The sequence below is a fragment of the Actinoplanes sp. NPDC048967 genome, assembly GCF_040649415.1.
GTDB lineage: Bacteria > Actinomycetota > Actinomycetes > Mycobacteriales > Micromonosporaceae > Actinoplanes.
The window spans coordinates 510,561-623,129 of record NZ_JBEZFL010000003.1 but is presented as its reverse complement, the minus strand read 5'-3'; the positions used below and the strand labels follow the sequence as shown (position 1 = coordinate 623,129).

The following is a 112,569-nucleotide window of genomic DNA, read 5'->3' as shown; positions in this document are numbered from 1 at the left end:
GGTTCATGCTATCCACGGCGCGGCCGGCGGTCAGGCGGGGACGGTGAGGTCTTGGCCGGCGCGGACGGCGTCCCGCAGCGACTCGCCTTCGTGCACTGTCGCCCCCGGCCAGATCACGCACCGGTTGACGCTGCCGTGGACCTCGGCGCCGGCACCGATCACGGACTCGGCCGCCCGGCCGGTCAGCGTGGCCGTGGGGTCGGTCAGGCCGGCGGCCGCGTGCAGGTTGGCCTTCAGGTAGTCCGCCGGCGTACCGGTGTCGATGTAGACGCCGTCGTAGGTGACCAGCTCCAGCTCGCCCGCCGCCTCGGCCGGGCGCCACACCGTCCGGACCAGGTCGGACGGCTCGTCGGTGAGGTCGCGCAGGTAGCGCCACGGCACCAGCGAGAAACCGGCGAACCGGTGGCCGCTGAAGCCGCCCGTCGTGCCCGGGGGCAGGGGGCGGGTCAGCATCCGTACGGTCTCGCCGGTCCAGCCCTCCAGCAGCGCCGCGATGTCCTTGCCCGGCTCGCGGTGCGGATCCGCCAGATACGCGTCCGCGTTGCCGATCAGCGCTCCCCGCCCGTCGAGCCACCCCCGCAGGCGGCCGAGGCCGCCGGACGTGCCCAGCGGGCCGTCAAGCTCCACGGACAGGTGCGCGCGGTCGCCGACGTGGGTGACGACCTGCTCGGCGAGATACGCGGCGTTGACGGCCACCTGGGACGGTCCGCTCAGGCCGAGCCCGCCGATCCGGGTCAGCGCCCGGTCCAGCAGGGCGACGTTGCCGACCGGGCACAGCGCCTTGGGCAGCAGCAACGTCAAAGGCCGCAGCCGCTGACCCTCGCCGGCCGCCAGCACCACCGCGGCGACGGCCGGCGTCATGACGGACTGTGGGCCGCGTGCGGGCCCATGCCGTAGACGCCGAGGACGATCGCCGTGTTCGGGGTCAGCCGGGGCAGGTCGTCCAGCGGGAACCAGCCCGCCTCCAGGACCTCACCACCGTCGACCACCAGCGGGGTCGTCGACGCCGGGACCGAACCCATGAAGATCGTGTCGACCCAGCCCTTGGGGTGCACGATCGCGTTGGGCACGGCCGGGACCAGGTCGTCCGGGTCGATGACCACGCCCGACTCCTCGGACAGCTCACGCGCCGCGCCCACCGCCGGCGGCTCCGCCTTCTTGAGCAGGCCGGCCGGCAGGCCCCAGCCGCGGCCGGGCGGCTGCCGCAGCAGCAGCAGCCGGCCGGGCTCCGGCGCCTCCGAGTCGCGGATGATCGTCACGGCGCCGACCAGATATTTCGGCACGATCAGGCGGACGATGCGGCGGCGCACGGGATGCGGCAGCCGGTAGAACGTCTGGTACGCGACGCCACGCAACCGCCGGTGGATGTTCACCCCGCCAGGCTAGCGGCCGGGCGCGATGGGCTCAGTCCGGGTGGTCGACCAGGGCGATGAGCTGCTCGACCACCTGATCGGGCTCGAGGTTGCGCTCGGTGACCGCCACCAGCATGGTCTCCAGGTCGGGATAACCGAGCTCCTCGGCCAGCCGGCGCAGCGGAACCTCGCTGGCCAGCCCCCGGTCGTGCTTGCGCAGGGTCAGCCCGATCGTCGCGCGGCCCAGCCGGACCTTGTCGGCGATGCTGATGCCGGGGCTGTTCTCCTCGGCGAAGTAGCGGTTGATCTGCATCTGCGCCTGGGTCGACTTCACGAAGCCGAGCCATTCCTTGCGGGGCCCGCGCGGCGCTGTGCCCCGCTCCACCTCGACGGGCCCGTCGGTCTCGGTGAAGATCTCCACCACGTCGCCGTCGCGCAGGGGAGAGCTCAGCGGGGCGAGCCGGCCGTTGATCGTCGCGGCCAGCGTCTCGTCGCCCTTGTCGGCACTGAGCTCGTACGCCAGGTCGACGGGGGTCGAGCCGGCCGGCAGGTCGAACGTGTTGCCGTGGGCGAACACCTGGATCTGGCCCTCGGCGAGGTCACAACGCAGCGAGGCGAGGAACTGGCCGGCGTCGGTGGTGTCCTGCTGCCAGTCCAGCACCCGCTTGAGCCAGGTCAGCTGATCGGCGCCCGCGGCCTCGGCCCCCTCGGTCGACTTGGGGTAGCGGTAGCCGGTGGCGACGCCGTACTCGGCGCAGCGGTGCATCGACACCGTGCGGATCAGCACCTCGACCAGGCGGCCCTCGGGACCGGTCACCGTGGTGTGCAGCGAGCGGTAGAGGTTGTTCTTCGGGGAGGCGATGAAGTCCTTGAACCGGCCGGCGACCGGGCGCCACTGGCCGTGGATCGCGCCGAGCGCGGCGTAACAGTCGGTCTCGGGCCCGTCGACGATCACCGCGATGCGGGGCAGGTCCAGCGGGACCGCGTGGCCGCCGGCGACCGTGTCCTTCCAGATCGAGTAGAAGTGCCGGGGGCGGGGCGTCACCTTGGCGTCCACCCGCGAGCGGCGCAGGGCGACCTGGGCCTTGGCCTTGACGTCGTCGAGGTATTCGGCCCAGCCCGGGCGGTTCTTCACGTGCTCCTCGATGCGGGCGTACGACTCCGGCTCGAGGTGGTAGAGCACCACGTCGTCCAGGTCACGCTTGAGGGCCTGGATGCCGAGGCGGTCACACAGCGGGACCAGCACGTCGAGGGTCGCGGTCGCGATCCGGGCCCGGGAGGCGGGGGAGCGGGCGTCGAGGGTACGCATGTTGTGCAGGCGGTCGGCCAGCTTGATGACCAGCACCCGGACGTCCTTGCCGGCGGCCACGATCATCTTGCGGATCGTCTCGGCCTCGGCGACCTTGCCGTAGAACGCCTTGTCGAACTTGGTCACGCCGTCGACCAGGTGGGCCACCTCGGGGCCGAAGTCGCCGTGCAGCGTCTCCAGCGTGTAACTGGTGTCCTCGACCGTGTCGTGCAGCAGCGCGGCGACCAGGGTGGTGGTGTCCATGCCGAGCTCGGCGCAGATCTGCGCGACCGCGAGCGGATGCGTGATGTACGGATCGCCGCTCTTGCGGAACTGGCCCCGGTGCATGTTCTCCGCGACGGCGTAGCTGCGGCGCAGCACGCCCGCGTCAGCGGAGGGGTGGATGTGACGGTGGGTGCGGGTGAGCGTGGTGACCGGGTCGTCGTCGTTGCCCTGGAAGCTGAGGAACGACCGCAGCCGGCGCGACAGGGGGATCTCCGCGGGCGACGGTGACAGGGCACGTCCAAGGGCGGCGCCGTGGCCGGCGTCGACGTCCACTCGGACACCCCCTCACCGATCTATCGCGAAATCCGTCCGTCCGCTCGATCTACCCCGAACGGTACGCACGGATCCCACCGATTTTCACGGCTTCGCGCGCCGTGTTCCTTACAGCCTAAGCGAGCGAGCGTCATCCGAACGGTCAGTTACCGATGAGCGAACGGACGAGTCTCTTCTCGACGCCGCGGCTTCCGCCCTGGTGAGAAGCCTAGTGAAGCGCGCAGCGCCACGCGCCGGTGACACCCAGTCGCCAGAAGTTTCCACCAGCCGGGTGTCGGGCCGTTCCAGCCAGGCCAGGATCCGCTCGGTCTCCTCCGCCGAGGCGGCCGGGACGGGACCCGGTCCTGTCAGGACCGTCTCCGCGGTGGCGCGGGCCATGTCCAGGGTCGGCCGGGGGTGCAGCCGGGGCGGTGAGGTCGCCGCGGCGGCCAGCCGGCCGTGCCGGACCACGATGATCTCCCAGCCGTACGCGTCGTTGCGCCGGGCGGCGACCAGCTCGCTGATGCCGGTGAGCGCGCCGAGGCGTTGCATCCGGACGGTGGCGCGCAACAGCGCCACGAGCCGGGATCTGATCACCGCCGCCTCCTCGTAGCGCTGCCGGTCGGACAGCACCTCGATGCGGGCCAGCAGGGCGTCCACCAGGGGCTGGGGGTCGCCGTAGGTGGCCGTGCGAAAGGGTAGGGCGGCTCTGCGCGCGTACTCCTCCGGGGTGATCTCGTGCTCGCAGGGCGCCGGGCACCGCCCCAGCTCAGCCAGCGCGCAGGCGGGCGTGCGGGTCTTGACCGAGAGCTTGTGGGTGCACTGGCGCAGCGGCACGGCGTCATAGACACCCGCCGCGGCCAGCTCGGCCGTGCGGCGCGAGGAGAACGGGCCGAGATACGCGGCGCCGTCCTCGGCCAGCGACCGGACCACCGACAGGCGGGGGTACGCCTCGGCGGTCAGCTTGAGCCAGACGACCCGCTCCGGATACTTCGACCTGCGGTTGTACGGCGGCGCGTGGGCCGCGATGAGCCGCAGCTCGCGCACCTCCGCCTCCAGCGAGTGGGCGCACTCCACCGCCTCGACCCGGACGGCGGCGCCGATCATCTCGGACATCCGGGCCCGCTTCTCGCTGGCGGTGAAGTAGCTGCGCACCCGGGTCGCGATGTCGACCGACGTGCCGACGTAGAGCGGCCGCTCGTCGGCGGCGCGGAAGACGTAGACACCCGGGGCGTGCGGCAGGCCGTCGGCGAGGTGCCGCTGGCGCCGCTGGGTCGGGGTGACCGCTTTGGCGAACTCGATGGCGTCGCCCAGCGTGTGCACCTTGTAGCTGCCCAGCCGCTCGATCAGCCCGTGCAGCACGTCGACCGTGGCCCGGGCGTCGTCCAGGGCCCGGTGGGTGGGCTGGACGGCGGCCCGGAAGAACTGGGCCAGGGTGCCGAGCTTGCGGTTGGGCACCTCGTCCTTGGTCAGCGCCCGGCGGGCCAGCGCGGCGGTGTCGAGCACCCGCAGCTGCGGCCAGGGATGGCCGTGCCGGGCGCAGGCGGCCTTGAGGAAACCGACGTCGTACGGCGCGTTGTGCGCGACCAGGACGGCCCCGCGCAGGAACTCCAGCAGGCTCGGCAGCACCGCCTCGATCGGCGGCGCCGGGGCCAGCATGGCCTCGGTGATGCCGGTCAGCACGGTGATGAACGGCGGGATGCGCTCACCCGGGTTGACCAGGGTGCCGAGCACCCCCAGCTCCTCGCCGGCGCGCACCTTGACCGCGCCGATCTCGGTGATGCCGCCACCGTCCGGCGCCCCGCCGGTCGTCTCCAGGTCGAGCACGACGAAAGTCGTGTCCCGCAGGGACAGCGCCGCCGGATCGACGGAGCCGTCGGCGCTCAGGAGGGTGTCCAGAGTGCCCTGCACGTATGCCGGTTGTGCCACGACGGGCAATTTAGAGAGGGGGTATGACAAACTCCGGCCCGCGGCGGGAAAACATCACTTGCTTCCGCAAGCTTTTCCGCTGCCCACGGTGGGAGAATAGAGAAATGTCCGCGCCGCCGCCGTTCGACGACCGCCCCATGGAGGAGGCGGCTCGTGCGACGGACGGTGCCTTGGATTCGGCCGGTGACGACGGCGCCGGGCATACCTCCGGCGTGGCCGCGGGCCGGGCGGATGCGTTTCCGGCCCCTGGACAGGGCATTGCCCCTTCCATGGACCTGGACCCGGCCGCCAATTCGGGCGCTGACGCGCCCGGCGATTTGAGCGCTGGCCTGGCCGGCGACTTGGGCGCTGGCCCGGCCGGCGACTTGGGCGCTGACCCTGGGGCGGCCCTGGGCGACGTCGAGCGCGACCTGGGCGCGATCGGGGGGCGCGAGGCGGTCGCCGGATGTGACGCCGACCTCCATCCCGCCGACGAGCCGGACACCGACGAGCCCCACACCGACGAGCCCCACACCGACGAGCCGGACACCGACGAGGACCATGGGCCCGAGCCCACCCTGCCCGAGGCCGTCCGCCAGCGGATCACCGTGCTCGCCGCGGCCGCGCTGACCGGCCTGCCGGCCGACGAGACCCCCGTGCCGTTGCGCCGGGTGGCCAAATTCGCCCCCAACCGCCGGGCCCGGCTCGGCGGCCCGGCCATCGCGGCCCAGCTCGCCTCCGACCCGCTGTTCCGGCAGCGGATCAGCGGCCGCATCGTCACCGACGCCGGTGACCTGGGCGCCGCCGTGGCCGGTGGGACGGCTCCCGCCGCGGCCGACCCGGTCGAGGTGGCCGCGCTGGCCTATCTGGCCCGGCCGGAGGGCTGGCGCGGGCTGATCGAGGCGGCCGGTGAGTCGGTCCGCGCCGAGGCCGACGTCGCCGCGATCGCCGGCCAGATCCGCGACGCCGAGCTGCGGGCCGCCCGCGCCGAGCACGACCGGGCGGTCGCCAAGGTCGAGGCCGACAAGCTGCGCGACGAGCTGGCCCGGGTCCGCGAGGAGCTCGGGCAGCTGCGCGAGGAGGCCCGCTCCACCTCGCGCGCGCTGCGCGAGACGCAGGCGGCCCAGAAGCGGGCCGCCGACCTGCTGGCCACCGAGAAGGGCCGGCAGGCCAAGGTCACGGCCGATCACGAGGCCGAGGTACGGCGGCTGAAGACCCGTCTCGCCGAGGCGGAGGCGGCGGCCGCCTCCGGCAAGCAGAGCGCCAAGGACGCCCGGGCGGCCGACGAGACCCGCCTCTGGCTCCTGCTGGAGACGATCGGGCAGGCCGCGTCCGGGTTGCGGCGCGAGCTGGCGCTGGGCCCGACCGACAAGCTGCCGGCCGACTTCGTGGCGGACACCGCGGCGGACCGGCCCGGCGCGCTCGAACGGTCGCGCCCGCGGGCCCAGGACACCGACGACCCGGGCCGCCTGGACCAGCTCCTGGCGCTGCCGCGGGCGCACCTGATCGTGGACGGTTACAACGTCACCAAGCGCGGCTTCGCCGAGATGTCGCTCGAGCAGCAGCGCAAACGCCTGATCACCGGGCTGGGCGGGATCGCCGCGCAGACCGGCGACGAGGTCACCGTGGTCTTCGACGGGGCCGAGCGGGTGCACGGCCTGCCGCCCGCCCCGCGCGGCGTACGCGTGCTCTTCTCGCACAAGGGCGACACCGCCGACGAGCTCATCCGCCAGCTCGTGCGGGCCGAGCCGGCCGGCCGCCCGCTGGTCGTGATCTCGTCCGACCGCGAGGTGGCCGACGGGGTACGCCGGCACGGCGCGTACCCGATGGGAGCCGACTCACTGCTGCGCCGGCTCGCCCGCTCCTGATTTTTGTCATACCCCCTCCATAGCGTGACTGTCACCGATGGTGGTCGGTCCGCGACAGCTCCTCTTCCCCCTGCGCGGGCCGCACCCCCCACGATGCGGAGGAAATGATGATCATCGACTGCGGGCGCTGCGCCGAGCGGACCGATGAATGCAACGGATGCCTGGTCAGCACGTTGTACGACACCCCCGACGGCATCGCCGACCTGACTCCCGGTGAGCTGCGGGCGATCGAGACGTTCGAGCTGGCCGGCTTCGAGGTGGAGCTGCTGGAGACGCCGGACCCGCCGGTCTCCGTGCCGCTCTACCCGCGCCGCCGCCACGTGGCGTGATCACCATCTCTAGGATGGCTCGATGACTCCCCGGCTCTGGGCGGCGTGCGCGCTCGGTGTGCTCGTCGTGGCGCTGATCGTGTACGCGGCGACAGTGGTCCCGTGGCACCGGCCGCCGGCGCCCCGGGCCGACCAGCTCGAAGCCCTGCGCGGCCTGCCCGGCGACCAGGTGGAGCGGGCCCGCGCCTTCCACTCCGACCTGCGTCCGGGCTCGTACGGCGCCATGGTGGTCAGCCTCGTCGCGGCCCTGGTGCTCGGCCTCACCCCGCTGGGCGCGCGGCTGGTGTCCCTGGTCGGACGTCCGTTCGGCGACCACTGGATCGCCCAGGCCGTCCTCGGTGGCCTCGTGATCGTGCTGGTCGTCGAGGTGCTCACGCTGCCGTTCGCGGCCTGGCGGCACACCGTCGTGGTGCGCTACGGCATCTCCACCCAGACCTGGGGCCCGTGGGCGGTCGACCTGGCCAAGTCCTATGCGGTCGGCGCGGTCATCGGCGGGCTGGCCCTGCTCGGCTTCTTCACCGTGACCCGGCTCGCCCCGCGCTGGTGGTGGGCGTTCGGGGCCGCCGGGGCCGCGGCGCTGGTGGTGCTGCTGTCGTTCGTGCTGCCGGTGGTCGTCGAGCCGATCTTCAACAAGTTCACCCCGATGGCCCAGGGACCGCTGCGCACCGAGCTGATGAGCCTCGCCGCCCGCGACGGCGTGCCGGTGCGGGACGTCCTGGTCGCCGACGCCTCCCGCCGCACCCGGGCCGTGAACGCGTACGTGTCCGGCTTCGGGCCGACCCGGCGGATCGTCGTCTACGACACGATGCTGACCGAGGCCACGCCCGCGGAGGTGGTCTCGGTCACCGCGCACGAGCTGGGTCACGCCGCGCGCGGTGATGTGGTGACCGGCACGATCATCGGCGCGCTGGGCGCGGCCGCCGCGGTGATCGCGCTCTACCTGCTCGGCTCGCTGGGCTGGCTGCTGCGGCTGGCCGGCACGGAGTCGATGGGCGAGCCGCGGACGATCGCGCTGCTGCTGGCCCTGGTGAGCGTGGCCGGGCTGATCGGCGGGCCGGCCCAGGCGCTGGTCTCGCGGCGCATCGAGGCCCGGGCCGACGCGCACGCCCTGGAGCTGACCGGCGACGCGGCGACGTTCGAGGCGATGCAACGCCGGCTCGGCTCCGTGAACCTCTCCGACCCCGACCCGCCGACCTGGGAGCACGTCATGTTCGCCTCGCACCCGTCCACCGTGGAGCGGGTGGCCGCGGCCCGCGCGTACGCCCGAGGGGAACGCTGATGGGCCGCACCCTGCTGGTCACCAACGACTTCCCGCCGCGTCCCGGTGGCATCCAGCAGTTCGTGCACAACCTCGCCGTCCGCCAGCCGGCCGGCTCGGTGGTGGCCTATGCGTCCACCTGGAAGGGCGCGGCGGAGTTCGACGCCGAGCAGCCGTTCGAGGTCGTCCGGGAGGACACCGGGGTGCTGCTGCCGACCCCGGCGGTCGCCCGGCGGGCCGCCGAGATCGCCCGGTCGCACGGCTGCGACAGCGTCTGGTTCGGCGCGGGGGCACCGCTGGGCCTGCTCGCGGACGGGCTGCGGCGGCGTGCGGGCATCGAGCGGGCGGTGTCCCTGACCCACGGCCACGAGATCGGCTGGGCCGCCCTGCCCGGGGCCCGCCAGCTGCTGCGCCGCATCGCCCGTGGCAACGACGTGATCACCTATCTGACCGAGTTCCAGCGGGTGCGGCTGGACCGGGCGCTGCACGGGCTGACCGCGCTGGAACGGTTGACGCCAGGGGTGGACGTGGACGCGTACCACCCGGGGGTGGACGGCTCGCAGGTGCGCGCCCGGCACGGGCTCGGCGACCGCCCGGTGATCGTCTGCGTGTCCCGGCTGGTGCCGCGCAAGGGTCAGGACATGCTGATCCGCGCACTGCCGACGATCCGCCGCCGGATCCCGGGTGCGGCCCTGCTGATCGTGAGCGGCGGTCCGTACCGGGAGAAGCTGCAGGCGCTGGCCCGGGCCGAGGGTGTCGAGCCGGACGTGGTGTTCACCGGCTCGGTCCGCTGGGAGGAGCTGCCGGCCCACTACGCGGCCGGTGACGTGTTCGCGATGCCGTGCCGCACGAGAGGCGCGGGGCTTGACGTGGAGGGTCTCGGCATCGTCTACCTCGAGGCCTCGGCGACAGGTCTGCCCGTGCTGGCCGGTGACTCCGGGGGAGCGCCGGACGCGGTCCGGGAGGGCGAGACGGGTTACGTGGTAGGTGGCAGTGACGTGCCGGCGATCGCGGGGCGGCTGGCGGAGCTGTTGGCCGATCCGGCGCGGGCGCGGGCGATGGGCGCGGCCGGGCGGGCGTGGGTCGAGAAGGAATGGCGGTGGGAGACGAAGGCGGCGCAGCTGACCGAGCTGTTGGCACCGTGAATGAGTCCTCACTCCTGGCATATGAATGGACACGCTGTGTTGAAGAGGCGTAGGAACGGCTAAGAGCCCTCGGGACGGGAGCCGTCGATGCAGGACGCCATCCAGCAGCAGGACCCACCGACTCCGACTCCTGCTCCGTCGCCTGAGGCGGCCGGCCCGGGTGCCGGGCGGGTGCCGGACGTCGGGCTGGATTCCGGTGGGGACGGCGAGTGGTCCGACGACGCGGAGCTGGCGGTGCCGTACTGGCTGACCAGCACCGAGGAGGCCGCCAACACCACGTTCCTGCGGATGCTGCGGCGGTTGCCCCGGCTGCTGCGATCGGCCTGGTCGCTGGCCTGGCAGGCGAGCCGGCGGACCACCGTCGCCGTGCTCACGTTCCAGCTCGCCGCGGGAGTGGCCAGTGCGGTCGGGCTCATCAGCGTGGTCGGTGTCTTCGACGGGCTGCTGCGGGAGGGACCGACGCCGGAACGCGTGCGGGCCGCCGTACCCTCGTTGCTTCTGCTCGTCGGCTCCGCGGCCGTGCGCAGTGTGCTGACGTCGGCCGGGGCGGCGGCCAACGGCCGGCTGTCCCCGAAGGTCTCGCAGGCCGCCCAGATGCGGCTGCTGGACCTGACCACGCGCGTCGACCTGTCCACCTTCGACGACCCGGGCTGGCGCGACGCCATGGAACGGGCCCGCGACCGGGGCATCGACGCCGCCCAGTATCTCGTCGACCGGGCCATCGAGCTCGGCACCAACCTGATCGGCCTGGCCGCCGCGGCCGGGGTGCTGGCGGTGCTGCACCCGGTCCTGCTGCCGCTGCTCGTGCTCGCGGTGCTGCCGATCGGGTGGGCCGCCGTGCGCTCCGCCCGGCTGCGCTACCGGCGGATGCTGCGGCTCATCGCCGTCTGGCGGCGCCAGCGGATGCTCGCCGAACTGCTCGCCGCCCGCGAGCCCGCGCCCGAACTGCGCGCGTTCACCGTGCGGGAGTACCTGCTGGCCGAGGTGCGGCGGCTGCTCGCCGTCTCCACCAACGAGGAGATCCGGATCACCACCCGGCAGATCCGCACCAACCTGGCCGGCACCGCGCTGAGCAGCGTCGCCACCGGACTCACCTACGCCACGTTGCTGTGGCTGCTCTGGACCGGCCGGATGGAACTCGCCGTGGGTGGCGCTGCCGCGTACGCGATCAGCATGGGGATCGGCAAGCTCACCGAACTCGCCCACAGCGCCAACCGGGTCTTCGAACAGGGCCTCTACTTCGCCGACTTCCAGGGATTCTGCGACCTGTCCCTGAGCCGTACCGAAGCCGGCACGGGCGCCGCGGTACCGGCGCTGGCCCGGGAGATCCGGCTCGACCAGGTCACGTTCAGCTATCCCGACGCCGAACGTCCGGCGGTCCGCGACGTCAGCATGACCCTGCGCCGCGGCGAGATCATCGCGCTGGTCGGCGAGAACGGCTCCGGCAAATCGACCCTGGCCAGTCTGCTCGCGGGCCTGTTCCAGCCGCAGAGCGGCAGCATCAGCTGGGACGGCGTCGACCTCACCCGCTACGACCCGGAGACCGTCCGCGGCCAGGTCGCGGTCGTGATGCAGGAACCGACCCGATGGCCGCTCTCCGCGCGGGCCAACATCACCATCGGACGGTACGACCACAGCGTCGAACCCGAACGCGTGCTCGGCGCGGCCCGGGCCGGCGACGCCCACGAATTCGTGATGGAACTCGCCCGCCAGTACGACACGCTGCTGTCCCGGCACTTCACCGACGGCGCTGACCTCTCCGGCGGACAGTGGCAGCGGCTGGCGGTGAGCCGGGCGTTCTACCGCGACGCCCCGCTGCTGATCTGCGACGAACCGACCGCGAACCTCGACGCCCGGGCCGAGCACGACGTGTACCAGCGGCTCCGGGAACTGGCCGCGGGCCGTACCGTCGTGCTGATCACCCACCGGATGGCCAGCGTGCGCGAAGCGGACCGGATCTTCGTGCTGGACCACGGCGCGGTGGTCGAAGAGGGCGACCACGCGACGCTGATGGCGGCCGAGGGGATCTACGCGCAGCTGTTCTCGTTGCAGGCGAGCGCGTACCAGCCGGCGTCGTAGGTCACATCGCGGCGGCGTGCGGGGCGTGCCAGAGTTGGCTGGTGGACACCACCGGGCTGATGGTTGTTGCGACGGTGCTCGTGCTGGGCACGGTGGCCGGGTTGTGGCGGCGGCGGACCGATGGGCGGTTCGTCGCGGGCTCACCCGCCTCGGTCGGGGCAGCCGGTGGGGGATCGGCCTCGGCCGCGCCGGGGCCGGCTGCTGAACGGTCGGTGGAAGGCGGGACGGTGGGCAACGTCATCGGCTCGACCGGTCTCTCGGCTGAGCGCGACGCCGGTTCGGGCGGGGATGCGAGTGCGGCCGGTCAGCGGCTCGATCCTGCCCTGCTGGCGCAGCTGGGGGTCCAGCCCGCGCAGGCCACGCTGCTGCAGTTCTCGTCCGCGTTCTGCGCGCCGTGCCGGGCTGTCCGGCGGGTGAGCGGTGAGGTCGCCGCCCTGCTCCCCGGGGTGCGGCACGTCGAGGTGGACGCCGAGAGCCACCTGGACGCGGTCCGCGCGCTGGGCATCTGGCGTACCCCCACGCTGCTGGTCCTGGACGCCGAGGGCCGGGTCGCCAAGCGCGCCACCGGCGTACCGGGAAAGGCCCAGCTCATCGCCGTGCTCGGCGACCTGTTGCCAGCCGCCTGACCTGGGAATCTGCACCTCCACGGCGGTGATGGGACTCACCAGGACGACGGCCGCCGGCCGTGTCAGGCTCACCGCATGCAGCTTGACCCGCGTGGGCCACGGTTCGCCGCGGCGTTGACCACCCTCGTTCTCGTCGTCGTCCTGGCCACCGGGTGGGGCTGGCTCGCGCTGGCCCAGACCGCCGTCTTCGCGATCACCGCCGCCGACCCTCGCCGCGGGCCGTACGCCCTGCTCTACCGCTTCCTCGTCGCGCCCCGGCTCGGGCCGGCGACCGAGCGGGAGGACGCCGCGCCGGTGCGGTTCGCGCAGCTGGTCGGTTTCGCCTTCCTGGCCGTCGCCTCGGTCGGCTACCTGTCCGGTGCTGCGGCTGTCGGCCTGGTCTTCGCGGGGTTGGGCCTCCTGGCGGCCTTCCTGAATGCGGCTTTCGGCCTCTGCCTCGGATGCGAGGCCTACCTCGCCGCCCGCCGGCTGACCGCCCGCCGCGCCTGACGCTCGGCTCGGCCGCGCCTGACGCTCCGCTCAGCCGCGTCGTCGCCACGGCTTGTCGGCCGTTGCCTGCCGAGCCGCCATCGGCCTCGCGCGCTCATCGCCCGTCGCCGGTTGCACCTACGGCCCAGTGCGCGCTCACGTGAGGTGGTGGAGATCGAGCGGCTGGGGTGCCGAGGGCGTCGGGCGATTGAGTAGACATTTCGCCCACCCGGGTGGCCTTGCCCTAGCTCGACAGGGCTGAAAATAAGTAGCGCCCGGAAACGCCCAAGATGCCGCATCCATGCCCGGAAAGACAGATCCGCCCGCCACCCTCAGCGAGGGTGACGGGCGGATGCCGTGAGCAGATCAGAACTTGGGGGCGTCCGGAGCCTCCAGCAGGCCCAGCCGCAGCGCCGTCATCAGCGCCTGGGCTCGGTTGGCCGCGCCCAGCTTCTCGTACAGCTTGGAGATGTGGGTCTTGGCCGTGGACTCGCTGACGAACAGCTGCTTGGCGATGCCGGCCACGCTCATGCCGTCCGCCAGCAGGCGCAGGACCTGGCCTTCGCGGGGCGAGAGCTGCGGACCCGATGGTGCCAGGCGCCGCTTCATGGCTTCGGCGAGGTCGGCCGCGGTGAACGCGCTCGGTGCCGAGGCGGCGTGCCGCGCGGCGGCCACGACCTCGTCGGCGGGGGCCGTCTTGGGCACGAATGCGCTGGCCCCGGCCTCGAGAGCGCCGAAGAGCTGGTCGTCGCCCGCGTACATGGTGAGCACCACGATGCCCATGTTGGCGTTGTTCTTGCGCAGCGCGCGGGTGGCCTCGAGGCCGCTGCCGTCGGGCAGCCGCAGGTCCATGATGACCACGTCCGGCTGCAAAGCACCGGCCTGCCGGACTGCTTCGGCGGCCGTGGCCGCCTCACCGACGACCTCGAACTGCCGGTCCCGCTCGAACGCGTGCCGCAGCCCCTTACGGATCAGGTCGTGATCGTCGACGAGCAGCACCTTGGTGCGGGTCGTCGGCATCGGACTGGTCGACATGCTCGGGTTACTCCCCTTCTGGTGCGGAAACGCTATCCCGCACGCTATCGCGCCGAGCGGAGGTTCCGAGCACTACCGCAACGGTTGTCCCGCTGGGGTGTCGCGGCCGGATCTCCAGTCGGCCCCGGATACGTTCCGCCCTCTCGGCCATGATCGCAAGGCCGTAGCGGCCGTCCGGACGATCATCGGCGAATCCCTTGCCGTCGTCGGTGACCTCGATCTGCGCGTACGGCGGGTCGACCGTGCACGTGACCCACAGATTGGAGGCGCCGGCGTGCTTGCGGGCGTTGGTGATCGCCTCCTGGGCGATGCGCAGCAGCTCGGCCTCCGTGGCGGCGGGCAGCCGCGCGGTGGACTCGTCGAACGTGAAGTGCACCCGCAGCCCGGCCGACGTGCCCAGGGTCCGGGCGTACTCGGCGATGGCCGCGGCCAGGCCGCCGTTGCGATCCACCTCGGAACGCAGCTCGAACAGGCTCAGCCGCAGCTCGGTGATCACCCGGGTGACCTCGCCGCGCAGCGTGCGCAGCTCCTCGGCCGTCTCGTCGGCGCCCTCGGGCAGGGTCGCCTGGGCGTTGTCGATGCCGTAGCCGACCATGACCAGCTCCTGCGCCACCCCGTCGTGGATCTCCCGGGCCAGCCGCTGACGCTCCTCATTGGTCGCCAGCGACCGCACGTCGTCGAAGAGCAGCGCGGCCTCCAGCCGCAGCGCGGCCGGGCCGGTCACCTCGGTGACCCGGGCGACGACCGCCGACGGGTACGCGCTGGGCACGTCCGCTTCGAGGATCACCAGGCCGATCGTGCGCACCCCGGCGACCAGCGGCACGACCAGCGACGAGGCGTCCCCGCCCTGGTGGGAGCGGGCCTGCGAACGCGAGGCGGTCTGCGGCTGCTGCGAGGCCCAGGCGTCGGCGATCGCCGAGTCGGCGTCGAGGGTGACCTCCCAGTCGACGCGCTCGGCGCCGGTCTGCGCGAGCACGACCAGCCGGCCGCCCCCGCTGGCGGACAGCACGGCGGCGCGGTGACCGGGCGCGACCTGGCGGAGCTCCTCCAGCAGGTGCTCGGAGATGCCACCGGGGTCGAGCGTGGCGCCCGGCAGCGACCGGGCGACGCTGCGCAGCTGGGTCAGCAGGCGGGTCGCTTCCGCGTACGGTTGCGGTTTGTTCTCCACCGGGGTCATGAGCTGGCGCATGGTGTCCGCCGCGAAGGTGATGATCGCGCCCAGGACCAGCCATTGCCCGCACGCGGCGAGATAGCCCGGCTGCAGGATGACCGTGTCGCCGTGGCCGACGACGAGCCCGCCGGCGACCATCGCGACGGTCGCGACCCCGAGCAGCGCGGCGCCCTCGGTGGCCCGGCGCTGCAACCCGGCGGTGAGCAGCGGGACGACGAGGTAGGGCAGGATCGCCTCGGCGCCGAAACCGGCGGCGATGGTCCCGTTCGCGGCCACGGCCACGGATCCGGCGGCCAGGCCGACGACCGCGGCCTCGGCGAAGCGCCCGATCGGCGCGGCGATCCGATGATCGGGCGCGAACAGCGCCGGCAGGGCGGCGACCAGCAGCAACGCGATCCAGCGGAGCTGGCCGGGATCCCGGGTGGCGATGAGGGTGAGCGCCGCGACCAGGGCGAGCACGATGAGGCGGGCCGCCACCGCGAGCGGATGGACGCGCGCGGGGACGCTGGCTGAGGCTGGCACGTGACGGATCGTAGCCGCACCCTCCGACAACCACGCATCCGCGACCCGGCGGAGATCGGTGGCCGCAAGGCCGGGAGTCGCAAGGTCAAGGGCCAGATCAAGAGCTTCATGTCGTAGGTCCGCGCGTGGCCCGGGCCGTCGCTCCCGCCGAGAACGGCCTGATTGCACGGGGCAGACCGCGATAGCCGGGCCGGGCGCTCCGGCGACCGGGTCGCGGTGCGGAACGGGGTCGGCGACGGGCGGTGCCCGGTCGCCCGGATGTGGGCTCGTACCGGGTAGCCTGCCAGCCATGGCGGACACCTCGACGCAGTCGATCCAGGTCCATGCGCCCCTCGCTCAGGTGGCCGCGGTGATCTGCGACTTTCCGCGCTACCCCGAGTGGGCGGACGCGATGAAACAGGTCGAGGTGCTCGAGGAGTACGAGGACGGGTACGCCGCCCAGGTCCGGTTCGTCATCGACGCGGGACCGCTCAACGACGACTACACGCTCGACTACGCGTACGCGGAGGATCTGTCGCGCATCGAGTGGCACCTGGTCGCACCCTCGAAGATGCAGCGCACCCTCAACGGCTCGTATGACCTGGCCGACAACGGCGACGGAACCACGACAGTGACGTACATGCTGGAGGTGGAGCTCTCCATCGGCATGCTCGGCATGTTCCGCCGCAAGGCCGAGAAGATGATCATGGACACGGCGCTGAAGGAACTCAAACGCCGCGTCGAGAGCCTCGCCAAGGCGTAGCCGGGCAGCACGTCCGGTCGCGCCGCACACGCGGTCGCGAGCAGGGGGAGCAGGACAATGGCAGAGCCCACAGGTACGGCCCGCCAGGAGGCCGAGAAGCTGGTCGCGACGGTTCTCGCCATGGCGTCCCAGGCCGGCCTGGGTGGGCCGGCGAAGGACCGCGACCCGCGCGAACCGGCCGGGCTGACCGGGTTGACCGACAGGCTCTCCGGCCTGGTGGACCAGTTCCTGGGCGGCACGCCGGACCGCCAACCGGCCAGGCCGAGCGAGCCCACCGACCGCGAACACCCCGTCGACCCGCGCGAAGCGGGCGCGGCCACCGACTCGCGTGAGGCGGGCCCGGGCGCGGCCACCGACTCGCGCGAAGCGGGCCCGGGCGCGGCCACTGACTCGCGCGAAGCCGGCTCGGGCGCGGCCACTGACTCGCGTGAAGCGGGCTCGGGTGCGGCCGCCGACTCGCGTGAGGCGGGCTCGGACGCGGCCGCCGGCCGGCGGGAAGCCGGTTCCGGCGACGGTGATCGACACGCCACCGGCTCACCGCGGACCGGTGCGCGGGGCGGGCCCGAGCGCGGCCACGGAATGCCGGGTGCGGGCGGCGGCGGCGGCGGGCCGCGGGGCGGTGCTACGGAAGCCGGCGATCAGCCGGGTTTCGACTGGCGCGAGGCTTACCAGCACACGCTCGACTCACTGGGCGCGCAGGCGCGACAGGCAGCCGGCCGGCAGTTGTGGGCGGGTGCCACACGCTTCGGCGGCTGGTCCACGGGCAGTGCGGAATGCTGCGTGTGCCCGATCTGCCGGGCCATCGCCGGAGTGCGCAACCCGACCCCCGAGCAGGCCGAACGCCTGGCCACCGGCGCGGGCGACTTCGCGAGCGGCGTGGCGAGCCTGCTCCGGGCCTTCTCGACGGTGACCGGCACGACCGGCCCGTCGACCCACCGCAAGCCACCGTCCCGCCCGACGACCACGCCGGACCAGGCCTGGTCGACGGCGACCCGCAGGGCCAGGCCGGCCGACACCACCCCACCGGACCACGAGGTCCGCGAGACCGACGACCCGTGGACGGCGGCCACCCGCGCTCCCCGCCCCGAACCGGCGGAAACTCCGGCAGCGCGAGCCACCGCACCGGAAGAGCCGGCCGAGGCCGGCGCGTGGGTCGTGACGCCTGGCGGGTCCGTATCGCACCCCGCGCCCGAGGCTGAAGGCGCGGACCAGGAGCTCCACCGGAAGGTCGAGCCGACGCCGGGTGACCCGTGGGCAGCTGCGACCCGCGCGCCACGAGGACCCGGAGCGGCCGCACCGGGCCGGCCATCCACGAAGGCCGCTCCCACTGCGGGCGCGCAACCCACCACCGACCGTTCCGCCAGCACTCGGCCCGCCCCCGTCCAGGACCCCGCCGCTGCGGTTGATCGAGCCGGTGCGCGTACCGGAAAAAGGCGTCAACAAACTGGAGCCCGACCCCCTCTTCTGCCTGACAATGGTCCCGGCTCCCCTCGACGCGTGACGGGGGCCACCGATGTCTGGGCGGCGGTTACCGCCGCAAATGGCGACACTGCCGGTGATACCGGCGTGGCGCGTACGCCCAGCGTGGATCATGATGTTCCGGGCACTGCGCCGGCTGCTGAGGCAGCCGAGGGCCGTGGTGCCGGTCCGGGCGACGACGCCCGTTCCGGCGACGCGGTGTGACACAACAGAGGGGACGGGCAGCGTGACGCTGACCATCGGTATCGACGTCGGCGGCACGAAGGTGGCCGGCGGGGTGGTGGACGACCGCGGCGTCGTGCTCGCACAGACCCGGCGGGAGACGCCGGCCGAGGATCCTGCCGGTACCCGGGACACCATCGTGGCCGTCGCGGCCGAGCTGGCCGCTGCCCATCCGGAGGCCAAGGCTGTCGGCATCGGTGCAGCCGCCTGGATCGACGCCGCCGGAGCCACTGTCCTGTTCGCGCCCAATCTGGCCTGGCGGGACGAGCCGGTACGGGATTACGTGGCCAAGGCCGTCGGGTTGCCCACCGTGCTGGAGAACGACGCGAATGTCGCCGCGTGGGCCGAGTTCCGGTACGGCGCCGCCCAGCACGCCGACGACTCCATGGTCATGATCACCGTCGGGACCGGGATCGGTGGCGGCATCGTCATCAACGGCGGGTTGTGGCGGGGCGCCAACGGCATCGCCGGGGAGCTCGGGCACATCCAGTCCGTGAACGACGGGCATCCGTGCGGCTGTGGCCGGCTCGGCTGCCTGGAGCAGTACGCGAGCGGCAACGCGCTGGTGCGGTTCGCCCAGGCCGGCGCGCGGCAGGAGCCGGGGCGGGCGGCGTTGCTGCTGGAGCTGGCCGGTGGTGATCCGGCGGCGATCAGCGGGCGGATGATCACCGAGGCCGCGCAGGGCGGGGACGGGGTGGCCCGGGACGCGTTCGCGCAGATCGGCTACTGGCTCGGCGTCGCGATGGCCGACCTGGCCCAGGTGTTCGACCCGCAGGTGCTGGTCGTCGGGGGCGGCGTGATCGACGCCGGCGAGCTGCTGATGGGACCCACCGAACGGACGTATCGGGACCAGCTCGCCCAACGCGGGAGGTTTCCGGTCGCCGCGATCAGGGCAGCTGAGACCGGCAACACGGCAGGTGTGCTCGGCGCCGCCGATCTCGCCCGACGTATCTGACCAACGACGAGGGAGCACGCCGTGTCCGGGGTCCCGCTGCGGGTGTTGAGCTACAACGTGCACGGCCTGCGCGACGATCGGGCGGCCCTCACCGGGCTCGTCCGCGACCTCGCCCCGGATGTCGTCGTCGTGCAGGAGGCGCCGCGCCGGTTCCGCTGGCGGCAGAAGTGCGCCTCCCTGGCCGACGACTTCGGCATGGTCGTGGCGGCCGGCGGGCTGCCCTCGCTGGGCAACCTGCTGCTCGTCAGCCTCCGGGTACGCGTGCACGAGCAGTGGTGCCTGCGTTATCCGCTCACCCCGGGCCGGCACCTGCGCGGCGCCGCGTTCGCCCGGTGCTCCGTGCGCGGCGCCCGGTTCACCGTCTCCGGATCGCACCTGGCCACCGATGCCCGGGAACGCCCGGATCAGGCGGCCCGCTGGAAGGAGGCACTGGCGGCGGTCGACGGTCCGCTGATCGCCGCCGGCGACCTCAACGAGGGCCCGGGCGGGGGCGCCTGGCGCACGGTCGCCGACGGTCTCACCGACGCCGCCGGCGCCGCCTCCGCGGCCCTCACCTTCCCGGCCACCCTGCCCCGGTTGCGCCTCGACGGGCTCTTCGTCTCGCCGGACATCACGGTCGAGCGGTACGAGGTCGTGGAGACCGATCAGGCCCGCCGGGCCAGCGACCACCTGCCCGTTCTCGCCGAGCTGTCCCTGCCTTCCGAGTAGCTCTCGCTTCTGCGAGGATCTCCGGGTGCCCGACACCCCAGAGATCGCCGACCGGCACGACGCCGTCTGCGTCATCGGCGCCGGCGGCAGTGGCCTCGCGGCGATCAAGAACCTGCGTGAGCAGGGCTTCGCCGTCGACTGCTACGAGCGTGAGACGTCCGTCGGCGGTGCCTGGAACTGGCGGCACGACCGCAGCCCGGTGTACGCGTCGACGCATCTGATCTCGTCGCGCCCGCTCACCGAGTTCCCCGACTTCCCGATGCCCGACGACTGGCCGGACTACCCGCACCACAGCAAGCTGCTCAGCTACCTGGAGCACTACGCGCAGCACTTCGGTCTCGGCGACAGCATCTGGTTCGGCACCGAGGTCGTCGCGGTCACCCCGGTCGGCGACGGCCGCTGGGACGTCACCACGCGCAGCACCGGCGGCGGCGCCGAGCGGATCCAGCGGTACGCGGCCGTGGTCGTGGCCAACGGGCACAACTGGTCGCCGAAGCCGCTGCCGGTGGACGCCTCGAAATACCGGGGACAGGTGATCCACGCGTCGGCGTACAAGGACCCGGCGCAGTTGCGCGGCCGCAAGGTGCTGGTGGTCGGCGGCGGCAACACCGGCTGTGACATCGCCGTCGAGGCCGCCCAGCAGGCGAGCACGGTCTGGCACTCGACCCGCCGCGGCTACTGGTACGCCCCCAAGTACGTCTTCGGCCGCCCCGCCGACCAGGTCAACGACAAGATGCTGCAACTGCGCCTGCCGTTGTGGCTGCGCCAGTGGATCTACCACCGCACGCTGCGGCTCACCGTCGGCGACATCACCCGGTACGGCCTGCCCGCGCCCGACCACCGCCCGTACGAGAGTCACCCGGTGGTCAACAGCCAGCTCGTCTACTACCTGGGCCACGGCCGGATCACCCCGGTGCCGGACGTGACCCGGCTCGAGGGGTCGACTGTGGAGCTGTCCGACGGCCGCCGCGTCGAGCCCGACCTGATCATCACCGCGACCGGCTACCTGCCCCGGTTCGAGTTCCTGGCCCCGGAGCTGCTGGACATCGACGACGACGGCAAGCCCGATCTGCACCTGCACGCGTTCGCCCGCAAGCATCCGACGCTCGCGGTCATCGGGCTGGTGCAGCCGGACGCCGGGCTGTTCCCGCTCGCGCACTGGCAGAGCGTGGCCGTGGCCCGCTGGCTGCGGTTGCGGGCCACCGACCCGGTACGGGCGGCCGCGGTGCAGCAGCGGGAGTCGACGCGGCCGCTGCGGTCGTGGACCCGGCTGCGGGTGGTGCCGTCGTCGCGGCACTGGTTCGAGGTCAGCCACACGAACTATCTGCGTACCGTCGAAGATCTTCTGAAGCAGCTGGAGCCGGCATGAGTTCGCAGGTGTTGCGGTTCGCGGACTGGACGTCGCCGGTGCCGCCGGTGCGGCGGGAGGTGCTCAGCGCCGTCCCGGAGACCGCCGAGGACAATCCGCCGGTGCTGTTCGTGCCGGGGCTGGGCCATGGCGCGTGGGCGTTCGCCGAGCACTGGCTGGGACACACGGCGTCGCGGGGTTTCGCGGCCCACTCGGTGAGCCCGCGGGCGAACGGGTCGCTGCGGGCGTACGTGCACGACGTGGTGCAGGTCGCGGCCGGGCTGCCGCGGCAGGCTGTGCTGGTCGGTCACGGCGCGGGCGCGCTGGTGGTGGCGCACGCCCTCGCGCGGTATCCGGCCCGGGCCGCGGTGCTGGCCTCGCCGGTGCCGGAGGGCTGGTCGGCGCTGGGCGCCGCGCTGCGCGCCAATCCGTTCGGCACGCTGCCTGCACTGTTCGGGGCGGCGCCCCGGCTGAGCCGCAAGCAGCTGTTCAGCGCGGGACTGGCCGAGGCCGACGCCTACCGGGCGAAGCTCGAGCGCACGCCGGCCGCGATCTATCGGCAGGTGCTGTTCGCGACCTCGCCGGCGGCGCCGGTCGGTGACCCGCCGACGCTGGTGGTGGGCAGCCCGGACGACCGGGTGGTGCCGCGCAAGGCGCTCGACCGGACGGCGGCCCGTTTCGGCGCGGCCCCGCTGCTGTTCCCCGGCATGGCCCACGACCTGATGCTCGACACCAACTGGCCGGAACCGATCGACGCGATCCTGGACTGGCTCACCAAGGAGCTCGCCGGCTGACCGTCTCACCGCGCGCCGGCATAGGCGGCGAACCGGTCGACGAGGCTCTGCGGCGCGTTGTCGTCGAAGCAGAGCGCCAGGTTGTCGGCGGCCTCCCGGGCGGCCTGCGCGCTGCGGGGGAAGAGCTCCTTCTCGTACGCGGAAAGCGCGGCCTCGATGTCGCCGGGGTGCGCGGCGATGGCCGTGCCGAGTGTGGCGCCGTCGAGCATGGCCAGGTTGGCCCCCTCCCCGGCGAACGGGGACATGAGGTGCGCGGCGTCGCCCAGCAGCGTCACGCCGGGCACGCGCTCCCAGCGGTGCTCGATCGGCAGGGCGTGGATGGCCCGCGGGTGCAGGGCGCCGTCGGCCTCAGTGATCAGCGCCCGCAGTTCGGGTGACCAGTCGGCGAACTGCTCCAGCAGGACCGCCTTGGCCCGCGCGGGGTCGGTGAAGTCGACGCCGGCGATCCACTCCTGCGGTGTGCTGACCGCGGCGTAGACGTGCAGGCTGCCGTCGGTCTCCCGGTGGGCCAGGAAGCCCTTGCCCGCGCCGAGCGCGAACAGCATGCCGGCGCCGACCACCGCGGCCGGTCCGGGGTGCCGGGCGTCGGCGTCGAGCAGGTCGATCTCGACGAACGACACTCCCGCGTACGCCGGCCGGGCGTCGGACAGCAGCGGCCGGATCCGTGACCAGGCGCCGTCCGCCCCGACCAGGACGTCGCTGACCACCGTGGTGCCGTCGGCGAAGCTCAGCTCGTGCCGGCCGTCGCCGAGCGCCCGGGCGGCGGTGAGCTTGCGGCCCCAGCGGATGGTGCCGGCCGGCAGCGACTCCAGCAGCATCCGTCGCAGGTCCCCGCGGTCGACCTCCGGGCGGGTGCCGTCACCCTCGTCGGCGTCCTCGTGCAGCACGGTGTTGTGCCGGTCCAGGACCCGGGTGGCCTCGCCGCCGGGGTGGATGATGGTGCGGAACTCCTCGATCAGCCCGGCCGTGCGCAGGGCGACCTGGCCGTTGTCCTCGTGGATGTCGAGCATGCCGCCCTGGGTGCGGGTGGCGGGAGAGTGGTCGAGCTCGTAGATCGTGGCCGGGATGCCGTGGACGTGCAGGACGCGGGCCAGGACCAGCCCGCCCAGGCCGGCTCCGACGATGGTGACGGTGGGCGTGTGCATGATGCCTCCAGTTAATACGTGTTCGTGACGAACATGTTCGGAAGGGGTACGGCTCGATCAGCCGGGCGGGGTGCTGCTCAGCCCCTTGACCAGGGCGGCGAAAGCCCATCGGGTGCGCTGCTCGCCGGTGCCGGAGAGCAGCTCGCCGCGGGTGCGGTGGATGTGCGGGTAGCTGTCGGCGTCCGCCTCGCGGACGACAGCCGCGAGCTCCTCCTCCTCGCCGGCGGCCTCGGTGGCCTCGTCCCGGCTGCCCTGCTCCGCGGCGACCGCGGTGGCGTGCTGGAGCAGCAGGTCGACACCCCAGGCGGCCTGGCGGACGGGCACGCCTTCGGCGAGCAGGAGCCCGAGGATCGTGTCGATCAGGCGGAGGTAGTGCGGTCCGCTCGGGCGCAGCGTCAGCACGGAACGCGCCAGGCTGGGATACCCGAAGAGCAGGACGGTGTACTCGTACAGCAGGTCGATCAGCTCGCCGGAGAAGTCGAGGTCGGCCAGCAATTCGTCCAGCAGCGCGCCGTGCAGCTCGGCGGTGTTACGGACGTAGACGTACAGCGAGGCCGGGCCGGTCTCCAGCTCGCTCGCCAGCCGGCGCATGGTGAGCCGTTCCAGGCCCTCCTCCCGCATCACCCGCAGCCCGGTCGCCACCAGGACCTCCCGGCTCAGGGGGGCCTTGGCCGGACGGTCACGGCGGCTGACAGGGACGCGGCGCGGGCTCATGAACACGATCGTAGCGAACATGTTCGTGAACGGCAATGGAGCCGGGGCAACGGCCTCAGCGGCGCAGGCCGGCCGCCAGGCGCCCGGAATGGTCCAGGGCGGTGAGGTAGGCGCGCGCCCAGGCCAGGATGTCGTGCCGGGTCAGGTGGTCGCGCATCGCCCGCATCCGCCGTCGCAGGTCAGCCGGGTCGGCGTCGAGCGCGTCCAGCAGCGTCGCCTTGAGCCCGTCCACGTCGTGCGGGTTGACCAGGAAGGCGTCCTCGAACTCGGCCGCGGCCCCGGCGAACTCGCTGAGCACCAGCGCCCCGGTGCCGGCGGCGCGGGCGGCCACGTACTCCTTGGCGACCAGGTTCATGCCGTCACGCAGCGGGGTCACCACCATGACGTCGGCGGTCAGGTAGAGCGCGGCCAGGTCGGCCCGGTCGAACGGCTGGTTCAGGTAGTGGATGGCGGGCTCGCCGACGCGGCCGTACTCGCCGTTGATCCGGCCCACCTCGCCCTCGATCCGGTCCCGCAGCACCCGGTAGCTGTCGACGCGTTCCCGGCTCGGCACGGCCACCTGCACCAGGACGGTGTCGTGCACCTTGACCCGGCCGTCCCGCAGCAGCTCGCTGTACGCCGTCAGCCGGTGCTCGATGCCCTTGGTGTAGTCCAGCCGGTCCACGCTGAGCAGCACCCGCCGCGGCCGGCCCAGGTCGGTGCGCAGCTGCTCGGCGTGCTCGACGATGTCGGGGCGGGCGGCCAGCGCCTGCATCTCGCTGACGTCGATCGAGACCGGGAACGCGCCGGTGTGCACCACCCGTCCGTCCAGGTTGATCCGGTCGTCGGTGGACTGCGCGCCGAGCAGCTTGGTGGCCAGCTGGGCGACGTTGTGCGCGGCCTGCGGGCGCTGGAAGCCGACCAGATCCGCGCCGAGCATCCCGCGCAGCAGCTCGACCCGGCGGGGGAGCTGCATGAACAGCTCGGGCGGCGGGAACGGCACGTGCAGGAAGAAGCCGATGAGCACGTCCGGGCGCAGCTCGCGCAGCAGCTGCGGGACCAGTTGCAGGTGGTAGTCCTGGATCCAGATCGCGGCGCCGGGCTCGGCCACTTCGGCGGCCGCCTCGGCGAAGCGCCGGTTCACGTCCCGGTACGTCTCCCACCAGCGCCGGTCGAAGACGGGCTGCTCGACGGCGTCGTGGTAGAGCGGCCAGAGGGTCGAGTTGGCGAAGCCCTCGTAGTAGCCGCGAAGCTCCTCCTCGGACAGTGCCACCGGGCGGATCCGCAGGGAGCCGATGTCCGGCAGGGCCGGGGCGCTGTTGATGCCCCCGTTCCAGCCGACCCAGGTCGCCGGGGTCTGCTCCAGGATCGCGTGCAGGGCGCTGGCGAGGCCGCCGGGGCTGCGCCGCCATTCGCAGGCACCGTCCGGGGCGGCACTGTCGTCCAGCGGAAGGCGGTTGGCGACGACCACGAGCGAGCTCTGGCGCATCCACGAAAGGTTACGCGATGGCTACCGAGAGGAACAACGGCAGTGATCTATGTCCTTCTCCGGGCCGGCTTCAGACCACGGCGCCGTCGTCGAAGTCATCGTCGTCGTCGCCCGAGCGCAGCCGCCAGACCAGCGTGACCGCGCCGCCGACGATCGCGGTGAAGCCGATCAGGGTGACGAAGTTGCGCTCGATCGGCAGCAGCCACGGGAACAGGAACAGCAGGAAACCGAGCACCACGCCGAGCACGCCGGCGACCGCGTACTTCGAGATGTGCGGCAGCGGCGGCGGAGGCGGCGGGGTGTAGCGCTCGTCGTCCTCGTCGGTGTCGTCGTCATCCGTGCCGGTGCCGAACGTGTCCAGCCCGTCGAGCAGGGACGGCTCATCCGTACGGCGGCGGTTGAGCGAGACGCCCGAGAAGTCGGCGGCCGACGGCAGGGTGCCGCCCGGCCGGCGCGGCTGCTCCGGCGGGTCGGCCGGCGGCAGCTCGGGCGCGCGGGTCGGATCCACTCCCTCCGACGCCGGCCACGGCGGGGCCGTCGGATCGATCGGGGTGTGGAAACCGGCAACGATCTTGGCCCATTCGGCATCGACGGTGCTCTGGTCGGTGCGCGTCTCGGACTTCGGGGTGACCGGGGTCGGTCCCACCCCGCCGGTCAGCTTGTGCAGATGCTCCCGGGCCGTGGCCAGGTGGGTGCGGTCGACGTAGAGCCGGTCGGTGGGCCGGGCCGGGAACGTCGTGGCGCGCAGGATCGGATTGAGGTCGGCGGACGGCTGCAGATAGGCCGCGATACCACCGGCGGCCAGCACGTCCAGGAGGTGTTCACCGACGCGGGGATCCACGTCGCCCGCGGCCGCGTAGTCGGCCGCGTCGAGCCCGTTGTCCCGCCGCCCGCGGCGGGCGCCACCCGCTGACACCCTGCTCACTCCTCGCTTCGCGCCGTCGCGCGCTGTGCCCGCCCCGTCCGGCGGATTCGGTACCCGTTCAGCTGCGCCCGGCCGACCGTGCCTTGAATGGTGACACGTGACATGCCGGTTCCGGGAGTGCGTTGTGGCGTGCCGCTCCCGCTTCGTACGCTTTCGGTGGCCACAGACCGTGGCGCGCGGGAAAGGACACCGGTGTTCTACTGGCTGCTCAAGTACGTCGTGCTGGGACCCGTCCTGAAATGCCTCTTCCGCCCCGATGTGGAGGGGTTGCACCACGTACCGCGGAGCGGACCGGTGATCCTGGCCTGCAATCACCTCTCCTTCTCCGACTCGATCTTCACACCCCTGCTGGTGAAACGGAGGGTGACGTTCGTCGCCAAAGCGGAGTACTTCACCGGTAAGGGGATCAAAGGCTGGCTCATGCGACAGTTCTTCGTCAGCACGGGGACGATCCCGGTGGACCGTTCGGGCGGCAAGGCGGCCCGGGCGGCTCTGGACACCCAGCTGCGGGTGCTGCGCGGCGGAAACATCGCGGGCATCTACCCCGAGGGCACCCGGTCGCCGGACGGCCGGCTCTACCGCGGCAAGACCGGAGTGGCCCGCCTCGCCCTGGAAAGTGGTGCCCCGGTCGTGCCGGTCGCGCTGCTCAACACCGACGAGATCCAGCCGACCGGCAAACTCATCCCCAAGATCAAGCGAGTCCGCATCCGCTTCGGCGCCCCGCTGGACTTCTCGCGCTACGCGAACTCCCTGGGCGACCGCTTCGTCGAACGGGCGGTGACCGACGAGATCATGTACGAGCTGATGACCCTGACCGGCCGCCCCTACGTGGACGTCTACGCCGCATCCCTGAAGACGGCAATCGTCGCCCCTTCTCCGAGTCGCCCGACGTCGGCGGCCGTCGAAAAAACCTGACCGTTTCCGGTACGCGTCCCGGCGTCACCCAACCGCAACACCGGGGCCGGAGTGGCGCAGCACTCGGCCCGGTGGCCGGTCCAGGCCGAGGGATCAGCCGCCGGGCTGAACCGACGGCACGGGCGGCCGATCATCGGCGAACCCGCCGCACGATCAGGTATGCGGCGCTGTTCCGCCTGGACTGGCCGGACATGGATCTCGGCCCGCTGCGCCGGCCGCGCCAACCTCGGCCCGGCCGAAACGCTCGACCGGCCACGCGCCGTCCTCGACGGACATGATCCGCGCGACAGACCCTCGCCCGCCGGGACCCGATCCCTCGGCTGGGCCGATGGCGTGGGCGGCGTTCGGTCCGGCGGATGACGCCTCAGCCGGGCCGATGGCGTGGGCGGCGGTCAGTCCGGCGGCCGATCCCTCGGCCTGGACCGGCCACCCGGCCCAGAAGCTGCCGAACTCCAGCCCCGGGTCTGCGGTTGGGCAACGCCGGGACGCGTAAAGGAAGAAGCTCTTTACCGGTCCGCCATGCCGGCCCGGCGGCGAAGGGCCGAGACATCCGTGACCACGATGCGGCGTCCTTCGGTGCGGAGCCACCCGCGGCTGGCGAACGAGCCGATCGCCTGGTTGACGCTCTGCCGGGAGCCGCCCGCCATCTCCGCCAGCTGGCTCTGGTTGAGCTCGATCGTGATCATCGGGGCCTGGCTCTCGCCGGCCAGCCGGACCAGGGTCTTGGCCACCCGGCCGGGCAGGTCGAGGAAGACGTGGTCGGCGTTCTGTTCGGTGAGGCGGCGGATCAGCGCGCCCACCGAGCGCATCACCGCGTCCAGGATGCGGGGGTTGGAGTGGACCAGGTCGATGAAGGCCACGCGGGACAGGGCCAGGGCCTGGCTGTCCTCGATCGCCTCGGCTGACGCCGAGCGGGTCAGCGCGTCCAGCAACGAGACCTCGCCGAGGACGTCGGGTGGGCGGACCACGGTCAGGACCGCTCGTTCGCCGGTCGGCGCCGTGCGGAAGACGGCGATCGCGCCGCGGCGCAGGATGATCAGGGAGTCGCCGGGGTCGTGCTCGACGAAGAGGATCTGACCTTTGCGGTACGTGCGTGGCACCGCGGCTGCGATCACCCGCTGGCGGACGTCCGGCTCCAGCCCGGCGAACATCTCCACGCCTGTGAGCGCGTCTCCTTGCTCTGCCAGTCGATGATCCACGGTCAGTCCCTCCCCGATCGGGACCCCCGTGGACACAGTTGTCCGGCGCCGGCCCCACGACGCGAACGATCACTCTTAGCATGAAGAGCCACGTCGACGCCATTTGATACATCCAGCAGACGCATACGATCATCCCGCTTGCGTAGCTATCTGTACACCCTCTAATCGCCCGGCGTGACTATCGCCCACGGTGTCCGTCGTCATTACGGTCTGTACCGGGATAATCGCCGCCGTGCCGGATGACGACCTTCTTCGATCGACTTTGCGCGACCAGTGGCACCTCGTACCCGCCGAGATCACGGCGCTGCCCGGGGGTCTGCTCTCGCACGGCTGGGACGTGACCGCGGGCGGCGAACGCTTCGTGGCCCGCCTGGCCGACCCCGCCGCGCGCCAGCCGGTCGAGGCCGGGCTGGCCGCCGCCGAACACCTGCGGGGCACCGGCATCGAGGCGGGGGAGCCGGTCCGGACCCTGGCCGGCGGCCTCACCGCGGAGACCCCGGCCGGTGCGCTGGCCGTGCTGCGCCGGGCCCCGGGCCGTACGCTCGACGGCCGCGACCCGGTCGACCAGCAGTTCTGGGGCGACCGCCTGGGCGCGGTGCACAGCCGGCTGCAGGGCTTCCACCATCCGGGGCTGCGCCGCTGGAACCTGCTCGACCCGGAGGCGGCGCACCTGGCGATCGAGCCGTGGCTGCGCCCGGCGGTCACCGAGGCGGTCACCGCCATGACCCGGCTGACGGTCACCGACCGGCTCACGTACGGGGTGCTGCACGGCGACCCGGCCCCGGAGATCTTCCTGATCGACCCGGCGACCGGCCGTGCGGGCCTGCTCGACTGCGGCGCCAGCGGCACCGGCCCGCTGCTCTACGACGTGGCGGCGGCCGTGGTCTACGCGGGCGGCACCGACACCTCGGCCGAGCTGCTCGACGGCTACCTGGCGGCCGGCCCGGTCGACGAGGACGAACTGCACGCGGCGCTGCCGGTCCTGCTGCGCTTCCGCTGGGCGGTGCAGGCCGACTGGTCGGCGCAGCGACTCGTACGCGGCGACGACGGCAACGCCCGGGAGGCACTGGGCCGGGCGAGGCAGGCCCTGGCGGAGACCACCGGCGCGGCGTAGGCAAGGATGTCCGCGATGGCCTACAGGTATTTCTACGACTGCGAATTCATCGAGGACGGGCGCACTGTCGACCTGGTCTCGATCGGCATGGTGGACGAGTTCGGCCGCGAGTTCTACGCGGTCTCGACCGAGTTCGACGACTCCCGGGCGGTGCCCTGGGTGCGCCGCAACGTGCTCGACAAGCTGCCGTCCCCGGCCGACCCGGCGTGGCGGTCCCGCGAGCGCATCCGCGACGACCTGTACGCGTTCATGCGCGAGCCGGTCCAGGGCCGCGACGAGCAGATCGAGCTGTGGGCCTGGTACGCGGCGTACGACCACGTGGCCCTGGCCCAGCTCTGGGGGGCGATGCCGGCGCTGCCCCGGGAGATCCCGCGCTTCACCAAGGACCTGCGCCAGAAGTGGGACGACCTCGGCCGGCCGCCCCTGCCGACCGCCACGGGCCGGCACGACGCCCTGGTGGACGCCAAGCACAACCTGGCCCGCTGGCGGGCGATGGGGGGTTAGTCCCCGTTCGTTTCGGGTCCCGCGCTCTGGGCACCTTTCCCTGCGTATCCGACAACGGTGAGGGGATTTGTGATGGCCGAGAAGACCGAGCAGGAGAAGCGGGAAACGCTCAAGGGGCTGGTCAAGGACGCCCGGATCGGCATGCTCACCACCATGACCGCCGACGGACGGCACGTCAGCCGGCCGATGGCCGTGCAGGACGTCGAGTTCGACGGCGACCTCTGGTTCTTCACCTACTCCGACTCCGACCTGGTCCAGCAGGTACGCACCCACCCGCAGGTCAACGTCTCGTTCAGCGACGACAAGCAGCACGCCTGGGTGTCCATCGCCGGCGCCGCCGAGCAGCTCACCGACCGGGCCAAGGCCGAGGAGCTGTGGAACCCGATGCTCAAGGCGTGGTTCCCGGACGGCCTGGAGACGCCGAACCTGACGCTGGTCAAGGTGCACGCCGACACGGCGGAGTACTGGGAATCGGCGCACAGCTCACGCGTCGTCACGCTGCTGGGCTACGCCAAGGCCGCGGTCACCGGGAAAACCCCGGACGCGGGGGAGAACGAAACCGTGCAGTTGTAGCGGGGCGCCTTGGTCCGGGCTGCGAGCGGCGACTACAGTGCGCTTGCGGCCCGCCCCATGACCCCGGCAGTGCAGCCGGACGACAGCTTTCTCCTCCGGAGGCGGGCATCTCGCGACCTGATCTCAGGGAGGACGAGCAATCATGCGTATCGGCGTGCTCACCGGCGGCGGAGACTGCCCCGGTCTGAACGCGGTGATCCGGGCGGTGGTCCGTAAGGGCGTCGCCACTTACGGACACGAGTTCGTCGGATTCCGCGACGGGTGGAAGGGCCCCCTGGAGGGCCTGACGAAGCCCCTCGGCATCGCCGAGGTCCGGGGTATCCTGCCGCGCGGCGGGACCATCCTGGGCTCTTCCCGCACCAACCCGTTCAAGATCGACGGCGGCGTGGAGCGGATCAAGGCCAACCTGGCCGAGCAGGGCGTCGACGCGCTCGTCGCGATCGGCGGCGAGGACACCCTCGGCGTCGCGACCAAGCTCAACGACCTGGGCGTGAACGTCGTCGGCGTGCCGAAGACGATCGACAACGACCTCAACGCCACGGACTACACCTTCGGCTTCGACACCGCGGTCAACATCGCGATGGAGGCCATCGACCGGCTGCACACCACCGCCGAGTCGCACCACCGCACCCTGGTGGTCGAGGTCATGGGCCGGCACGCCGGCTGGATCGCGCTGCACGCCGGCCTGGCCGGCGGGGCCAACGTCATCCTGCTGCCGGAGCGCAACTTCGACGTGGAGCAGGTGGCCACGTACGTGACCAAGCGCTTCCAGGTCGAGTACGCCCCGATCGTCGTGGTCGCCGAGGGCGCGCAGCCGCTCGAGGGCCAGATGAGCCTGCAGAGCCAGGAGAAGGACGCGTTCGGTCACGTCCGGCTCGGCGGCATCGGCCAGTGGCTGGCCCAGCAGCTGGAGGAGAAGACCGGCAAGGAGGCCCGTACGGTCGTCCTCGGTCACATCCAGCGCGGCGGCACGCCCACCGCGTTCGACCGGGTGCTGGCGACCCGCTTCGGTCTCCAGGCGATCGACGCCGTCCACGAGGGTGATTTCGGTAAGATGATGGCGTTGCGTGGCACCGACATCGTCCGCGTCCCGCTCGCCGACGGCACCGGTGAGCTCAAGACCGTCCCGATCTCGCGGTACGACGAGGCCGAGGTCTTCTTCGGCAGCTGAGCCGGCGTTCTTTCACAAAAAGGGGGCGACCGCCGGTCGCCCCCTTTTTCCTGTCCCGAAGGGGTCCGATGGGCAATCACATGATCGCGGTGATCGGTGCCGGCAAGCTCGGCGAGCTGGTGCTCTCCGGTCTGCTGCGGGCCGGCTGGCCGGCCAACCAGATCATCGCCACGACCCGGCGCCCGGAACGGGCCGCCGAGCTGGCCGAGCGGTACGGCATCCGGCCGACCCTGAACCTCACCGCCGTCACCCAGGCCGACGTGCTGCTGGTGGCGGTCAAGCCGCAGGACGCGGGCAAGCTGCTGGACGAGTTCGGCATGAAGATCCCGCCGGGCAAGCTGGTGGTGTCGCTGTGCGCGGGCCTGCCGACGAGCTTCTTCACCGAGCGGCTGCCCGGTGGCATCCCGGTGGTGCGGGTCATGACCAACACCCCGGCGCTGGTCGACCAGGCGATGACGGTGATCTCCGCGGGCCCGTACGCGACGGACGAGCACCTCGCGCTGACCGAGGAGATCTTCCAGCCGCTGGGCCGGACGATGCGGGTGCCCGAGTCCCAGCAGGACGCCGTGACCGCGCTGTCCGGCTCCGGCCCGGCGTACTTCTACCTGCTGGTCGAAGCCATGATCGACGCCGGGATCCTGCTCGGGCTGCCGCGCCAGGTCGCGCACGAGCTGATCGTGCAGACCGCGATCGGCTCGGCGGTGATGCTGCGCGACTCCGGCGAGCACCCGGTGAAGCTGCGCGAGGCGGTGACCTCCCCGGCCGGCACGACCATCTCGGCGATTCGCGAGCTGGAGAAGCACGGTGTCCGGGCGGCGCTGCTGGCCGCCCTGGAGGCCGCGCGGGACCGGGCGCGGGAGATCGCCGCCCAGTCGGCCTGAGGCCCGGTCAGTACCAGATGGCGATGCGGGCGCCGTTGTTCTCCTCCGGCGGGCTGGGGTGGCTCTGCGCCGCCCCGGTCGCCATCCGGTGGGCGCTCCAGGCCACCGCGGCGGCGTCCAGGATGTCGTCGGGCGGGGCCTGCCCGGCCGGGCCGAGCTGGTCGGGCAGCACGATGCCGTGCTTGGCCAGCAACTGCCGGCGGCGGGCCTGACCGGTCCAGGTCTTCTTCGCGTACGCCAGGGGCTCGCCCGCCATCTGCCGGAACGACACCTCGGGGTGGGCCTCGAAGAGCAGCCCCGGGTGCCGTTCCCAGATCGCGTTGGCTTCGAGCAGTTTCGGCCGCAACGCCCAGGACTGGCGGCTGAGCCCGGCGCCGGTGAGCTCACGGCAGAGCCGGTTGGCGGCGGCGAAGTCGCCCTCCTGCCAGACCGCGCGCGGCGGCACCCGGAAGATGCTGCTGCGGCGCGGGCCGAGCTGGTCGGCGGCGAGGGTGTCCGCGGCGCGCCAGCGGTCGGGGAGCATGCCCAGCGGGATGTCGACGCCGATCACGGCCGCACCGGAGCTGCCCGCGACGATCTCGTACAGGGTGGACGCCAGCATCGCCCGGCCGAACGCGCCGTCGCGCAGCTCGACCCCCACCCAGCCCAGCGCGTACGCGTCGACGCCGATCACATGGATGCTCATCGGCAGCTCAGCGGGGAAGCAGCTTCTCGATGGCGGCGATCAGCTCGCCGTCCTGGGGGTCGGTCTGCGGGCCGAACCGGGCGGCCACCGCGCCGTCCGGGCCGACCAGGAACTTCTCGAAGTTCCACTGGATGTCGGGGCCGTCGCCGACCAGCTCGCGGTAGAGCGGGTGGCGTCCGGGCCCGTTCACGTCCACCTTCTCGGTGAGCGGGAACGTCACGCCGTAGTTCACCTGGCAGAAATCTTCGATCTCCGCGGCCGTGCCGGGCTCCTGGCCGGCGAACTGGTTGCACGGGACACCGAGGACGACCAGCCCGCGGTCCGCGTAGGTGTCGGCGAGCGCCTGGAGTCCGGCGTACTGCGGGGTGAGGCCGCAGCGGGAGGCCACATTGACCACCAGGACGACATGATCGCGGTAGCGATCCATATCGGCCGGTCCGCCCGAGAGTGTGTGGATGTCGACGGCAAAGATGGTCATGACGGCAGACTACGCGCTGTGCGCGAGCGAGTGCACGCCGTGGCGGCGTCCGGAAGAAAAGTTAAGGACGCGCTTAATCAGCGACGACCTTCTTGACTCATGTTCATAGATGTGACTACCGTCTCTTCAACTTCCCTTTGGAAAGTTTCCTAACTGTTCTTGAGGAGACGCAGTGAAGAAATCCCTCCGCCGCGCCCTATGGGCCGGGGCCATCGTGGCGGTCGCGACCGCTGCGGTCCCCGTGGTCCAGGCCTCGGCCGCCACCGCCTGTGCCCCCGCCTGGAGCGCCTCGGCGGTCTACGTCAAGGACAACTCCGTCTCGTACCAGTCGAAGAACTACACCGCGAAGTGGTGGACCACCAACGAGGTCCCGACCGCCAGCGGCGAGTGGGGCGTCTGGGCCGACAAGGGCGCCTGCAGCGGTGGACCGACCACGCCCCCCACCACCCCGCCGACCACGCCCCCCACGACACCCCCGACGACTCCGCCCACCACGCCGCCGACGACCCCGCCGACCAACGGCCCGGCCGGTAAGGCCGTCGTGGGCTACTTCGCCGAGTGGGGCGTCTACGGCCGCAACTACCACGTCAAGAACCTCGTGACGAGCGGCTCGGCGGCCAAGCTGACCCACATCCTGTACGCCTTCGGCAACACCACCGGCGGCCAGTGCTCGATCGGTGACGCGTACGCCGACTACGACAAGGCCTACACGGCGGCCGACAGTGTGGACGGCGTCGCCGACACCTGGGACACCGGCGCGCTGCGCGGCTCGTTCAACCAGCTGCGCAAGCTCAAGAAGGCGTACCCGAACATCAAGGTGATCTGGTCGTTCGGCGGCTGGACCTGGTCCGGTGGCTTCACCCAGGCCGCCGCGAACCCGACCGCGTTCGCCAACTCCTGCTACAACCTGGTCAAGGACTCCCGCTGGTCGGACGTCTTCGACGGCATCGACGTCGACTGGGAGTACCCGAACGCCTGCGGCCTCACCTGTGACGCCAGCGGCCCGGACTCGTACAACAAGGTCGTCTCCGCCCTGCGCACCAAGTTCGGGCAGAACTTCCTGGTCACCTCGGCGATCTCGGCCGACGGCTCGAACGGCGGCAAGCTGGACGCGGCCGACTACGCGGCGGGCATCTCGAAGCTCAACTACGTCTTCCCGATGACCTACGACTACTTCGGCGCGTTCGCCCCGCAGGGCCCGACCGCCCCGCACTCGCCGCTGACCTCGTACTCCGGCATCCCGCAGCAGGGCTTCTGGTCCGACGCGGCGATCCAGAAGCTGAAGAGCAAGGGTGTGCCGTCCAGCAAGATGCTGCTCGGCATCGGCTTCTACGGCCGCGGCTGGACCGGCGTCAGCCAGACCGCCCCCGGCGGTACGGCCACCGGTGCGGCCCCGGGCACCTACGAGGCCGGCATCGAGGACTACAAGGTCCTCAAGAACAGCTGCCCGGTCTCCGGCACGGTCGGCGGCACCGCGTACGCCAAGTGCGGCAGCAACTGGTGGAGCTACGACACCCCGAGCACCATCGCCGGCAAGATGACCTACGCGAAGCAGCAGGGTCTGGGCGGTGCGTTCTTCTGGGAGTTCTCCGGCGACACCGCCAACGGTGAGCTCATCACGGCCATCAAGAACGGCCTCAACTAGCTCGTCTTACCAAGTGGGGCGTCGGGGATCCTCCCGGCGCCCCGCTTCGTTGCTCGGATTAGGCTTCTGACATGCGCCGAGAGTGGCACCAGCTCAGTCATCCCGGGGTCGGGACCACCGCCCTGCAGACGTCCCGCCCGTCCACCGACTCCGCCGAGGACTCCGCCCTCGGCCTGGACAAGTGGCGGGAGCTCCCGCGCCTGCAGATGCCGCCGTGGGCCGACATGGACGAGGTCGCCTCGGTCTGCCGGGTTCTCGACACCGTCCCGTCGATCGTCGCGCCCTACGAGGTCGACCAGCTCCGGCACCGCCTCGCCGAGGTCTGCGAGGGCCGCGCCTTCCTGCTGCAGGGCGGCGACTGCGCCGAGACCTTCGCCGACAACACCGAGAGCCACCTGCTGGCCAACGCCCGCACGCTGCTGCAGATGGCGGTCGTGCTGACGTACGGCGCGTCGATGCCGGTGGTCAAGGTGGCCCGGGTCGCGGGGCAGTACACCAAGCCCCGGTCCTCGGCGACGGACTCGCTGGGGCTGCCGGCGTACCGCGGCGACCTGATCAACTCGCTGGACGCCAACGAGGCGGCCCGGGTGGCCGACCCGCAACGCATGATCCGGGCGTACGCGAACTCCGCCGCGGCGATGAACATGCTGCGGGCGTACCTGGCGGGCGGCCTGGCCGACCTGGCCGGCCTGCACGACTGGAACAAGGACTTCGTCCGGGCCTCGCCGGCCGGCGAGCGCTACGAGGCGATCGCCCGCGAGATCGACCGCACCCTGGACTTCATCCGCGCCTGCGGCATGACCGAGGACGAGGCGCTGCGCACGGTCAGCCTGTACTGCTCGCACGAGGCGCTGGCCCTGGAGTACGACCGCGCGCTGACCCGGGTCTCCGACGGCAAGGCGTACGGCCTGTCCGGGCACTTCCTGTGGATCGGCGAGCGCACCCGGCAGCTGGACCACGCGCACATCGACTTCATCAGCCGCATCGCCAACCCGATCGGCGTCAAGCTCGGCCCCGGCACCAGCCCGGAGACCGCCATCGAGCTGTGCGAAAAGCTCAACCCGGACAACATTCCGGGCCGGCTGACGCTGATCAGCCGGATGGGCAACGGCAAGGTCCGCGACGCGCTGCCGGCCATCGTGGAGAAGGTCAGCGCCACCGGGGCCAAGGTGGTGTGGCAGTGCGACCCGATGCACGGCAACACCCACGAGTCCTCCAACGGCTACAAGACCCGGCACTTCGACCGGGTCGTCGACGAGGTCCTCGGCTACTTCGAGGTGCACCGCGGCCTGGGCACCCATCCGGGCGGCATCCACATCGAGCTGACCGGCGAGGACGTCACCGAGTGCCTGGGCGGCGCGCAGGGCATCGAGGACCTCGACCTGCCGGGCCGCTACGAGACCGCCTGCGACCCGCGGCTCAACACCCAGCAGAGCCTCGAGCTGGCCTTCCTGGTGGCGGAGATGCTGCGTGGCTGACCTGCGGTCCGACACGGTCACCCGGCCGACCGCGGCGATGCGCGAGGCCATGGCGACGGCGGCGGTGGGCGACGACGTCTTCGGCGACGACCCGACGGTCATCGCGCTGGAACGGCAGGTGGCCGAGCTGTTCGGGCACGAGGCGGCCCTGTTCGCCCCGTCCGGCACGATGGCCAACCAGATCGCCCTGCAACTCGTCGTCCCGCGCGGCGGCGAGCTGCTGGCCGGCGCCGACGCGCACGTGGTCACGTACGAGCAGGGGGCGGCGGCCGCGCTCGGGGGCATCTCCACCCGTACGTGGCCTTCGGTGAGCGCGGCCCTGGATCCGGAGCAGATCGAGGCGATGATCCGCCCGGACGGTTACCCGTCGGTGGCGACCCGGGCCATCGCCGTCGAGCAGACCCACAACCTCGGCGGCGGCACAGTGGTCCCGCTGGAGATCCTGCGCCGCCTGCGTACGGTGGCCGACGCGGCGGGCGTGGCCCTGCACTGCGACGGCGCCCGGATCTGGCACGCGCACGTCGCGGACGGCGTGCCGCTGGCGGCGTACGGGGAGCTCTTCGACACCCTGTCGGTCTGCCTGTCCAAGGGCCTGGGCGCGCCGGTCGGCTCGCTGGTCGTGGGCAGTGCGGCCCACATCGCGCGGGCCCGGGTGCTGCGCAAGCGGCTGGGCGGCGGCATGCGCCAGGTCGGCATCCTGGCGGCGGCCGGACAGCACGCGCTGGACCACCACCTGACCCGGCTGGCCGACGACCACGCGCGCGCCCGGCGGCTGGCCGAGGCCCTCGAGCCGCTGGGGGTGGTGCGGGCGGCGGAGGTGCGGACCAACCTGGTGCTGCTGGACCTGACGAAGTCGGCCCTGGACGCGCCGTCGCTGGTGGCGGCGGCGGCCGAGCGGGGAGTGCTGATGGCGGCGATGCTGCCGCGTACGGCCCGCCTGGTGACCCACCTGGACGTGACCGACGACGACATCGACGCGGCGGTCACGGTGCTGCGGGAGCTGCTTTCCTGAAGGCGTGCGGCCGCTCAGCGGGGTGGGGCCCGAGCGGCCACCGTGACCACGTCGGCCTGCTGGGGGAAGACCTTCTCGGTGAGGACCCGGCGCACTTCGGGGTCGGCGTCCAGGCAGGCGTCGGCCAGGACCGTGAGCGTGTAGTCGAGGTCGGCCGCCTGGCGCAGGGTGGAGAGCACGACTCCGCTGGTGGCGATGCCGGTCAGGATCAGACGGTCGTAGCCGCCGGCGCGCAGGAGCAGGTCGGGCGAGGCCGCCGAACATCTTGTTGCGGGGATTGATCTCGGGCACTCCCGGCCGGAAGCCGACGGCCGGGTAGATCACCGGGATGCCGGCGGCCCGGGCCCGGCCGATCGCCTCGCGCAGGCGCGGCAGGTAGGCGGGGTCGGGGTAACGGGCGACGACCGCGTTCTGGACGTCCGTGACAAGCAGGGCCAGCTGGGTCACTGGGCTCCTCGTGCTAAGTCAACGCTTGATTACTTGTGACGATAGCCGAGCGCCGCCCGCGTCGGGGTACGGCCTCTGGTTACATCAGAGGCCGACGCTGTCCCGCACTGCTGAGGAGTTCCGATGACCCGGCGCGCCACCGGCACTTTCACCACCGCCTTCGAGCCGTTGCCCATCGACGACGACACGATCGGCCGGACGGAGGTGCGCAAGACCATCGAGGGCGATCTGAGCGGCACGGGCCGGGCGGAGATGCTGTCGGTCGGCACCCCGATCGACGGCTCGGCGGGCTACGTCGCGATCGATCGCATCACCGGCACGCTGCACGGTCGCCGCGGCAGCTTCGTGCTCCAGCACTACGGGCTGATGGACCGCGGGGCCGGGACGTTGATCGTGCGGGTGGTGCCGGACTCCGGCACCGACGAGCTGGCCGGGCTGACCGGCACGTTCGAGATCGACAACAGCTCCGCCGAGCACCGCTACACCTTCGACTACGACATCACGCCCGGCTGATTCCGGCTACGCGGTGCCGGGGTCGGCCAGCACCTGATCCACGACCTGGCGCCAGGCCGGGGCGGCGCCCGGTTCGGCCAGCATGATCAGCGCCTTCCACAGCGCCCATCCGCGGGCCCGTTGCCAGGTCTGCCGGTCGAGGCCGACCGCGTCGCGGAAGGCGGCGCGCTCGGCCCCGGCCAGCGTGTTCCAGGCGATCACCAGGTCGCACGCCGGGTCGCCGACGCCGCAGGTGCCGAAGTCGATGACGGCGGCCAGCCGCCCGTCGCGGACCAGCAGGTTGCCGACCGCGATGTCACCGTGGAACCAGACCGGCGCCGACTCCCAGGCCGAGTCCAGCGCCTCGGCCCACACGGCCCGGCAGGCCGGCACGTCCACGGCGTCGCCGAGATCCTTCAGGGCCTGCTCGACCCCGTCGGCATAGGCGCTGGGGTGGCAGCCCCGGAAGAACGAATGCCGGCCGCCGGGCGGCCCGGCCACCGGAGCCTGCCGCAGGACGGTGAGGAACTCGCCCAGGTCGCGGGCCAGCCGGAGGCGGTCGACCTCCGCGGCGTCCTCGAGGGTGTCGCCCGTCAGCCATTGCCGGACCGACCACGGGTACGGGTAACCGGCCCCCGGGCGCCCGACCGCCACCGGAGAGGGCACCGGCAGCGGAAGATGCCCGGCCAGCTCGGGCAGCCAGCGGTTCTCCTTCTCCACCGCCGGCACGTAACCCTCGGCGCTGGGCAGCCGCACGGACAGCTGGTCACCGAGCCGGAACGTGCGGTTGTCCCAGCCCTGCCGGGGCACGGGGGTGACGGGCAGGTCGCTCCACTGCGGGAACTGCTCGGCGATCAGGGCGCGTACCAGATCGGTCGTGATCGTGGGTTTCACAGCTCGGGACGCAGCCCCTTGAGCAGGGCGATGTCCGCCGCGTGGCCCTCGTGTTGCTCGGTCGGGGTCTCCACGATCACCGGCAGGCCCGCGGTCGCCGGGTGGGCCAGCAGCTCGGCGAAGGCCGCCGTGCCGATCCGGCCCTCGCCGATGCGCTCGTGCCGGTCGCGGGTCGAGCCGCACTCGTCCTTCGAGTCGTTGGCGTGGATCAGCTGCAGGCGGTCCGGGCCGACCGTCGCGACCAAGGCGTCCAGCGTCTCGGTCATGCCGCCCGGCCGGGCCAGGTCGTGCCCGGCCGCCCAGGCGTGGCAGGTGTCGAAGCAGACGCCCAGCCACGGGTGGTGCTCCACCGCCGCCAGGTACGGCCCCAGATCCTGCACCTTCGACGCCAGGCTGCGCCCGCCACCCGCGCTGGGCTCCACCAGCACCTTCGGCAGGGCCCGGGCCGCCGCGACGTCCAGCAGCGGCAGCAACGCCTCGCGCAGCTGGTGCAGCGCCTTGTCGTCATGGGCCGGGTCGACCGAGCTGCCCGCGTGGTAGACGATCGCCGTGGCCCCTATCGCGGCACCGCGGCGCAAGGCGTGCTCCAGGGTCTCCACCGACCGCTGCACCGTCTGCTCGGTGGGTGAGCCCAGGTTGACCAGCAGCGACGCGTGGATGTAGACCGGCAGCCCCCGCTCGCCGCAGCCGTCGCGGAACAGCGTGTCCTGCTTCGGGTCACCGGGTGGCAGCGCCCAGCCGCGGGAGTTCGAGACGTAGACCTGCACCGCCTCGGACCCGGCCGCGTCCGCGTACGGCAGCGCCGCCTTGGCCAGGCCCCCCGACGTCCTCGTGTGCGAGCCGACCGGCCTGCTCACGCGCACGTCAGCACCACCTCGGTCTGCGGTGGCACCGGCGTGCCGGCCGGCGGGTTCTGGATCCGGACCACGCCGTTGGGGTTGAAGTCGAGGCGGGCGCGCAGGCCCTGCGACTCCAGGACGCCCTTCGCCTGCTGGCACGGCTGGTTGTTCACGTCCGGGACGCCGACCTGCGGCGGGCCCTTGCTGACCACGAGCTTGATCTCGTCGTCCTTCTCCGCACCGGTGCCGGGCTTGGGGGACTGCTCGATGACCTGGTCGGCGGGCTGGTCGCCGTCCTTGTACTGCTCCACCACGGTCAGGCCGAGGCGCTGGGCCTCGCCGCGGGCGTCGTTGATGTTCTTGCCCGTCAGGTCCGGCACGGTGATCGGCGCCCGGCCCTTGCTGACCACCACGGTCACCGTCGAGCCCGGCTTGAGCTGCGCGTCGGCCTTCGGGTCGGTGGAGATGACGACGCCCTGCGGGATGGTGTCGCTGTACTTGCCCTTGCCTTCCTTGACCTTGAGCTTGGTGCCCTCGATCTCGCCGCGGGCCACGGCCAGCTCCTTGCCGACCACGTCAGGCACCGGATAGCGCTCCGGGCCCAGCGAGAGGGTCAGCGAGACGACGCCACCCTTGAGGATGCGCTCGGTGGGCGGCGGGTCCTGGGTGAGCACCACGTCCTTAGGGACGTTCTCGCTGAACGCGCCGTCGCCGATGCGCAGCTCGAAGCCCTCCTGGGCGGCGGCCTGCTCGGCCTGCGCGCGGCTCATGTTCACCAGCTGCGGGGTGTCCGTGTACCGGCCCAGGGTGACCCACCAGGTGCTGCCGACGACGACCAGCACCATCAGCGCCACCGCCGCCATGATCAGGATCTGCCGCCGGTCGCCGTTGAAACGGCTGAGCAGGCCGCCCGCGGCGCGCGGGGGCGGTGCCCCGGCCCGGCGCTGGCCGCCCCGGGCGCGGCCCTGCTCCGGCAGGCGGGCCCAGCCGGGGCGGTCGCCGCCGGTGGCCGGGAAGGTCGTGGTGATCGCGGGCACGAGCGCGGTGGCGTCGGCGGCCGGCGGACGGGCCGGGACCTGGCGCAGCAGTGCGGTCTCGACGTTCGCGGCGCCCAGGTCGTCGCGGACCACCTGCACCTCGGCCAGCAGCGCGCCGGCGTCGGTGGGGCGGGCGCCCGGATCGCGGCGGGTGGCCCGGGCGACCAGGTCGTCGAGCACGGTCGGCAGGCCCTTGACGATGCTGGACGGCGCCGGGACGTCGTTGTCGACGTGCTGCCAGGCGACCTCGACCGGCTCGTCGCCGTCGTACGGGACCCGGCCGGTGAGCATCTCGAAGAGCACGATGCCGGCCGAGTAGACATCCGTGCGCGCGTCGGCGTGCCCGTCGGTGACCAGCTCGGGCGCCACGTAGGCGACCGTGGCCATGAGCTGGCCGGACTCGTCGGCGCTGCTGGCCTCGACCGCGCGGGCCAGGCCGAAGTCGGCCACCTTGACCACGCTGTCGACCAGGTTGGCGATGCCGCCGCTGGGCGCCTCGGCGACCAGCACGTTCTCCGGCTTGACGTCGCGGTGCACCAGGCCGGCGCGGTGCGCGGCGGCGATGGCGGCGAGCATCTGCTCACAGATGGCCAGCGCCTCGACCGGGTTGAGCCGGCGGCGCTGGATCAGCAGGTCGCGCAGGGTGCGGCCCTGGACGTACTCCATGACCAGGTAGGGCAGGCCCTGGTGGCGGCCCTGGTCGTACACGGCGACGACGTTGGGGTGGGTGAGCCGCGCGATCGTCTTCGCCTCGTCGGTGAAGCGGTCGACGAAGTGCACGTTCGTCGCCTGCGACGGGTGAATGATCTTCAGGGCCACCGTGCGTTCGAGCCGGTCGTCCACAGCGGTGTACACAGTCGCCATGCCACCCCGGGCCACGCGACCGGTGATCCGGTAGCGCCCGTCAATCGTCGTGCCGATCAACGTGTCGGCGACAGTCGTGTCCATCGGCGTGAAGTGTATGTGTCCTTCCGGGTGCGGCAGCCCAGGATCTCACAGCTGAGACCGAACGGGTACAGCGCGCAGTCCTGACCAGGGCAAAGTGGAGAAAACGACCCGCGCGGCCGAGGCCCCGCGAGTCGTTTATCGTGACAAATCGGATCAGTGCCGTCGCGCGTGGCGTCCCCGGCGCTCGTCCTGGTCCGTCACCGCGGTGTCGTCCGGCCCGGTCGGCTCGGCCGAAACGGGCGATTCGCTCGGCGCCGGCGAGTCGCTGTCGTCCGGCGAGGACGACGGCGAGGGCGTCGCCGAGGGGCTGTGCGGCGTCGGCACAGGCGCGGTGGGCGTCGGGACCGGCGGGGACAGGCAGCAGTCGGTCGGCCGCGTCTCCGGCTTCCCGGCCGCGGTGGTCCGCGGCGCCACCGGTGCGACCGCCGCCGGAGCGAGCGGCGCTCTGCCGCCGGCGGTGGTGGGCAACACCCGGATCGACCCGGGTACGGGCTCAGCAGTCGTCGTGGCCGCCGCCGGGGGCCGGCCACCCGGTGCGTAGGCGGTGCCCCGGCCCAGTCCCGAGTTGGACAGATCACCCTCGGAGCCGCGCGGCGCCTCGGCGGCCAGCGGGTACGGCTCCGCCCCGGCCGGCTTCTCGCCGACCAGCGCACCGATCCCGTTGACGACCGCGAAGTAGCTGCCCGCGGCCCCCGCGACCGCGAGGACGCCGAAGGCCGAGACCGCCGCGATCCGCCGCGGCCGGGGCACGAGCTGTTCGCCGTACGAGGTGCGCAGTCCACCGGTCAGCCCGGCACCGCCGAAGGTGCTGAACCCGGTCGAGGTCACGTCCGGGTGACCGGCCCCCGGCCGGACGGCTGTGCCGCCGGCCGCTGCCCCGTCGGCAGCGGGCCCATCGGCGTCCGGCTCGGGCCGGCCCAGGTCGTACCGCACCGAGCGCCACGCTCCGGCCACCTCGGTGCGGGCTTTGCGCCACATGGTCATCGGGACTGTTCTCCGATCTCGAGGAACCGGGTACTTCCCGGTTCCGCATGCTCCGCTTGGTCAGCCGCGGGGCGGGCATGGCACGCTGGTCGGGTGACCGATTCCGTAACCGTGGGTGAGGCGGGGGCCCCGCAGCCCACCGGCCCGACCGAGTGGATCAACCTGCCCGACGTGGCGGACAAGCTCGGCGTGTCGATCAGCAAGGTGCACCAGATGATCCGCGACGGTGCTCTGCTCGCCGTCCGGCGCGACGGTGTCCGCGTGGTGCCGGCGGAGCTGGTGGCCAACAGCATCGTGCTCAAGCACCTCCCCGGCATCCTCACGTTGCTTCGCGACGCTGGGTACAACGACGAAGAGGCGCTGCGGTGGCTCTACGAGCCGGACGCAACCGTGGACGGCTGCGGCGCCAAGGGCCTCGGCGGGGACCGGGCCCGCGAGGTCAAGCGGCGTGCCCAGGCGCTCGGTTTCTGACCGCCCACATGCGACACCTGGCGTACCTCCTCGTGCTCGCGGGCTGCCTGGCGTCCGCGATCTGGCTGGAACCGGTGCTGAAGGTCAACGTGCTGCGCCGGTGGCGGCGGTTGCTGCTCACGCTGCTGCCGGTCGTGGTGATCTTCGTGCTGTGGGACCTGGGCGCGATCGCCGCCGGGCACTGGACCTTCGACCCGGAACAGACCACCGGCGTGCTGTTCCCGGGCGGCCTGCCGCTGGACGAGGTGCTGTTCTTCGTCGTGGTGCCGGTCTGCGCGGTGCTGGGCTTCGAGGCGGTCCGGGCCGTGCTGCGCCGCCCGGCCGGTGACGAATGACCTACACCGTCGCGGCGCTGCTCGGCGTGGCCGGGGCACTGATCGTGGATCTGGCCGTGCTGCGGACCCGGCTGGTGACCCGGGTGGTGTTCTGGGCCACGTACCCGATCATCATCACGTTCCAGTTGCTGTCCAACGGCATCCTGACCGGCCGCCGGATCGTCATCTACGACCCGGCGGCGATCATCGGCTGGCGGCTGGCGTATGCGCCGGTCGAGGACCTGTTCTTCGGCTTCGCGATGGTCCTGCTGACGCTGTCGGTCTGGGTCTGGCTGGGTCGCCGCGGGGTGCAGCGCACCCCGGCCGCGGGCGAGGGGAGCCGGTTGCTGAGGTGGGGCCGGGCCCGCCTGGGACAGCGCGATTCGGCTGATATGTGACACCATCCCGCGGTGCGTCCGGGGCCGTGGCTGCTGACCGCCGCGGCCGGGCTCGGCGTGGTGCACGTGATCGGGGTGCTGTCCGCCCGGCCGCTGTACCGCCCGGCCGAGGTGCTGGCCACACTCTGCCTGCTGGCTTACGCGATCCGCGACGACCTGCGGGCCTACGCGATCCGCGACGACCTGCTGGCTGACCGCGGCCCGGCACGGTGGGGGTCGAGTGTCGCGGCGGCTGTGCTGGTGGCCGGGGCCGCGCTGACCGTGCCGCCGCCGGCCGGCGACGGCTCGGGGCTGCGATTTCTCAGCTCCGAGCAGTACGACGACCTGATCCGGCGGACCCAGCTGGAAAGCCTGATCCCGGTGACGGCCGCTCTTCTCTTCGTGCTGGTGCTGCTGACCACGACGGGACAAGGCCGGCGGCCGAGCCGGATACCGCTCATGACGGGGATCGTGGCGGCAGTCCTGCTTGTCGGCTACACCGTCGTGCGCCTCGCGGTGATCTGCTCCGGCCCCCGGGAAACGCCCGGCGCCAAGGAGACACAAAACCTTTCACCAGCAGTCATGGCTCTGATACCGCTGCTGGTGGCGCTGACGGCGCTCGCGCTCGCGGTCGTGGCGGCCACCCAGCGACGCCTGCGAGCCGCCGGTGGTGCGCTGCTGCTAACGCTGACGGGGTTGATCTGGATCGACGCCGCGATCGGGGCCGCCCTTCTGCCCTACGCCGTCCACGAAGACGCGAGCATGCTCTCGCTGGACCTGTTCACGGCGACCGACGCGTTGCCGCAGCCGACACAGGCGCTGACCGCGGCCTTGCAGCTGACCGCGGCCGTCCTGCTCATCGCCGGTCCGGCCCGCCGGCCGTCGGCCGCTCGGGTCTGACCCAGCACGCACCTGGCAATCGGCGGGAGCGACGGTCAGCACCATGCAACCAGGCACGACCGCGATCTGACCTTGATCTTGATCTGGATCGGGCTCAGACGGCTCGCCGGGTGGCCGCGTCGGCGAGATCGAGCAGCACCCCCCGCGCCTCCGCCTCGACCTCCGCCGCCGCCAGCTCGGCCAGCGCCGCAGTCGTCAGCGCGGTGATCCGCTCCTCGGTCCGCGCCAGCGCCCCGCTGTCGCGGATGAGCGTCCGCAGCCGCTCCACCCCCGCGTCGTCCAGCGCCGGATCACCCAGCCGGGCCTCCAGCTCGGCCCGCTCCGGCCGGCCGAGCGCGGCGTGCGCGGCCGCCACCAGATACGTCCGCTTCCCCTCGCGCAGGTCGTCGCCGGCCGGCTTGCCGGTCTGCGCCGGGTCGCCGAACACCCCGAGTACGTCGTCGCGCAGCTGGAAGGCCTCGCCCAGCGGCAGCCCGTAGCCCGAGTAGGCCCGCATCAGTGACTCCGGCGCGCCGGCCAGCGCCGCACCGAGCAGCAGCGGCCGTTCGACGGTGTATTTGGCCGACTTGTACCGGGCCACCTTGCTGGCCCGGTCCGTCGACGTGTCGCCGGTCACCACCGTGAGAACGTCCAGGTACTGCCCGGCGGTCACCTCGGTGCGCATCTCGTCGAAGACCGGACGGGCCCGGGCCAGGTCGGCCGGTTCGACGCCGGAGGTGTGCAGCAGCTCGTCCGACCAGACCAGCGCCATGTCGCCGAGCAGCACCGCCGCGCTGTCGCCGAAGCTGTCGCCGGCTCCGCGCCAGCCGGCCGCGGCGTGCCGGGCCGCGAACCGGCGGTGGATCGACGGCTCGCCGCGGCGGGTGTCGGAGCGGTCCATCAGGTCGTCGTGGATCAGGGCACTGGCCTGCACCAGCTCGAGCGCCGCGACCGCGGCCACGATCTGCTCGGAGTCGGCCCCGCCGGCCCCGCGGTAGCCCCAGTAGGCGAACGCCGGCCGCAGCCGCTTGCCGCCGAGCAGCACGAAGTCGTCGAGGGCGTCGGCCAGGTCGGCCAGCACCCCGTCGATGGCGAGCAGCCGGGACCGCTGGGTGGTGAGGAACGCGGCCAGGGCCTTGTCGACGCGGGGCCGCAGGCCGGCGCGTTCTAGCGGGGACGTCACGGGGCCAACCTAGCGGGTCTGGCCGGGTCCGCCAGCCGGTAGAGTCTGCGGTGTGTCTCTCGGACTTCCTTCGCGGCTCCCGACGTCTCCGGCGATCGGGGAGCTCATCCGTCGTCCGGACCCCACCTTCTCGTTCGAGTTCATGCCGCCCAAGTCGCGCGAGGGCGAGCAGCTGCTCTGGCAGACCATCCGTGAGCTGGAGACGCTGCGGCCCGACTTCGTCTCGATCACGTACGGCGCCGGCGGCAGCACCCGGGACACCACCGTCGCGGTGACCGAGCGCGTCGCCACCGAGACGACGCTGCTGCCCATGGCCCACCTCACCGCGGTCAACCACTCCGTCGCCGAGCTGCGCAACGTCATCGGGCGGCTCGCCGGCGCCGGCATCCGCAACGTGCTCGCCGTCCGGGGTGACCCGCCCGGTGACCCGATGGGCGAGTGGGTGCGCCACCCCGAGGGCGTGCTCTATGCCGAGGATCTCGTGCGGCTGCTGCGTGAGGCCGGTGACTTCAGCGTCGGCGTCGCCGCGTTCCCTTACAAGCACCCGCGCTCGGCCGACATCGAGGCCGACACCCGCAACTTCATCAGCAAGTGCCGGGCCGGCGCCGACTTCGCCATCACGCAGATGTTCTTCGAGGCCGACGAATATCTGCGGCTGCGGGACCGGGTCGCCGCGGCCGGCTGTGACACGCCGATCGTGCCCGGGGTGATGCCCGTGCTGCGGATGGCGACCATCGCCCGCGCCGCGCAGCTCTCCGGGGCCCCGTTCCCGCCGGCGCTGCTGGCCCGCTTCGAGCGCGTCGCCGACGACGATGCCGCGGTGCGCGCGCTCGGCATCGACCTGTGCAGCGAGATGTGCCAGCGGTTGCTCGACGAGGGCGTGCCGGGCATCCACTTCATCACCATGAACCGATCCACGGCGACCCGTGAGGTGTGGCAACACCTGGCCGCCAACGTCCCGGCTTGACCTGGCAGGAGTACGCGGCAGCCTGGTCCAGGCTGCACGGCGGCTTCGACCCCGAGTCCGCCGCGCCGGTCGTGCGCGGCTGGATCCGGCTGGCCTACCGCGGCGGCAGCCTGCTCGGCCGGTTGCGGGTCAGCCCGGCCACCGTCACCGCCTGCGGGCTGTTGCTCTGCCTGGCGGTGCCGTTCGCCGCCCTGCTCGGCCGCTCCGGTCTGCTGCTCGGCGCGCTGCTGGTGCTGCTGGCGGGTTTCGCGGACGCGCTCGACGGCGCGGTGGCCGTGGTGACCGGCCGGACCAGCCGGCTGGGTTTCGTCTACGACTCGGTCGCCGACCGGCTGGGTGAGCTGGCCTGGCTGGCCGCGTTCTGGGTGGCCGGGGTGCCGGGCTGGCTGGCCGCGGCCGGCGCGGCGGTGAGCTGGCTGCACGAGTACGTGCGGGCGCGCGCCGCGGCCGGCGGCATGGACGGCCTGGGCATCGTGACGCTGGGGGAGCGCCCGACCCGGGTCTCGGTGGCCATCAGCGGGCTGCTCGTCGGTGGGGTCGCCGGCCTGGTCCATCCCGGCTGGGAGACGACGGTCGTGCTGGTCGCGGCGATCGGGTGGCTGGCCCTGGGCGCGATCGGGCTGGTCCAGCTCGTCGTCGCGGTACGCCGCGAACTGTCCGCCTGACGGATCTTTATTCGGTTGTCCACGATGGCGCCGGCCCCTACCTTTCTCAGCAGCGACGTGTCCCGGATCACCGGGGCCAAAGGGAGATACACGTGACTGCCTTCCGGCACGAGAGCAGGGCTGACGGCCCCGGTTGAGCGCGCCCGCGCCGACCGGCCGCCGTTCGTCCCTGTGCCCGTGGGGACGGACGGCTTTTTCGTGGCCGAGAACATGGGGGAGGTGACCCGCGATGAGTGTGGTCCTCGTGCTCAACGCCGACTTCGGGCCACTGCACCGGGTCAGCGTCCGGCACGCCATCCGCATGCTGTGCCGGGAGGTGGCGGTGGTCGAGGAGGCGCGGCCGGACGCCCGGATGGGTGTCTTCCCGATCCCGACCGTCGTCCGCCTGGTCAGCTACGTGGTGACGCGCTGGCGGCACGGCCGCGGCCCGGGCTGGTCCCGCGGCGGTGTGCTGACCCGCGACGGCCGGCGCTGCGCGTACTGCGGCGGCGCCGCGTCCACCGTCGACCATGTCCGGCCGCGCTCGCGGGGCGGCGGCAACACCTGGCTCAACACCGTCGCGGCCTGCGGGCGCTGCAACCAGCGCAAGGGCGACCGCACGCCGGCGGAGGCGCGGATGCCGTTGCGCTGGGTGCCCACGGCACCCGGCTGGGCGGCACTGACCGCGCACTGATGACGACGGCCGGCGGGTTCACACGGGGGTCCGTCGGTCGTCCATCAGGCCGGTAGCAGCAGCGTTTCCACCATCGCCCGGTAGGCCGCCGGGTGCACGACCGGGATGCCGTACTGGCGGGCCTTCTTGGCCTTGCCGGACATCGAGTCGGGGTCGGCCGCGACCAGCAGCTGGGTCCGCTTGTTCACGGCGTCGCCGACCACCAGGCCGGCTGCTTCCGCCTCGGCCTGCCACTGTTCGCGGGCGGGTTCCATCGTCCCGGTGAAGACCACCAGGTCACCGCGCCGCAGCTGCCAGAACTGCCGGTCCGCACCCGCCGTGGTCCGCGCGGCGTCGGCCAGGGCCTTGTCCACGGCGGTCGGCGGCAGCCCGACGAGGGCGGCCACCCCGGCCAGGTCGTGCCGCTCGGCCGGGGTCAGCACGCCGTCGGCCAGCGCGACGGTCGCGAGCCCGGTCAGGTACCGCTTGTGCAGGCACCGGACGTCGGCCTGCCCGAGCCCGAGGGACTCGGCCACAGCGATCAGGCCGTCCGCCTCGGTGTGGGAGATGTGCCGGTCGAGCAGCGCCTGGTCGAGCAGGTCCAGGTAGGCGTCCGCCCGGGGCTCCTGCTGGCGGGGCAGGCGGTCGGTGAGGCGGGTGAGGAAGTGCGGATCCCGTACGCCGGGGGAGCGGCGCGGCACTGCGGCGGCCGTCGTCACCGGCAGCGCGGGCCACGGCAGCGACCGGGCGCCGGCGAGGGTCGGTGCCCACGGCGGCGGGGCGCCGGTGATCGTCAGGTAGTGGGCGAGCAGGTCGGCCGCGGCGTGGGCGTCGTGCAGCGCGGAGTGGGCCTGGTGGGCGGACATGCCCGCGGCGCGGCGGCAGTCGTGCAGGCTGCGGCCGGCGCTGGGCAGGAAGTGCGGGGCGAGTTGCATCGTGCACAGGCCGTACCGGGGGTCGATCGGCACGGTGTGGCCGAGGCGGCGGAACTCGGCGGCCAGGAACAGTGCGTCGAAGGCCAGGTTGTGGGCGACCAGCGTGCGTCCCCGCAGCCGGCCGGCGATCACGTCGGCGAGCTGGGCGAAGCCCGGGGCCCGGCCGGCCTCGGCGGCGGAGATGCCGTGGATGTGTTGCGGACCCAGATCACGGTCCGGGTTGAGCAGGCTGCACCACTCGTCCTGCACGCGGCCCTGCTCGTCGAGGTGGACGACGGCGATCTCGATGACCCGGTCGTGCCAGCTCGCGCGCAGCCCGGTGGTCTCCACATCGATGACCGCATACATGGCTGCTCCTACGCGCTGTTGGTCCTGTTTGCCCCGCGCCGTCCGGCTCGGGCCATGACGCTAACAACGCACCGCAGGCGGGGGACTCCGCTGCGTGGGGGGTCTTCTCGACCGGTGCCCGGCGAGAAGAAGACGACACGCTGAGCCGGGAAGTCGTCCGGAAAAGCAATCATCCGGTACGGGATGATCGCGCGTTACGCTTCGGTCATGTCGTCCGCAGCCCCCGAGCGCACCGAGCGCGATGTCACCGGCCTGCTCAACATGGCTGGTCACGCCCTGTCCAACCGGCTCGCCGCCGCGCTGGCCGCTGTCGATCTCACGCCGCGCATGCAATGCGTCCTGGTGCACGCCCTCGAGGAGGAGCGCACCCAGATCCAGCTCGCGGCCCTGGCCGATCTGGACAAGACGACCATGGTCAGCACCGTGGACGACCTGGAGCGGCTCGGGCTGGCCGAGCGCCGCCCCTCGGCGACCGACCGGCGGGCCCGGATCATCGCGGTCACCGAGGCCGGCCGGGCCGCCGCCGAGCAGGGTCAGCGGATCGTCGACCAGGTGCACGCCGAAGCGCTGGGGGCGCTGCCGGAGCCGGCCCGCGAGGCTTTCGTCGCGGCGCTGCGGCAATTGGTCGAGGGTGGCCTGGAGTCCGGACCCAGGCCGGTACGGCGAGCCCGCCAAGCGAATAGGTGACAACTGGATAGTCTGCAAGCGGACTATCTGCTACGGTCGCACCATGGTTGCTTCCGCGTACCCCCGTCGTGGCCCGGCGCTCGCCGTGCTCTGCGCGATGTCGCTGATGATCGTGCTGGACAGCACGATCGTGGCCGTCGCCGTACCCGCCATCCAGCTGGATCTCGGCTTCTCGCCCGCCGGGGTGGCCTGGGTGGTCAACGGCTACCTGATCGGCTTCGCCGGCTTCCTGCTGCTCGCCGGGCGCGTCGGCGACCTGCTCGGGGCCCGCCGGGTCTTCCTCGCCGGCCTGGGCGTCTTCACCGCCGCGAGCCTGCTCTGCGGTCTGGCCGGCACGGCCGGGCTGCTGGTGGCGGGCCGGTTCGTGCAGGGCGTCGGTGGAGCGCTGGCCTCCGCGGTGATCTTCAGCCTGATCGTGCGGCTCTATCCCGAGCCGGGCCCGCAGGCCCGGGCGATCGGCGTCTACAGCTTCACCCAGGCCGGCGGGGCCGCCTTCGGCTTCGTCGCGGGCGGCCTGCTGACCGAGGCTGCCGGCTGGCCGTGGATCTTCCTGGTCAACGTGCCGATCGGGGTGGCGGTCCTGGCCGGCGCGCTGCGGGTACTGCCCCGCGAGGTTGGCCTCGGGCTGGGCGACGGGATGGACGTCAGTGGGGCGCTCCTGATCACCGCGGGACTGTCGCTGGGCGTCTACGCCATCGTGGACGGTGTCTTCTGGTACGGCGTGACGGCCGCCCTCCTGGTCGCCGCCTTCCTGGTCCGCCAGCGGTACGCCCGCCGCCCCCTCGCTCCGCTGCCCGTCCTGCGCCGTCGCCGGCTGCTGGGCACCGGTGCCGCGGTGGTGCTGATCTTCGCCACCGGCATGGGCTTCCAGTTCGTCAACGCCCTGTTCCTGCAGCGGGTGCTGGGCCTGGACGCGATCGGGACCGGCCTGGCGTTCCTGCCGACCCCGATCGTCATCGGCCTCATCTCGCTGTTCGTGGCGCCCCGGGTGACCGCCCGGCTGGGGGCCCGACCGGTGCTGCTGACCGGGCTGGGCGTGCTGGCCGCGGGACTGCTGCTGCTGGTCCGGGTGCCGGTCGAGCCGCGGTACCCGACCGACGTCCTGCCGGCCCTGATCATCATGGGTCTGGGCATCGGCGTGGTCATCCCGGCGATCATCATGCTGGCGATGGCCGGCGCCGGCCCGGGGGAGACCGGGCTGGTGTCCGGCCTGACCAACACGGCCCAGCAGGCCGGGGCCGCTTTGGGCCTGGCGGTGCTGGCGGTGGTGGCGGCCCGGGTCAGCGAGGCGAGCCTGGCCGCCGGCGCGGCCGAGATCGCGGCGCTGCGCGACGGTTACAGCCGCGCCTTCCTGGCCGCGGCCGGATTCGCCCTCGGTGCGCTGCTCATCGGGGCTGTTGTGCTCCGCCGCGGCCCCTCACCGGTGGGCGGCGGCGGTGGGCTCGTCGACGACAGCGGCGGGCCGGGCGGGGAGCCGGCGGTTGCGGACGCGGCGGCTGCGGGTCCGGTCGCGCTCGAGCCACCACTCTGCCGCCAGTAGCGGCAGCGTCCACCCGAGCCACGCGGCTACTGCGGACACCACCCAGCCGAACAGCACCTCGTCACCGTGGAACGTGGTGTCGAGCTGCGGGGCGAGCGTGATCGCGGCGATCGCACCCCAGATCCGGTTGGTGATGATGGAGGCGGTCAGCGCGAAGCTGCGGATCATCCATCGCCGGTGCTCGGCGAAGCGGCGCTGCCGGGCCATCCGCCAGCCGGTCAGGGTGCAGCCGAGCCACAGCACCGCGAGCAGCAGGTTGCTCGCCCGGGTCACCGGTCCGAACGGCGTGAACCCGCCCACCACGAGCGCGGTCACCCCGGCGGGCAGCACCCCGCCGAAGACGTAGAGCCGGCCGAGCCGGCGGTGCCAGACCGGGTGCCGGGCGCGCAGCCAGGGCCAGATCTGCAGGACCGCCGTGGCCAGCGCGATGCTGCCGAACAGCACGTGCGGCACCAGCGTCCAGTAGTGCGCGACGCCGAGGGCCGCCGGCTGGGGGACGCGGGAGCGGTCCGGGTCGAGACTGAGGTACGGCGGCAGCGAAAAAGCCAGGAACAGCGTCACCACCGCCCCCAGCGGAAAAACCCACGGTCGCCGCCACCATCTCGATCGTGCCGTCATCACCGTCTCCTCGGTTGCGTATGGCGTACGCAAGTAGCGTATGGCATACGCACCAGCTCCGGAAGGGGCGCTCGTAGGATGGCCACCGTGACGACCGAGATCCCGCGTACCCTGCGCGTCCTCTGGGGGGAGCCGGACCGGCCCGGTGGCCGGGGGCTGAGCCGCGACCGGATCGTCGCGGCCGGCATCGCGCTCGCCGATGCCGACGGCATCGCGGCCCTGTCCATGGCCCGGCTGGCCGAGCGGCTCGGCAGCGCGCCGATGTCGCTCTACCGGCACGTGTCCAACAAGGACGAGCTGCTGGCCTTCATGACCGACGCCGCCCCCGGGTCGCCGCCCGAGCTGCCCGCCTCCGGCTGGCGGGCGGCGCTGGAGACCTGGGCCCGGGCGTTGCGCGGGGTCTACTACGCCCACCCGTGGATCCTGCAGGTCACCGCCGGGCGGCCGCCGCTGGACCCGGGTCAGCTCGCCTGGGTGGACCGGGGCCTGTCCGCCCTGGACGACACGGCGCTGAGCTGGGCCGAGCGATTCGAGGTGCTGATGACGGTGCTGCACTTCGTCCGCGGTGAGGCCCAGATCGGCGCTGTCCTGCTCCGGGCCGAGCCGGGCGACCAGGCCGATTACGGCCGGCTCATCGCCCACTTCGTCACGCCGGAACGGATGCCGGCCCTGGCGGCGGCCTCGGCGGCCGGTGTCTTCACGGCCGGCGACGGTGATCTCGAGCGGTCCTTCACCTTCGGGCTGACCCGCGTCCTCGACGGCATCGACGTCATGGTGACGCGCGGTGAAGGCTGAGCTGGGCCACCTCGCCGAGATCGGGGCGGCCCGGGCCGCCCTGGACGACCGTGAGCGCGAGCTGATCGACCGGGCCCGTCAGGCCGGCGCCACCTGGGGCGAGATCGCCGCGGCGCTGGGCCTGACCAGCCGTCAGGCGGCCGAGCAGCGCTGGCAACGGCTGGTCGCGGCCGCGCGGTCGCGGCGGCACGAGCAGGACCTCCGGTACGCCCACAGCATCGTCACCCTGCGCGCGGCGGTCGACGACCTGCACCGCGGCATCGCCACCGACCGCCGCTGGACCACCCGGTTCCCGCGCGCCGCCCTGGTCCGGGCGACCGTGCGGACGGCGCTGGACGCACCCCCGGGAGGCCTCTACGCGCTCGCCGCCCAGGCCGACGAGGACCTCGCCGCGGCGCCCCTGCCCGGCCACGTCCGGCTCGCCGCGGTGGCTCTGCACCGAGCGTTGTCAACGGACCGTTGACGTCCACGACAGGCATTGAGTCGGAAGGACTCACCTGTCGAGGATGGGGGGCATGCGTCGCAACGTCGTGCTCTTCGTGGCGATCTCGCTGCTGTCCGGCTTCGGCAGCACCGCGATGTCGCTGGTGGCGGGCATCTGGATGCTGGAGCTGACCGGTTCATCGAGCCGGGCGGCACTGACCGGCCTCTGCGTCTACGCCCCGGTGCTGGCCGGGCCGTGGCTGGGCGGCCTGCTCGACCGGATGCCCCGCCGCCCGTTGCTGATCGCCACCAATCTCGTCCTGGCCGCGTCCCTGTCGAGCCTGCTGACGGTGCGCACCCCGGCCGGCAGCTGGCTGCTGTACGCCGTCTCTCTCACGTACGGGATCAGCTACGTCCTGCTCGACGCGGGCGAATCGGCCCTGCTGCCGGTGGCGCTCCCGGCCGGCGCCCTCGGCGAGGTCAACGGCTGGCGGTCCAGCGCCCAGGAAGGCATGAAGCTCGTCGCCCCGCTGGCCGGCGCGGGCCTCTACGCCTGGCACGGCGGCGCGGCCGTCGCGATCCTCAGCGCGGCGCTGCCGGTGGTCGTGGCGGTCCTCTACGCCGCACTGCGCTTGACCGCCACCCCGGCGACCAGCACGAAGGTCCCGTCCGGACTGCGCGCCGGTCTGGCCGTACTGGCCGGGCACCCCCTGCTGCGGGTGACTGTCACGCTGGCCGCCGTCTCGATCGCCATGTCGGGTTTCGCCGCCGCCGCCCAGTACGAGGTCGTGACGGTCGGCCTGGGCCTGCCCGCGACCTTTCTCGGTCTGCTGCTCAGCGCGCAGGGCGCCGGTTCCGTCGTGGGTGGCCTGATCGTCGGCCGGCTGATCACCCGCGCGGGCGTGACGGTCGTCGGCGTGGCCGGGACGGCGCTGTTCGCGGCGAGCCTCGCGGCCCGCTGCCTGCCGTGGTGGCCCGCGCTGCTGGTCGGCGGGGTGATCGGTGGCATCGGTCTGCCCTGGACACTGGTCGCCGCGGTCACGGCCGTGCAGACCCACACCCCGCCCGAGCTGCTGGGCCGGGTCGCGGCGACGGCGAACACGCTGATGTTCGGCCCGATCGCCGTGGCCACCCCGCTGGGCGCGGCCGCGGTCCACCTGGGAGCCCGTCCGGTCCTGCTGGCCGGCGCCGCCTTCTGCCTGGTCGCGGCGGCGGCCGTCGCCCGCCGTTCGCGGCTCGGGCAGCCGGCCGAGGCAACTGAGTCCATGGGCAGGTAACCGGCCTTTGCCTCCCGCGGTTCCTCGCCCTCACCGGCCGACGACGGGCCGACCGGCTCGGCGGACAGCGCCGCCGGCGACAGCAGCCGACCCCCACCGCCCCGTCACCTCGCCGGCCCGTCAGCCGCCGCAAGGTCATCGTGTATTGCCATCGAACTCCGGCCCGCTCCGACGGTCAGCGATCGCCCGGGGTCGGCCGTGGTGTTTCCGGCGGTGGCTTCGTCAGCCCGTAGTCGAGAGTTCGCGGCGGATCTCCCTCCTCCTTGAAAACGTTGTAGCCGAAATACGTCGTGCCGATGACAGCCGGGTATCGCGAGCAATAGAAATGCGTGGTCGCGTGCAGTGCCGCGCGTTTAGCCGTGACGTCGGCCACCAATCCCGCGGTCTGATCCGGCATCGCGTCGTGCGCGGCCAGAGTCTGGAAACCGTATTCGACGACGATCGGCGCCCCCGGCTGGGCGGCCACTGCCCGGTCCGCCGCCGACCGCAACCGCGGCGCGTCGATCAGCTCCTCCGCGCTGCTGCCGGCCGGCGGCACCCGGCCGCCCGGATAGCTGTAGCTGGTCAGTACGTAGCCGTCGGCGCCGCTGTCGCGATAGGACGGAATGCGGTACGAGCCGTCCCAGCCGTAGAACAGGCCGACGAAGACCGGCACCGGGCCGGCGTACGGCCGGACCAGGGCGACCAGCTCCTTCGCGTACGCGACCTGGCGGCGCGCGGACAGCTCCGAGTTGACCCCGCCGAGCCGGGCCTGCACCCGCGGATCGTCCACCGGCATGTTCAGCGCCAGGTAGGCCACCGGCTTGTCGCGTACGTAAGTGAGCAGTTCACGGTGCCTGTCGAGCACCTCGGCCGCATCCTCGGGACGGAACGCGAACGTCGCCGGGTCGTACGCCTCGAGCCGGACGACCGCCCGCATCCGCAACGAGGCCAGCGCGGTGAAGAACTCGTCGAGGCGGGACCTGCTCCACGTCTCCAGGCCGTAGACGTTCACCGTGTCGATGGCGTGCCCGTCGCGCATCCGCCGCAGATCACCGCGCACGTCGGCGGTCGGTGACCAGGTGGCGCCCTGGATCCAGCCGGCCGGGCCGGGATACGGCGTCAGCGCGGCCGAGCTGCCGATCGGGGTGCCGGCCGGGCAGGCGCGCGCCGGCCGGTCGCCGTCCGACCCGCACGCCGTGAGCGGCAGCACCGCCAGTGTGAGGGTCAACACATGGGCCAGCTTAAATGTCATGCCGCCATTTCTCCGGTATGGACACAGCGTTTCCGTGGCTCCCACAATACCCCGCTGACCTGCCCCGGCGGCCGAGCCGTCACATATTGACAGAGTTCATCCGGGGGAAACAATGCGGCCCCGCCCCCGGCGTGAAACGCGGGCGAACGAACCGTTTTACCCGCCATTAATATCGCCCGTCCAAGGTGGAGCCCGGCAGTCACTTCCAGGGAGGAACAATCATGTACGACAACTCGGCGTCATTGGCGCTCACCGGCAGCGGGATCACCATTCTGGGGCAGACCGCGAGCCTGACGGCGGTGACGGTCGGCGGCGCGCTGGTCGTCGGCATCGGCGCGGTCCTGGCGATCGGCGACCGGCTCAAGCGGCGACGGGACGGCTCCTGATGACCAAGTCTCCCCGGCTCTACCTGATCATCCTGGGCGGCTGGTCGGTGCTGCTCGCGGCGCTGCTGGAGACCTCCCTCGACCAGCTCGACGCGGCCGGCCGGGCCGGCTGGCCGATCGTCACGCTGGTCGTGGCGAGCACCGTCTTCATCGCGTACTTCTGGCTCAACGGCACCAAGGACGTCGTCTACACGCTGTATTACCACCTGGTCTCGGCCCGGCGGTCGCGGCCGGTGCCGCACCGGGCGTCGGCGGCCCAGCCGCGGGTCGTGCTCGTCTACTGCACCTGCAACGACTTCTCCGCCGACAGCCTGCTGCGCAGCATGCGCCAGGACTACGGCAACGTCGAGGTGGTCATCCTGGACGACTCGTCGAAGCCGGAATACCTGGCCCAGGTCGACGCCTTCGGCGCCGAGCACGGGGTGCGGGTGGTGCGGCGGGCGGACCGGGCCGGCTTCAAGGCCGGCAATCTCAACAACTACCTGGGTACGGCGGAGTACGACTACTTCGTCATCCTGGACAGCGACGAGATCATCCCGCCCGGCTACATCACGCGCAGCCTGGACTACTTCGCGGCGTACCCGAACGCGGGCATCGTGCAGGCCAACCACATCGCCACCCGTAGCCGCAACGCGTTCATGCGGATGTTCTCGATCGGCGTGGACTCGCACTGGATCGCGTACCAGACGGTCAAGGACCGGCACGGCTTCCTGTCGCTGCTCGGGCACGGCGCGATGGTCAGCCGCGAGTGCTACACCGCGGCCGGTGGCTTCCCGCACGTGGTGGCCGAGGACCTGTGCTTCTCGATCGCCGCGCGGGACGCCGGCTACTACACCGTCTTCGCGCCCGACGTGGTGTGCGAGGAGGAGTATCCGGTCGACTACCTGGCCTTCAAGAAGCGTCACTCGAAGTGGACCCAGGGCAACATGGAGTTCATCAAGCGCTACACCGCGGTGATCCTGCGCTCGCGGATGAGCTGGTTCGAGAAGCTCGACATCGTGCTGTTCACCTACAACCTGCCGCTGACCGCGGTGTTCTCGATCTACGTGGCGATCCACGTGGTGGTGCTGCCGGTGCTCGGCTACCGCATCGAATACCCGCTGTGGATGCTCGCCCCGACGGCGCTGTTCCTGCTGGCGCCGATGCTCAACGACGTGATCTTCCACTTCCGCGCCCTGCCGAAGCTGCGCCTGGCCTGGTATCTGCTGCACACGGTCCTGCTCTACGGTTCGATGCTGTTCATCAGCTTCCGGGCCTCGGTGACCTCGGCGTTCGGCAAGTCGGTGTTCGTGGTGACCCCCAAGGAGGACCAGCGGATCACCCTGCGCCAGGCGCTGGTGGCCAACCGCGCGGAGATGATCTTCGGAGTGCTGCTGACGGCCGTGTCGATCTACCTCACCGGCAGCGCCCTGCCGGTCCTGCTGATCGCGGTCCCGGCGATCCTCTGCTTCTACCTGGCGCTGAAACACAACACTGCCACCCCGGTGGCGGAAGGGGCCGAGCCCGAGGCGCGCGAGCCCGTGCCGGCGGCCTGACCGCCCGCACCGCGCGGCCGGGCACAGCCTGATCCGCCGGCGGCGCCGGGCCCGGTGGGCGGGTCCGGCGCCGCGCCCCGGCCCCGTCCTGGCGGCTCCGCGACCCGGTGGTCCGGCGGCCGGCGGGGTCGAGCCCGCCGCGCTCAGAACAGGCGGCTCAGCACCCCCGACTCGATGAGGATCACCAGGCCGATGGTGATGAAGACCAGCGGCACCAGCCAGTGCCCGTGCCGGCGGACCAGTTCGATGATCCGGCGGTGCGAGCCGAGCCAGGACGCCGCCGCGCACCACACCGCGATCAGCACCACGAAGACCAGCACCACCACGGCACTGCCGCCGGCTCCCAGCGTTCGGAACATCGGCGTGTAGACCGCGATGTTGTCCGCGCCGTTCGCGATGGTCACGCCGGCCACCGCGAGCGCGTTGCCGGCCGCCACCGGGGAATCGTCGTCGCCGCCGCGGGCCGCGCCGATCAGCCCGCGGACACCGAGCGCGATCGGGACCAGGCCCAGCAGCCCGACCCACTCGTCCGGGACCAGAGCCAGGCCCAGGGCGGCCAGCGCGGAGACCGCCACGAGCACGGTGATGCCGGCGTACTGCCCGGCCCAGATCTGCCAGGGCCGCGGCCGGCCCGCCGCGCGGGCCGCGAGAAAGAGCACGGTCAGCACGATGATGTCGTCGACGTTGGTGCCGGCGAAGACACCGACCGCCGCCAGTACGGTTCCCAGCAACCTCTACCTCTGTTCCACGACCGGCACCGGCCGGCCGGCGTCGCTGTTGTCGATCACCAGATCGGCGCGTTCCCACGGCCGGCACGCGGCGAAGTAGAGGCGCTGGCCCCGCACGTACCGGGCCATGCTCGGATGGTCCGGGTCCGGATGGGTGCCGTCGCGCCGGGCCATCCGCTGCGCGGTGACGGCGAACGGCGCGGTCAGGAAGATCGAGAAGTCCCAGTGGGCGACCAGTTCGTCGCGGTGCAGGAACAAGCCGTCCACCACGAGCACGGCCCCGGCCGGCGCCTGCACCCATGGCAGATCGAGCACCTCGTCGGTGGCGACGTCGTGCACGGCGCTGCGATACCGCCGGTCCCCACCCGGCCCGAACGGCGCCAGTACGGCGGAGACCAGCGCCGCGTAGTCATACGAGTCCAGCCAGAAACCCTCGGGTGAGGTGCGGCCCCGCCGATGCCGGACGGCCCGTACCTGATGGAAGCCGTCGGCGGACACGTGCACGACCGGCCGCCCCCGCGCGCGCAGCGCGGCGGCGAGCTCCCGGGCGAACGTGGTCTTCCCGACCCCGTCGACGCCGTCCACCGCGACCCGCACGGCGCCGCCGGCCGCCGGAATCCGGCCCGCGACCTCGGCGATCACCTGCTCCCGGGTCACGGATTGACCAGACCCGTGCGGTACGCGACAACGACGGCCTGGACCCGGTCCCGCAGCCCGAGCTTGGCCAGGATCCGGGCGACGTGGGTCTTCACCGTCGCCTCCGACAGGTGCAGCCGGCCGGCCAGCTCGGAATTGCTCAGCCCCCGTGCGAGCAGGCCGAGCACTTCCAGCTCGCGCGGGGTCAGGACGCTCAGGTCGCGGTGCACGACCGGCACGTCGGCGTCGCGCTGGGCGAAGCGTTCGACCAGCCGCCGGGTGATCGTCGGCGCGAGCATCGCGTCGCCGTCGCGGACCAGCCGCACGGCGTTCACCAGGTGCTCGGGGGTGACGTCCTTGAGCAGGAAGCCGCTGGCGCCGGCGGTCAGCGCCGCGTACACGTAGTGGTCGAGGTCGAACGTCGTCAGCATGATGACCCGCGGCGCCGCACCGGTGCCGGAGAGGATCTGCCGGGTGGCCGCCAGCCCGTCCATCTCGGGCATCCGGATGTCCATCAGCACCACGTCGGGCCGGTGCCGGCGGACCGCGTCGACCGCCTCGGCCCCGTTCGTCGCCTCGGCGACCACCTCGATGCCGTCCGCCGTGAGGATCATCCGGAAGCCGGCGCGGACCAGCGCCTGGTCGTCGGCGACCACCACCCGCAGCGCCGTGGTCACGACACCTCCACCGGAATCCGGGCGTGGACGCGGTATCCGCCGCTGAGCCGCGGTCCCGCCTGCAGGACCCCACCGTAGACGGCGAGCCGTTCGCGCAGGCCGATCAGCCCCCGCCCGGCCCCGGTGGCGGCCGCGGCGCCGGACCGGCCACCGGTGTCGGCCACCTCGACCTGCACGTCGTCGTCGCCGTAGGCCAGCGTCACCCGCACCGAGGCGCCGGCCGCGTGCTTGACGATGTTCGTCAGCGCCTCCTGCACCAGCCGGTACACCGTGAGCTCGACCCCGGACGGCAGCGGCATCCGCTGCCCGCGGCGGGTGAGCTCGATCGGCACGCCGGTGTCGCGCATCCGCTGCACCAGCCCGTCGAGCCCGTCGAGGCCCGGCTGCGGCGCCAGGTCCGCGTCGCTCGCCGGCTCGGGGCCCTCGCCCCGCATGGTGAGCAGGCCCATCACGTGGCGCAGCTCGGTCATCGCCGACCGGCCGCTGGCCTCGACCGCCAGCAGCGCCTCCTTCGCCTGCTCGGGCGCCGAGTCCATGATCTTGCGGGCGCCGCCGGCCTGGATCACCATCACGCTGACGTTGTGCGTCACCACGTCGTGCAGCTCCCGGGCGATCCGCGCCCGTTCGTGCTCGGTGGCCCGGCGCACCGCCTCGGCCTGCTCGTGGGCCATCACCGCCATCCGCGCCTGGCCCTCGTCGGCGCGGTGTTTCCACCGGCGCAGGCCGTCGGCGGCGACGGCGATGGGCAGCAGGATCAGGTACGGCACCGCACTGTCCGACACCGAGCTGGCGTCCGACTGCAGGGTGTTGTGCAGCACCGCCGCCACCGGCAGGCTCGCCAGCGCGGGCAACCGGTACGGGCTGAACACCGCGGCGGTGTACCCCGCGATGACGCACGCGAAGAACGACAGCCGCAACGCCGCCGGATTGTCACTGACCGCCGAGGCCAGCGCCAGCACGACCCACAGCACGCCCAGCGGATATCGGCGCCGGAACACCAGCGGCAGCACCACCAGCAGGAGCAGCAGGGTCGTCCGACCGGCGGACTGGCCGTCGTCGACCGGCAGGAACGGCGGCCACACCGGCTGGCACCGCGGCACCGGACCGGGACCGGGGTACGGGACCGGGCAGTTGACCAGCCCGACCCGGTCCTGGATGCCCTCGTCACCGGCCTGGATCGCGGCGATGCCCAGGGCCAGCGCCAGTACGACATCGAAGACCTGGCCCCGCCGCGACAGTGACGGCAGCGGTCCGGCCGGCCGGATCAGCGCCCGCGCTCCGGCCCGCAGCCGGCTCAGCAGCGCACGTTCGGTCACCGGCTCATTCTCGTCGCCGTGACGGCCCCGCGGTATCCGTCTCGGGACGGGTGCGCGCTACCTCGCCCGCCTACATCTCAGGGATGACGCCGCGCCGGGCTCATCCCGATGCGGTACCGAAGATGCCTCCCGCTGTCGATGTGTCCGGTCCGGGCCCGCACCTAGCGTCAACGCCGCCGACGACCTGAGGAGACCATCATGAGTGCGCCGTTGATCGAACTGCGGGACGTGACCCGACGCTACGACGACGGGCCCCCGGCGTTGCGGGAGCTGTCCCTGACCGTGCGGCCCGGGGAGTCCGTGGCCATCCTCGGCCCGTCCGGCAGCGGCAAGTCCACGCTGCTCAACCTCATCGCCGGGCTGGACCGTCCGAGTACCGGCACGGTCACTGTGGACGGCGTCGCCGTGGACAGACTGGGCGAAGCGGCGTCGGCCCGGTACCGGCGGGCCCGGATCGGCCTGGTGTTCCAGTTCTTCAACCTGCTCGACGACCTGACCGTCGCCGACAACGTGATGCTGCCGGCCCAGCTCGCCGGCATGACCCGCACCGCCGCCCAGCGCCGGGCCACCGAGCTGCTGACCGTGCTCGGCGTCGACCGGCACGCGGCCGCGTACCCGGGACGGCTCTCCGGCGGGGAACGGCAGCGGGTCGCCGTGGCCCGCGCGCTGATGAACCGGCCGGCGCTGCTGCTGGCCGACGAGCCGACCGGGGCGCTGGACACCGCCGCCGGCGAGGAGGTCCAGCGGCTGCTCACCGAGCTGCACGCCGACGGTCAGACGATCGTGCTGGTCACGCACGACCTGGCGCTGGCCGGGAACTGCGCGACCCGTACGGTGCAGCTCCGCGACGGCCGGGTGGCCGCGGACACGACCGCGACCGTCCGATGAGCACGCTGGGACGGGTGGTCCGCGCCGGCGCGGGCCGGCACCGGGTCCAGACCGTGGTGATCACCATGGTCGTGCTGATCGCGGTGACCTCAGCCGTGCTCGGCGGCTCTCTGCTGGTCGCCTCCCGGGCACCGTTCGACCGGGCCTTCGGCCAGCAGCAGGGCGCGCACCTGACCGCCCGGTTCGACCCGGCGAAGGTGACGACGGCGCAGGTGACGGCGTCCGCGGGGGCCGCCGGGATCGACGCCGTGGCCGGGCCGTTCCCCGTCACCCAGATCAGCGTGCTGGGGCCGGGCGGCCGTCCGCGGCCGCCGATGACGGTCGTCGGCCGGTCCGCCGCCGGCGGCCCGGTGGACCAGGTCACCCTGACCGCCGGCCGGTGGGCCACCGCGCCCGGCGAGCTGGTGCTGGCCGAGGACAGCCGCTTCCGCGGACCCCCGATCAAGATCGGTACGGTGTGGACGGTCGCCGACCCGCCCGGCAACTCCGACGTCACCGTGGTCGGCATCGCCCGCTCGGTCAGCCGGACCGCCGACGCCTGGGTGACCCCGGAGCAGCTCACCACGTTGACCGGGGACCGTGGCCCGGCCGGCTACCAGATGCTCTACCGCCTCACCGCCGCGGACACCACGGCACAGGTCGACGCGGCCCGTACCGCGATCGCCGCCACGGTGCCGGCCGGCGCGCTCACCGGAGCCGTGTCCTGGCTGGCCACCCGGCAGAACGCCGTCGGCCAGGCCGCGCTGCTGGTGCCGTTCCTGATCGCGTTCGGGGTGCTGGGCGTGGTGATGGCGGTGCTCATCATCGGCAACGTGATCGCCGGGGCGGTCAGCACCGGCACCCGCCGGATCGGCATCCTCAAGGCGCTGGGTTTCACCCCGGCCCAGGTCGTCCGGGCGTATGTCGGTCAGGCGCTGATCCCCGCCGCGGCCGGCACCGTGCTCGGTGTCGTCGCCGGGAACCTGTTGACTGTGCCGGTTCTGGCCCAGACCAACCGGCTGTACGGCACGTCCGACAACGGGGTGACGCCGTGGGTCGACGCGGTTGTGGCCGGGGGCGCGCTCGCCGTGGTGACGCTGACCGCCTGGGCCGCCGCGGCGCGGGCCGGCCGGTTGCGCAGCGTCGACGCGATAGCCGTCGGGCGCACGCCCCGACCCGGGCGAGGTCAGTGGGCGGCCCGGTGGACCGGCCGGATCCCGGTGCCCCGGCCGCTGAGCCTGGGCCTGGCCCATCCGTTCGCCCGCCCGCTGCGCTCGGCCGGCATCGTCGCCGCGATCGCCTTCGGCACGGCCGCCGTGACCTTCGCCGTCGGCCTCGCCACCTCCCTGAGCCTGATCCAGGAGGCCGAGGACCTCGCCGACGTGCACATCGACGCCCGGATGGAGGCGTCCGGGCCGGGTGCCGGCGGGCCGGGCCCTCAGCCGGGGCCGGACGGGCCGAGGGCTCTCCGCGACCCCGCCGGGATCGTCGCGGCGATCACCGCCCAGGCCGGGACCGGCGGCTACCTGGGTCAGGCCCGGACCGAGGTGACCGTCGCCGGGATCACCGATCCGCTCTCCACCGTCGCCCTGACCGGCACCGACGGCGCCCGCTACTACCGGATGGTCTCCGGGAGCTGGCTGAGCGGGCCGGGTCAGATCGTGGTCTCCACCCCGTTCCTGACCGCCGCCGGCAAGAAGGTCGGTGACACCGTGGTGCTCACCGACCACGGCACCGACGTCACCGTCCGGATCGTCGGCGAGGCCTTCAACACCGACGACCGGGGCCTGCAGATCCTCACCGACCTCGCGACCCTGCGGGCCGCCGAGCCCGACCTGGCCCCGGAGAACTTCCTCGTCTCCGTGCGGCCCGGGACCGACGCCGCGGTGTACGCCTCCGGTCTGGACACGGCGCTGCGGTCGCTCGGCGCGACGGCGCTGCCCGTCGAACACGGGACCGACGAACTCGTGCTGATCATCGACACGCTGACCGCTCTGCTCAGCCTCCTGCTGGTGATCGTGGCCGGCCTGGGCGTGCTGAACGTCGTCGTGCTGGAGACCCGCGAGCGCGTGCACGACCTCGGTGTGCACAAGGCCCTCGGGATGACGCCGCGGCAGACGACCACGATGGTCATCTCGTCGGTGCTGGTCACCGGCGTCCTCGGCGGCGTGATCGGCGCGGCGGTCGGGGTCGCGGTGCAACGTGCGGTGCTCAGCGCCATGGGCGGGAGCGCCGGCTTCACCCTGCCCGCCGCCATCGTGGACGTCTACGGCCCCACCGAGCTGCTGCTGTTCGGTCTCGGCGGGCTGGTCATCGCGGTCGGCGGCGCGCTCCTCCCGGCCGGCTGGGCCGCCGGCACCCGCACGGTCACCGCACTCCGCACCGAATGATTCCTCATGGAAAGGGGCCCGATATGAAGCTGGCCTGCGCCGCCCTCGTGATCACCGCCGGACTGCTGGTTCCGGCGCCCGCGCAAGCCGCGGACGTCCCGCGGTTGGTCCGGCCGACCGGCCACCAGCCGGTCGGCACGACCGCGATCCACCTGACCGACACGTCCCGGCCCGACCCCTGGGTGCCCGGTTCGGCCGCGCGCGAGCTCATGGTCACCGTCTGGTATCCGGCGGCCGCGCCGGGCGGGCGCCACGCCCGGTACATGTCGCCGCGGGAGTCCGAGCTGTACCTGGCCGGTAAACGGATCACCGACCTGCCGGCGGACACGCTGAGCCGGGTCCGCACCTACGCCTACCTGGATGCGCGGCCCGCCGGCCGGGCCCGCAGCCTGCCCCTGGTGGTGCTCTCACCCGGCTACACCCAGCCCCGCGGGACGCTGACCGGGCTGGCCGAGGACCTGGCCAGTCACGGCTACGTCGTGGCCGGGATCGACCACACCCACGAGACGTACGCGGTCACCTTCCCCGGCGGCCGCATCGCCACCTGCGCCGCGTGCGAGCTCACCGAGGACGACGCGTTCTTCCGCAAGCTGTACGCGGGCCGGGCCGCCGACGTCTCGTTCGTGCTCGACCGGCTGACCGGGCCCAGGCCGGCCTGGCGCGGCAGCTCGCTGATCGACGCCTCGCGGATCGCCATGTCGGGTCACTCGGCCGGCGGGGCGAGCGCGATCGCGGCGATGGCCGGGGACTGCCGCATCGACGCGGGGATCGACATGGACGGTACGACGCGCGGCATCGTCCCGTCCGGCGGATTGTCCCGGCCGTTCCTGTTCCTCGGCACGCAGGCCGAGCACTCGCCGGGCGGCCGGGACGTCTCGTGGGACGACGACTGGAAGCGGTTGACGGGCTGGCGGCGCTGGATCGTCATGGCCGGCACCGTGCACGGGTCCTTCACCGACCTGACGCTGCTGGCCGACCAGCTCGGCATCGACCTGGGTGCGACCACCACGGGCACCCGCTCGCTGGAGCTCACCCGCCGGTACAACCGGGCGTTCTTCGACCAGCACCTGCGCCACCGGCCGCAGCCGCTGCTGGACCGGGCGTCGCCGCGCTTCCCGGAGATGGTCATCGCCGCGCGCTGACCCGGGGCCGGGCACGGTCGCCGACCGTGCCCGGCTACGCGCTACTTCTTGCCGATGGCCTTGCGGTAATCGTTGTTGAGGCGGCCGATCAGGGTCAGCGGGATCCCCTTCGGACAGACGGTCGTGCACTCGCCCATGTTGGTGCAGCCGCCGAAGCCCGCGTCGTCCTGGGCCTGCAGCATGTCGACGACCCGGCTGTCGCGTTCCGGCTGGCCCTGGGGGAGCAGGCCCAGGTGCGACACCTTGGCCGCGGTGAACAGCATCGACGAGCCGTTCGGGCAGGCTGCCACGCAGGCACCGCAGCCGATGCAGGTGGCCGCCTCGAAGGCCGCGTCCGCGTCCGGCTTGGGCACCGGGGTGGCGTGCGCGTCCGGGGCGGTGCCGGTCGGCGCGGTGATGTAGCCGCCGGCCTGGATGATCTCGTCGAACGCGCTGCGGTTGACCACCAGGTCCTTGATCACCGGGAAGGCGGCCGCGCGCCACGGCTCGACGTCGATCGTGTCGCCGTCCTTGAAGTGCCGCATGTGCAGCTGGCAGGTGGTGGTGGCCCGCTCGGGACCGTGCGCCACCCCGTTGATCATCATGCCGCACATGCCGCAGATGCCCTCGCGGCAGTCGTGGTCGAACGCCACCGGGTCGTCACCGTCGAGGATGAGCTTCTCGTTGAGGACGTCGAGCATCTCCAGGAAGCTGGCGTCGGGGGAGATGTCCTTGACGTCGTAGGTGACCATGCGGCCCTTGTCGGCCGGCCCCTGCTGGCGCCACACGCGTACCTGGATGTCCATTACTTGTAGCTCCGGGTGCTCGGGTGAACGTATTCGAATTCGAGCTGTTCCTTGTGCAGCACGGGCGTCTCGCCGAACTCCCAGGCCGCGACGTAGCTGTACTCGTCGTCGTGGCGCAGCGCCTCGCCGTCGGGGGTCTGGCTCTCGGCGCGGAAGTGACCGCCGGCCGACTCGGCGCGGTGCAGCGCGTCGATGCACATCAGCTCGCCCAGCTCGAAGAAGTCGGCGACCCGGCCGGCCTTCTCCAGGTTCTGGTTGAGCTGCTCGCCGGTGCCGGGCACCTTGACCCGCTGCCAGAACTCCTCGCGCAGGCCGCGGATGAGGCCGATGGCCTTGGTCAGGCCCTCCTCGGTGCGTTCCATGCCGCAGTACTCCCACATGATGTGGCCGAGCTCGCGGTGGAAGGAGTCGACGGTGCGGTCGCCGTCGACGGCCAGCAGCCGGGCCAGGCGGTCCTCGACCTGGCCGCGGGCGGCGACGACCTCCGGGTGCGACTCGTCGATCTGGTCGAACGGGCCGGCCGCCAGGTAGTTGTTCAGCGTGTTCGGCAGCACGAAGTAGCCGTCGGCCAGGCCCTGCATCAGCGCGGAGGCGCCGAGCCGGTTGGCGCCGTGGTCGGAGAAGTTGGCCTCACCGATCACGAACAGGCCCGGGATGGTCGACTGCAGGTCGTAGTCGACCCACAGCCCGCCCATCGTGTAGTGCACGGCCGGGTAGATCCGCATCGGCACCTGGTACGGGTCCTCGCCGGTGATGCGCTGGTACATCTCGAAGAGGTTGCCGTACTTGGCCTCGACGGCCGGCTGGCCCAGCCGCTCGATCGCGTCCGCGAAGTCGAGGTAGACGCCGAGACCGCCGGGGCCGACGCCGCGGCCCTCGTCGCAGACGTTCTTCGCCGCGCGGGACGCGATGTCCCGGGGGACCAGGTTGCCGAAGGACGGGTAGATGCGCTCCAGGTAGTAGTCGCGGTCCTCCTCCGGGATGTCACCCGGGGCGCGCTTGTCGTCGCCCCGCTTCGGCACCCACACCCGGCCGTCGTTGCGCAGCGACTCCGACATCAGCGTCAGCTTCGACTGGTGCGAGCCGGACTCGGGGATGCACGTCGGGTGGATCTGCGTGTAGCAGGGGTTGGCGAACAGCGCGCCCTTGCGGTGGGCCCGCCACGAGGCGGTGACGTTGCAGCCCTTGGCGTTGGTGGACAGGAAGAAGACGTTGCCGTAGCCGCCGGAGGCCAGCACGACCGCGTCGGCCAGGTCGGTGGTGATCTCGCCGGTGACCAGGTCACGGACCACGACGCCGCGGGCCTTGCCGTCGACCACGACCAGCTCGAGCATCTCGTGGCGGGCGTGCATCTCGATGTTGCCCAGCCCGATCTGCCGCTCCATCGCCTGGTACGCGCCCAGCAGCAGCTGCTGACCCGTCTGCCCCCGCGCGTAGAAGGTGCGCGACACCTGGGTGCCGCCGAAGGACCGGTTGTCGAGCAGGCCGCCGTACTCGCGGGCGAACGGCACGCCCTGGGCCACGCACTGGTCGATGATGTTCACGCTGACCTCGGCCAGCCGGTACACGTTGGACTCGCGGGCGCGGAAGTCGCCGCCCTTGACCGTGTCGTAGAACAGCCGGTAGATCGAGTCGCCGTCGTTGCGGTAGTTCTTGGCCGCGTTGATGCCACCCTGCGCGGCGATCGAGTGCGCGCGCCGCGGGCTGTCCTGGTAGCAGTACGAGCGCACCTTGTAGCCCGCCTCGGCCAGCGTCGCCGCGGCCGAGCCACCGGCCAGGCCGGTGCCCACCACGATGACGGACAGCTTGCGGCGGTTGGCCGGGTTGACCAGCTTGGCGGAGAACCTGCGGCGTTCCCAGCGGGTCTCGATCGGCCCGTCCGGAGCGGCCTGGTCGGCGATGTCCTCGCCCTCGGTCCAGAAATTCATGGTCAGTCCACCAATCCGGTGAGCACGGCGAACGGCACCGACAGGTAGCCGACCACCAGGACGACGGAGAGCAGCAGCGCGGCGCCGCGGGCGATGCGTTCCCCGCGGGCGGTGCGCTGGCCCAGCGTGCGGACCGCGCTGAACAGGCCGTGCCGCAGGTGGAAGCCCACGGCCACGATGGACAGCGTGTAGAACAGCGTCACGTACCAGCGGTCGGGCGCGAAGTCGGCGGCGACGTTCGCGTACGGCTGACCCGGCTTGCCGTTCGGGTTGAGCGTGCCGGTGGTCAGGTCGAGGATGTGGTAGATCACGAACAGCAGGATGATCACGCCACCCCAGCGCATCGTCCGGGCCGCGTAGCTGCCCTGGACCTTGGGGCGGTGCACGTAGCGCACGGGCCGGGCCTTGCGGGCGCGGCGGGCCAGGACGGTGGCCGCGACGATGTGCGCGACGACCGCGAAGGTCAGCACCGCACGCTGGATCCACAGGTACCAGTCCTGGGGCAGCAGGGGCGTGCCGATGGTCCGCAGCCAGTGCGCGTAGTGGTCGAAGGTCTCGGCGCCGAAGAAGATCTTCAGGTTGCCGATCATGTGGGCGTACAGGAAGCCCACGAGGAGCAGCCCGGTGACCGCCATGAGGATCTTCAACGCCAGCGAGGAGCGCGCGCCCCGGCGTGGCTTGAGCGCCGGCTTGTCGGCCAGCGTCTTGCGGGCCGGCTCGGCCGTCGCCCGGGGAGTTGGAGTGCTGATGTCTACCGCCACACCGTGAACGCTAAGAACCCGCGGGCGATTCGTCTAATGCATGATCGGCGGGGTCGTCATAGACGTAAGCTATCAAGGTGCAGCTTCAACAGCTCCGATACTTCGTAGCAGTGGCAGAAACCCGGCATTTCACCCAAGCGGCTGACTCGCTGGACGTTTCTCAGCCAACTTTAAGTAAGCAGATTCACACCCTCGAACAGACGCTCGGCGCGCCGCTCTTCGAACGCGTCCGGGGCGCGGTCGCGCTCACCGCGGCCGGCGAGACCCTGCTGCCGCTGGCCCGGCGGATGGTCGCCGACGCGGACGCCGCCCGTGACGCGGTGCAGGAGATCGTCGGGCTCCGCCGCGGCCGGGTCCGGGTCGGCGCCACCCCCAGCCTGTGCTCGTCGCTGGTCCCGACCGTGCTGCGCCGGTTCCGCACCGAGCACCCGGACATCGAGCTGCACGTCAACGAGGGCAGCTCACAGGACCTGATCACCGACCTGCTGGCCCGGGACCTGGACCTGGCGCTGATCGTCCACCCGGAGCAGGGCGTCGACCCGGCCCTGCACGCCGCCCCGGTGCTGCGCGAGAGCCTGGTCGTCGCCTCGGTCGCCGCCGGACCACCACCGACGGCCAACCGGCAGCTCGCCCTCACCGAGCTGCGTGACACCCCGCTGGTGATGTTCCGGCCGGGCTACGATCTGCGCGACGTCACCCTGGAGGCGTGCCGAGGTGCGGGTTTCATCCCGCGCTTCGCGGTCGAGGGCGGCGAGATGGACGCGGTGCTGGCCTTCGTGGAGGCCGGCCTCGGGGTGGCGCTGGTCCCGAGCATGGTGCTGGTCAACCGGCCGCTGCTGCGCGCGACGCCGCTGGCGCCGCCGGGGATGCGCCGCACGATCGCGCTCGCGCACCGGCGCCGGGCGGTGCTCCCGCACGCGGCGGAGGCGCTGCGTGCCACGCTGCTGGACCACATCGCGACGGGCGAGCTGCCCTTCGGCGTGCAGCCGCTCTAGCGGACGGAGAGCTACGCCGCTGTGGTGGCTGTCTCGGCGGCCTCGATGGCCGCCTTGAAGTCGGGGCCGGCCCCGAGCTGAGCGAGCAGCACATTGGCCGCGTTGTAGCAGTTGAAGCTCTCGATTTTTCCGTCCCGGAGATACCAGAGGTCCGCCGTCGGCACGTCGATACGATTACCGGTCGGACGGATCTCGCCGGCCGGGGTCGGGAATGCGCCGAGATGCGTTCCCTGAATGCGCAGTTCGACGGCGACAACGGCACCGAGCGCGTGCACGTGGAGCAGTTCACGGTGGACGTCGGGAAAGACGCTCGCGAAGCCCGTCAGCGCGTGAGGAATCTGGTCCCCGCGGAAGGTCAATGAATTCGGCACGTCGTTGAACGTGCCGTCCTCGGTGAACAGGGCGCGAAAGCCCGGCCCGTCGAGGACGTTCCCTTCCGCCAGCCGGTATGCCGCGCGGACGACTTCTTCGTTGCTTTCCATTTCTGCTCCTTGAGACCTGGTTCTGAGGTGCGTCCCGCCAGGCTAACAAGGTTTTTGACTGTCCGGTCAATAACGTAAGCTGGCTCACATGCCGCGCCCCCGCAAGTTCCTCGAGAGTGATGTCGTCAGCAGCGCCAGTGAGGTGTTCGCCGTGCACGGCCTGGCCGCCGCGACGCTGGATGACCTGGTGCGGGCGACCGGTCTGGGGAAACAGAGCCTGTACAACGCGTTCGGCGGAAAGCGGGAATTGTTCTTCCGGGCGCTCTCCGAGGATCGGGAAGAGGCGGCGCGCGCCGTCTCGGAAGCGCTCGGGCACGACGACGCGTCGCCGCTGGAACGAATCCGGGGACACCTGCTCCGGATGGCGATCGAGTTCAGCAGCAGCGATCGGCGCGTCTCGCTCACCACGCGTGCGCTGGTCGAATCAACTGGTGAAGAGGATCCCCTCTCGACGGCCACCAAGGCCGGCATCGAACAGCTCGCCGGGGTCTACGCTCAATGCCTCGAGCACGCGCGGGAGAACGGGGATCTCCCGGCGGACGCGAACGTGCAATCGCTGGCGGTCTACTTTGTCGCCGTCACTCGTGGAATGGAGCTGCTCGGCCGCGCCGGTGTCGGCCGCAGCGTGCTGACCGCGGTCGCCCTCGACGCCCTTCGCGTGCTCCACGGTCAGCGCATGGAAGAGGCCCGGGAATGACGGCAGACCCGCGTCAGCGGAACCGCTCGGCGTGGTCGGTGGCCCACTCGGCGAACGTCCGCCCCGGACGACCGAGCACCTCGGCCACCGTCGTCGAAAACGGACCCGGGGCGCGCGCACAGCCGGCCAGTGAGCCCAGCAGGCGGTCGGGGATCTCGGCCGGCAGGCCGGCGGCGAGCATGCCCTGGCGCACCTGCTCCGGCGTGATCTCGGCGAAGCTCAGCTCCCGGCCGGTGGCCCGGCCGATCGCGTCGACCTTGGCCGCCTGGGTGAGTGGTTGCGGCCCGGTGAGCAGGTACGTCCGCCCGGCGTGCTCCGGCTCCAGCAGCGCCCGTACGGCCACCGCGGCGACGTCCCGCTCGTCCACCGTCGAGGTCACCGCCGCCGCGTGAGCCCCGCGCACCACCCCGCCCCGCCGGGGTTGCGGCGCCCAGGCCAGCGCGTTGGCGGCGAAGTCGGTGCACCGCAGGATCGTCCACTCCAGACCCGAGTGCCGCGCCGCCTGCTCCGCCGCAGTGAACTCGGCGATGAATCGGGGTCGCCGACCGGGTGCGCCACCGTGGCCGCCGACAGCACGACGACCCGCTCGGCGCCGCGCTCGGCGGCCCGGGTGAGGAGCTCCGGCGTGGCCGCCCGAGGGCTGTAGAGCACGGCCCCGACGTGCGCGATCGTCTCCAGGGGAGTGTTGCGGGCCGGGTCCCGGGACAGTCCTGCGGCCCGGTCGCCCAGCAGCCGCATCGCTTCGCGGCCCACCGAGGCGGGCGAGACCGCCGTCCGCGGCCTACCGTGACGTGGTGCTGATCTCCGGCAGGCTCACCACGAGGTCGTAGGCGTCCAGCACCGGCGTGTCCAGGAAGGTCTCCGACAGGCGGATCTTCTCCGGCCCGCTCATCCGCTCCCGCGCCGCCCGCAGATCCACCAGGGCCGGCCCGGCCGACGGCAGGAACGCGGCCTCCACACTGTCCGCGGGGGCCGGCGGCAGATTCTCGCTGGTCACGGCGACGCCGCCCGGTGCGTCCGGGTCGGCCCGGCGCGCGGAGGTCCGGCCCGCCTGCGCGGTCACCGCCATCGCCACGTACTGCCCGCCGAGGCGGTCCGCCAGATGGTGACCCATGGCGGACAACGCGAACGTGGGAGTGCGCACCGGGGTGCGCTGAATGTGCGTGTTGTGCGCGGCCAGCACGATCTTCGCGTCCGGGTCGAGCAGGTGGAAGACGGTCTCGGCCATGCCACGGTCGCGGGCGGCCACCTTCGGGTGGCTGAAGTCCGCCGTGAAGCTGCGCAGCCCCTGGTCCAGCAGGCACGCCAGCCGCAGCTCGTGCCGGGCTGTCCGGTACGCCCCCGCACCGGCGGCCGCCGTGTAGTCCACGGCCAGCGCGTCGAAGCGGGTGGTCAGGTCGGCCAGCAGCGCGGTGGCCCGGTCCCGGTCCACGCCGTCGATCGCCGCATAGGCCCGGTACGCGAGCAGCGTGTGCTCCCCGGCGTAGGCCCGGGCGTACTCGGCGATCCGGTCGACCAGGGGCAGCGCGTCCGCGTCCACCTTGCCCAGGTAACGCCGCAGGCTGTCCAGGGCCGGCAGGGGAGAGGCGGTCGAGCCGGGCACGTCCACTCCGCTGAACCGCAGCGGCAGCGGCGACGACCGCATCCAGCGCAGCAGGTCACGCATCTCCGGGCACCGGCCCATCCGGTACGTGATCCCGTGCTCGGCCAGCTCGTCGAGGTCACCCGGCCCGCCCCGGACCCAGTCGGCCACGGCCAGGCCCTCGCTGAAGCCGGACTCCATCGCGAAGACCGTGAAGCCGCACCGCTCGGCCAGGAACCGCAGCAGCCGGTGCCGCCACAGGTAGTACTCGCGGACGTGATGGGCGCTCTCGCCGATGGCGACCACGCGCGCGTCCCGCAGGATCTCCACCAGGGGTTCCAGGTCGTCCAGCGGCGCCGCCGGATCGGTCGTGCCGAGCGGGATCGCCCGCTCCGCGACGAAGGCACTGAAGGCGGCTGTCATGCCGGTCCGATCTCGTCCGCGACGATCTTCGCCGAGAGGGTCACCATGGGCAGTCCGCCGCCCGGATGGGTGGAGCCGCCGACCAGGAACAGCCCGGCCAGCGGGCCACGGTTCGCCGGGCGGGTCAGCCCGCCCGCCGTACCGTAGATCGCGCCGCCCGGTGCGGCCGCGGCCTCCGCCAGATCCGCCGGGGTGCGGGTCTCGGTGAACAGCAGCCGGTCCCGCACGTCCAGCCCGCGCGCGGCCAGCACGTCCAGGATGTGCCGCCCGTAGGCGTCGGCCAGGCCGGGCCGCCGCCAGTCGACCGCCCCGAACGATGTGCCGTGCCGGGGCGCGTTGACCAGCACGAACCAGGCCTCGGTGCCGGGCGGGCCCACCGCGGGATCCGCCGCCCGGGTCACGAAGACGGTCGGATCCGAGGGCGGCCGGGCCCGCTCGCCGGTGCCGGGGGAGCCGAAGACGGCGTCGAACTCGGCGTCGTAGTCGCTGGGGAAGAACACGGTGTGGTGCGCCAGCTCGGGTGTCTGCCCGCGGACGCCGAGCAGCAGGACGAAGCCCGCCAGGCTGCGAGCGGCCAGGCCGCCGAGTCGGGACGGCGCCGGCAGCAGATCGCGGTACACCGACAGCGCGTCCACATTGGCCACCACCACGTCGGCCGGGACCACCTCGCCCGAGCCCAGCCGTACGCCGGTGGCCCGCCCCGCGGTCGAGCAGATCCGCTCGACCGGTGAGGACGTCACGACCCGCACCCCCAGCGAGCGGCAGCGGTCGAGCAGCGCCGTGGCCAGCACCCCGAGCCCGCCGGCGAGATACCAGCCGCCGAAGGCCAGCTCCGCGTACGGGATCGCGGCCAGCGCCGCGGGGGCCCGGCGCGGATCGGCGCCGGTGTAGGTCGCATAGCGGTCCAGCATCATGCGCAGCCGCGGGTCCCGCAGATAGTGCCGGCCCAGCGACCGCAGTGAGCGCCCGGGCGCGATGGCCGCCAGGTCACCGACCCGCCAGGACAGCGCGGCCAGCGACGCCGGGGTGACCTCGCGCTGCAGCACCGACCGCCAGGAGGCGCGCCAGATCCGCTCGGCGCGCACCCAGAACCGCGCCCAGTCCGCGCCGGCGGCAGCCCCGAAAGCGGCCTCGATGCGTTCCCGGAACACCTGCGGGTCGGACGAGGAGTCGAGCACCGAGCCGTCGGGAAAGTGGTGGCGCACCACCGGGTCCAGCGCCACCGGGGACAGCTCCAGGCCCAGGTCGGCGAAGACCTGCGGCAGGGTGAGCAGGCTGGGGCCGGTGTCGAAGCGGAAGCCGTCACGCTCGTACCGGCCGAGTTTGCCGCCGACCTCGGCCGCCCGCTCGTGCACGGTCACCCGGTGCCCGGCGGCGGCCAGCCGCGCGGCGGCGGCCAGGCCTCCCACTCCAGCACCGATGACCACGATGTCGCTCATACCGGCCGCCCCCGCCAGGAGAGCGCTCCGCGCCGCCGCAGCGCGAACGAGCGCACCACCAGAGCGGCGAAGAGCAGGATCGAAACCGGCTGGGCCAAGGCGTCGGGCCAGGCCCGGCCGCCGGTCGCCCGGGCCGCGACCACTCGGCCCACCACCCCGAGCAGGTACGCCGCCAGCGCCCACCCGGCCGGCTCCACAGCCCCGGCGGCCAGGAAGACCACGGCGGCCACCGGCGGCACGGCGTAGAGCAGCACCAGCAGCCCGACCACCGCGGCAGCCCCGGCCGGCGACCCGAAGGACGCCCACATCGACTTGCTGTAGCCGTCGCGCAGCTCCCGCCACGAGGTGTACATCAGGCAATCCGCCAGCGCCGAGCCGTCGGCGAGGGCGATCCGGCCGCCGGCGCGTTTGACCGCCCGGGCCAGCCCGATGTCCTCCAGCACGTCGTCCCGCACCGCCGCGTGCCCGCCGGCCCGCTCGTAGCCCGCCCGGTCCAGCACGAGCCACTGGCCGCCGGCCGCCGCCAGCGACGGCCGCGGCGAGCGTTCCATCGCCCGCAAAGGCAGGAAGGTCAGCCACGACCACTGCAGCAGCGGCTGCACGAGCCGCCCGGCCCCGACGATCCGGGGGTACGGCGACAGCAGCTGCACCCCGGCCGAGCGCAGCAGCTCGACCCCGCCGGCGATCGCCCCCGGGGCCAGCACCACGTCGGCGTCCACAAGAACCAGTACGTCCACGTCGCCGGCCGCGGATGCGAGTTGCGCGCACGCGTGCGGTTTGCCGAGCCAGCCGGCCGGCAGGGGCGCGCCGGTCAGCAGCCGTACCTTGTCGCCGGCGACCGCCCGCACCACCTCGGCCGTGCCGTCGGTCGAGCCGTCGTCGAGCACGAGGATCTCCAGGTGCGGCACGCCGGACTGGCCCAGCAGCGCCTGCAGGCACGGCGTCACGCGGTCCGCCTCGTCGCGCAGCGGCAGCAGCACGGCGACCCGTTCGGTGGTCGTCGCCCCGGTGCGCGGGCGGCGCAGCCGCGCCGCGTTGACGATCGTGTGGGTGGTCAGCGCGACCAGCGGGAGCAGCGCCAGCCACCTCATGCCGGCACCGGCTGACGGATCCGCCGCACGGCCAGCGGCAGCACGATCGCGCCCATGAGCACGCCGCCCCACAGCGCCGAGGCCGGCAGGCCGAGGAAGACGGCGTGGGCGAGCACGGAGGAAGCGTACGTCCACCACCAGAGCGCGAGCATCGGTGTGTCGCCCGGCAGGACCACCGCGGCGCGCCGCCCCGCGGCGGCGGCCAGCCCGGCCATCAGCAGCACCGCGAAGCCCAGCCAGCCCAGATAGTTGCCGATCGGGATGCCGGGCACGCCGGGTAGCGCGGGCGTGGGGGAATCCCAGGTCCAGTAACCCTCGGCGACCATCTGCGGGTCGAGGAACAGGTCCCAGGCCGCGAGCCCGGCCGCGGCCAGCGCGATCCGCGCCGGCCTGGAGCGGGCCAGCCGCAGCGCGGCCAGCCAGGCCGGCCAGGCCATCCAGGTCCAGGCCAACGGGATGATCAGCGGTACGCCGAGCAGCTTGGGCCCGAGCTGGCCGGAGTAGTCGTAGGTGCCGAACGGGAACCCGGTCGCCACCCCGATCGCCTCCACGGCGAAGCCGCCCAGGGTGGCGGTCGCGATGAGCGCGGCGGCCGCCCGGACGCCCCGGGTCAGCAGCGCGTGCGAGACCGACAGCAGATAGCCCAGCACGACGGTCAGCACGGTGAGGCCGGCGCGCAGGCCGCCGCCGGTCAGCGGATAGCAGATCTGGGTCAGGATCAGGGCGCCGAGCAGCACCCAGGGGACTACGCGACTCACTGTCAGATGCCGACGATCCCGGGCACGTCCTCGGTCGCCGGGCGGCCGGCCAGCGGCAGCTCCCGCCCGAGGATCGCGAACGCCCGCTCGTCACCGGGGAAGATGAAGTCGCGCAGCACGTCGGAGAAGCCGAAGCGCCGGTACAGCCGCCAGGCCCGCGACTTCTGCTCGTCGGCCTCGGGGGTGGACAGCAGCACGGTCGAGCCGTCGGCCATCGACAGCAACGCGCGCAGCTGCCGGGCGCCGATGCCGTGGCCCTGCGCGCTGGGTTTGACGTGCAGCTCGACCACCTCGAAGCAGTCACCGAGCCAGTGCCGGCGCCCGGGCTCGTCCAGCGCGGCGCGGACCTGGTCGTGCCACCACTGGCCGGGCCCGGACGAGTAGCCGTAGCCGAAGCCCGCGAGGTGGCCGTCGGTGGTGAGGGTGGCGACGGCACGGAAACCGGCCCGGCGCACGTGGGCACCGATGTACCCGCGCCGGGTCTGCAGCAGCTCGGCGCGGTAGCCCATCGCCTCGCCGTACACGCTGACCACGTCGTCCAGCCGCCGGAGCATGTCGTCCGGCTGCCAGGGAACGAGCCTCATCGCTCTCCTTCTCGCCGGGCAACATCTTGCCAGCCCAGGACGGCTTTGTCGCCACTGATGCCGCGCACCGCGAACCGGGCGAACAGCTCCTCGGCGTACCACCGGGCGGCCGGGGTGCGCCGCACCACGGCGCGATGCTCCGGCTGACGGTACGCGAACCCGGTCAGATCCGCCTCGGTGCGCCAGACACTGACCGTGCCCTGCCAGCCGAGCGGCGCCTCCCCGATGCCGAACCGGGCCAGCAGGCCGGGCGCCGCGGCGAGCTCACGCGCCACCGGAGGCACGGCCCGCCAGAACGTGAGCGCGCGTACCGGGCGCAGCCGGGCCCGGGTCAGCGCCAGCACCGGGGCGTCGGTCCGCCCGCCGGAGGGCGCGCCGAACGGGGTCTGCCCGGACCACTGCCCGCGGCTGGTCAGCGGGGTCAGCTCGACCCGGGCGGACCCCGCGGCCAGCGCGTCCCAGGCGGCGCCGACCGGTCCGAGCTGTCCGCCGGCCGGATCGTCCCAGGCGACCACGGCGGCGTACCGGGTCAGATCGGCGTCGCCGGGTCCGAAGCCGGTGCCGGTCCCGGTGCCGAGCAGCTTGCCGAACCGTACGCCGGGCAGCGCGCGCAGCCGCCGCCGATCGAGCGCCATGCGCAGCAACGCACTGCCCAGGGCCCGGCCCGGAACCCGCCACACGTGCAGGGTGACCAGTGGCGGGACGTCAATCATGGGAGCCACGCTACGTCGCCGGCGGCGTGTCGGCCTGCTCGCCCCGGCGCCGCCGGGTCCGGGCGGTGTACGCGCGGCGCATCTTGACGTGGTTGCCGCAGCCGGCCATCGAGCACCAGCGGCGTACCCGGTTGCGGGAATCGTCGTAGAAGGCCCAGCGGCAGGTGTCGCGCTCGCAGACCTTGAGGCGGGTCCACGTACCGTCCTCGGCGGCCTGCCGGACCGCGTCGATCAGAGCGGCCAGCGCCCGGTCGAACGCCGGTCCGCCGGCGGCGAGCAGGCGGTATCCGTCGGCGGTGAAGGCCGGGCGTACGGGCGCCAGGGCCTGATTGAGCGCGGCCAGCGCGGCCGGATCGGCGGGATGGCCGGCGTGGGTGCGCAGGACCGCCCGCAGCCCCTCCCGGACGGTCACCGCGGTGGCCAGGTCCGCGGGGCGCAGCCGCGTGCCGGCGGCCAGCAGCTGCCGCTGGGCGAGCCATTCCCCCAGCTGCTCGGGCGTGGTCAGCTCTTCGGCCCCGACCTGCGGCTCGTAGGTGTTGACGAAGTCGCGCACCAACCGGACGGCTCCCGCTGCGGGCACCGGCCACCTCCTCGTGATTCACACCAGCGTAACGCCTTGACAGGTGTGACCACCGTTGGCGAGCATCACACCATCCAAACGCCTACGGTGGTGTGAAGGAGGCGGGATGACGGCGCTGCCCGTGTTGGTGCTGGGGTTGCTGGCGGCCCTCGGCCCGCTCTCGATCGACCTGTATCTGCCGGCGTTCCCGGCTCTGCGTCAGGATCTGGACACCTCCGCCGGGGCGGTGCAGCTCACGCTGGCGGGCATGACCCTCGGCCTGGCGCTGGGGCAGGCGGTGGTGGGCGCGTGGAGCGACCGGGTCGGGCGGCGCAAACCGCTGCTGCTGTCCACTGTGCTGCACCTGCTGGCGACGATCGGCTGCGCCCTCGCCCCCTCGGTCGAGGTGCTGGCGACCTGCCGGTTCGTCCAGGGCGTGGGCGCGGCGGGCAGCGCGGTGCTCGTGCTGGCGATCATCCGGGATGTGGCCGACGGGCGCACCCTGGTCGTGCTGCTGTCCCGGGTCACCCTCGTGGAGACCGTCGCGCCCCTGCTCGCCCCGGTGGCCGGCGCCGAGCTGCTGGATGTGGCCGGCTGGCGGGGCATCTTCGGCCTGCTCGCCGCGGGCTCGGCCACGCTGCTCGTCGCGGCGTTGCTGATCGTGCCGGAGACCGCGAAACCCCCGCCCGAACCGGTGCCCCTCCGGGCCCGGCTGCGGGCGGTCGGTGCCGACCACGGCTTCCGGCTGGCCACGGTCAGCGGCAGTATGACCTTCGCCGGGGTCTACGCGTACGTCGCCGCGTCACCGACCCTCCTGCGGGAGGTGTACGGCCTCAGCGCCCGTACCTACGCCGTTGTCTTCCTGCTCAACTCCCTCGGCCTGGTGGCGGGCGTCCAGCTCAGCTCGATGCTCACCCGCCGGGCCGGGCCGGGCCGGGTGCTGGCCGGCTGCACGGCGGTGACCCTGGCGGCCGCGGCCGCGATCGTGCCGCTGCAATGGGCGCACGCCGGACTCGCCGGGCTGCTGCCCTGCCTGTGGCTGTTCGTGGCCGGCTGCGGCGGCTGCTTCGCCGGAGCGGCGGGCCTGGCCCTGCACGGCCAGGGCGCCCGGTCCGGCACCGCGACCTCGGTCTACGGGTTCGCCACCTTCGCCGTGGCGGGCCTGGTCTCCCCGCTGGCGGGCCTGGCCGGGATCACCGACGCCACGCCGCTGGCCGTCGTCCTGCTCGCCACCGCCACGGTCTCCCTGACGGCGGCCGGCCTCCTGCTGCGGGCCGGTGTCGCTCAGGCCACCTCGGTGGCGGTGCCGCCGGTGACCCGCAGCAGCTCGGCGTAGGTGATCGGGAAGACCACCTGCGGTACGCCGCCCGCCGCCCAGATCTCCGGATACTGCGCGAGCGCGGTGTCGACCAGCGTGCGCACCGGTTTCGGGTGTCCCAGCGGAGCGACCCCGCCGATCGCCTGCCCGGTGTGCGCCCGGACGAACTCGGGAGTGGCCCGCCCGAGCTTGGCCACCCCCAGCGCCGCGGCGACCTTCCCGGTGTCGACCCGGTGCGCGCCCGAGGTGAGCACCAGCAGCGGCTCCCCGTCGGCGTCGAAGATCAGCGAGTTGGCGATCTGCCCGACCTCGACCCCGAGAGCGGCGGCCGCGGCGGCGGCGGTGTGCACACCCTCGTCGAAAACCACCATGCGCGGCGCACTGCCGTCGGTGGTCCGGGCATCGGCGTTCTCCAGGGCGGCCTGCACGGCCAGCACGTTGGGATGGCTCTCCATCCGCTCATTGTTCACCAGCTGAATCGTTCCCGGTGCAGGTGGGCGGCGGGCACCCCGACCGCCCGGGCCGCCGCGCGCACCGCGTCCGTCCACCGGTCCGGGCCGCACAGGTACAAGTCGTGGTCGGCCAGGTCGGGGGCGATCTCCCGCAACGCCTCGGCGTCCGTGTAGTCCGCGTACTCCGCCGGCAGCCACGACGTCGGGTGGGCGCGCGGCCCGATCAGCGGGACCAGCCGGACGCCGCGGCGCTGGGCCAGCCATTCGAGCTCGTCCAGGAACGCCACCTCGGCGGCGTGCCGGGCGCGGTAGACCAGAGTCGCCTGCCCGTGGCCGTACGGCAGGTCCCAGAGCAGCGCGAGCAGCGGCGTGATGCCGACCCCGCAGGCCAGCATCGTCACCGGCCCGCCGCGGTACGACTCGGCGGTGAGCCGCCCGTACGGTCCCTCGATCAGCACCCGCGTCCCCGGCGCGAGCGTGGCCACCCGGGCGCTGCCGTCGCCGAGACCTTTGACGGTGATCCGCAGCTGGTCGCCGCGGGGTGGCCCGGACAGCGAGAACGGGTTGCCCCGGGACCAGCCGCGGCCGTCCAGGAAGCGCCACACGAAGAACTGCCCGGCGCGCACCGGCAGGCGGTCGAGCCGGCGACCGTGCAGGTAGACCGAGACCAGGCCGTGGGCCTCGGGGACCACGTGGTCGACGCGCAGGCGGTGCCGGGCCGTGCGCCACAACGGCGTGCCGAGCCGGAAGATCAGGACGCTGCCGGCGGCGGCCGCGTAGAGCGCACACCAGTACGCGCGCGCGGCCGGGCTCGCGGTGAAGTCCCGGCCCGCCGTCAGCTCGTGCGGCAACGCCAGGGCGACACCCAGGTACGCGTACAGGTGGAGGAGATGCCACGACTCGTAGCGCAAGCGGCGCCGGGCCGCGCGCACCGAGGTGACGACCACCAGGACCAGGGCGGCCAGCGCGGCCACCGCCAGCAGCATCCCGGGATCGCCGGCGACGAACGCGGCGAAGCGGCGGACCGGCGCCCGGCTCCCGGTGGCCAGCACGACGTGCGCGAGCAGCAGCTGGAACGAGGCGAAGCCGGTGCGGCGATGCCAGCGGGTCAGGGTGTCCTGGCCGAAAGCCCGTTCCACCAGCGGGATCCGGGCCATCAACAACACTTGCAGGAGCAGCAGGTCGGCCGACCACAGGGCAGCCAGCCGGCCCGCCGCGCCCGCCGCCGGCCGGCCCCCGGCGGTCAGGTCCGCGATGCCGCCGCGGGCCCACAGGACGGTGACGACCACCAGGCTCAACCCGGCCGCGGCCCGCGCGGTGGGCGCCCACCAGCGCGGGGTGGGGGAGACGCGGGGGCGCACGGACGTCAACGTACAAATGGTTCCGCCCGCTGGGCAGGGGTTAGTGAGAAGGCCGACGAAGGCCCGGATATCCGTTATCCGGCGGCGCGCACACCCACCGCCGCGGCGCTGGCCTCCCACAGCCGGGCGGCCACCGCGGGGTCGGCGGCCACGGTGTCCGGCCGGGTCACCTTGTGCCCCACGTAGTAGGCCCCGTCGGCGACCTCGGCCGTGCTCAGCCAGGTCAGCAGGTCGCCGGCCTGCTCGGGCGTGGTCAGGAACGGCGCGAACCGGTAGAAGAACTTCGTCGCCGCGCCGACGCCGAAGTTGCTGCGCACCACACCCGGATGGAACGACACCGAGGTGATCTCCGGCCAGCGCCGGGCCGCCTCGGCGGCGAACAGGATGTTCGCGGCCTTGCTGGCCCCGTAGGCGCGCCACGAGCTGTACTTGTCGGCCGAGCCGGTGAAATCCTCCGGGTCCAGCCGGGCGCGCTGGTGCGCCCGCGACGCCGTGTTGACCACCCGGCCACCGTCGAGCGCCCCGCGCAGCAGGTGGGTGAGCAGGAACGGCGCCAGATGGTTGCCCTGGATGGTGGCCTCGAAGCCGTCCGCGGTGCGGACATAGGACGCCACCATGCCGCCGGCGTTGTTGGCCAGGACGTCGATCTTCGGGTACGCGGCCAGCAGCTCGGCGGCCAGCCCCCGCACCTCGTCGAGGGAGTTGAAGTCGGCGCGGAACTCGGCCGGCTCGGGCCCGGTGGCGGCAGCTCGTACGGCGGCCATCGCGGCGCCCAGCCGGCCCGGATCACGGCCGACCACGACCACCTGCTCACCCCGCGCGGCGAGCTGCCGGGCGGCGGCCAGGCCCACGCCCGAACTGGCTCCGGTGATCACGAACGTGCGTGGCATGTGTCGCTCCTCATGTCGGCGGGGTACCACCCATCGTGCATCCTGGCATCGTGATCGGTTAGGTGCCGATCCGGCGAAAAGAGATCGATGAGCACCGAGATCGTCGTGCCGGCATCCGTGGACAGTCCCGTCCAGGCGCCGCCGCCGGCACACACTGTCACCCGCTGGCTGCTCGCACACCGGGTGCAGCCGGTCGGACCGGAGGCCGCCGAGGGCTCGCACCCGCAGCCCTGGTGGAAGGTCATGGCGCTGACCGGCGTGGACTACTTCTCCACCCTGTCGTACCTGCCGGCCATCGCGGCGCTGGCCGCCGGGGCGCTGTCCCCGCTGGCCACCCTGCTGATCGTGGCGCTGACCCTGCTCGGCATGCTCCCGATGTACCGGCGGGTGGCCCAGGAGAGCCCGCACGGCCAGGGCTCGGTCGCGATGCTGGAAAATCTGCTGCCGTTCTGGCGCGGCAAACTGTTCGTGCTGGTCCTGCTCGGCTTCGTGGTCACCTCGTGGATCGTCACGATCACCCTGTCGGCCGCCGACGCCACCGTGCACATGTCGGAGAACCCGTACCTGCCGGGCTTCCTGCACGGCCACGCGGTGCCGATCACCATCGTGCTGCTGCTCATCCTCGGCTTCGTCTTCCTGCTCGGCTTCTCCGAGGCCGTCAAGGTCGCCATCCCGCTGGTGGTGGTCTTCCTCGGCCTGAACGCGGTGATCACCGTGGTCGGCCTGGCCGACGTGTTCACCACCGCGGGCGCGCTGTCGGCCTGGGTGGACGCGCTCGGCGCCCACGGCACCAGCTTCTTCGACCTGCTCGGCCCGTCCGTGCTGGCGTTCCCGGCGCTGGTGCTGGGCCTGTCCGGCTTCGAGACCGGGGTCAGCATGATGCCGCTGATCGCGGCGTCCGGCGGGTCGCCCGCGGAACGGATGAGGTCCCGGGTCCGCAACACCCGCAAACTGCTCACCACCGCGGCGCTGATCATGAGCGTCTACCTGATCGCGACGAGCTTCGTGACCACCGTGCTGATCCCACCGGCCGAGTTCGAGGCGGGCGGGCAGGCCAACGGGCGGGCGCTGGCCTACCTGGCCCACGAGAAGCTGGGCGAGCTCCTCGGCACCGCGTACGACATCAGCAGCATCCTGATCCTGTGGTTCGCGGGCGCGTCGGCGATGGCCGGCCTGATCAACATCGTGCCGCGCTACCTGCCCGGCTACGGCATGGCCCCGGAATGGGCCCGCGCCATCCGGCCGGTCGTGCTGGTCTACACGGCGATCAGCATCGGCATCACCATCGTCTTCCAAGCGGACGTGAACGCGCAGGCGGGCGCGTACGCCACCGGCATCCTGGCCATGATGGTCTCGGGCGCGGTGGCCGTGGCGATCTCGGCGGTCCGCCGCCGCCGGCGCCAAGCGGCGATCGGCTTCACGATCCTGACGCTGATCCTGCTGTACGCCCTGGCCGAGAACATCGTGGAGAAACCGGACGGCATCGCGATCTCGGCGGTCTTCGTGGCCGCGATCATCGTGGTCTCGCTGATCTCCCGCGTCACCCGCACCACCGAGCTGCGGGCGGACCGCATCGAGTTCGACGAGCCGGCCCGCCGCTTCATCGCGGAGTCGGTCGAGCACGACGGCGAGCTCAACCTGGTCGCCAACCGCCGGCAGGCCGGCGACGAGCAGGAGTACGCGGCCAAGGAACGCGAACAACGCGGCATGAACCCGGTCCCGGGGGCGGCCGACATCCTGTTCCTGGAGATCAAGGTGATCGACCCGTCGGAGTTCAGCGAGGTCCTGCGCGTGCACGGCGAACAGGTGGGCCCGTACCGCATCCTGCGGGTGCAGAGCCCGGCCGCACCGAACGCGATCGCCGCGGTCCTGCTCGCCCTGCGCGACGCGACCGGGGTACGGCCGCACTGCTACTTCGAATGGGCGGAAGGCAGCCCACTGGTGCACCTGTTCCGCTACCTGCTGCTGGGCCGGGGCGACACGGCGCCGGTGGTCCGCGAGATCATCCGCAAGAGCGAACCGGACCCGGCCCGCCGCCCCGGCATCCACGTGGGCGGCTGACCCCACAGGTCAGCGCAGGCGCGCTGTCCCGTACAGGTGATCAAAGATGATCTGATCGACCGGGGAGACACGAGGACGATCGGCATGGGTGAGCCAGACGATCTCCTCGATCTCACTGTCCGGCCGCAGCACGCCCTGGTAGTCGGCGGTGTAACAGGTCATCCGGACAACCGTCCCGGCGGAATGCCCGTGGGCGGGGGCGGCAAAGGTCCCGACATGCTCGGCGCTGCCGGGGGTGATGGTCACGCTGAGCTCCTCCCGGATCTCGCGGACGAGGGTGTCGATGTCGCTCTCGCCGGGCTCCCGCTTCCCGCCGGGAAGGTAGTAGACGTCCTTGCCGCGGGACCGGGAGCTGAGGATCGCGCCGTTCTCGATGCGGATCCAGGCGATCTTGTCGATGACGGTCATGGGTTGCTGCCTTCTGACTCTTGTCCGGGCGCGGTGGGAAGCGCCGGGCCGGGTGGTCACTCGGCCTGCGGCCGTCGACGACGGTAGCGCCCGGCGCGGTCAGCATCCTGGGCGGTGTCATTGAGCTTGCCGACTACGGCTGGGGTCGGTCGGTTCGGGCTTCTCGCCCGTTCCCGGCCTTGCCGATCCGCTTACCTGCCCGGCCCGCTTACTCGCCCGGCTCGGCCTCAGCCGGCCTAGCCCTGCGGCCGCACGCCCAGCTCGTGCGGCTCATGCCGGGTCCGGCGCGGCCGCCAGCTGCCAGCTGCCGGCTGACCGATTCGCCGGTCCTGGACAGTAATTTCCGAGTGGCCCGCATACCCGTCCTGACCAGCAAGTCCTTACCTTCACGGGCCACCCCGCCCAAGGTGATCTCCACCGCCACCGACCACCCCGCCGGAGCCCTCGCGTGTGTTGCATTTTTGTCGTACCCGGGGTGTACTCTCATTCTTAGTTAGAACGAGTGTTCGATTGGTTCGAACTCCTGTGCCAGGAGGACACCCGGCCTGACTACTCGGGAGCCGCGTTCGCGGCGGGGCTCCCGGATGCGGCGCCCGCGAAGTGCCGCATGCGAGGTCCGGGCATTCGCGGGTCCGGACCGGCACAAAGGCAGGACCGTCGTCCGCTGTTCTCGACCCCCGAGCGGCGGGCGACGGACCCGCCGGCAAGTCCGGCCGGGTGTGGTGTGGGGAAGCTTCACACCCGGCCGGCTGCCACAACCGCTGTGTTCTTCCTCTTGCAGCGGATCGGTTCGACCAGCACGTCGGATGCGACACACGCGAGGAGACGACCATGGTGAGCAACCAGGCCCACCCGGTGCCCACTCTCAGACCGCCGAGCGCCTTCCCGGGCCCGATCCCGGGTCAGACGGCGAGCTCCGGTCCTCTGGCACACGCGCCCACGGCGGCGGCCCAGACGGCGCCCACCGTCCCGGCCAACCTGCTGCCGAACCGCACCCCGGCCCAGCTGCTCGCCATAGCCCGCCAAGGCCTGGCGGAAGCGGCCGGCACCCGCCCGGACGGCCTGCGCTACGCCGCAGCCCACCTCGCGGCACTGCGCGCAGCCGCAGCGGTCCTCGCTGCCCGCGCCAGGCCGGCCGCGCCGACGAAGCGCAGCCGGGTGACGAGCGCCTGGTCCCTCCTGGTCCTGGTGGCACCCGAGTTCAGCGACTGGGCCAGCTACTTCGCCCTGGGCGCGACCAAGCGGGCCGCAGCCGAAGCCGGCATCCCCCGCGTGGTCAGCCCCCGCGAGGCGGACGACCTGCTGCGCGCGGCGGAGCACTTCGTCTCCCTGGTCGAATCCACCCTCGGCGTGGCCTACCAGCCAACCCTCGAAGCCGCCTAGGCGGCGGCCCGGCGGCTGCCCTCCCGCCTCTGTCCCCGGTCGTCGGGTGCTTCGGGCTGTGGTCAACCACCTCGGCCGGAAGCCATCGCAGTCGGCTCCGGAACGGAGTTCCGCGTGGCGACGGCGCTCAGGGTGAGCGGGCCTGCTCGCCAGGTACGGCCGGTCGCAGACCGCCTCGATGGCATCCAGCAGTCCATCGACGATCACCCGCCGGGTGGCGCAGAGACCGGTGAGCCTCCGTAACGGCTGCGGCTCGGGCTACGCGGATCCGGCTGGCGGCGGCTGTTCGACACGGGCTCTGCCGCACCGCTGGGTGCTGCTGGCGGTGGGTGCGGGCCCTCCGGGTCACCGGTGGCATACCTCGTTCGCGGCGTCGCTTCGACGGAGTCGTGACGATAAAGATCAACTTCAATGCACGTGTACACACGGGGCGGACAATGGCCGGGCGCATGATCAACGGTGCTGCGGCCCTTGCTGATCTGGTACGGCCGGCCAGCGACACCGGCGATTTCGGGACGCACCGGGTGCTGCCGGTCCTCCCCGAACTCAGCAGTCTCCTGCCGAGCCGGGGCCTGCGCCGCGGAACCACCATCGCGATCGGCATCACCCCCGGCCCTTCCGTCCATCAAGGCGCCCTCCCCACCCCATCGCCGCCACCGGCCGGCCCCCACGAGCGCGAAGCCTCCGCCCGCGCCGCCCGCCGCGGGCCGCCAAGATCCGCATCCGACCGGCAAGAAGAAGTCACGACCTGGCCCGGCGGCAGAGCGCCCGAGGTCGACGCCGTCGGCAGCGGATCAACAAATCGGCCGGGCGGTGGAGACTTTGCGGCTGCCGGAGCCGGCGGCGAATTCATGGCTGGGCGAACCGGGCTCGACGGTGCCGGCAGCGGACCTGGCGCTGGGCCGGGCGGCAGAGAGTCCGCGATCGACGGTGTTGGTGGCGGATCGGCGAACGGTCCGGGTCGAAGCGGACCCGCAAGCGGTGACGGATCCGCGAACGCGCCGGCCAGGATGGGATTCACGGCCGATCGTTCCTCCTCGCTGCGGAGCGCACCGCCCCTCCCCGGCGCCACCATTCGGGGCGGCGGTGCGGTGCAGCCCGGAGGAGGAAGCACCTCTCTACTCCTGGCCCTGCTCGCCGCCGCCTCCAACGCCGGTTCCTGGTGTGCCGTCGTCGGCGTACCCACGCTCGGCGCGCTGGCTGCCGCGGAGAGTGGGATCGCCCTGGATCGGCTTGCGCTTGTGCCTGATCCCGGCCCCGAGTGGCCCACCGTCGTCGCCGCGCTCATCGATGGGGTGGATGTTGTTGTTGTCGCCGTACCGGGGCAGGTTTCGGCTTCGATCACCAGCCGGCTCGTCGCCCGGGCCCGGCAGCGGGGGTGTGTGCTTGTGCCCTATGGGCGGTGGGACGGCGCGGATGTGACGCTGCAGGTCACCCAGGGCCGGTGGGAGGGCCTCGGCGCGGGGCACGGCCGGCTGCGTCGGCGCAAGGTCACCGTCGTGGCCCGGGGCCGGGGTACGGCGGCCCGCCCCAAAGAGATCACCATGTGGATGCCGGGACTCGCCGTCGTACCCCCGCACGACCCCATGCCCGGCACCCGGTCCCGGCCCGCCGCTGTCCTTTCGGCCGCCGACCAGCCGGTCGAAGCCGGACGCGATGTCCAGCAGCCATCGCCGGCTCCTGGCGTTGCGGGCGCGACAAGCCTGGCGTCCGTCACCTCGATCCTCCCGCAGCCGCCCGGCCGTGACCGGGCCGCACCGCACAGCACCGGCAAGCCGCCCATGCCGCGACCGCCAGTGTGGCCGGGGCCACCCGCCAGCGCCGCCGCAGCGGAATCGCCGGCGTCCACACCGCCGGAAGCGGCCGGGGGGTACGCGTGAGCCCCACCACCGCCGGAGTCCGCACCCTCGTCCTCTGGTGTCCCGACTGGCCCGTCATCGCCGCCGAGATCGTCGAGGGGATCCCAGCTTCCGGAGCCGTGGCCGTTCTCCATGGGAACAGAGTTCTTGCCTGTTCCGAAGCCGCCCGTGCGGACGGGGTGCGGCGGGGGTTGCGGCGGCGGGAGGCGCAGAGCCGGTGTCCTCAGCTCGTGGTCGTCGATCATGATCCGGGGCGGGATGCCCGGGCTTTCGAGCCGGTGGTCGCCGCCGTCGAGGAGGTTGCCGTCGGGGTCGAGGTGATCCGGGCCGGGGCTTGTGCGCTGGCCGCGCGGGGGCCGGCCCGGTACTTCGGGGGTGAGGAGCTCGCCGCCGAGCGGATCGTCGAGCAGGTCGCTCAGGCCTGTGCCGTCGAGAGTCAGGTGGGCATCGCCGACGGGGTGTTCGCCGCCGGGCTGGCCGCGCGGTCCGGGACGATTGTCGGCTCCGGGCGTACCCGGGAGTTTCTCGCCGCCGTGCCCGTCGAGGCGCTGGAGCGGCCCGACCTGGCCGACCTGCTCCGCCGGTTGGGGGTCAAGACCCTCGGCGATTTCGCCGCCCTGCCCGCTTCCGACGTGCTCACCCGGTTCGGGTTCGACGGGGCGCTCGCGCACCGGCTCGCCGGTGGCTTCGACCACCGGCCGCTGGCGGTACGGCAGCCGCCACCCGACCTGGACGTCAGCGACACCTACGACGAGCCGCTCGAACGGGTCGACGTCGCCGCGTTCGCCGGGCGCGTGCTGGCCGAGCGGTTGCACGAGCGGCTCGCCGCGCACGGGCTGGCCTGCACCCGGCTCGGCATCGAGGCGGTCACCGCCGACGGCCAGGAACTGCACCGGGTCTGGCGGCACGAGGGCCTGCTCACGGCCGCGGCCATCGCCGAACGCGTACGGTGGCAGCTCGACGGCTGGCTCACCGGCGCCCGGCGTGGCGCACCGAACCGGCCCACCGCCGGACTGGTCCGGCTGCGGCTCGTCCCCGACGGTGTCCTCGTCCACCTCGGCCTGCAACCCGGCCTCTGGGGCGACACCGGCGCCGAACGCGAACGGGCCCACCGCGCCCTGAGCCGCATCCAAGGTCTGCTGGGGCCGGAAGCGGTGCTGACGGCCGTGCTCGGCGGGGGGCGTTCCGCCGACGACCAGGTGCGTCTGGTCCCGTGGGGTGACGAGCGCACCCCGGCCCGGCCCACCGGTGAGGCGGCCGTTCCGCTGCCGGCGCTCGGACCGGCGGTGGTCTCCCTGGTCGATCCGCCGGCGCTGGTCGCCCTCCCCAGCCCGCCTCCCGAGGTGCTCGCGGTCGAAAAAGACGAGGAGTGGGGGAGCAGTGCAGCCGGGTCTCAGCCGGAAGCGGTGGCACGCAAGGAAGGACAGAAGCGAGGACGTAAAGGCGTCAAACCGCCCGTACCGATGCCGCCCTGGCCCGGTCGCCTGCCCCGCCCCGCGCCCGCCCTGGTGCTCCCACAGGCCCTGCCCGCCGTCGTGCTCGACGCCGATCGGCGTCCCGTCGGTGTCAGTGCCCGCCTCGAGCTCACCGGCGACCCCACCTTCCTGCTCATCGGCCCAGCCGCCCCCGTCGTCATCGCCGGCTGGGCCGGCCCGTGGCCGGTCGACGAGCGCTGGTGGGCCCCCGCCGAGGCCCGTCGCCGCGCCCGCTTCCAGGTCTCCCTCGACGACGGCCGGGCCCTGCTGCTCTCCCTCGCCGCCGGGCACTGGGCGATCGAGGCCATCTATGACTGAGCCCGGCCGATGAGTTTCCACAATCCGCGGATGCCGTGGTCCAAGCTGGAGGGCACCCTCACCGGCAAGCATCTGCATGTCGTCGATCCGCTCGCCGTCGACGGCGACGGCGGGGATTCCCCCGCCTGGAGCCGCAAGCGGCAGCCCTATCAGGCGCCGGCCCTGGTCCGGACACCCAGCCCCGACCGGTACGCCGAACTGCACTGTCACACCAACTTCAGTTTCCTGGACGGCGCCAGCCACCCGGAGGAGCTCGCCGAGGAGGCCGCCCGCCTGGGGCTCACCGGACTGGCCGTCACCGACCACGACGGGTTCTACGGGGTCGTGCGTTTCTCTCAGGCCGCCCGTGAGCTGGGGTTGCCCACGATTTTCGGCGCCGAGCTGTCGCTGGATCTCGCCAAGCCGCAGAACGGTGAGGCCGACCCCGAGGGCCGGCATCTGCTGGCCCTCGCGCACGGCCCCGAGGGGTACGCCCGGCTGGCCCGCACCATCTCCCGCGGGCAGCTCGACGGCGAGGAGAAGGGCAAACCGGCGTACGGGGAGCTGGAGGACGTCGCCGCGGTGCTGCGTGACCATGTGCTCGTGCTGACCGGGTGCCGCAAGGGCAGTGTGCCCCGGGCGCTGGCCGGTGGCGGGCTGCCGGCGGCCGCGTACGAGCTGGACCGGCTCGTCCGGCTGTTCGGCCACAGCAATGTCGTGGTGGAGCTGACCGCGCACGGCGACCCCTACGACGACGACCGCAACGACGCCCTGTACGAGCTGGCCCGCAGTCGCCGGCTGGAAGTGGTCGCGACCAACAACGTGCACTATGCGACTCCGGCGCGGCGCCGGCTGGCCACCGCGCTGGCCGCCGTACGGGCGCGGCGCAGCCTCGACGACATGGACGGCTGGCTGCCCGCTGCCGGCACCGCCCACCTGCGCAGCGGGGCCGAGATGCGGCGGCGGTTCGCGGCGTACCCGGGGGCGGTGGAGAACGCCGCGATGTTCGGTGATGATCTGGCCTTCGATCTGAACCTGGTCGCGCCGAAGCTCCCCGATTTCGACATTCCGCCCGGGCACACCGAGATGAGCTGGCTGCGGGAACTGACCATGCGCGGCGCGCGGGAACGGTACGGGCCACCGCAGGCCCATCCGAAGGCGTACGCGCAGATCGAGCACGAGCTGAAGATGATCGCGGAGCTGAACTTCCCCGGGTACTTCCTGGTGGTCTACGACATCGTGAAGTTCTGCCGGGACGCGGACATCTACTGCCAGGGGCGGGGCTCGGCCGCCAACTCCGCGGTCTGTTACGCGCTGCGCATCACCAACGTGGACGCCGTCGCGTACGACCTGCTCTTCGAGCGGTTCCTGGCGCCGGAGCGGGACGGGCCGCCGGACATCGATGTCGACATCGAGTCCGACCGCCGCGAGGAGGTCATCCAGTACGTCTACCGCCGGTACGGCCGGGAGCACACCGCGCAGGTAGCCAACGTGATCTCGTATCGTCCGCGGTCCGCCGTCCGGGACATGGCCAAGGCTTTCGGCTTCTCGCCCGGGCAGCAGGACGCGTGGAGCAAGCAGATCGACCGGTGGGGCAGTGTCGCCTCGGTCGACGTGGAGGAGATCCCCGAGCAGGTCGTGTCGTTCGCCAACCAGGTGCAGAACTTCCCCCGGCACCTGGGCATCCACTCCGGCGGCATGGTCATCTGCGACCGGCCGATCATCGAGGTGTGCCCGGTGGAGTGGGGGCGGATGCCCGGGCGCACGGTGCTGCAGTGGGACAAGGACGACTGCGCGGCGATCGAGCTGGTCAAGTTCGACCTGCTGGGGCTGGGCATGCTGTCGGCGCTGCACTACGCGTACGACATGATCTCCTCCGATCTGGACATCGGCACCATGCGGCTGGACGACCCCGAGGTCTACGACATGTTGTGCCGGGCCGATTCCGTCGGGGTCTTCCAGGTGGAGAGCCGCGCGCAGATGGCGACGCTGCCCCGGCTCAAGCCCCGCGAGTTCTACGACCTGGTCGTCGAGGTCGCGCTGATCCGGCCCGGCCCGATCCAGGGCGGCTCGGTGCACCCGTTCATCCGGCGCAAGAACGGCCTGGAGCAGGTCACCTACCCGCATCCGCTGATGCGCAACGCGCTGGAGAAGACCCTGGGTGTGCCGCTGTTCCAGGAGCAGCTGATGCAGCTGGCCATCGACGTCGCGGGCTTCGACCCGGCCGAGGCCGATCAGCTGCGCCGGGCGATGGGCTCCAAGCGGTCGGCGGAGAAGATGGAACGGATCAGGAGCCGCCTGTACGAGGGGATGGCCGAGCGGGGCATCACCGGGGAGCTGGCCGACGAGCTGTTCCTGAAGCTGTCCGCGTTCGCCAACTACGGCTTCCCGGAGAGCCACGCGATGAGCTTCGCGTACCTGGTCTACGCCAGTTCCTGGCTCAAGCGCTACCACCCGGCGGCGTTCTGCGCGGCGCTGCTCAACGCCCAGCCGATGGGCTTCTACTCGCCGCAGTCGCTGGTCGACGACGCCCGCCGGCACGGCGTCGAGGTGCGCCGCCCGGACATCAACCTCAGCGACGCCGCCGCGGTGCTGGAGTCGACCGCGCAGACCCGCTGGGGCAGCGCGCCCGGCGAGCCGCCGCACGCCTGGGGACTGGGTGGCCCGGCTGTGCGGATGGGGCTGAGCAGCGTCCGTACCCTCGGCGACGACCTCGCCAAGGTCATCGAGCAGGAGCGCCGCGCGCACGGGCCGTACCGGGATCTCGCGGATCTCGCACGCCGGACCGGATGCTCGACCGCCCACCTGGAGGCCCTCGCGACCGCCGACGCCTTCGCGGGCTTCGGCCTCTCGCGGCGCGAGGCGCTGTGGGCGGCGGGCGCCGCCGCCTCGGACAAACCGGACCGCCTGCCGGGTACGGTCACCGGCACGACCGCGCCGACGCTGCCCGGCATGGCCGATGTGGACAAGCTCGTCGCGGACGTCTGGGCCACCGGCCTGTCCCCGGACGCGCATCCCGCCCAGTTCATCCGGGCCGAGCTGGACCGCGCGGAGGCGGTGCCGATCGCGCGGCTGGGCCGGGTCGAGGCCGGCACCCGGATCCGGGTCGGCGGCATCGTCACCCACCGGCAGCGGCCGGCGACGGCGGGCGGGGTCACGTTCATCAACCTCGAGGACGAGACCGGGATGCTGAACGTGACGTGTTCGCCGGGGCTGTGGCAGCGGTACAAGCGGGTGGCGCGCGGCAGTGCGGCGCTGATCGTGCGGGGGCGGCTGGAGAAGTCCGAGGGGGTGCTCAACCTGGTGGCGGACCGGCTGGAGGCGGTCACCCCACCGATCAGCCCGGCGTCCCGCGACTTCCGGTGAACGGACACTATATTTCCGTTCTACGCGTCCTGCACCTTTTGTGGGGTAGACCGGATGCGCACCGGAAACGTGGCATCGGGAGAGCATCATGATCAGCACCATCGCCGCCGCAGTCCTGCTGCTCGCGGCCCCGGCCGCCGTCGCCCCACCGGCCTCCGCGGCTGCGGCGAAGAAGACCGACCTTACGGTGAGTTATCTGGCTGAGGCCGGCTACGCGGCCGCGGTGAAGTTGCGGTGCGACCCGGCCGGCGGGGCCCACCCCAAGAAGGTCAAGGCCTGCCGGTCGCTGGCCGCCGTCGGCGGCGACCCGAGCCGGCTCACCCCGGCGCCGATGATGTGCACGATGGAGTACGCGCCGGTCACCGCCCAGGTCAAGGGCACCTGGCGGGGCCGCCCGGTGAACTGGTCGCACAAGTTCGGCAACCGCTGCGACATGCACCGCACGACCGGGGTGCTCACGGCCTTCTGAGCAGCGACTCGGCCATGGTCTCGGCCAGCCAGCGCTCGTAGCGATCCAGGCTCCAGCCGCGCCGGCGGGTGAAGCGGTCCAGCACTTCCGGCGCGGTCAGAGCCCACAGCACGTCGCCGGCCTCGGACTCGGTCAGCCCGTCGCGCAGCCCGAAGCGCCGGGCGACGTGCCGGGCCACCCCGGCGGTGCCGATCGCCCGCTCACCCTCGATCCGGTCGACGAACGCGCGGACGTCCGGGTCGCGTCCCGCACCCTGCACGAACACCACCGCGATCAGCGGCCCGGCCCGCTCGGCCAGCTCCCGGCCCATCCGGGCGTACAACCGCAGGCACTCCCGCGGGTCGGTGGCGGCGAGCATGGCCCGCGCGATCGGCCGCTCGATCATCGGTACGGGCTCGTCGTCGCCGGCCAGCGTCACGTCGTACACGGCCTTGAGCAGCGCCGCCTTGCCGCCGACCACGTTGTAGACGGTCTGCGGGCTGACCGCGGCCCGCTTGGCGATCGCCTCGATGGTCGCGCCGGAGTAGCCCCGGCGCAGGAACAGGTCACGGGCCGCCACCAGCACCTTCTGCCGGGTGGCCCGGACCTGTTCCGCTCTGGCTGTGCTTCTCATGCCTCGCTCAGGGGGATCGGCGCCGGTGGCCGCAACGCGCCGACCTGCCACAGCACGCTCAGCTCGTCGCGGACGCCCCAGTGCTCGGCGAGCAGGCCGTTCCGGGCGCGGTAGAGGTGCATGGTCGGCATCGCGTACGGCTTGCCGGTGGGTGCGAAGCCGAGCGTATCGACGTCGTGGACGCCGTGCGCGGTGGCCCGGACCGCCACCTTGTCCCCGTCGGCGACCATGTCGTGCACCTCGTAGCGGATCTTCAGCGCGGTGGTGAGGAACGTGAGGATCTGGAGGTAGCCCGCGCGGCCCTGCGGCGCCCACGGTGGCGCGCCGTGATCGACGAAGTCCTCGGCCACCAGGTGTCCCGCGGCGGCGACGTCCCCGGTGTCGAAGACCTCGAGCACCTGACGGGCCAGCTTCTCGGCAATGTTCATCGGTGGTGTCCCTTCCCGGTACGGCATTGACTGGAACCACGTTCCAACCAGGTCACCGCCGCGGGCAACGATCATGGAAAGACCGGTCGTCGTCCTCCAGCGAAGCGGCTCCGCACTCCGGCTGCCCGCCCGGCCGATACGCTGCCCAGGTGGACACCGCATCGACGCGAACCCCCCGCCCGCCCGTCACCGTGCGTACCGCTGCCGTCTGGGCCGTACTGCGCCGCGAGCTCGAGCGCAGCGCCGGGCGGGAGCTGACCGTGCTGGACGTCGGCGGCGGGACGGGCGGTTTCGCCGTACCGCTGGCCGAGGCCGGGCACACCGTGACCGTCGTGGACGCCAGCCCCGACGCGCTGGCCGCCCTGACCCGGCGGGCCGCCGACGCGGGCGTGGCCGACCGGGTCCGCGCGGTGCAGGGCGACGGCGACGCGCTCGCCGGGCTGGTCGCGCCGGGCAGCGCCGACCTGATCCTGTGCCACTCCGTGCTGGAGGTCGTCGACGACCCGGCCGGGGTGGTCGCCGCGATCAGCGCCGCACTGCGCCCCGGCGGTGCGGTCAGCCTGCTGGTCGCGGGCCGGGCGGCAGCCGTGCTGGGCCGCGCGGTCAACGGCCACATCGCCGCGGCGGCCGCGCTGTCCGGCGACGACGAGGGTCGCGCCGGCACCCGCGACACCCTGCGCCGGCGCTACGACGCGGAGACCGCGTCGGCGCTGCTGAGCGCGGCGGGCCTCACGGTCGAGGAGATCCACGGGGTACGCGTACTCGCCGACCTCGTCCCGGCCGCCGTGGTCGAGGCGGACCCGCAGGCGATGCTGGAGCTGGAACTGGCCCTCGCCGCCCGCCCGCCGTTCCGCGACATCGCCTCCCAGCTGCACCTCTTCGCGCGGCGCCCATGACCGATCAGCTGCCCCCGGACGCCTTCACCCCGGTCCGGCCCGCGTACGGGAGCGCCAGCCTGGCCGACCTGATGCCCAGTGTCTGCGCGGTGCTCGGCGTGCCCGGCGCCACGGATGTGCTGGGGCTGGGCGCCGAGCTGGACGGCGTGGACCGGATCGCCGTGCTGCTGGTCGACGGGCTGGGCGCGTACCAGATGCCGGTCGCCGCGGCCCACGCCCCGATCCTGGGTGAGCTGCCCGTCCGGGCCCTGACCTCGGGTTTTCCCTCCACGACCCCGGTCAGCCTGGTCACTCTGGGCACCGGAGCCCGGCCGGGCGCGCACGGCATCCTCGGCTTCACGCTGCGCAGGCCCGACGGCGGCATCCTCAACCACATCAGGTGGGGCGACGACCCGGACCCGGCCAAGTGGCAGCCGGAGCCGACCCGCTTCGAGACCGCGACGGCCGCCGGCCTGCGCGTCACCCAGGTGACCCGGCCCGAGTTCGAGGGCACCGGCCTGACCGTGGCGGCGAACCGCGGAGCCGCCTTCGTGGGCGCCGCCGACCCGCACACCCTCTCCGCTCGCATGCTGGAGGCGCTGTCCCGGCCCGGCCTGGTCTACGGCTACCACCCCGACCTCGACCACCACGGACACGCGGCCGGGGTCGGCTCACCGCCCTGGCAGGAAGCCGCGGCCGAGGTCGGCCGGCTGGTCACCCGCCTGGTCGAGGGGCTGCCCCCGAACGCCGCGCTGCTGGTCACAGCCGACCACGGACAGCTCAACGTGCCGGCCGAGGGCCGCATCGACCTGGGCCGGGACCCGGTGCTGGCGGCAGGAATCGTCGCGGTGGCGGGCGAGCCCCGGGTCCGCTACCTGTACGCCGAGAACGGGGCACGCGACGACGTGATCGCGGCGTGGCGCGGGGTGCTGGGCGACGCGGCGTGGGTGCTGACCCGCGAGGAGGCGGTCGCGGAAGGATGGTTCGGCCCGGTCCCGGCGGCCCACCTCGAGCGGATCGGCGAGGTGGTGGTGATCTGCCAGGGGCGAACGGTGATCGTCGCGAGCGGGTGGGAGCCGCCGGCGGTGGGGCAGCTGGTCGGCTACCACGGGTCGGTGACCGGGGCCGAGATGCGGATCCCGCTGCTCATCGGCCGCTGAGCGCACAATGGGTCATCCCTGCCGGTGGCCGCGCGTCGGCCGTCCGGCCCTGTCCGAGCCGGGGTGGCCGCGTTTTGTCGTACCCCACGGATAGCGTTCCCTCGTGGGACGAAGTCAGGCCATCGGCCGGGGGCGTGATCCGCGGTTCGGGCCGGAGGCCGACGACGCGGGCTGCACCATCCTGCACGTCGACATGGACGCCTTCTTCGCCGCCGTCGAGGTCCGTCGCCGTCCTGAGCTGCGCGGCAAGGCGGTCATCGTGGGTGGGCTCGGCCCGCGCGGCGTGGTCAGCTCGGCCAGCTACGAGGCCCGTCGCTACGGCGTGCGCAGCGCGATGCCGGCCATGCGCGCCCGCGCCCTGTGCCCCCACGCGGTCTTCCTGACAACCGACTTCTCCGAGTATTCGGCCGCCTCCACCGCCGTCATGCGGATCTTCCGGGACGTCACGCCGCTGGTCGAGCCGCTCTCCCTGGACGAGGCGTTCCTCGACGTGGCCGGCGCCCAGCGGCTGCTCGGCCGGCCGGCGGTCATCGCCCGGGACATCCGCGCCCGGATCGCCGAGGAGCAGCGGCTGACCTGCTCGGTCGGGGTCGCGCCGAGCAAGTTCGTGGCCAAGCTGGGCTCCACCCGGGCCAAGCCCGACGGCGTGACCGTCGTCCCGGCCGGCCAGGTGCTCGACTTCCTGCACCCGCTGCCCGTCGACGCGCTGTGGGGCGTGGGGGAGAAGGCCGCCGAGACGCTGCACCGGCTCGGCCTGATGACGGTCGGTGACCTGGCTGCCGCGCCGCTGGGCATGCTGCGTTCCGCACTCGGGGAGGCGTCCGCCGCGCACCTGCACGAGCTGGCCTGGGGGCGCGACAGCCGCCGGGTGGTGGCCGAGCACGTGGACAAGTCGATCGGCGCCGAGATGACGTACGACACCGACGTCACCGACCCGGTGACGATCCGGCGCAGCCTGCTGGCCCTGGCCGACAAGGTCGGCGCGCGGCTGCGCGCCGCCGGGCACGTGGGGCGGACCGTCACGATCAAGATCCGGGTGGCGGACTTCCGGACGGTCAACCGGTCCCGCACGATGCCGACGGGCACCGATGTGGCCCGGGAGATTTTTGCGACTTCCTGGACGCTCTTCGAGGCGCTGCGGGTCGCCGAGCCGATCCGTCTCGTCGGCGTCCGGGTCGAGGGCCTCAGCGCCGCCGCGACCACATCACGGCAGCTCACGCTGGGGGAGCCGGAGCGCGGCTGGCGCGAGGCGGAGGCCGCTACGGACGCGCTGGCGGCCCGTTTCGGCCGCTCCATCGTCGGACCGGCCAGTCTTTTGGGACAAACCGATCATCGCCGAACCGAAAATCACCCGCACTCGACGGTCGTCCCGCTTTCCGACCCGCCGACGCCCTCGTAGACTTGCGGTAAGGCAGCCGGTCGGCTGTCTCGCACCATCGGCCCGCCTGCACCACCGCCGGGGGGCCGGACATGCGCCCGGGGAGGAATGCCGTGCCGCTCTCGGAGCACGAGCAGCGGCTGTTCGACCAGATCGAGCAGTCGCTTGCCGAGGACCCCAAATTCGCCTCGGCTGTGCGGGCCAGCGACCCACGTTTCCACGCCCGGCGCCGACTCGTCGTCGCCGCGTTCGTGATCGTCGCTGGTCTGGCGTTGGTTGTCTACGGCACGGTGAGCAGCAACACGCTGCTCGGCGTGGCGGGATTCGTGGTCATGCTGGCCGCGGCCGCGTTCGGGATGCAGAGCCGGCGGAAGGGTCAGGCCCCTGACCTGCACGCCGTCGGTGGCACCGCGACCCGCCGCACCCGCTCGACCCGGAAAGCGGGCTTCATCGACCGGCTCGAGGACCGCTGGCGTCAGCGTCCCGAGGGCCACCGCTAGCCCGGACAACCAGCGGCGACGAATGGCGGCCATCCGGCCGCCATCGCCGTATCCGCACGCTCATCACCCACGATGAGCAGGAAATATCGCAGCGGCGTCCTGCAGAGGGACGCCGCTCATTGCTACGCCCGGGCAGGGCCGTAACTGCAGGATGCAGGCTCGCCGCGACAGGGTCGACCTCAAGCCGAGAGCTGCGGCTGACCATGGCCGACTCCGGGGACCGGGCCTGACCCCAGCCCGACCCCCGATCCGCGCCGACGCCCGATCAGGCGCCGCCGGTCGTCACGATCGCTGCTCGGTCCGGCGGACCATCTCGTCCAGCTCGGGGTCGGGCAGCAGCTCCCGGACCTCCTGGGCGCAGCGGCAGGAGACGGCGAACTTGGTGGCCCACGCCAGCGCCTCCTCCCGCGAGGCCACGTCGACGACCACGAACCCGCCGATGACCTCTTTGATCTCCGGGTAGGGACCGTCGGTGACGATTCCGTCGGTGTCCACGACGCTCGCCCGCTGTCGCTCCAGCCCGGCGCCGAAGACCCACACCCCGGCGTCCACGGCCTCCTGAACCACGGCGTGCGTTTCCTTACCCACTTCCGGCAACTCCCCGCCGGAGATGTGGTCCATCGCGCCGTCGTCGAACGAGATCAAGTACCGCGTCATCCCATCACTCCCTGGTCCCGGCGACCTCCGCCGGCCGCCTCTCACCTGCTCCACGAACGACCTGCTCCGGATCCGACACCGTCTCCGAGAATTCTCGCGGCGTGATCGGGTCCTCGGTGGGGTGCCGTCAGCGGTGGTCGGTGACTGCCGCTTCCCGCACGGGCCGCTTCCGAGGAGCACGAGCACGCCCGCGAAGAGCCCTTGGCGGGAATACGGAGCCGCCCTACCGGACCACAGGTCGGCAGGGCGGCTCCAGAGGCGCGGGTGGCTGCCGGTCAGCGGGCCCGGTTCGCCAGCAGTCGGCGGGGGCTGAAGCGGACCAGCAGGTCACGGCCCCGGCTGAAGCTGCCGACCCACCGGGCCGACGTGTCTCCCATGCCCAGCCGCCACCGCAGCAGCACCGACGGCGGCAGCACGACCGCCGCGAACCGCGTCCGCTTCGTCGCCGTCTTGGCCAGGCCCTTCCGGACCTGGTTCAGCGCCACCGTCAGCTCGCCGCCCTGCAACGGCTGCCGGGCGTACCGGGCTCGTTCCTCGGCCCGGCCCAGCAGCGTCGCCGACTCCGCCGGCGTGTCGGTCAGATCGGCCTCGCGGACCAGGCGCCGGGCGGTGTGCCTCGGCGTTTCCGTCGGGTCCACCGGTACGCGGTAGTCGATCATCGTGTCGACCAGTTCGTCCCAGGCGGCGTGGGCGTCCTCGCGGGCGCGGACCACCTCGGTGGTCACCACGACTTCCCGGGTGCCCGGTGGGGCCGGGCCCGTCGCCGCCGCCACCGTTGTCTTCGGGGCTGTGGCCGCGTGGCGGCGTCGGCGGACCAGGACCCGGCGCAGGGCCGGCACCGCCAGCAGAACCAGGACCAGGGCGATGATTCCCGCCGTCAGCAGGGCCGTGGTCGAGGGGCCCGACTGGTTTCCCGGGTCGTTCAGGCCCTGGGCGCCGGCATCGACGTCGCGGTCCGGGCGCTCCGCCGCTCCCGGTCCGGCCGAGGTGTCGGTGCCCGGGGCCACCGTGGCCGTCGACGTCGGGGACGCCGTCTCCACCGCGTCGGTGTCCGGGGCCCAGTCGGAGCGGGTCGAGCCCACGACCGCGGCCGCCGGGGTCGCGTCGAACGGGACCCAGCCGAAGCCGTCCAGGTAGACCTCGGTCCAGGCGTGGGCGTTGCGGTTCGTCAGCACGTACGCGTCGCCGTCGCGGGTGCTGCCGCGGGTGAAGCCGAACGCCACCCGGGCCGGGATGCCCGCCTCGCGGACCATCCAGGCCATCGCCGCCGCGTACTGCTGGCAGTAGCCCGCCTTGCCCTCCAGGAACGCCGTGATCACCGACGCGCCCGCCTCCGGGTCCGCGGTCTGCAGGCTGTACGTGAAGCCGTTGTCCCGGGAGAAGTAGCGGTAGATCGCCGCGACCTTGTCGTACTCGGTGCGCTCGCCCTTGGTCAGGTCGTCGACCAGCTTCTCGACCTTCGCGTCCTGCGGGACCGTGGTGAACTGGGTCCGCAGCGGGTTGTCGCGGGGCAGGGCCTCGGCGCTGCGCAGCTCGGCGGGCGTGTACTTGGCCCGCACGTAGTCGAACGAGTACTTCTTCTCCTTGGTGGTCGTGCGGTTGGAGTAGACCACCTGGGTGTTCGGGTCGTACGACCAGGCGCCGTCGAGGCCGTCGGTGTCGATCGTGGTGGCGTAGACCGGGGCCAGGGTCTGGCCGAAGTCCTTCGTGATCTCCACCTCGGCGTGGTACTGGCGGTACTGCGCGCCGGCCGTGGTGCCGCTCTCACGCGGGTCGTAGAGGCCGCGGGACAGCGGCTGGCCGTTCGGCGTGCGGTTGCTGAAGCCGTCCGAGGAGAGCACGTCGGCGACGCCGAACCGCAGGTAGAACGGGTCCGGTTCGTTGGTCGTGACCCGGACGTAGTTGGTGACCTGGGTCTGGTTGAGCTGGCCGCTGAGCGAGGCGAACAGGTTGATCCGGCCGGTGCCACCCTTGCCCGAGCCGCCCGTACCGTTACCGCTGCCGGCCTGGGTGAGCGAGTTGAGCAGGCCGGTGTTGAGGCCCGGGACGATCACCGGCAGCAGCACGGCCGTGGCGACGCCGATCACGGCGAGCCGGCGTCCGGCCGCGGCCAGCGGCGACGGCTCCCACACGTCGACGTCGCGGCCGTCGCCGGTGAAGCGGCGGCCGAAGCGGCGCACCCGGTCCACGTTGTCGGCGACCAGCAGCCAGAGGAAGCCGGTCGCGCCGACGATGAACGGCAGCACCGGGACGCTGTCGACGTACACGGCGACCGGGACCGAGTAGATGGCCAGCATCGGCAGGCCGGCCAGGGCCGGCTTGCGGGCCACGACGGTGAGCAGGTCGACCGCGATCGCGACCGCCCCGATGCCGAAGACGGCGACGAAGAGCAGGCCCTCGCGGTCGGGGACCGGCACACCGTACGAGCGGGTGTCGTTGCCGGCGTCGGTGAACAGCGCGCCGAAGTGCTCGAACGTCGCCGGGGAGGGGATCAGCGAGAGCAGTTCGTCGCCGCTGGGGAACATCCAGGTCAGGGTCAGCAGCAGCACCACGACCATGCCCAGCGCCTGCGCCCAGGACGGGAAACGCAGCGTACGGGTCAGCACCGCCGCGCCGGCCACCAGGCCGACCGCGAGGATGCACTCCAGCAGCCAGGTCCAGGTGTCGAAGATCGCCGACAGCGGCGCCGCCGCCAGCAGGGTCGCGGCCGCCGCCACGAGTCCCAGTCGTCGTCGCCCGGTCACCGTAGAACTCCCTTCATCGCCCGACCGTCTCGGCCATCGCCGCCCGGTAGGCGAAACCTTGCGAACCGCGTCCGGCCGCCGGCCAGAGCGCGGCGAGCGAGTCGCCGTGCGCGACGGGCACCGAACGCCAGCCGCTGCGGACCAGGGCCAGAGCCGTGGCGCCGTGCGCCCGGTCGGCCTCGGTGCGTTCCCCGGGTGGCATGTTCACCCAGGTGGAACTGTCGATCGCGAACCCGATGCAGGTGGCGCCGTTGCCCCGCAGCCCGGTGAGCACCTCGGCCTCGGCCACGCTCAGCGTGCCGAACAGGCCGATCACCAGGCCGCCGTCGGAACGCCGCCGGACCTGGTCCACCAGCACCGAGATGTCACCGGCGCGGGCCAGCTTGACGTCGGCCAGGGTGTCCAGGATCGCGCCCTCACCACCGATCTCGGTGGCGTCGACGTCGGTCCCTTCCCCGGTCACGAGGCGCAGCTTGTAGCCGGCCTGGCGCAGGTGCATCGCGATGCTGGCGGCGGCCGAGACGGCCCATTCGAAGCTCGCCGTCGGGCCCTCGCCACGGTGCGCGGCCTGCCGGGTGTCCAGAACGACTGTGGCTCGGCTCTCCCACGGCTGCTCCTCGCGGCGCACCATGAGCTCACCGGTGCGGGCGGTGGAACGCCAGTGCACCCGGCGCAGGTCGTCGCCGCGCCGGTACTCCCGGGTGGCCGCGTCGTCCTCGCCGTGCACGGCCACCGACCGGGCGCGGCTGTCGCCGGTGCCCGCGTATTCGCCGGCGAGCCGCACGGCGGGCAGGGGGACGACCTGCGGGATGACCGTGAGCCGGTCGACGCTGGGGAACGAGCGGGTCAGCTCGCACAGCCCGAACGGGTCGGTCAGCCGGATCACCAGCGGGCCGACCGGATACCGGCCGCGCACGTCGGCGCGGACCGTGTACGCCACCGAGCTGGCCTGGTGCGCGCCGAGCCGTTCCAGCACCACGCGGGGCCGGCTGCCCAGGGCGTACGGCAGCCGGTCCTCCAGCAGCAGCGTGCCGGTGGGCAGCCGGGACATGTTCTGCAGGCGCAGGATGACGCGCGCGCTGGAGCCGACCGGGGCGCGGCCGGGCTCCAGCGAGCGGGTGCACGCCAGCTTGTAGCGGCTGCGCCCGACGTACGCCGCGGCCAGCAGCGGCAGCATGGCCAGCAGGATCGCCACCCGCAGCAGGTCCTTCTCACCGAGGATGAACGCCGAGATGGCGGCGGCCGAGCCGGCGGCCAGGAAGGAACGGCCGCGGGTGGTCAGTCCCCGCATGGCCTCGCGCATGTCAGCGCCCCCGCGACTCGTACTGCCCGCGGGTGTCGCCGACCGCGCGCGTGTCGTACGGCGAGCGGTTGCGGTCGTGCGGCAGCGGCAGCCGGTGCACGATCTCGGCCACGATGGCGTCGGTCGTACGCCGGTTGAGCTGGGCGTCCGCGGTCGGGATGATGCGGTGGGCCAGCACCGGCACGGCCAGGGTCTGCAGGTCGTCGGGCAGGACGTAGTCGCGACCCTCGAGGGCGGCGACGGCCTTGGCCGTACGGATGAGCTGCAGGGTGGACCGCGGTGAGGCGCCGAGGCGGATCTCCGGTGCCTCCCGGGTGGCCGTGACGAGCGCGATCGCGTACTGCTGGACGGCGTCGGCCGCGTGTACGTCGCGCGCCGTGGCGATCAGCCGGCGGACCAGGGCGGCGTCGGCGACGGACCGCAGGTCGTTCAGCGGGTCGTGGGCGCCGTGACCGTTGAGCATCGCCATCTCGGCGCGCGGGTCCGGGTAGCCCATCGCGATGCGGGCGGTGAAGCGGTCGCGCTGCGCCTCGGGGAGGGGGTAGGTGCCCTCCATCTCGATCGGGTTCTGGGTCGCGATGACCATGAACGGCGCCTGCAGCTCGTACGTGGTGCCGTCGACCGTGACCTGCCGCTCCTCCATGCACTCGAGCAGGGCGGACTGGGTCTTGGGTGAGGCCCGGTTGATCTCGTCGCCGACCACCAGGTTGGCGAACACCGCGCCCGGCTTGAACTCGAAGTCGCGCGTCTCCTGGTTGTAGACGCTCACCCCGGTCACGTCGCTGGGCAGCAGGTCGGGCGTGAACTGGATGCGCCGGACCGAACAGTCGATCGAGCGGGCGAGCGCCTTGGCGAGCTTGGTCTTGCCGACGCCCGGCACGTCCTCGATCAGCAAGTGGCCCTCGGCGAGCAGCACGGCCAGAGCCAGCCGGACCGTCGCGCTCTTGCCCTCGATGACCTGCTCGATGTTGGCCATGATGGCCCCGCTTGCGGCGAGGAACTCATCACTCGGCAGGGGACCGCCGGGCTGGTCCCAGGTTGGCGTTGTCACGGGCCTCCTCCATGTCGTTCAAGCCCCTTCCTACGTGCTCACGTAGAAAAGGAACCGAAGGTTCGCGGGCGGCCGGCGGTCCGTGGGCCTCCGGCGCTCGCCGCCCGTTCCCCACAGGTTAGCCCGGTCACAGCAACCTGCCGAGCGCGCGCTAGCGGCAGTGACGGCTTGTGGTCAACTGGACACGCATATCGGATGGGTTACGAATCAGCCCGGTTGATACCGGGTGCCGCGAGAACCGGACGCCCGGTATCATGCAGTCATGGCTCGGTCCTTCCTGCTTCTTAGCCAGCCGTGCTGACCTCATAACAGAGTTCGGCGCGGCGCCCCCTCCTGCGAGAGGGGCTTTTTTGTGCCCTGAAGTAGGTGATCCTTGTCGACTGACTTTTCGAAAAGAACGAGATGGTGACGATGAGCGAGTCCGAGACCAACACGGACGTCCCGCCGTACCGCTACACAGCGGCCCTGGCCGCGGAGATCGAGCCCCGCTGGCAGGAATTCTGGTCCGGCCACGGCACGTTCCACGCGCCGAACCCCACCGGTGAGCTGGCCGATCCCACGCACCCGCGGGCCGGGGCGCCCAAGCTGCACGTGCAGGACATGTTCCCCTACCCGTCCGGCGCCGGCCTGCACGTCGGGCACCCGCTGGGCTACATCGGCACGGACTGCTACACCCGCTACAAGCGGATGGCGGGTTACAACGTGCTGCACCCGATGGGCTTCGACGCCTTCGGCCTGCCCGCCGAGCAGTACGCGGTGCAGACCGGCACCCACCCGCGGATCACCACCGAGGCCAACGTCGAGCGCTACCGCGGTCAGCTGCGCCGGCTGGGCCTGGCCTACGACGAGCGGCGCAGCTTCTCCACCACCGACCCCGAGTACTACCGCTGGACGCAGTGGATCTTCCTGCAGGTCTTCAACTCGTGGTTCGACCCGTCCGACGCCAAGGCCAAGCCGATCGAGATCCTGATCTCGCAGTTCGAGGCCGGCGAGCGCGAGACGCCCGACGGGCGGGCGTGGGCGGAGCTGTCCGACGTCGAGCGCCGGCAGGTGATCAACGACCACCGCCTGGCGTACGTCAGCGAGGCGCCGGTCAACTGGTGCCCGGGGTTGGGCACCGTGCTGGCCAACGAGGAGGTCACCCCGGACGGGCGCAGCGAGCGCGGCAACTTCCCGGTCTTCAAGCGCAGCCTGAAGCAGTGGATGATGCGCATCACCCAGTACGGCGACCGGCTGGTCGACGACCTGGACACGCTGGACTGGCCCGAGCCGGTCAAGCTGATGCAGCGCAACTGGATCGGCCGTTCCCGGGGTGCGCACGTGGACTTCCCGGTCGGCGGCGACGACGTGATCAGCGTCTTCACCACCCGGCCCGACACGCTGTTCGGCGCCACGTACATGGTGCTGGCGCCCGAGCACTCCCTGGTCGACTCCGTCGTGCCGGCGGCCTGGCCCGAGGGCACCAAGGCGGTCTGGACGGGTGGGCACGCGAGCCCGGGGGAGGCCGTCGCGGCGTACCGGGCCGAGGCCGCGGCCAAGACCGAGGAGGAGCGGACCGCCGACGCCAAGGTCAAGACGGGCGTCTTCACCGGCGCGTACGCGACCAACCCGGTCAACGGCGCGCGCGTCCCGGTGTTCATCGCCGACTACGTGCTGGCCGGCTACGGCACCGGCGCGATCATGGCGGTGCCCGGCCAGGACGAGCGCGACTGGGCGTTCGCGGAGGTCTTCGACCTGCCGATCATCCGTACGGTGCAGGCGCCCGACGGCTTCGCGGGGGCTTTCACCGGCGACGCCCCGGCAATCAACAGCGACTGGCTGAACGGGATGGGCGTGGCCGACGCCAAGGCCGCGATGATCGCCTGGCTGGAGGAGCACGGCCACGGCCGGGGCGCGACCACGTTCCGGCTGCGCGACTGGCTGTTCAGCCGGCAGCGCTACTGGGGCGAGCCGTTCCCGATCGTCTACGACGAGACCGGCCTGCCCGTCGCGCTGCCCGAGTCGATGCTGCCGGTGGTGCTGCCGGACACCGACGACTTCTCGCCGCGCACCTTCGACCCGGACGACGAGCACAGCGAGCCGGAGACGCCGCTGTCGCGCAAGAAGGACTGGGTGACCGTCGAGCTGGACCTGGGCGACGGCCCCAAGACCTACACGCGTGAGACCAACACGATGCCGCAGTGGGCCGGATCGTGCTGGTACGAGCTGCGCTACCTGGACCCGCACAACGACAAGGTGCTGGTCGAGCAGGAGAACGAGGCCTACTGGATGGGCCCGAAGGACTCCGCGGACTGCGGCGGCGTCGACCTGTACGTCGGCGGCGTCGAGCATGCGGTCCTGCACCTGCTGTACGCCCGCTTCTGGCACAAGGTGCTGTACGACCTGGGCCACATCTCGTCCTTCGAGCCGTTCCGCAAGCTGTTCAACCAGGGCTACATCCAGGCGTACGCGTTCCGCGACGCGCGCGGCGTCATCGTGCCCGCCGAGGAGGTCGTCGAGCGCGACGGCAAGTGGTACTTCGGCGAGCAGGAGGTCGACCGCGAGTACGGCAAGATGGGCAAGTCGCTGAAGAACGTCGTCACCCCGGACGACATGAGCGAGCAGTACGGCGCCGACACGTTCCGGGTGTACGAGATGGCGATGGGCCCGCTGGACGTGTCCCGCCCCTGGGACACCAGGGCGGTGGTCGGTTCGCAGCGCTTCCTGCAGCGAGTGTGGCGTCTGGTGGTCGACGAGGAGACCGGCGCCGTCCGGGTCACCGACGAGCCGCTGGACGCCAGGACCCGGCGGGCGCTGCACCAGACCATCGACGGTGTCCGCGAGGACATGGACGAGCTGCGGTTCAACACGGCCATCGCCAAGCTGATCCAGCTGACCAACACGCTGACCCCGCTGGGCACGACGTCCCGCGAGGCGATCGAGCCGCTGGTGCTGATGACCTCGCCGTTCGCGCCGCACCTGGCCGAGGAGCTGTGGCGCAAGCTGGGCCACGACGACACGCTGGCCTACGCCGACTTCCCGGTGCCCGACCCGGCCCAGCTGGTGGCCGAGTCGGTCACCTACCCGGTGCAGGTCAACGGCAAGGTCCGCGGCCGGGTCGAGGTCGCGCCGGACGCGAGCGAGGAGACGGTACGCACGGCAGCGCTGGAGTCCGTGGCCGAGGCGCTGGCCGGCCGGGAGCCCCGCAAGGTGATCGTGGTCGCCGGCCGGCTGGTCAGCGTCGTCGTCTGACCGTCGTTCCACATGCAGGACAGCGTCGGGGCCGTCGGGAGGTCGGGCACGCCGTACCGGAACAATCTGGTACGTGCCTGATCTCCCGGACGTCCTGACTGTTGCCCCGCTGAGTTCACCCCTGGACGCGACCGTGCGCCCACCGGGGTCGAAGAGCATCACCAACCGGGCGCTGCTCTGCGCCGCCCTGGCCCCGGGCACGTCGACGCTGACCGGGGCCCTGTTCGCCGACGACACCCGGGCGATGCTCGACGCGGTGGCCGCCCTGGGGGCCACCGTCGACGCCGATCCCGAGGCGGCTGTGATCCGGGTGACCGGCGTCGACCCGCGTACCGGAACAGCCGACGCCGCCGTCGACGCCCGGCAGTCCGGCACCACGTCCCGGTTCATCCTGCCGGCGGCGGCGCTGCGTCCCGGCCGTACCGTGGTCGACGGCACCCCGCAGCTGCGCGCGCGCCCGTTCGGCCCGGTTTTGGACGCCCTGCGCGACCTCGGCGCGGAGGTCTCCACGACGGGGTTCCTGCCCGCGACCGTGCGCGGCCCGCTGCGTGGCGGCCCGGTGCAGGTCAGTGGCCACATCTCGAGCCAGTTCCTGTCCGGCCTGCTGATGGCCGGCCCCCTGATGACCGACGGCCTCACGGTGGAGCTGACCTCCCCGCTGGTGTCGGTGCCGTACGTGGAGATGACCCGGGCGGTGATGACAGCCTTCGGCGTACGCGTCGACGGCCTGACCGTGGCGCCGGGCACCTACCGGCCCACCGACTATGCGGTCGAGCCTGACGCCAGCGCGGCCTCGTACTTCCTGGGCGCGGCGGCGGTCGCCGGCGGCCGGGTGACCGTCCGCGGGCTCGGGACCGGCAGCCTGCAGGGTGATGTCGGTTTCGCCGACGTGCTGGAACGGATGGGTGCCACCGTGACCCGCTCGGCGGACTCGCTCACGGTGAGCGCCACGGGCACACTCCGCGGCGTGGACGTCGACATGTCCGACATTTCGGATACGGCCCAGACGCTGGCGGCGGTGGCGGTCTACGCCGACTCGCCGACCCGGGTCCGGGGAATCGGCTTCATCCGCGGCAAGGAGACCGATCGGGTGGCGGCCGTGGTGACCGAGCTGCGCCGGGCCGGGATCGACGCGGTGGAGGACGAGGACGGCTTCACGATCCGTCCGGGGGTGCCGCGGCCGACGCGCTTCGCCACGTACGAGGACCACCGGATGGCGATGAGCCTGTCGCTGCTGGGGCTGCGGTCGGCGGGGATCGAGATCGCCGATCCGGGTTGCGTGGCCAAGACGTACCCGCACTTCTTCACCGACCTCGCCGCCTTGAGCTGACCTGGTTGGGGGCGGGCTTTTCGCTTCTCTGTTCGCCTCCCGCCCGATTCGGCACACGGCTGCCATCGCCCTCACGCTGGTCACCTGAGCGGCTCCGACGGGCCACAATGCCTCTTCACTGACCAGGTGGCTCGCAAGCCCGTTGGCCGCTTCCCCAGATCTGCGCTGCTACTCGGGGTATTCGAGATTTTGGTCGCTGGTGGCCCCTATGGGGGCCAGAAATTACCAAGGTCTCGGACGCTGACCGAGACATGGGTATGCGCGGCGGGGCCGCTGCGCTGCCGGGCGGCCGCTGCGCGAGTGGTGGCCAGTCGGCTGTCGGAGTCACCGCTTCGGCCTTGCCGGCCGGTGCGCGAGTGGTGGGCAGTCGGCTGTCGGAGTTACCGCCTTGGCCTTGTCGGCCGGTGCGCGAGTGGTGGGCAGTCGGCTGTCGGAGTTACCGCTTCGGCCTTGTCGGCCGTTGCGCGAGCGGTGACCAGTCGGCTGTCGGAGTCACCGCCTCGGCCTTGCCGGCCGCTGCCGATCGAGCCGCTGGGCTGATCGCGTCGGCGGAGGCCTGCGTGCAGGTGTCACGGGGTCGGGGTGCTGGGAGTGATAGTTGGTCTTGGGCTGCTGGGCCCGATCAGGCCGTGGAGGACTGCGTGGTGTCGCCGCGGCGGGGTGTGGGGACGGGTGACTGGCCTGGCGAGGGTGCGACGGGCCGCTGGTGTGAGCTGCGGGGCCTGATCCGGGCCGAAGGCCGCCGCGGGGTGCCGGGAATGGAGAACGGCCCACCGCGGGTGCGGCGGGCCGTGCGTCGTCTCTCCAGGTGCGTCGGCTCAGACAGCAGCGACCGCAGCTGCGGCGTCGCGGCGGGCGGCCAGCCGCCACCGCAGCACGATCGTCGTCGTCAGGCCGATCCCGATCGCCGCCGGTGCCAGCGTCAGCGGGTTCATCGAGCCCGGCGACGTCACCGCCGCGCCGATCACCGCGTACGAGACCGCGGACGGCACCGAGGCCAGCGTCGTGCCGAGCAGGTAGCGCTTGCGGCACACCGACGTCGTGCCGTACGCGTAGCCGATCAGGCCGAACGGGGCCAGCGGCAGGAAGCGGACCAGCAGCACCGCCGACAGGCCGCGGCGGTTCAGCCAGCCGTCCAGGCGGTCCAGTTTGCCGCCCGCCCGCGCGCCCAGGGCGCCCCGGCCGGCCCAGCGGCCCGCGTAGTAGGTCGCCACCGCGGCGATGATGGCCGCGGCCAGCGCGGTGGCCGCGCCGGTGGCCGGGCCGAGCAGGGCGCCGCAGGCCAGGGTGATCGCGGTACGGGGGACGAGCACCGACAGGAGCAGGCCGCCCACCACCGCGATCGCCACGGCGGCCGCCGGGCCGAGGCCCACGACCGAGTCCGCGATGGCCTGCAACGGCAGGACCGCGGCCGCCACGCCGAGTGCGGTGATGACGGCGGCGAGGATGCCGACGCGGGTGAGCCGGCGCCGCCAGCCGAGCGGGGTCGTCGGGTGCTGCGTGCTGACCTGAGGGTCCGTGGCGGGGGTGGCGATGCCCCGCGGGGCGATCAGGGTGTCAGTCATGCAGGCGTACCCCTAAGGTCTCGTCGGTCCAGGTCTGGTGATCGGCGCCTGCAGTGCTCAGGCGGCGCCTGCCGCGGCGAGCCGCTCGCCTCTGAGCCGGTCGGCCCAGGTGTCGTCGAGCGGTTGAAGACTATCCGCGCCGATCGCCCAGCGCAGTAGCAGATCGGCTATCGCTGGGTTGCGGGCCAGCGCCGGGCCGTGCGCGTAGGTGCCGAGGATCTTGCCGTGCCAGGCGCCCTCGGTCTGGCCGTCGTTGCCGATGCCGGCGGTCACCCGGGCCAGTGGGGCCACTCCGGGACCCAGGTGGGTCCGGCCGCCGTGGTTCTCGAATCCGGTCAACGGGGGCAACCCTAGCCGGGGATCGATGTCGCCGCGAACCTCGCCCACCGCGCGTGTCTCGCCCCGGTCCGAGCTCAGGTCGAGCAGGTCCAGGCCGGCGCACTTGGCGCCCTTGGCGAAGAACGAGCTGCCGAACAGCTGGTAGCCGGCGCACACGGCGAGCACGGCCGCGCCCTGGTGGACGGCCCGGTGCAGGCCGCCATCGGCGATCAGCCGCTGGGCGGCCAGCGCCTGCGGGCCGTCCTCGCCGCCGCCGATCAGATAGATGTCGGCGGTGGTGGGCATGGCCTGGTCCGAGCGGACCTCGTACGTCTCCACCGGGATGCCCCGCAGCGCCGCACGACGGCCCAGGATCAGCAGATTCCCCCGATCGCCGTACGTCGAGAGCAGGTCCGGATAGATCCAGACGATCCGTAGGGTGCTCTCAGTTGACACGGTCCAACTCCGCTCGGATGTCCTGGAACGCCGTGTAGTTGGCGATCACCTCTAGGCGACCGGGCGGGCTGGCCTGCACCGCCTCGTCGAAGGTATGCACGTGCCGGAAGGCGACATCGTTCACTTCCAGCCGGACCGCCAGGTCGTAGGCCCGGTCGCCGGTGATCAGCACCTGCCGGCCGCGCAGCGGGGAGAAGTCGACGTCGTAGAGCCAGGACGTGTCGAAGCCGTCGGGGTCGCGGGCGTTGATCGACAGCAGGGTGGGGGCCACCTCGGCCATGTCGAACGCCTCGAGCCAGCTGGCCGGGTTCTTGGCCAGCAGCAGCCGGATGTTGCGGCCGTCGCGTTCCACCTGGGCGTAGCGGCCCGCCACCGAGGCGACGCCGGCCAGCCGGGGGAC

At 72.5% G+C, this 112,569-nt stretch carries 104 protein-coding genes and 2 pseudogenes (1 of these 106 cut by a window edge); 55 read left to right on the top strand and 51 right to left on the bottom strand.

Annotation, left to right across the window (positions count from 1 at the left end; genetic code table 11):
* Positions 1-30: 30 nt before the first annotated feature.
* From AB0C12_RS15445 to AB0C12_RS15430, 4 genes are all read right to left on the bottom strand, one after another.
* Complete coding sequence (locus AB0C12_RS15445) at positions 31-861, bottom strand: sugar phosphate nucleotidyltransferase (RefSeq protein WP_360548201.1); 831 nt, start codon at positions 859-861, stop codon at positions 31-33.
* A complete protein-coding gene (locus tag AB0C12_RS15440; RefSeq protein ID WP_360548199.1) occupies positions 858-1,373 on the bottom strand; it encodes an NUDIX domain-containing protein in 516 nt (171 codons plus the stop codon). The genes AB0C12_RS15445 and AB0C12_RS15440 overlap by 4 nt, the downstream gene beginning before the upstream one ends.
* Before the next feature lie 31 nt (positions 1,374-1,404).
* Positions 1,405-3,198 carry an HD domain-containing protein gene (locus tag AB0C12_RS15435; RefSeq protein ID WP_360548197.1) on the bottom strand — a complete coding sequence of 598 codons (1,794 nt, stop codon included), beginning with the start codon at positions 3,196-3,198 and terminating at the stop codon, positions 1,405-1,407.
* A 108-nt stretch (positions 3,199-3,306) separates the two neighbouring features.
* Positions 3,307-5,106 carry a DEDD exonuclease domain-containing protein gene (locus AB0C12_RS15430; protein ID WP_360548195.1) on the bottom strand — a complete coding sequence of 600 codons (1,800 nt, stop codon included), beginning with the start codon at positions 5,104-5,106 and terminating at the stop codon, positions 3,307-3,309.
* Positions 5,107-5,375: 269 nt separating this feature from the next.
* Here AB0C12_RS15430 and AB0C12_RS15425 point away from each other — a divergent pair, with 269 nt between their 5' ends.
* The 7 genes from AB0C12_RS15425 to AB0C12_RS15395 all read left to right on the top strand — a co-directional run bounded on the left by AB0C12_RS15425 (position 5,376) and on the right by AB0C12_RS15395 (position 12,879).
* A complete protein-coding gene (locus tag AB0C12_RS15425) occupies positions 5,376-6,953 on the top strand; it encodes an NYN domain-containing protein (RefSeq protein ID WP_360548193.1) in 1,578 nt (525 codons plus the stop codon).
* Between the two features lie 107 nt (positions 6,954-7,060).
* Entirely contained in the window at positions 7,061-7,282 is a 222-nt protein-coding gene (locus tag AB0C12_RS15420; protein ID WP_360549028.1) for a hypothetical protein, read from the top strand.
* Positions 7,283-7,304: 22 nt separating this feature from the next.
* Positions 7,305-8,561 (top strand): M48 family metallopeptidase, encoded by a 1,257-nt coding sequence (locus tag AB0C12_RS15415; RefSeq protein WP_360548191.1) that lies wholly within the window; start codon positions 7,305-7,307, stop codon positions 8,559-8,561.
* A complete protein-coding gene (locus AB0C12_RS15410; protein ID WP_360548189.1) occupies positions 8,561-9,685 on the top strand; it encodes a glycosyltransferase family 4 protein in 1,125 nt (374 codons plus the stop codon). The genes AB0C12_RS15415 and AB0C12_RS15410 overlap by 1 nt, the downstream gene beginning before the upstream one ends.
* An 87-nt stretch (positions 9,686-9,772) precedes the next feature.
* Positions 9,773-11,764 (top strand): ATP-binding cassette domain-containing protein, encoded by a 1,992-nt coding sequence (locus tag AB0C12_RS15405; RefSeq protein WP_360548187.1) that lies wholly within the window; start codon positions 9,773-9,775, stop codon positions 11,762-11,764.
* 41 nt (positions 11,765-11,805) lie between these two features.
* A complete protein-coding gene (locus tag AB0C12_RS15400; protein WP_360548185.1) occupies positions 11,806-12,390 on the top strand; it encodes a thioredoxin family protein in 585 nt (194 codons plus the stop codon).
* Positions 12,391-12,465: 75 nt separating this feature from the next.
* Complete coding sequence (locus tag AB0C12_RS15395; protein WP_360548183.1) at positions 12,466-12,879, top strand: DUF4395 domain-containing protein; 414 nt, start codon at positions 12,466-12,468, stop codon at positions 12,877-12,879.
* Positions 12,880-13,224: 345 nt separating this feature from the next.
* Here the strand turns inward: AB0C12_RS15395 and AB0C12_RS15390 are convergent, their stop codons facing one another.
* Complete coding sequence (locus tag AB0C12_RS15390; RefSeq protein ID WP_023359837.1) at positions 13,225-13,893, bottom strand: response regulator transcription factor; 669 nt, start codon at positions 13,891-13,893, stop codon at positions 13,225-13,227.
* 7 nt (positions 13,894-13,900) lie between these two features.
* Positions 13,901-15,586 carry a GAF domain-containing sensor histidine kinase gene (locus AB0C12_RS15385; protein WP_360548181.1) on the bottom strand — a complete coding sequence of 562 codons (1,686 nt, stop codon included), beginning with the start codon at positions 15,584-15,586 and terminating at the stop codon, positions 13,901-13,903.
* Positions 15,587-15,875: 289 nt separating this feature from the next.
* On the opposite strand from AB0C12_RS15385, the gene AB0C12_RS15380 reads away from it, so the two are divergent.
* The 6 genes from AB0C12_RS15380 to AB0C12_RS15355 all read left to right on the top strand — a co-directional run bounded on the left by AB0C12_RS15380 (position 15,876) and on the right by AB0C12_RS15355 (position 21,834).
* A complete protein-coding gene (locus AB0C12_RS15380) occupies positions 15,876-16,328 on the top strand; it encodes an SRPBCC family protein (protein WP_360548179.1) in 453 nt (150 codons plus the stop codon).
* Positions 16,329-16,448: 120 nt separating this feature from the next.
* Entirely contained in the window at positions 16,449-18,011 is a 1,563-nt protein-coding gene (locus tag AB0C12_RS15375) for a hypothetical protein (RefSeq protein ID WP_360549068.1), read from the top strand.
* Between the two features lie 22 nt (positions 18,012-18,033).
* Positions 18,034-18,984 carry an ROK family glucokinase gene (locus AB0C12_RS15370; RefSeq protein ID WP_360548177.1) on the top strand — a complete coding sequence of 317 codons (951 nt, stop codon included), beginning with the start codon at positions 18,034-18,036 and terminating at the stop codon, positions 18,982-18,984.
* 21 nt (positions 18,985-19,005) lie between these two features.
* The gene (locus AB0C12_RS15365) at positions 19,006-19,692 is read left to right on the top strand and encodes an endonuclease/exonuclease/phosphatase family protein (protein ID WP_360548175.1); all 687 of its coding nucleotides are present in this window, start codon (positions 19,006-19,008) and stop codon (positions 19,690-19,692) included.
* A gap of 25 nt (positions 19,693-19,717) precedes the next feature.
* Positions 19,718-21,061: an NAD(P)-binding domain-containing protein gene (locus tag AB0C12_RS15360; protein ID WP_360548173.1), complete on the top strand. Its 1,344-nt coding sequence runs from the start codon at positions 19,718-19,720 to the stop codon at positions 21,059-21,061.
* On the top strand, positions 21,058-21,834 hold the full coding sequence (locus AB0C12_RS15355) for an alpha/beta fold hydrolase (RefSeq protein WP_360548171.1): 777 nt from the start codon (positions 21,058-21,060) through the stop codon (positions 21,832-21,834). The genes AB0C12_RS15360 and AB0C12_RS15355 overlap by 4 nt, the downstream gene beginning before the upstream one ends.
* 5 nt (positions 21,835-21,839) lie before the next feature.
* Here the strand turns inward: AB0C12_RS15355 and AB0C12_RS15350 are convergent, their stop codons facing one another.
* From AB0C12_RS15350 to AB0C12_RS15335, 4 genes are all read right to left on the bottom strand, one after another.
* Positions 21,840-22,979 (bottom strand): NAD(P)/FAD-dependent oxidoreductase, encoded by a 1,140-nt coding sequence (locus AB0C12_RS15350; RefSeq protein ID WP_360548169.1) that lies wholly within the window; start codon positions 22,977-22,979, stop codon positions 21,840-21,842.
* Positions 22,980-23,036: 57 nt separating this feature from the next.
* Positions 23,037-23,693, bottom strand: a complete 657-nt coding sequence (locus AB0C12_RS15345) for a helix-turn-helix domain-containing protein (RefSeq protein WP_360548167.1) — start codon at positions 23,691-23,693, stop codon at positions 23,037-23,039.
* A 55-nt stretch (positions 23,694-23,748) separates the two neighbouring features.
* Positions 23,749-25,161, bottom strand: coding sequence for a trehalose-6-phosphate synthase (locus tag AB0C12_RS15340; RefSeq protein WP_360548165.1), 1,413 nt, complete (start codon positions 25,159-25,161; stop codon positions 23,749-23,751).
* A gap of 70 nt (positions 25,162-25,231) precedes the next feature.
* Entirely contained in the window at positions 25,232-26,077 is an 846-nt protein-coding gene (locus AB0C12_RS15335; RefSeq protein ID WP_360549026.1) for a DUF308 domain-containing protein, read from the bottom strand.
* A gap of 201 nt (positions 26,078-26,278) precedes the next feature.
* On the opposite strand from AB0C12_RS15335, the gene AB0C12_RS15330 reads away from it, so the two are divergent.
* Entirely contained in the window at positions 26,279-27,001 is a 723-nt protein-coding gene (locus tag AB0C12_RS15330) for a lysophospholipid acyltransferase family protein (RefSeq protein ID WP_360549024.1), read from the top strand.
* A 506-nt stretch (positions 27,002-27,507) separates the two neighbouring features.
* Here the strand turns inward: AB0C12_RS15330 and AB0C12_RS15325 are convergent.
* On the bottom strand, positions 27,508-28,200 hold the full coding sequence (locus AB0C12_RS15325; protein ID WP_023359859.1) for a Crp/Fnr family transcriptional regulator: 693 nt from the start codon (positions 28,198-28,200) through the stop codon (positions 27,508-27,510).
* A gap of 232 nt (positions 28,201-28,432) precedes the next feature.
* On the opposite strand from AB0C12_RS15325, the gene AB0C12_RS15320 reads away from it, so the two are divergent.
* From AB0C12_RS15320 to proC, 5 genes are all read left to right on the top strand, one after another.
* Complete coding sequence (locus tag AB0C12_RS15320) at positions 28,433-29,314, top strand: phosphotransferase (RefSeq protein WP_360548162.1); 882 nt, start codon at positions 28,433-28,435, stop codon at positions 29,312-29,314.
* A gap of 15 nt (positions 29,315-29,329) precedes the next feature.
* The gene (locus AB0C12_RS15315; protein ID WP_360548160.1) at positions 29,330-29,818 is read left to right on the top strand and encodes a polyadenylate-specific 3'-exoribonuclease AS; all 489 of its coding nucleotides are present in this window, start codon (positions 29,330-29,332) and stop codon (positions 29,816-29,818) included.
* A gap of 72 nt (positions 29,819-29,890) precedes the next feature.
* Positions 29,891-30,391 (top strand): pyridoxamine 5'-phosphate oxidase family protein, encoded by a 501-nt coding sequence (locus tag AB0C12_RS15310; protein ID WP_360548158.1) that lies wholly within the window; start codon positions 29,891-29,893, stop codon positions 30,389-30,391.
* Positions 30,392-30,533: 142 nt separating this feature from the next.
* Positions 30,534-31,562 (top strand): 6-phosphofructokinase, encoded by a 1,029-nt coding sequence (locus AB0C12_RS15305; RefSeq protein WP_360548156.1) that lies wholly within the window; start codon positions 30,534-30,536, stop codon positions 31,560-31,562.
* A 68-nt stretch (positions 31,563-31,630) separates the two neighbouring features.
* Positions 31,631-32,443, top strand: coding sequence for a pyrroline-5-carboxylate reductase (proC, locus tag AB0C12_RS15300; RefSeq protein WP_360548154.1), 813 nt, complete (start codon positions 31,631-31,633; stop codon positions 32,441-32,443).
* Between the two features lie 7 nt (positions 32,444-32,450).
* On the opposite strand, the gene AB0C12_RS15295 is transcribed toward proC, so the two are convergent.
* The gene (locus AB0C12_RS15295; RefSeq protein WP_212993833.1) at positions 32,451-33,128 is read right to left on the bottom strand and encodes a DUF429 domain-containing protein; all 678 of its coding nucleotides are present in this window, start codon (positions 33,126-33,128) and stop codon (positions 32,451-32,453) included.
* A 7-nt stretch (positions 33,129-33,135) separates the two neighbouring features.
* Positions 33,136-33,606 carry a glutathione peroxidase gene (locus AB0C12_RS15290; RefSeq protein WP_360548152.1) on the bottom strand — a complete coding sequence of 157 codons (471 nt, stop codon included), beginning with the start codon at positions 33,604-33,606 and terminating at the stop codon, positions 33,136-33,138.
* Positions 33,607-33,778: 172 nt separating this feature from the next.
* Between AB0C12_RS15290 and AB0C12_RS15285 the strand changes: the two genes are divergently transcribed.
* The 3 genes from AB0C12_RS15285 (at position 33,779) to AB0C12_RS15275 (ending at position 37,741) form a co-directional block, all read left to right on the top strand.
* The gene (locus tag AB0C12_RS15285; protein ID WP_360548150.1) at positions 33,779-35,251 is read left to right on the top strand and encodes a glycosyl hydrolase family 18 protein; all 1,473 of its coding nucleotides are present in this window, start codon (positions 33,779-33,781) and stop codon (positions 35,249-35,251) included.
* 71 nt (positions 35,252-35,322) lie between these two features.
* Positions 35,323-36,729, top strand: coding sequence for a class II 3-deoxy-7-phosphoheptulonate synthase (locus tag AB0C12_RS15280; protein ID WP_360548148.1), 1,407 nt, complete (start codon positions 35,323-35,325; stop codon positions 36,727-36,729).
* A complete protein-coding gene (locus AB0C12_RS15275; RefSeq protein WP_360548146.1) occupies positions 36,722-37,741 on the top strand; it encodes a GntG family PLP-dependent aldolase in 1,020 nt (339 codons plus the stop codon). The genes AB0C12_RS15280 and AB0C12_RS15275 overlap by 8 nt, the downstream gene beginning before the upstream one ends.
* Before the next feature lie 14 nt (positions 37,742-37,755).
* Here AB0C12_RS15275 and AB0C12_RS15270 read toward each other — a convergent pair whose 3' ends face one another.
* Positions 37,756-37,938, bottom strand: a complete 183-nt coding sequence (locus AB0C12_RS15270; protein WP_360549023.1) for an isochorismatase family protein — start codon at positions 37,936-37,938, stop codon at positions 37,756-37,758.
* Between the two features lie 373 nt (positions 37,939-38,311).
* On the opposite strand from AB0C12_RS15270, the gene AB0C12_RS15265 reads away from it, so the two are divergent.
* Positions 38,312-38,701, top strand: coding sequence for a DUF3224 domain-containing protein (locus AB0C12_RS15265; RefSeq protein ID WP_360548144.1), 390 nt, complete (start codon positions 38,312-38,314; stop codon positions 38,699-38,701).
* Between the two features lie 6 nt (positions 38,702-38,707).
* Here the strand turns inward: AB0C12_RS15265 and AB0C12_RS15260 are convergent, their stop codons facing one another.
* The 4 genes from AB0C12_RS15260 to AB0C12_RS15245 form a co-directional block, all read right to left on the bottom strand.
* Positions 38,708-39,574, bottom strand: a complete 867-nt coding sequence (locus AB0C12_RS15260; RefSeq protein WP_360548142.1) for an aminoglycoside phosphotransferase family protein — start codon at positions 39,572-39,574, stop codon at positions 38,708-38,710.
* Positions 39,571-40,437: a deoxyribonuclease IV gene (locus AB0C12_RS15255; RefSeq protein WP_360548140.1), complete on the bottom strand. Its 867-nt coding sequence runs from the start codon at positions 40,435-40,437 to the stop codon at positions 39,571-39,573. The genes AB0C12_RS15260 and AB0C12_RS15255 overlap by 4 nt, the downstream gene beginning before the upstream one ends.
* Positions 40,428-42,398, bottom strand: a complete 1,971-nt coding sequence (pknB, locus tag AB0C12_RS15250) for a Stk1 family PASTA domain-containing Ser/Thr kinase (protein WP_360548138.1) — start codon at positions 42,396-42,398, stop codon at positions 40,428-40,430. The genes AB0C12_RS15255 and pknB overlap by 10 nt, the downstream gene beginning before the upstream one ends.
* Positions 42,399-42,551: 153 nt before the next feature.
* The gene (locus AB0C12_RS15245; protein ID WP_360548136.1) at positions 42,552-43,382 is read right to left on the bottom strand and encodes a hypothetical protein; all 831 of its coding nucleotides are present in this window, start codon (positions 43,380-43,382) and stop codon (positions 42,552-42,554) included.
* A gap of 93 nt (positions 43,383-43,475) precedes the next feature.
* Here AB0C12_RS15245 and AB0C12_RS15240 point away from each other — a divergent pair, with 93 nt between their 5' ends.
* From AB0C12_RS15240 to AB0C12_RS15225, 4 genes are read left to right on the top strand one after another with little or no spacing between them, the layout of a single operon-like run.
* A complete protein-coding gene (locus AB0C12_RS15240) occupies positions 43,476-43,853 on the top strand; it encodes an Rv2175c family DNA-binding protein (protein WP_360548134.1) in 378 nt (125 codons plus the stop codon).
* Between the two features lie 8 nt (positions 43,854-43,861).
* The gene (locus AB0C12_RS15235) at positions 43,862-44,188 is read left to right on the top strand and encodes a lycopene cyclase domain-containing protein (protein WP_360548132.1); all 327 of its coding nucleotides are present in this window, start codon (positions 43,862-43,864) and stop codon (positions 44,186-44,188) included.
* A complete protein-coding gene (locus tag AB0C12_RS15230) occupies positions 44,185-44,565 on the top strand; it encodes a lycopene cyclase domain-containing protein (protein ID WP_360548130.1) in 381 nt (126 codons plus the stop codon). Before AB0C12_RS15235 ends, AB0C12_RS15230 begins: the two co-directional genes overlap by 4 nt.
* Positions 44,566-44,577: 12 nt before the next feature.
* Positions 44,578-45,444 carry a hypothetical protein gene (locus tag AB0C12_RS15225; protein ID WP_360548128.1) on the top strand — a complete coding sequence of 289 codons (867 nt, stop codon included), beginning with the start codon at positions 44,578-44,580 and terminating at the stop codon, positions 45,442-45,444.
* A gap of 94 nt (positions 45,445-45,538) precedes the next feature.
* Here AB0C12_RS15225 and AB0C12_RS15220 read toward each other — a convergent pair whose 3' ends face one another.
* Complete coding sequence (locus AB0C12_RS15220) at positions 45,539-46,606, bottom strand: polyprenyl synthetase family protein (protein ID WP_360548126.1); 1,068 nt, start codon at positions 46,604-46,606, stop codon at positions 45,539-45,541.
* 52 nt (positions 46,607-46,658) lie between these two features.
* On the opposite strand from AB0C12_RS15220, the gene metF reads away from it, so the two are divergent.
* The 3 genes from metF (at position 46,659) to AB0C12_RS15205 (ending at position 48,911) form a co-directional block, all read left to right on the top strand.
* Positions 46,659-47,573, top strand: coding sequence for a methylenetetrahydrofolate reductase [NAD(P)H] (metF, locus tag AB0C12_RS15215; protein WP_360548124.1), 915 nt, complete (start codon positions 46,659-46,661; stop codon positions 47,571-47,573).
* Positions 47,570-48,238, top strand: a complete 669-nt coding sequence (locus AB0C12_RS15210) for a CDP-alcohol phosphatidyltransferase family protein (protein ID WP_360548122.1) — start codon at positions 47,570-47,572, stop codon at positions 48,236-48,238. Before metF ends, AB0C12_RS15210 begins: the two co-directional genes overlap by 4 nt.
* Before the next feature lie 229 nt (positions 48,239-48,467).
* Positions 48,468-48,911: an HNH endonuclease gene (locus AB0C12_RS15205; RefSeq protein ID WP_360548120.1), complete on the top strand. Its 444-nt coding sequence runs from the start codon at positions 48,468-48,470 to the stop codon at positions 48,909-48,911.
* 44 nt (positions 48,912-48,955) lie between these two features.
* Here AB0C12_RS15205 and AB0C12_RS15200 read toward each other — a convergent pair whose 3' ends face one another.
* Complete coding sequence (locus AB0C12_RS15200; protein WP_360548118.1) at positions 48,956-50,173, bottom strand: exonuclease domain-containing protein; 1,218 nt, start codon at positions 50,171-50,173, stop codon at positions 48,956-48,958.
* 207 nt (positions 50,174-50,380) lie between these two features.
* On the opposite strand from AB0C12_RS15200, the gene AB0C12_RS15195 reads away from it, so the two are divergent.
* Together AB0C12_RS15195 and AB0C12_RS15190 are read left to right on the top strand one after the other, a co-directional pair.
* Positions 50,381-50,860 (top strand): MarR family winged helix-turn-helix transcriptional regulator, encoded by a 480-nt coding sequence (locus tag AB0C12_RS15195; protein ID WP_360548116.1) that lies wholly within the window; start codon positions 50,381-50,383, stop codon positions 50,858-50,860.
* A gap of 43 nt (positions 50,861-50,903) precedes the next feature.
* A complete protein-coding gene (locus tag AB0C12_RS15190; RefSeq protein ID WP_360548114.1) occupies positions 50,904-52,400 on the top strand; it encodes an MFS transporter in 1,497 nt (498 codons plus the stop codon).
* A 39-nt stretch (positions 52,401-52,439) separates the two neighbouring features.
* On the opposite strand, the pseudogene AB0C12_RS15185 reads toward AB0C12_RS15190, so the two are convergent.
* Positions 52,440-53,018 (bottom strand): annotated as a pseudogene (locus AB0C12_RS15185) (DUF2306 domain-containing protein); the annotation flags it as partial.
* A gap of 87 nt (positions 53,019-53,105) precedes the next feature.
* Between AB0C12_RS15185 and AB0C12_RS15180 the strand changes: the two are divergent.
* Genes AB0C12_RS15180 through AB0C12_RS15170 form a run of 3 tightly spaced genes read left to right on the top strand, consistent with a single transcriptional unit; the run spans position 53,106 to position 55,513 of the window.
* Positions 53,106-53,813, top strand: a complete 708-nt coding sequence (locus AB0C12_RS15180; RefSeq protein WP_360548112.1) for a TetR/AcrR family transcriptional regulator — start codon at positions 53,106-53,108, stop codon at positions 53,811-53,813.
* Positions 53,803-54,276 carry a hypothetical protein gene (locus AB0C12_RS15175; protein WP_360548110.1) on the top strand — a complete coding sequence of 158 codons (474 nt, stop codon included), beginning with the start codon at positions 53,803-53,805 and terminating at the stop codon, positions 54,274-54,276. Before AB0C12_RS15180 ends, AB0C12_RS15175 begins: the two co-directional genes overlap by 11 nt.
* Before the next feature lie 52 nt (positions 54,277-54,328).
* Entirely contained in the window at positions 54,329-55,513 is a 1,185-nt protein-coding gene (locus AB0C12_RS15170; RefSeq protein WP_360548108.1) for an MFS transporter, read from the top strand.
* 175 nt (positions 55,514-55,688) lie between these two features.
* On the opposite strand, the gene AB0C12_RS15165 is transcribed toward AB0C12_RS15170, so the two are convergent.
* Positions 55,689-56,726 (bottom strand): hypothetical protein, encoded by a 1,038-nt coding sequence (locus tag AB0C12_RS15165; RefSeq protein ID WP_360548106.1) that lies wholly within the window; start codon positions 56,724-56,726, stop codon positions 55,689-55,691.
* 242 nt (positions 56,727-56,968) lie between these two features.
* Between AB0C12_RS15165 and AB0C12_RS15160 the strand changes: the two genes are divergently transcribed.
* Both AB0C12_RS15160 and AB0C12_RS15155 read left to right on the top strand, forming a co-directional pair.
* Positions 56,969-57,133 (top strand): hypothetical protein, encoded by a 165-nt coding sequence (locus AB0C12_RS15160; protein WP_360548104.1) that lies wholly within the window; start codon positions 56,969-56,971, stop codon positions 57,131-57,133.
* A complete protein-coding gene (locus AB0C12_RS15155) occupies positions 57,133-58,668 on the top strand; it encodes a glycosyltransferase family 2 protein (protein ID WP_360548102.1) in 1,536 nt (511 codons plus the stop codon). The genes AB0C12_RS15160 and AB0C12_RS15155 overlap by 1 nt, the downstream gene beginning before the upstream one ends.
* A 143-nt stretch (positions 58,669-58,811) precedes the next feature.
* Here AB0C12_RS15155 and AB0C12_RS15150 read toward each other — a convergent pair whose 3' ends face one another.
* Genes AB0C12_RS15150 through AB0C12_RS15135 form a run of 4 tightly spaced genes read right to left on the bottom strand, consistent with a single transcriptional unit; the run spans position 58,812 to position 62,025 of the window.
* Entirely contained in the window at positions 58,812-59,399 is a 588-nt protein-coding gene (locus tag AB0C12_RS15150) for a cadmium resistance transporter (RefSeq protein WP_360548100.1), read from the bottom strand.
* A 3-nt stretch (positions 59,400-59,402) separates the two neighbouring features.
* A complete protein-coding gene (locus AB0C12_RS15145; RefSeq protein WP_360548098.1) occupies positions 59,403-60,053 on the bottom strand; it encodes a uridine kinase in 651 nt (216 codons plus the stop codon).
* Complete coding sequence (locus tag AB0C12_RS15140; RefSeq protein WP_360548096.1) at positions 60,050-60,709, bottom strand: response regulator transcription factor; 660 nt, start codon at positions 60,707-60,709, stop codon at positions 60,050-60,052. The genes AB0C12_RS15145 and AB0C12_RS15140 overlap by 4 nt, the downstream gene beginning before the upstream one ends.
* Positions 60,706-62,025 (bottom strand): histidine kinase, encoded by a 1,320-nt coding sequence (locus AB0C12_RS15135; RefSeq protein WP_360548094.1) that lies wholly within the window; start codon positions 62,023-62,025, stop codon positions 60,706-60,708. The genes AB0C12_RS15140 and AB0C12_RS15135 overlap by 4 nt, the downstream gene beginning before the upstream one ends.
* 198 nt (positions 62,026-62,223) lie before the next feature.
* Here AB0C12_RS15135 and AB0C12_RS15130 point away from each other — a divergent pair, with 198 nt between their 5' ends.
* From AB0C12_RS15130 to AB0C12_RS15120, 3 genes are read left to right on the top strand one after another with little or no spacing between them, the layout of a single operon-like run.
* Positions 62,224-62,913 carry an ABC transporter ATP-binding protein gene (locus tag AB0C12_RS15130; RefSeq protein WP_360548092.1) on the top strand — a complete coding sequence of 230 codons (690 nt, stop codon included), beginning with the start codon at positions 62,224-62,226 and terminating at the stop codon, positions 62,911-62,913.
* Complete coding sequence (locus tag AB0C12_RS15125; protein WP_360548090.1) at positions 62,910-65,282, top strand: FtsX-like permease family protein; 2,373 nt, start codon at positions 62,910-62,912, stop codon at positions 65,280-65,282. The genes AB0C12_RS15130 and AB0C12_RS15125 overlap by 4 nt, the downstream gene beginning before the upstream one ends.
* A 23-nt stretch (positions 65,283-65,305) precedes the next feature.
* Complete coding sequence (locus tag AB0C12_RS15120) at positions 65,306-66,424, top strand: hydrolase (RefSeq protein WP_360548088.1); 1,119 nt, start codon at positions 65,306-65,308, stop codon at positions 66,422-66,424.
* A 41-nt stretch (positions 66,425-66,465) separates the two neighbouring features.
* On the opposite strand, the gene AB0C12_RS15115 is transcribed toward AB0C12_RS15120, so the two are convergent.
* From AB0C12_RS15115 to AB0C12_RS15105, 3 genes are read right to left on the bottom strand one after another with little or no spacing between them, the layout of a single operon-like run.
* A complete protein-coding gene (locus tag AB0C12_RS15115; RefSeq protein WP_360548086.1) occupies positions 66,466-67,209 on the bottom strand; it encodes a succinate dehydrogenase/fumarate reductase iron-sulfur subunit in 744 nt (247 codons plus the stop codon).
* A complete protein-coding gene (locus AB0C12_RS15110; RefSeq protein ID WP_360548084.1) occupies positions 67,209-69,137 on the bottom strand; it encodes a fumarate reductase/succinate dehydrogenase flavoprotein subunit in 1,929 nt (642 codons plus the stop codon). The genes AB0C12_RS15115 and AB0C12_RS15110 overlap by 1 nt, the downstream gene beginning before the upstream one ends.
* 2 nt (positions 69,138-69,139) lie before the next feature.
* Complete coding sequence (locus tag AB0C12_RS15105; protein ID WP_360549021.1) at positions 69,140-69,790, bottom strand: succinate dehydrogenase cytochrome b subunit; 651 nt, start codon at positions 69,788-69,790, stop codon at positions 69,140-69,142.
* A 179-nt stretch (positions 69,791-69,969) separates the two neighbouring features.
* Between AB0C12_RS15105 and AB0C12_RS15100 the strand changes: the two genes are divergently transcribed.
* Positions 69,970-70,893, top strand: a complete 924-nt coding sequence (locus tag AB0C12_RS15100; protein WP_360549020.1) for a LysR substrate-binding domain-containing protein — start codon at positions 69,970-69,972, stop codon at positions 70,891-70,893.
* Between the two features lie 11 nt (positions 70,894-70,904).
* On the opposite strand, the gene AB0C12_RS15095 is transcribed toward AB0C12_RS15100, so the two are convergent.
* On the bottom strand, positions 70,905-71,375 hold the full coding sequence (locus AB0C12_RS15095) for a nuclear transport factor 2 family protein (RefSeq protein ID WP_360548082.1): 471 nt from the start codon (positions 71,373-71,375) through the stop codon (positions 70,905-70,907).
* Between the two features lie 88 nt (positions 71,376-71,463).
* On the opposite strand from AB0C12_RS15095, the gene AB0C12_RS15090 reads away from it, so the two are divergent.
* On the top strand, positions 71,464-72,072 hold the full coding sequence (locus tag AB0C12_RS15090; RefSeq protein WP_360548080.1) for a TetR/AcrR family transcriptional regulator: 609 nt from the start codon (positions 71,464-71,466) through the stop codon (positions 72,070-72,072).
* A gap of 13 nt (positions 72,073-72,085) precedes the next feature.
* Here the strand turns inward: AB0C12_RS15090 and AB0C12_RS15085 are convergent, their stop codons facing one another.
* The 8 genes from AB0C12_RS15085 to AB0C12_RS15050 all read right to left on the bottom strand — a co-directional run bounded on the left by AB0C12_RS15085 (position 72,086) and on the right by AB0C12_RS15050 (position 79,242).
* On the bottom strand, positions 72,086-72,451 hold the full coding sequence (locus AB0C12_RS15085; protein WP_360548078.1) for a hypothetical protein: 366 nt from the start codon (positions 72,449-72,451) through the stop codon (positions 72,086-72,088).
* Between the two features lie 402 nt (positions 72,452-72,853).
* Positions 72,854-74,077, bottom strand: coding sequence for an erythromycin esterase family protein (locus tag AB0C12_RS15080; protein ID WP_360548076.1), 1,224 nt, complete (start codon positions 74,075-74,077; stop codon positions 72,854-72,856).
* Complete coding sequence (gene crtI, locus AB0C12_RS15075; RefSeq protein WP_360548074.1) at positions 74,074-75,516, bottom strand: phytoene desaturase family protein; 1,443 nt, start codon at positions 75,514-75,516, stop codon at positions 74,074-74,076. The genes AB0C12_RS15080 and crtI overlap by 4 nt, the downstream gene beginning before the upstream one ends.
* Positions 75,513-76,607 (bottom strand): glycosyltransferase, encoded by a 1,095-nt coding sequence (locus tag AB0C12_RS15070; protein WP_360548072.1) that lies wholly within the window; start codon positions 76,605-76,607, stop codon positions 75,513-75,515. The genes crtI and AB0C12_RS15070 overlap by 4 nt, the downstream gene beginning before the upstream one ends.
* Entirely contained in the window at positions 76,604-77,371 is a 768-nt protein-coding gene (locus tag AB0C12_RS15065) for a carotenoid biosynthesis protein (protein WP_360549018.1), read from the bottom strand. Before AB0C12_RS15065 ends, AB0C12_RS15070 begins: the two co-directional genes overlap by 4 nt.
* Complete coding sequence (locus tag AB0C12_RS15060) at positions 77,368-77,949, bottom strand: GNAT family N-acetyltransferase (protein WP_360548070.1); 582 nt, start codon at positions 77,947-77,949, stop codon at positions 77,368-77,370. Before AB0C12_RS15060 ends, AB0C12_RS15065 begins: the two co-directional genes overlap by 4 nt.
* Complete coding sequence (locus AB0C12_RS15055; RefSeq protein WP_360548068.1) at positions 77,946-78,662, bottom strand: monooxygenase; 717 nt, start codon at positions 78,660-78,662, stop codon at positions 77,946-77,948. Before AB0C12_RS15055 ends, AB0C12_RS15060 begins: the two co-directional genes overlap by 4 nt.
* A gap of 10 nt (positions 78,663-78,672) precedes the next feature.
* On the bottom strand, positions 78,673-79,242 hold the full coding sequence (locus tag AB0C12_RS15050; RefSeq protein ID WP_360548066.1) for a CGNR zinc finger domain-containing protein: 570 nt from the start codon (positions 79,240-79,242) through the stop codon (positions 78,673-78,675).
* A gap of 106 nt (positions 79,243-79,348) precedes the next feature.
* On the opposite strand from AB0C12_RS15050, the gene AB0C12_RS15045 reads away from it, so the two are divergent.
* Positions 79,349-80,557, top strand: a complete 1,209-nt coding sequence (locus tag AB0C12_RS15045; protein WP_360548064.1) for a Bcr/CflA family efflux MFS transporter — start codon at positions 79,349-79,351, stop codon at positions 80,555-80,557.
* Here AB0C12_RS15045 and AB0C12_RS15040 read toward each other — a convergent pair.
* The 3 genes from AB0C12_RS15040 to AB0C12_RS15030 all read right to left on the bottom strand — a co-directional run bounded on the left by AB0C12_RS15040 (position 80,506) and on the right by AB0C12_RS15030 (position 83,242).
* Positions 80,506-80,994 (bottom strand): YbaK/EbsC family protein, encoded by a 489-nt coding sequence (locus AB0C12_RS15040; RefSeq protein ID WP_360548062.1) that lies wholly within the window; start codon positions 80,992-80,994, stop codon positions 80,506-80,508. The genes AB0C12_RS15045 and AB0C12_RS15040 overlap by 52 nt on opposite strands.
* An 11-nt stretch (positions 80,995-81,005) precedes the next feature.
* Entirely contained in the window at positions 81,006-82,352 is a 1,347-nt protein-coding gene (locus tag AB0C12_RS15035; protein ID WP_360548060.1) for a ferric reductase-like transmembrane domain-containing protein, read from the bottom strand.
* A 74-nt stretch (positions 82,353-82,426) separates the two neighbouring features.
* Entirely contained in the window at positions 82,427-83,242 is an 816-nt protein-coding gene (locus tag AB0C12_RS15030; protein ID WP_360548058.1) for an SDR family NAD(P)-dependent oxidoreductase, read from the bottom strand.
* An 87-nt stretch (positions 83,243-83,329) separates the two neighbouring features.
* On the opposite strand from AB0C12_RS15030, the gene AB0C12_RS15025 reads away from it, so the two are divergent.
* Positions 83,330-85,303 carry an amino acid transporter gene (locus AB0C12_RS15025; RefSeq protein ID WP_360548056.1) on the top strand — a complete coding sequence of 658 codons (1,974 nt, stop codon included), beginning with the start codon at positions 83,330-83,332 and terminating at the stop codon, positions 85,301-85,303.
* Between the two features lie 9 nt (positions 85,304-85,312).
* Here AB0C12_RS15025 and AB0C12_RS15020 read toward each other — a convergent pair whose 3' ends face one another.
* Positions 85,313-85,711: an NUDIX domain-containing protein gene (locus AB0C12_RS15020; RefSeq protein ID WP_360548054.1), complete on the bottom strand. Its 399-nt coding sequence runs from the start codon at positions 85,709-85,711 to the stop codon at positions 85,313-85,315.
* An 831-nt stretch (positions 85,712-86,542) separates the two neighbouring features.
* Between AB0C12_RS15020 and AB0C12_RS15015 the strand changes: the two genes are divergently transcribed.
* The 5 genes and pseudogenes from AB0C12_RS15015 (at position 86,543) to AB0C12_RS14995 (ending at position 94,560) form a co-directional block, all read left to right on the top strand.
* Complete coding sequence (locus tag AB0C12_RS15015) at positions 86,543-87,094, top strand: SAV_6107 family HEPN domain-containing protein (RefSeq protein WP_360548053.1); 552 nt, start codon at positions 86,543-86,545, stop codon at positions 87,092-87,094.
* 1,106 nt (positions 87,095-88,200) lie between these two features.
* Positions 88,201-88,653, top strand: a pseudogene (locus tag AB0C12_RS15010) (hypothetical protein); the annotation flags it as partial.
* Positions 88,654-88,970: 317 nt separating this feature from the next.
* Positions 88,971-90,746, top strand: a complete 1,776-nt coding sequence (locus AB0C12_RS15005; protein WP_360548051.1) for a DNA polymerase Y family protein — start codon at positions 88,971-88,973, stop codon at positions 90,744-90,746.
* A 9-nt stretch (positions 90,747-90,755) separates the two neighbouring features.
* Positions 90,756-94,091, top strand: a complete 3,336-nt coding sequence (locus AB0C12_RS15000; protein ID WP_360548049.1) for an error-prone DNA polymerase — start codon at positions 90,756-90,758, stop codon at positions 94,089-94,091.
* 88 nt (positions 94,092-94,179) lie between these two features.
* Entirely contained in the window at positions 94,180-94,560 is a 381-nt protein-coding gene (locus AB0C12_RS14995) for an SSI family serine proteinase inhibitor (protein WP_360548047.1), read from the top strand.
* Here AB0C12_RS14995 and AB0C12_RS14990 read toward each other — a convergent pair.
* A complete protein-coding gene (locus AB0C12_RS14990) occupies positions 94,547-95,173 on the bottom strand; it encodes a helix-turn-helix domain-containing protein (RefSeq protein ID WP_360548045.1) in 627 nt (208 codons plus the stop codon). The two genes, AB0C12_RS14995 and AB0C12_RS14990, sit on opposite strands and share 14 nt — an antisense overlap.
* Positions 95,170-95,601, bottom strand: a complete 432-nt coding sequence (locus tag AB0C12_RS14985; RefSeq protein WP_360548043.1) for an ester cyclase — start codon at positions 95,599-95,601, stop codon at positions 95,170-95,172. Before AB0C12_RS14985 ends, AB0C12_RS14990 begins: the two co-directional genes overlap by 4 nt.
* Before the next feature lie 149 nt (positions 95,602-95,750).
* On the opposite strand from AB0C12_RS14985, the gene AB0C12_RS14980 reads away from it, so the two are divergent.
* The 4 genes from AB0C12_RS14980 (at position 95,751) to AB0C12_RS14965 (ending at position 99,514) form a co-directional block, all read left to right on the top strand.
* Positions 95,751-96,497, top strand: coding sequence for a methyltransferase domain-containing protein (locus AB0C12_RS14980; protein ID WP_360548041.1), 747 nt, complete (start codon positions 95,751-95,753; stop codon positions 96,495-96,497).
* The gene (locus AB0C12_RS14975; protein WP_360548039.1) at positions 96,494-97,636 is read left to right on the top strand and encodes a nucleotide pyrophosphatase/phosphodiesterase family protein; all 1,143 of its coding nucleotides are present in this window, start codon (positions 96,494-96,496) and stop codon (positions 97,634-97,636) included. Before AB0C12_RS14980 ends, AB0C12_RS14975 begins: the two co-directional genes overlap by 4 nt.
* Positions 97,637-97,739: 103 nt before the next feature.
* Positions 97,740-99,035, top strand: a complete 1,296-nt coding sequence (locus tag AB0C12_RS14970) for a DNA polymerase IV (RefSeq protein WP_360548037.1) — start codon at positions 97,740-97,742, stop codon at positions 99,033-99,035.
* A 92-nt stretch (positions 99,036-99,127) separates the two neighbouring features.
* Entirely contained in the window at positions 99,128-99,514 is a 387-nt protein-coding gene (locus AB0C12_RS14965; RefSeq protein ID WP_212993889.1) for a DUF3040 domain-containing protein, read from the top strand.
* Between the two features lie 282 nt (positions 99,515-99,796).
* Here the strand turns inward: AB0C12_RS14965 and AB0C12_RS14960 are convergent, their stop codons facing one another.
* The 4 genes from AB0C12_RS14960 to AB0C12_RS14945 all read right to left on the bottom strand — a co-directional run bounded on the left by AB0C12_RS14960 (position 99,797) and on the right by AB0C12_RS14945 (position 105,269).
* A complete protein-coding gene (locus tag AB0C12_RS14960) occupies positions 99,797-100,171 on the bottom strand; it encodes a YciI family protein (RefSeq protein ID WP_360548035.1) in 375 nt (124 codons plus the stop codon).
* Between the two features lie 275 nt (positions 100,172-100,446).
* Entirely contained in the window at positions 100,447-102,915 is a 2,469-nt protein-coding gene (locus AB0C12_RS14955) for a DUF3488 and transglutaminase-like domain-containing protein (RefSeq protein ID WP_360548033.1), read from the bottom strand.
* A 13-nt stretch (positions 102,916-102,928) separates the two neighbouring features.
* Entirely contained in the window at positions 102,929-104,218 is a 1,290-nt protein-coding gene (locus tag AB0C12_RS14950; RefSeq protein ID WP_360548031.1) for a DUF58 domain-containing protein, read from the bottom strand.
* 1 nt (position 104,219) lies between these two features.
* Positions 104,220-105,269: a MoxR family ATPase gene (locus tag AB0C12_RS14945; protein WP_360548029.1), complete on the bottom strand. Its 1,050-nt coding sequence runs from the start codon at positions 105,267-105,269 to the stop codon at positions 104,220-104,222.
* Between the two features lie 411 nt (positions 105,270-105,680).
* Between AB0C12_RS14945 and leuS the strand changes: the two genes are divergently transcribed.
* Positions 105,681-108,500, top strand: a complete 2,820-nt coding sequence (gene leuS, locus AB0C12_RS14940) for a leucine--tRNA ligase (RefSeq protein ID WP_360548027.1) — start codon at positions 105,681-105,683, stop codon at positions 108,498-108,500.
* A 73-nt stretch (positions 108,501-108,573) separates the two neighbouring features.
* Positions 108,574-109,830 (top strand): 3-phosphoshikimate 1-carboxyvinyltransferase, encoded by a 1,257-nt coding sequence (gene aroA, locus AB0C12_RS14935; RefSeq protein WP_360548025.1) that lies wholly within the window; start codon positions 108,574-108,576, stop codon positions 109,828-109,830.
* An 818-nt stretch (positions 109,831-110,648) separates the two neighbouring features.
* Here aroA and AB0C12_RS14930 read toward each other — a convergent pair.
* The 3 genes in view from AB0C12_RS14930 to AB0C12_RS14920 are tightly spaced (at most 57 nt apart) and all read right to left on the bottom strand, a layout consistent with a single transcriptional unit that may run on beyond the window.
* Positions 110,649-111,395: a VTT domain-containing protein gene (locus tag AB0C12_RS14930; protein WP_360548023.1), complete on the bottom strand. Its 747-nt coding sequence runs from the start codon at positions 111,393-111,395 to the stop codon at positions 110,649-110,651.
* 57 nt (positions 111,396-111,452) lie between these two features.
* Positions 111,453-112,169 (bottom strand): glutamine amidotransferase, encoded by a 717-nt coding sequence (locus tag AB0C12_RS14925; protein WP_360548021.1) that lies wholly within the window; start codon positions 112,167-112,169, stop codon positions 111,453-111,455.
* On the bottom strand, positions 112,159-112,569 hold the final stretch of the coding sequence (locus AB0C12_RS14920; protein WP_360549016.1) for a MurT ligase domain-containing protein. Its footprint extends 810 nt past the window's final position; 411 of the gene's 1,221 nt are visible here — the last part of the coding sequence; its start codon lies beyond the right edge, outside the window; it ends in the stop codon at positions 112,159-112,161. Before AB0C12_RS14920 ends, AB0C12_RS14925 begins: the two co-directional genes overlap by 11 nt.

What these genes read in the sequence shown, in the direction of transcription:
- AB0C12_RS15445 (WP_360548201.1), bottom strand. Translation starts at nt 861, where the DNA reads ATGACGCCGGCCGTCGCCGCGGTGGTGCTGGCGGCCGGCGAGGGTCAG.
- AB0C12_RS15425 (WP_360548193.1), top strand. Translation starts at nt 5,376, where the DNA reads ATGGACCTGGACCCGGCCGCCAATTCGGGCGCTGACGCGCCCGGCGAT.
- AB0C12_RS15420 (WP_360549028.1), top strand. Translation starts at nt 7,061, where the DNA reads ATGATCATCGACTGCGGGCGCTGCGCCGAGCGGACCGATGAATGCAAC.
- AB0C12_RS15415 (WP_360548191.1), top strand. Translation starts at nt 7,305, where the DNA reads ATGACTCCCCGGCTCTGGGCGGCGTGCGCGCTCGGTGTGCTCGTCGTG.
- AB0C12_RS15410 (WP_360548189.1), top strand. Translation starts at nt 8,561, where the DNA reads ATGGGCCGCACCCTGCTGGTCACCAACGACTTCCCGCCGCGTCCCGGT.
- AB0C12_RS15405 (WP_360548187.1), top strand. Translation starts at nt 9,773, where the DNA reads ATGCAGGACGCCATCCAGCAGCAGGACCCACCGACTCCGACTCCTGCT.
- AB0C12_RS15395 (WP_360548183.1), top strand. Translation starts at nt 12,466, where the DNA reads ATGCAGCTTGACCCGCGTGGGCCACGGTTCGCCGCGGCGTTGACCACC.
- AB0C12_RS15390 (WP_023359837.1), bottom strand. Translation starts at nt 13,893, where the DNA reads ATGTCGACCAGTCCGATGCCGACGACCCGCACCAAGGTGCTGCTCGTC.
- AB0C12_RS15380 (WP_360548179.1), top strand. Translation starts at nt 15,876, where the DNA reads ATGGCGGACACCTCGACGCAGTCGATCCAGGTCCATGCGCCCCTCGCT.
- AB0C12_RS15375 (WP_360549068.1), top strand. Translation starts at nt 16,449, where the DNA reads ATGGCGTCCCAGGCCGGCCTGGGTGGGCCGGCGAAGGACCGCGACCCG.
- AB0C12_RS15355 (WP_360548171.1), top strand. Translation starts at nt 21,058, where the DNA reads ATGAGTTCGCAGGTGTTGCGGTTCGCGGACTGGACGTCGCCGGTGCCG.
- AB0C12_RS15350 (WP_360548169.1), bottom strand. Translation starts at nt 22,979, where the DNA reads ATGCACACGCCCACCGTCACCATCGTCGGAGCCGGCCTGGGCGGGCTG.
- AB0C12_RS15345 (WP_360548167.1), bottom strand. Translation starts at nt 23,693, where the DNA reads ATGAGCCCGCGCCGCGTCCCTGTCAGCCGCCGTGACCGTCCGGCCAAG.
- AB0C12_RS15340 (WP_360548165.1), bottom strand. Translation starts at nt 25,161, where the DNA reads ATGCGCCAGAGCTCGCTCGTGGTCGTCGCCAACCGCCTTCCGCTGGAC.
- AB0C12_RS15315 (WP_360548160.1), top strand. Translation starts at nt 29,330, where the DNA reads ATGGCCTACAGGTATTTCTACGACTGCGAATTCATCGAGGACGGGCGC.
- AB0C12_RS15310 (WP_360548158.1), top strand. Translation starts at nt 29,891, where the DNA reads ATGGCCGAGAAGACCGAGCAGGAGAAGCGGGAAACGCTCAAGGGGCTG.
- AB0C12_RS15305 (WP_360548156.1), top strand. Translation starts at nt 30,534, where the DNA reads ATGCGTATCGGCGTGCTCACCGGCGGCGGAGACTGCCCCGGTCTGAAC.
- proC (WP_360548154.1), top strand. Translation starts at nt 31,631, where the DNA reads ATGGGCAATCACATGATCGCGGTGATCGGTGCCGGCAAGCTCGGCGAG.
- AB0C12_RS15295 (WP_212993833.1), bottom strand. Translation starts at nt 33,128, where the DNA reads ATGAGCATCCATGTGATCGGCGTCGACGCGTACGCGCTGGGCTGGGTG.
- AB0C12_RS15290 (WP_360548152.1), bottom strand. Translation starts at nt 33,606, where the DNA reads ATGACCATCTTTGCCGTCGACATCCACACACTCTCGGGCGGACCGGCC.
- AB0C12_RS15280 (WP_360548148.1), top strand. Translation starts at nt 35,323, where the DNA reads ATGCGCCGAGAGTGGCACCAGCTCAGTCATCCCGGGGTCGGGACCACC.
- AB0C12_RS15265 (WP_360548144.1), top strand. Translation starts at nt 38,312, where the DNA reads ATGACCCGGCGCGCCACCGGCACTTTCACCACCGCCTTCGAGCCGTTG.
- pknB (WP_360548138.1), bottom strand. Translation starts at nt 42,398, where the DNA reads ATGGACACGACTGTCGCCGACACGTTGATCGGCACGACGATTGACGGG.
- AB0C12_RS15245 (WP_360548136.1), bottom strand. Translation starts at nt 43,382, where the DNA reads ATGACCATGTGGCGCAAAGCCCGCACCGAGGTGGCCGGAGCGTGGCGC.
- AB0C12_RS15235 (WP_360548132.1), top strand. Translation starts at nt 43,862, where the DNA reads ATGCGACACCTGGCGTACCTCCTCGTGCTCGCGGGCTGCCTGGCGTCC.
- AB0C12_RS15230 (WP_360548130.1), top strand. Translation starts at nt 44,185, where the DNA reads ATGACCTACACCGTCGCGGCGCTGCTCGGCGTGGCCGGGGCACTGATC.
- AB0C12_RS15205 (WP_360548120.1), top strand. Translation starts at nt 48,468, where the DNA reads ATGAGTGTGGTCCTCGTGCTCAACGCCGACTTCGGGCCACTGCACCGG.
- AB0C12_RS15200 (WP_360548118.1), bottom strand. Translation starts at nt 50,173, where the DNA reads ATGTATGCGGTCATCGATGTGGAGACCACCGGGCTGCGCGCGAGCTGG.
- AB0C12_RS15195 (WP_360548116.1), top strand. Translation starts at nt 50,381, where the DNA reads ATGTCGTCCGCAGCCCCCGAGCGCACCGAGCGCGATGTCACCGGCCTG.
- AB0C12_RS15190 (WP_360548114.1), top strand. Translation starts at nt 50,904, where the DNA reads ATGGTTGCTTCCGCGTACCCCCGTCGTGGCCCGGCGCTCGCCGTGCTC.
- AB0C12_RS15170 (WP_360548108.1), top strand. Translation starts at nt 54,329, where the DNA reads ATGCGTCGCAACGTCGTGCTCTTCGTGGCGATCTCGCTGCTGTCCGGC.
- AB0C12_RS15160 (WP_360548104.1), top strand. Translation starts at nt 56,969, where the DNA reads ATGTACGACAACTCGGCGTCATTGGCGCTCACCGGCAGCGGGATCACC.
- AB0C12_RS15155 (WP_360548102.1), top strand. Translation starts at nt 57,133, where the DNA reads ATGACCAAGTCTCCCCGGCTCTACCTGATCATCCTGGGCGGCTGGTCG.
- AB0C12_RS15130 (WP_360548092.1), top strand. Translation starts at nt 62,224, where the DNA reads ATGAGTGCGCCGTTGATCGAACTGCGGGACGTGACCCGACGCTACGAC.
- AB0C12_RS15125 (WP_360548090.1), top strand. Translation starts at nt 62,910, where the DNA reads ATGAGCACGCTGGGACGGGTGGTCCGCGCCGGCGCGGGCCGGCACCGG.
- AB0C12_RS15120 (WP_360548088.1), top strand. Translation starts at nt 65,306, where the DNA reads ATGAAGCTGGCCTGCGCCGCCCTCGTGATCACCGCCGGACTGCTGGTT.
- AB0C12_RS15115 (WP_360548086.1), bottom strand. Translation starts at nt 67,209, where the DNA reads ATGGACATCCAGGTACGCGTGTGGCGCCAGCAGGGGCCGGCCGACAAG.
- AB0C12_RS15110 (WP_360548084.1), bottom strand. Translation starts at nt 69,137, where the DNA reads ATGAATTTCTGGACCGAGGGCGAGGACATCGCCGACCAGGCCGCTCCG.
- AB0C12_RS15095 (WP_360548082.1), bottom strand. Translation starts at nt 71,375, where the DNA reads ATGGAAAGCAACGAAGAAGTCGTCCGCGCGGCATACCGGCTGGCGGAA.
- AB0C12_RS15090 (WP_360548080.1), top strand. Translation starts at nt 71,464, where the DNA reads ATGCCGCGCCCCCGCAAGTTCCTCGAGAGTGATGTCGTCAGCAGCGCC.
- AB0C12_RS15080 (WP_360548076.1), bottom strand. Translation starts at nt 74,077, where the DNA reads ATGACAGCCGCCTTCAGTGCCTTCGTCGCGGAGCGGGCGATCCCGCTC.
- crtI (WP_360548074.1), bottom strand. Translation starts at nt 75,516, where the DNA reads ATGAGCGACATCGTGGTCATCGGTGCTGGAGTGGGAGGCCTGGCCGCC.
- AB0C12_RS15070 (WP_360548072.1), bottom strand. Translation starts at nt 76,607, where the DNA reads ATGAGGTGGCTGGCGCTGCTCCCGCTGGTCGCGCTGACCACCCACACG.
- AB0C12_RS15060 (WP_360548070.1), bottom strand. Translation starts at nt 77,949, where the DNA reads ATGAGGCTCGTTCCCTGGCAGCCGGACGACATGCTCCGGCGGCTGGAC.
- AB0C12_RS15055 (WP_360548068.1), bottom strand. Translation starts at nt 78,662, where the DNA reads ATGATTGACGTCCCGCCACTGGTCACCCTGCACGTGTGGCGGGTTCCG.
- AB0C12_RS15045 (WP_360548064.1), top strand. Translation starts at nt 79,349, where the DNA reads ATGACGGCGCTGCCCGTGTTGGTGCTGGGGTTGCTGGCGGCCCTCGGC.
- AB0C12_RS15040 (WP_360548062.1), bottom strand. Translation starts at nt 80,994, where the DNA reads ATGGAGAGCCATCCCAACGTGCTGGCCGTGCAGGCCGCCCTGGAGAAC.
- AB0C12_RS15030 (WP_360548058.1), bottom strand. Translation starts at nt 83,242, where the DNA reads ATGCCACGCACGTTCGTGATCACCGGAGCCAGTTCGGGCGTGGGCCTG.
- AB0C12_RS15025 (WP_360548056.1), top strand. Translation starts at nt 83,330, where the DNA reads ATGAGCACCGAGATCGTCGTGCCGGCATCCGTGGACAGTCCCGTCCAG.
- AB0C12_RS15020 (WP_360548054.1), bottom strand. Translation starts at nt 85,711, where the DNA reads ATGACCGTCATCGACAAGATCGCCTGGATCCGCATCGAGAACGGCGCG.
- AB0C12_RS15015 (WP_360548053.1), top strand. Translation starts at nt 86,543, where the DNA reads ATGGTGAGCAACCAGGCCCACCCGGTGCCCACTCTCAGACCGCCGAGC.
- AB0C12_RS15000 (WP_360548049.1), top strand. Translation starts at nt 90,756, where the DNA reads ATGAGTTTCCACAATCCGCGGATGCCGTGGTCCAAGCTGGAGGGCACC.
- AB0C12_RS14995 (WP_360548047.1), top strand. Translation starts at nt 94,180, where the DNA reads ATGATCAGCACCATCGCCGCCGCAGTCCTGCTGCTCGCGGCCCCGGCC.
- AB0C12_RS14990 (WP_360548045.1), bottom strand. Translation starts at nt 95,173, where the DNA reads ATGAGAAGCACAGCCAGAGCGGAACAGGTCCGGGCCACCCGGCAGAAG.
- AB0C12_RS14985 (WP_360548043.1), bottom strand. Translation starts at nt 95,601, where the DNA reads ATGAACATTGCCGAGAAGCTGGCCCGTCAGGTGCTCGAGGTCTTCGAC.
- AB0C12_RS14975 (WP_360548039.1), top strand. Translation starts at nt 96,494, where the DNA reads ATGACCGATCAGCTGCCCCCGGACGCCTTCACCCCGGTCCGGCCCGCG.
- AB0C12_RS14960 (WP_360548035.1), bottom strand. Translation starts at nt 100,171, where the DNA reads ATGACGCGGTACTTGATCTCGTTCGACGACGGCGCGATGGACCACATC.
- AB0C12_RS14950 (WP_360548031.1), bottom strand. Translation starts at nt 104,218, where the DNA reads ATGCGCGAGGCCATGCGGGGACTGACCACCCGCGGCCGTTCCTTCCTG.
- leuS (WP_360548027.1), top strand. Translation starts at nt 105,681, where the DNA reads ATGAGCGAGTCCGAGACCAACACGGACGTCCCGCCGTACCGCTACACA.
- AB0C12_RS14930 (WP_360548023.1), bottom strand. Translation starts at nt 111,395, where the DNA reads ATGACTGACACCCTGATCGCCCCGCGGGGCATCGCCACCCCCGCCACG.